70 protein-coding genes, 1 tRNA gene, 5 pseudogenes and 1 riboswitch (1 of these 77 only partly in view) are annotated in these 90,942 nt (G+C 69.4%); of the genes and pseudogenes, 37 read left to right on the top strand and 39 right to left on the bottom strand.

Going from position 1 to position 90,942, the window contains the following annotated elements; genetic code table 11:
- Nucleotides 1-36: 36 nt before the first annotated feature.
- The 5 genes from ACFVYE_RS08160 to ACFVYE_RS08140 all read right to left on the bottom strand — a co-directional run bounded on the left by ACFVYE_RS08160 (nucleotide 37) and on the right by ACFVYE_RS08140 (nucleotide 4,670).
- A complete protein-coding gene (locus ACFVYE_RS08160) occupies nucleotides 37-1,629 on the bottom strand; it encodes a cytochrome P450 (RefSeq protein WP_383969225.1) in 1,593 nt (530 codons plus the stop codon).
- Nucleotides 1,630-1,695: 66 nt separating this feature from the next.
- The gene (locus ACFVYE_RS08155) at nucleotides 1,696-2,310 is read right to left on the bottom strand and encodes an ATP/GTP-binding protein (RefSeq protein ID WP_383969228.1); all 615 of its coding nucleotides are present in this window, start codon (nucleotides 2,308-2,310) and stop codon (nucleotides 1,696-1,698) included.
- A complete protein-coding gene (locus ACFVYE_RS08150) occupies nucleotides 2,291-2,662 on the bottom strand; it encodes a DUF742 domain-containing protein (RefSeq protein WP_189279429.1) in 372 nt (123 codons plus the stop codon). Before ACFVYE_RS08150 ends, ACFVYE_RS08155 begins: the two co-directional genes overlap by 20 nt.
- Nucleotides 2,659-3,066: a roadblock/LC7 domain-containing protein gene (locus ACFVYE_RS08145; RefSeq protein WP_093896207.1), complete on the bottom strand. Its 408-nt coding sequence runs from the start codon at nucleotides 3,064-3,066 to the stop codon at nucleotides 2,659-2,661. The genes ACFVYE_RS08150 and ACFVYE_RS08145 overlap by 4 nt, the downstream gene beginning before the upstream one ends.
- Nucleotides 3,063-4,670, bottom strand: a complete 1,608-nt coding sequence (locus ACFVYE_RS08140; protein WP_383969230.1) for a sensor histidine kinase — start codon at nucleotides 4,668-4,670, stop codon at nucleotides 3,063-3,065. The genes ACFVYE_RS08145 and ACFVYE_RS08140 overlap by 4 nt, the downstream gene beginning before the upstream one ends.
- 439 nt (nucleotides 4,671-5,109) lie before the next feature.
- On the opposite strand from ACFVYE_RS08140, the gene ACFVYE_RS08135 reads away from it, so the two are divergent.
- Entirely contained in the window at nucleotides 5,110-5,517 is a 408-nt protein-coding gene (locus ACFVYE_RS08135) for an SDR family NAD(P)-dependent oxidoreductase (RefSeq protein ID WP_383969233.1), read from the top strand.
- The gene (locus tag ACFVYE_RS08130) at nucleotides 5,463-6,218 is read left to right on the top strand and encodes an IclR family transcriptional regulator (RefSeq protein WP_383969236.1); all 756 of its coding nucleotides are present in this window, start codon (nucleotides 5,463-5,465) and stop codon (nucleotides 6,216-6,218) included. The genes ACFVYE_RS08135 and ACFVYE_RS08130 overlap by 55 nt, the downstream gene beginning before the upstream one ends.
- Before the next feature lie 293 nt (nucleotides 6,219-6,511).
- Here the strand turns inward: ACFVYE_RS08130 and thrS are convergent, their stop codons facing one another.
- The 3 genes from thrS to ACFVYE_RS08115 form a co-directional block, all read right to left on the bottom strand.
- Complete coding sequence (thrS, locus tag ACFVYE_RS08125) at nucleotides 6,512-7,726, bottom strand: threonine--tRNA ligase (RefSeq protein WP_383969239.1); 1,215 nt, start codon at nucleotides 7,724-7,726, stop codon at nucleotides 6,512-6,514.
- Between the two features lie 270 nt (nucleotides 7,727-7,996).
- Entirely contained in the window at nucleotides 7,997-8,503 is a 507-nt protein-coding gene (locus tag ACFVYE_RS08120) for a MarR family winged helix-turn-helix transcriptional regulator (protein ID WP_383053569.1), read from the bottom strand.
- Nucleotides 8,500-10,221, bottom strand: coding sequence for an FUSC family protein (locus tag ACFVYE_RS08115; RefSeq protein ID WP_383969242.1), 1,722 nt, complete (start codon nucleotides 10,219-10,221; stop codon nucleotides 8,500-8,502). Before ACFVYE_RS08115 ends, ACFVYE_RS08120 begins: the two co-directional genes overlap by 4 nt.
- A gap of 148 nt (nucleotides 10,222-10,369) precedes the next feature.
- Here ACFVYE_RS08115 and ACFVYE_RS08110 point away from each other — a divergent pair, with 148 nt between their 5' ends.
- Complete coding sequence (locus tag ACFVYE_RS08110; RefSeq protein ID WP_383969245.1) at nucleotides 10,370-11,137, top strand: VOC family protein; 768 nt, start codon at nucleotides 10,370-10,372, stop codon at nucleotides 11,135-11,137.
- A 263-nt stretch (nucleotides 11,138-11,400) separates the two neighbouring features.
- Complete coding sequence (gene pcaB, locus ACFVYE_RS08105; RefSeq protein WP_389604645.1) at nucleotides 11,401-12,771, top strand: 3-carboxy-cis,cis-muconate cycloisomerase; 1,371 nt, start codon at nucleotides 11,401-11,403, stop codon at nucleotides 12,769-12,771.
- A gap of 49 nt (nucleotides 12,772-12,820) precedes the next feature.
- On the opposite strand, the gene ACFVYE_RS08100 is transcribed toward pcaB, so the two are convergent.
- Complete coding sequence (locus ACFVYE_RS08100) at nucleotides 12,821-13,429, bottom strand: GNAT family N-acetyltransferase (RefSeq protein WP_389604643.1); 609 nt, start codon at nucleotides 13,427-13,429, stop codon at nucleotides 12,821-12,823.
- Between the two features lie 94 nt (nucleotides 13,430-13,523).
- Nucleotides 13,524-14,456 (bottom strand): phospholipid scramblase-related protein, encoded by a 933-nt coding sequence (locus ACFVYE_RS08095; RefSeq protein ID WP_389604641.1) that lies wholly within the window; start codon nucleotides 14,454-14,456, stop codon nucleotides 13,524-13,526.
- A gap of 102 nt (nucleotides 14,457-14,558) precedes the next feature.
- Here ACFVYE_RS08095 and ACFVYE_RS08090 point away from each other — a divergent pair, with 102 nt between their 5' ends.
- From ACFVYE_RS08090 to ACFVYE_RS08075, 4 genes are all read left to right on the top strand, one after another.
- Entirely contained in the window at nucleotides 14,559-15,017 is a 459-nt protein-coding gene (locus tag ACFVYE_RS08090; protein WP_383969256.1) for a hypothetical protein, read from the top strand.
- 88 nt (nucleotides 15,018-15,105) lie between these two features.
- Nucleotides 15,106-15,756, top strand: coding sequence for a DUF3105 domain-containing protein (locus ACFVYE_RS08085; RefSeq protein WP_389604639.1), 651 nt, complete (start codon nucleotides 15,106-15,108; stop codon nucleotides 15,754-15,756).
- Nucleotides 15,753-16,397 (top strand): DUF305 domain-containing protein, encoded by a 645-nt coding sequence (locus ACFVYE_RS08080; RefSeq protein WP_383969262.1) that lies wholly within the window; start codon nucleotides 15,753-15,755, stop codon nucleotides 16,395-16,397. The genes ACFVYE_RS08085 and ACFVYE_RS08080 overlap by 4 nt, the downstream gene beginning before the upstream one ends.
- Nucleotides 16,398-16,597: 200 nt before the next feature.
- Nucleotides 16,598-17,839 (top strand): ROK family protein, encoded by a 1,242-nt coding sequence (locus tag ACFVYE_RS08075; protein WP_383969265.1) that lies wholly within the window; start codon nucleotides 16,598-16,600, stop codon nucleotides 17,837-17,839.
- Nucleotides 17,840-18,076: 237 nt separating this feature from the next.
- Here the strand turns inward: ACFVYE_RS08075 and xylA are convergent, their stop codons facing one another.
- Nucleotides 18,077-19,246, bottom strand: a complete 1,170-nt coding sequence (gene xylA, locus ACFVYE_RS08070) for a xylose isomerase (protein ID WP_383969268.1) — start codon at nucleotides 19,244-19,246, stop codon at nucleotides 18,077-18,079.
- A gap of 298 nt (nucleotides 19,247-19,544) precedes the next feature.
- Here xylA and xylB point away from each other — a divergent pair, with 298 nt between their 5' ends.
- Nucleotides 19,545-21,026, top strand: coding sequence for a xylulokinase (xylB, locus tag ACFVYE_RS08065; RefSeq protein ID WP_389604636.1), 1,482 nt, complete (start codon nucleotides 19,545-19,547; stop codon nucleotides 21,024-21,026).
- Nucleotides 21,027-21,296: 270 nt separating this feature from the next.
- Here the strand turns inward: xylB and ACFVYE_RS08060 are convergent, their stop codons facing one another.
- Nucleotides 21,297-22,289: a hypothetical protein gene (locus ACFVYE_RS08060; protein WP_389604634.1), complete on the bottom strand. Its 993-nt coding sequence runs from the start codon at nucleotides 22,287-22,289 to the stop codon at nucleotides 21,297-21,299.
- Nucleotides 22,290-22,472: 183 nt separating this feature from the next.
- On the opposite strand from ACFVYE_RS08060, the gene ACFVYE_RS08055 reads away from it, so the two are divergent.
- From ACFVYE_RS08055 to ACFVYE_RS08035, 5 genes are all read left to right on the top strand, one after another.
- Complete coding sequence (locus ACFVYE_RS08055; protein ID WP_389604632.1) at nucleotides 22,473-23,750, top strand: VWA domain-containing protein; 1,278 nt, start codon at nucleotides 22,473-22,475, stop codon at nucleotides 23,748-23,750.
- Entirely contained in the window at nucleotides 23,750-24,589 is an 840-nt protein-coding gene (locus ACFVYE_RS08050) for a hypothetical protein (RefSeq protein WP_383969279.1), read from the top strand. Before ACFVYE_RS08055 ends, ACFVYE_RS08050 begins: the two co-directional genes overlap by 1 nt.
- Nucleotides 24,590-24,843: 254 nt before the next feature.
- Nucleotides 24,844-26,211, top strand: a complete 1,368-nt coding sequence (locus tag ACFVYE_RS08045; protein WP_389604629.1) for a cytochrome P450 — start codon at nucleotides 24,844-24,846, stop codon at nucleotides 26,209-26,211.
- Between the two features lie 120 nt (nucleotides 26,212-26,331).
- On the top strand, nucleotides 26,332-26,913 hold the full coding sequence (locus ACFVYE_RS08040) for a hypothetical protein (RefSeq protein ID WP_389604627.1): 582 nt from the start codon (nucleotides 26,332-26,334) through the stop codon (nucleotides 26,911-26,913).
- Nucleotides 26,914-27,092: 179 nt separating this feature from the next.
- Nucleotides 27,093-27,629, top strand: a complete 537-nt coding sequence (locus tag ACFVYE_RS08035) for a DUF4232 domain-containing protein (protein WP_389604625.1) — start codon at nucleotides 27,093-27,095, stop codon at nucleotides 27,627-27,629.
- A 70-nt stretch (nucleotides 27,630-27,699) separates the two neighbouring features.
- Here the strand turns inward: ACFVYE_RS08035 and yicI are convergent, their stop codons facing one another.
- Nucleotides 27,700-29,979 (bottom strand): alpha-xylosidase, encoded by a 2,280-nt coding sequence (yicI, locus tag ACFVYE_RS08030; RefSeq protein ID WP_389604623.1) that lies wholly within the window; start codon nucleotides 29,977-29,979, stop codon nucleotides 27,700-27,702.
- A gap of 61 nt (nucleotides 29,980-30,040) precedes the next feature.
- Nucleotides 30,041-32,962, bottom strand: coding sequence for a glycoside hydrolase family 3 C-terminal domain-containing protein (locus ACFVYE_RS08025; RefSeq protein ID WP_389604621.1), 2,922 nt, complete (start codon nucleotides 32,960-32,962; stop codon nucleotides 30,041-30,043).
- 488 nt (nucleotides 32,963-33,450) lie between these two features.
- Between ACFVYE_RS08025 and ACFVYE_RS08020 the strand changes: the two genes are divergently transcribed.
- The 6 genes and pseudogenes from ACFVYE_RS08020 to ACFVYE_RS07995 form a co-directional block, all read left to right on the top strand.
- Nucleotides 33,451-35,121: an extracellular solute-binding protein gene (locus tag ACFVYE_RS08020; RefSeq protein WP_389604619.1), complete on the top strand. Its 1,671-nt coding sequence runs from the start codon at nucleotides 33,451-33,453 to the stop codon at nucleotides 35,119-35,121.
- Nucleotides 35,122-35,222: 101 nt separating this feature from the next.
- A complete protein-coding gene (locus ACFVYE_RS08015) occupies nucleotides 35,223-36,350 on the top strand; it encodes an ABC transporter permease (RefSeq protein ID WP_389604617.1) in 1,128 nt (375 codons plus the stop codon).
- Entirely contained in the window at nucleotides 36,347-37,327 is a 981-nt protein-coding gene (locus tag ACFVYE_RS08010) for a carbohydrate ABC transporter permease (RefSeq protein WP_383977559.1), read from the top strand. Before ACFVYE_RS08015 ends, ACFVYE_RS08010 begins: the two co-directional genes overlap by 4 nt.
- Before the next feature lie 68 nt (nucleotides 37,328-37,395).
- Nucleotides 37,396-39,660, top strand: a complete 2,265-nt coding sequence (locus tag ACFVYE_RS08005) for a 1,4-beta-glucanase (protein ID WP_389604615.1) — start codon at nucleotides 37,396-37,398, stop codon at nucleotides 39,658-39,660.
- A 14-nt stretch (nucleotides 39,661-39,674) separates the two neighbouring features.
- On the top strand, nucleotides 39,675-41,654 hold the full coding sequence (locus tag ACFVYE_RS08000; protein ID WP_389604613.1) for a beta-galactosidase: 1,980 nt from the start codon (nucleotides 39,675-39,677) through the stop codon (nucleotides 41,652-41,654).
- Between the two features lie 20 nt (nucleotides 41,655-41,674).
- Nucleotides 41,675-41,917 (top strand): annotated as a pseudogene (locus ACFVYE_RS07995) (hypothetical protein); the annotation flags it as partial.
- 78 nt (nucleotides 41,918-41,995) lie between these two features.
- On the opposite strand, the gene ACFVYE_RS07990 reads toward ACFVYE_RS07995, so the two are convergent.
- The 3 genes from ACFVYE_RS07990 to ACFVYE_RS07980 all read right to left on the bottom strand — a co-directional run bounded on the left by ACFVYE_RS07990 (nucleotide 41,996) and on the right by ACFVYE_RS07980 (nucleotide 45,990).
- The gene (locus tag ACFVYE_RS07990; RefSeq protein WP_383973337.1) at nucleotides 41,996-43,006 is read right to left on the bottom strand and encodes a LacI family DNA-binding transcriptional regulator; all 1,011 of its coding nucleotides are present in this window, start codon (nucleotides 43,004-43,006) and stop codon (nucleotides 41,996-41,998) included.
- A 258-nt stretch (nucleotides 43,007-43,264) separates the two neighbouring features.
- Nucleotides 43,265-43,672 (bottom strand): hypothetical protein, encoded by a 408-nt coding sequence (locus tag ACFVYE_RS07985; RefSeq protein ID WP_389604611.1) that lies wholly within the window; start codon nucleotides 43,670-43,672, stop codon nucleotides 43,265-43,267.
- A gap of 48 nt (nucleotides 43,673-43,720) precedes the next feature.
- A riboswitch (SAM riboswitch) is annotated at nucleotides 43,721-43,830 on the bottom strand.
- 102 nt (nucleotides 43,831-43,932) lie between these two features.
- Nucleotides 43,933-45,990: a phosphocholine-specific phospholipase C gene (locus tag ACFVYE_RS07980; RefSeq protein WP_389604609.1), complete on the bottom strand. Its 2,058-nt coding sequence runs from the start codon at nucleotides 45,988-45,990 to the stop codon at nucleotides 43,933-43,935.
- Nucleotides 45,991-46,330: 340 nt separating this feature from the next.
- Here ACFVYE_RS07980 and ACFVYE_RS07975 point away from each other — a divergent pair, with 340 nt between their 5' ends.
- On the top strand, nucleotides 46,331-49,003 hold the full coding sequence (locus ACFVYE_RS07975) for a TIM-barrel domain-containing protein (RefSeq protein ID WP_389604607.1): 2,673 nt from the start codon (nucleotides 46,331-46,333) through the stop codon (nucleotides 49,001-49,003).
- 149 nt (nucleotides 49,004-49,152) lie between these two features.
- On the opposite strand, the gene ACFVYE_RS07970 is transcribed toward ACFVYE_RS07975, so the two are convergent.
- The gene (locus ACFVYE_RS07970) at nucleotides 49,153-49,980 is read right to left on the bottom strand and encodes an SAM-dependent methyltransferase (protein WP_383973344.1); all 828 of its coding nucleotides are present in this window, start codon (nucleotides 49,978-49,980) and stop codon (nucleotides 49,153-49,155) included.
- Between the two features lie 179 nt (nucleotides 49,981-50,159).
- Nucleotides 50,160-51,893, bottom strand: a complete 1,734-nt coding sequence (locus tag ACFVYE_RS07965) for a hypothetical protein (protein WP_383973346.1) — start codon at nucleotides 51,891-51,893, stop codon at nucleotides 50,160-50,162.
- A gap of 312 nt (nucleotides 51,894-52,205) precedes the next feature.
- On the opposite strand from ACFVYE_RS07965, the gene ACFVYE_RS07960 reads away from it, so the two are divergent.
- Both ACFVYE_RS07960 and ACFVYE_RS07955 read left to right on the top strand, forming a co-directional pair.
- Entirely contained in the window at nucleotides 52,206-52,685 is a 480-nt protein-coding gene (locus ACFVYE_RS07960) for a hypothetical protein (protein ID WP_383973348.1), read from the top strand.
- Nucleotides 52,686-52,852: 167 nt separating this feature from the next.
- Nucleotides 52,853-54,670: a hypothetical protein gene (locus tag ACFVYE_RS07955; RefSeq protein WP_389604604.1), complete on the top strand. Its 1,818-nt coding sequence runs from the start codon at nucleotides 52,853-52,855 to the stop codon at nucleotides 54,668-54,670.
- 27 nt (nucleotides 54,671-54,697) lie between these two features.
- Here ACFVYE_RS07955 and ACFVYE_RS07950 read toward each other — a convergent pair whose 3' ends face one another.
- The 3 genes from ACFVYE_RS07950 to ACFVYE_RS07940 all read right to left on the bottom strand — a co-directional run bounded on the left by ACFVYE_RS07950 (nucleotide 54,698) and on the right by ACFVYE_RS07940 (nucleotide 59,467).
- A complete protein-coding gene (locus ACFVYE_RS07950) occupies nucleotides 54,698-56,830 on the bottom strand; it encodes a tetratricopeptide repeat protein (protein WP_389604602.1) in 2,133 nt (710 codons plus the stop codon).
- Nucleotides 56,831-56,987: 157 nt separating this feature from the next.
- Nucleotides 56,988-57,809, bottom strand: coding sequence for a maleylpyruvate isomerase family mycothiol-dependent enzyme (locus tag ACFVYE_RS07945; RefSeq protein WP_389604600.1), 822 nt, complete (start codon nucleotides 57,807-57,809; stop codon nucleotides 56,988-56,990).
- Nucleotides 57,810-58,015: 206 nt separating this feature from the next.
- Nucleotides 58,016-59,467, bottom strand: coding sequence for a hypothetical protein (locus ACFVYE_RS07940; RefSeq protein WP_389604598.1), 1,452 nt, complete (start codon nucleotides 59,465-59,467; stop codon nucleotides 58,016-58,018).
- 318 nt (nucleotides 59,468-59,785) lie between these two features.
- On the opposite strand from ACFVYE_RS07940, the gene ACFVYE_RS07935 reads away from it, so the two are divergent.
- The 8 genes and pseudogenes from ACFVYE_RS07935 to ACFVYE_RS07900 all read left to right on the top strand — a co-directional run.
- Nucleotides 59,786-60,514 (top strand): response regulator transcription factor, encoded by a 729-nt coding sequence (locus ACFVYE_RS07935; protein ID WP_383973357.1) that lies wholly within the window; start codon nucleotides 59,786-59,788, stop codon nucleotides 60,512-60,514.
- Nucleotides 60,492-62,585: an ATP-binding protein gene (locus ACFVYE_RS07930; protein ID WP_383973359.1), complete on the top strand. Its 2,094-nt coding sequence runs from the start codon at nucleotides 60,492-60,494 to the stop codon at nucleotides 62,583-62,585. Before ACFVYE_RS07935 ends, ACFVYE_RS07930 begins: the two co-directional genes overlap by 23 nt.
- A 124-nt stretch (nucleotides 62,586-62,709) precedes the next feature.
- Nucleotides 62,710-63,138, top strand: a complete 429-nt coding sequence (locus tag ACFVYE_RS07925; protein WP_383973361.1) for a hypothetical protein — start codon at nucleotides 62,710-62,712, stop codon at nucleotides 63,136-63,138.
- 154 nt (nucleotides 63,139-63,292) lie between these two features.
- Nucleotides 63,293-63,949, top strand: coding sequence for a class F sortase (locus ACFVYE_RS07920; protein WP_383962025.1), 657 nt, complete (start codon nucleotides 63,293-63,295; stop codon nucleotides 63,947-63,949).
- A gap of 172 nt (nucleotides 63,950-64,121) precedes the next feature.
- Nucleotides 64,122-66,329 (top strand): DUF4157 domain-containing protein, encoded by a 2,208-nt coding sequence (locus tag ACFVYE_RS07915; RefSeq protein ID WP_389604595.1) that lies wholly within the window; start codon nucleotides 64,122-64,124, stop codon nucleotides 66,327-66,329.
- Between the two features lie 408 nt (nucleotides 66,330-66,737).
- Entirely contained in the window at nucleotides 66,738-67,166 is a 429-nt protein-coding gene (locus tag ACFVYE_RS07910; protein ID WP_383962019.1) for a hypothetical protein, read from the top strand.
- Between the two features lie 380 nt (nucleotides 67,167-67,546).
- Entirely contained in the window at nucleotides 67,547-67,969 is a 423-nt protein-coding gene (locus ACFVYE_RS07905; RefSeq protein WP_389604593.1) for a hypothetical protein, read from the top strand.
- A 109-nt stretch (nucleotides 67,970-68,078) separates the two neighbouring features.
- Nucleotides 68,079-69,134 (top strand): annotated as a pseudogene (locus tag ACFVYE_RS07900) (type I restriction endonuclease subunit R); the annotation flags it as partial.
- Nucleotides 69,135-69,210: 76 nt separating this feature from the next.
- Here ACFVYE_RS07900 and ACFVYE_RS07895 read toward each other — a convergent pair.
- A complete protein-coding gene (locus ACFVYE_RS07895) occupies nucleotides 69,211-69,450 on the bottom strand; it encodes a DUF397 domain-containing protein (RefSeq protein ID WP_389604731.1) in 240 nt (79 codons plus the stop codon).
- Between the two features lie 14 nt (nucleotides 69,451-69,464).
- On the bottom strand, nucleotides 69,465-70,310 hold the full coding sequence (locus ACFVYE_RS07890) for a helix-turn-helix domain-containing protein (RefSeq protein WP_383962031.1): 846 nt from the start codon (nucleotides 70,308-70,310) through the stop codon (nucleotides 69,465-69,467).
- A 151-nt stretch (nucleotides 70,311-70,461) separates the two neighbouring features.
- Here ACFVYE_RS07890 and ACFVYE_RS07885 point away from each other — a divergent pair, with 151 nt between their 5' ends.
- Entirely contained in the window at nucleotides 70,462-70,959 is a 498-nt protein-coding gene (locus ACFVYE_RS07885; protein WP_383962013.1) for an ATP-binding protein, read from the top strand.
- Nucleotides 70,960-71,220: 261 nt separating this feature from the next.
- Here ACFVYE_RS07885 and ACFVYE_RS07880 read toward each other — a convergent pair whose 3' ends face one another.
- The 4 genes from ACFVYE_RS07880 to ACFVYE_RS07865 all read right to left on the bottom strand — a co-directional run bounded on the left by ACFVYE_RS07880 (nucleotide 71,221) and on the right by ACFVYE_RS07865 (nucleotide 76,017).
- Complete coding sequence (locus ACFVYE_RS07880; protein WP_389604591.1) at nucleotides 71,221-72,060, bottom strand: RimK family alpha-L-glutamate ligase; 840 nt, start codon at nucleotides 72,058-72,060, stop codon at nucleotides 71,221-71,223.
- Nucleotides 72,057-72,992, bottom strand: a complete 936-nt coding sequence (locus ACFVYE_RS07875; RefSeq protein WP_389604589.1) for a RimK family alpha-L-glutamate ligase — start codon at nucleotides 72,990-72,992, stop codon at nucleotides 72,057-72,059. The genes ACFVYE_RS07880 and ACFVYE_RS07875 overlap by 4 nt, the downstream gene beginning before the upstream one ends.
- A gap of 629 nt (nucleotides 72,993-73,621) precedes the next feature.
- On the bottom strand, nucleotides 73,622-75,073 hold the full coding sequence (locus ACFVYE_RS07870) for an MFS transporter (protein WP_383962004.1): 1,452 nt from the start codon (nucleotides 75,071-75,073) through the stop codon (nucleotides 73,622-73,624).
- Complete coding sequence (locus tag ACFVYE_RS07865) at nucleotides 75,070-76,017, bottom strand: nucleoside hydrolase (RefSeq protein WP_383962002.1); 948 nt, start codon at nucleotides 76,015-76,017, stop codon at nucleotides 75,070-75,072. Before ACFVYE_RS07865 ends, ACFVYE_RS07870 begins: the two co-directional genes overlap by 4 nt.
- A gap of 424 nt (nucleotides 76,018-76,441) precedes the next feature.
- Here ACFVYE_RS07865 and ACFVYE_RS07860 point away from each other — a divergent pair, with 424 nt between their 5' ends.
- A complete protein-coding gene (locus ACFVYE_RS07860) occupies nucleotides 76,442-77,461 on the top strand; it encodes a LacI family DNA-binding transcriptional regulator (protein WP_383961999.1) in 1,020 nt (339 codons plus the stop codon).
- 115 nt (nucleotides 77,462-77,576) lie between these two features.
- Here the strand turns inward: ACFVYE_RS07860 and ACFVYE_RS07855 are convergent, their stop codons facing one another.
- The 3 genes from ACFVYE_RS07855 to ACFVYE_RS07845 all read right to left on the bottom strand — a co-directional run bounded on the left by ACFVYE_RS07855 (nucleotide 77,577) and on the right by ACFVYE_RS07845 (nucleotide 79,932).
- Nucleotides 77,577-78,497, bottom strand: a complete 921-nt coding sequence (locus ACFVYE_RS07855; RefSeq protein WP_383961996.1) for a ribokinase — start codon at nucleotides 78,495-78,497, stop codon at nucleotides 77,577-77,579.
- Between the two features lie 99 nt (nucleotides 78,498-78,596).
- A complete protein-coding gene (locus ACFVYE_RS07850) occupies nucleotides 78,597-78,803 on the bottom strand; it encodes a hypothetical protein (RefSeq protein WP_383961992.1) in 207 nt (68 codons plus the stop codon).
- A 112-nt stretch (nucleotides 78,804-78,915) separates the two neighbouring features.
- Nucleotides 78,916-79,932, bottom strand: coding sequence for a LacI family DNA-binding transcriptional regulator (locus tag ACFVYE_RS07845; RefSeq protein WP_383961990.1), 1,017 nt, complete (start codon nucleotides 79,930-79,932; stop codon nucleotides 78,916-78,918).
- 465 nt (nucleotides 79,933-80,397) lie between these two features.
- On the opposite strand from ACFVYE_RS07845, the gene sph reads away from it, so the two are divergent.
- On the top strand, nucleotides 80,398-81,381 hold the full coding sequence (sph, locus tag ACFVYE_RS07840) for a sphingomyelin phosphodiesterase (protein WP_389604585.1): 984 nt from the start codon (nucleotides 80,398-80,400) through the stop codon (nucleotides 81,379-81,381).
- Nucleotides 81,382-81,758: 377 nt separating this feature from the next.
- Nucleotides 81,759-83,219 carry an amino acid permease gene (locus ACFVYE_RS07835; protein ID WP_389604583.1) on the top strand — a complete coding sequence of 487 codons (1,461 nt, stop codon included), beginning with the start codon at nucleotides 81,759-81,761 and terminating at the stop codon, nucleotides 83,217-83,219.
- Nucleotides 83,220-83,324: 105 nt separating this feature from the next.
- Here ACFVYE_RS07835 and ACFVYE_RS07830 read toward each other — a convergent pair.
- Nucleotides 83,325-83,412, bottom strand: a tRNA-Leu gene (locus tag ACFVYE_RS07830).
- Nucleotides 83,413-83,604: 192 nt separating this feature from the next.
- Nucleotides 83,605-83,964 (bottom strand): annotated as a pseudogene (locus tag ACFVYE_RS07825) (hypothetical protein); the annotation flags it as partial.
- On the opposite strand from ACFVYE_RS07825, the pseudogene ACFVYE_RS07820 reads away from it, so the two are divergent.
- Together ACFVYE_RS07820 and ACFVYE_RS07815 are read left to right on the top strand one after the other, a co-directional pair.
- A pseudogene (locus tag ACFVYE_RS07820) lies at nucleotides 83,958-84,248 on the top strand (CoA-binding protein); the annotation flags it as partial. The pseudogenes ACFVYE_RS07825 and ACFVYE_RS07820 overlap by 7 nt on opposite strands.
- A gap of 69 nt (nucleotides 84,249-84,317) precedes the next feature.
- Nucleotides 84,318-84,935: pseudogene (locus ACFVYE_RS07815) on the top strand (MFS transporter); the annotation flags it as partial.
- Between the two features lie 203 nt (nucleotides 84,936-85,138).
- Here the strand turns inward: ACFVYE_RS07815 and ACFVYE_RS07810 are convergent.
- The 6 genes in view from ACFVYE_RS07810 to ACFVYE_RS07785 are tightly spaced (at most 49 nt apart) and all read right to left on the bottom strand, a layout consistent with a single transcriptional unit that may run on beyond the window.
- Nucleotides 85,139-86,290, bottom strand: a complete 1,152-nt coding sequence (locus tag ACFVYE_RS07810; RefSeq protein WP_389604581.1) for a sugar phosphate isomerase/epimerase family protein — start codon at nucleotides 86,288-86,290, stop codon at nucleotides 85,139-85,141.
- Nucleotides 86,291-86,339: 49 nt separating this feature from the next.
- Nucleotides 86,340-87,758: an alkaline phosphatase family protein gene (locus ACFVYE_RS07805; RefSeq protein WP_383961979.1), complete on the bottom strand. Its 1,419-nt coding sequence runs from the start codon at nucleotides 87,756-87,758 to the stop codon at nucleotides 86,340-86,342.
- Nucleotides 87,755-88,930 (bottom strand): metabolite traffic protein EboE, encoded by a 1,176-nt coding sequence (eboE, locus tag ACFVYE_RS07800; RefSeq protein WP_383961976.1) that lies wholly within the window; start codon nucleotides 88,928-88,930, stop codon nucleotides 87,755-87,757. The genes ACFVYE_RS07805 and eboE overlap by 4 nt, the downstream gene beginning before the upstream one ends.
- A 4-nt stretch (nucleotides 88,931-88,934) precedes the next feature.
- Nucleotides 88,935-89,783 carry a TatD family hydrolase gene (locus ACFVYE_RS07795; protein WP_383961973.1) on the bottom strand — a complete coding sequence of 283 codons (849 nt, stop codon included), beginning with the start codon at nucleotides 89,781-89,783 and terminating at the stop codon, nucleotides 88,935-88,937.
- Nucleotides 89,783-90,448, bottom strand: coding sequence for an EboA domain-containing protein (locus ACFVYE_RS07790; RefSeq protein WP_389604578.1), 666 nt, complete (start codon nucleotides 90,446-90,448; stop codon nucleotides 89,783-89,785). The genes ACFVYE_RS07795 and ACFVYE_RS07790 overlap by 1 nt, the downstream gene beginning before the upstream one ends.
- Nucleotides 90,449-90,470: 22 nt before the next feature.
- Nucleotides 90,471-90,942: the 3' portion of a sugar phosphate isomerase/epimerase family protein gene (locus ACFVYE_RS07785; protein WP_383961966.1), read on the bottom strand. Its footprint extends 386 nt past the window's final position; only the last 472 of its 858 coding nucleotides appear in the window; its start codon lies off the right edge, out of view — the gene reads right to left on this strand; its stop codon occupies nucleotides 90,471-90,473.

The raw sequence follows: 90,942 nt of genomic DNA, 5'->3' as shown, positions 1-90,942 counted from the left end.
GCACCGGGCCGGTGGTTCGTCCCGACTCCCGCCGGTTCAGTTGCCGCTCCACCAGCGCGAAACGGCCCGCCACAGCCTCGCGGGTGCGGCTTGCCTGCGCTGCTGCGGGATCCGGCCTGCGGCGGACCGCCCGGCGGACGTGCCACCGGACTCGTCGGTCACCGTCGCAGCGGACGTCACACCAGGCACACCAGGCACACCAGGCGCACCCATCGAGGCAGGCGCCGGTGCCGCACCGGGAGTGCGTCCGGGTGTGGGGGCGGTGTGCCGGACCGTGGACTGCACCTCCCAGTCCTGGCGCGGCAGGTTCGGCCTCCCCATGGACGGCGGTTCCTTGTCGTCCTGCGGCTCACGCACGGCGAAGTCGGCCGGCAGCTCCACCAGGTGCCGGCCCATGATGTTCCCGATCCAGCTCAGCTCGCTCTCGTCGACGGCGAGTTCGAGGTCGGGGAGCCTCATGAGCAGGGCGTCGACACCGACGTCCGCGATGGCGCGTCCGATGTCCTGCCCCGGGCATTCATGGGGGCCGCCGCTGAATGCGAGGTGGGCGCGGTTGCCTTCCATGTCGGCGTTGAGGTCGGGCCGCACCACCGGATCGGTGTTGGCCGGTGCGATGCCGACGATCAGGGCGTCGCCCGCCCTGATCTGCTTACCGCCCAGTTCGGTGTCGCCGACCGCCCAGCGGCCGAAGACCGCGGTGAACGGCGGTTCGTCCCACAGAGTCTGCTCGACCGCCTCGGGAACCGTCATATGGCCGCCGCTGAGCCTGGCCCGGAAGCGGGGGTCGGTGAGCACCACGCGCAGGACGTTGGCGATCAGGTTGGCGGTCGCCTCGTAGGAGGCGATGAGGATCAGCCGCAGATGTTCGCTGACCTCCTGGTCGTTCATTCCTGCGGGATGCTCGACGAGCCAGGTGGCGAAGTCGTCCGCGGGTTCGCGCCGGCGGCGCTGCACGAGCCGGGTCAGCACCTCGAGGACGTAGGCGTTGCTCGCGACCGCGGTCGCCGTGCCGCGGGTCATGTCGCGGGCGGCCTGGACCATCCGGTCGTTGTACTCCTCGGGCATGCCGAGGATCGCGCACATCACCATCATCGGCAGCCGCTCGGCGAACTGGCTGACCAGGTCGACGCGGCCTTCCTGGCAGAAGTCGTTGACGAGCCGGTTGCTGTAGCGGTTGACGTGGCGGCGCACCCCGCGGGTGTCGATGCGGCCCATGCTGTCGGTGACCGCGCCGCGCTGGCGTTCATGGGTGGCGCCGTCGGCGAAGACACAGACCGGCTGCCAGGTGAAGATCGGGGCCAGTGGGTGGTCCGGGGCGACGGTGCCGTCCTGCAGGGCCCGCCATCGCCGGGAGTCGCGGGAGAACTGCGAGGGGGTACGGGTCATGTGCAGGTTCTCGCTGTGCCCGAGGACCAGCCAGGCGGGTACGTCTCCGTGCAGCAGTACGGGGGCCACGCTGCCGTGTTCGGCGCGCAGCTTGTCGTACAGCCCGTGGGGGTCCCGCTCGGCCTCCGGGCCGTAGAGCCGGCGCAGTCCGCCGGGACCGACACCGAGGCCGTGGGCCGGGCACTCGGGGGGCGGAACCGGCCCCTGGGCCGCTCCGGGCTCGTAGTGGAATGGGGTTGTCACGATCGCTCCAGGGATCAGGATTCCAAGGACCAGACGGATGGGGCGCGCGGGGGGTGTGTACTGCTGTCAGGCGAGCGGGAGGGCCAGACTGTGCAGATAGCGCATCAGCGTCATCAGTACGTCGCGGCTGGAGGCACGCAGCCGGGCGTCGCAGTCGATCACCGGGACCTCGTCGGGGAGGTCCAGAGCGGCACGCAGCGCCTCGACGGGGTGTTTCGGGGCGTCGGGGAAGGTGTTGACGGCGACGACGAACGGCACGCCGCGCTCCTCCAGCCGCCCGATGACGTCGAAGCTGACTTCGAGGCGGCGGGTGTCGATGAGGACCACCGCGCCGAGGGCGCCTTCGAACAGGCCGTTCCACAGGAACCAGAACCGTTCCTGGCCCGGGGTGCCGAACAGATAGAGGATCAGTTCCTCACTGATGGAGATCCGGCCGAAGTCCATGGCGACAGTGGTGGCGGTCTTGCTCTCCACCCCGAAGTTGTCGTCCACGCCGACTCCGGCCTGGGTCATGGTCTCTTCGGTGGTCAGCGGCCGGATCTCGCTGACGGATCCGACCATGGTCGTCTTGCCGACCCCGAACCCTCCGACGATCACGACCTTCACCGCGGCTGTCGCCGTGGTGGGAAGGACGTCCTCGCGCCGGGGGCCGGTGATCGTGTCAGAGCTTCTGAAGTCCATGCATCACCGCTTCGAGAAGGGACCTGTCCGGGAGAGTGGCGCGGACGATGGGCGCGCGCGATTCGATGAGTTCGGTAGCGAGGAGTTCCGTGAGGAGCGAGGTCACCACGCTGAAGGGCAGACCGAGGTATGCCGAGATCTCGGCGACGGATAACGGCGCCTGACAGAGCCGCAGGATCACGGCCTGCTCGGGCTGGACCGTCGGCGTCGGCTGGGCCTTGGCGACGACCATCGTGACCAGGTCGAGCGGCGCCCGCTCGCTGCCGTCGGGATCGCCGGTGATCACGTACAGCCGTTCCGGGTCGCTCAGTGCCGGATCAGCCTTCCGGCGTTCTCGTCGGGGAGAATTCATCCGGCCTGCCCGTCATGGCGTGGCGGGCTCGTCAGGTGGGCGCCGATCCTGACGACCATGTCGCGCATCCGCGACCCGACGAGCCCCGCGTCGACCGTCTCACCGGCAAGGACCGCGAGGTACGCCCCGGTTCCGGCGGCCATCAAGTAGAAGAACCCGCCGGTGACTTCGATGACGACAAGGCGCATGAGGCCGTCGCTGTACGGGATTTCGGAGGCGACGGCGGCGGCCAGGCTCTGCAGCCCCGCGCAGGCCGCCGCGAGGCGGTCGGCGACATCGGGGTCGCCGCCGTGCCGGGCGATTCGCAGACCGTCGGCGGAGAGCACCACGATCTGGTGGATGTCCGGCACGTCGTCTGCCAGTTCCTTGAGCATCCAGTCCATATTTCCCCGCTGCTGGATCACTTCAGGTCTCCCTTGTCCCAGGCGTCGTCAGAGTCTTCGTCGGTCTTCGGCTCCTGCGGCACACCGTTGACGGCGTTGGTGAAGGCCTCCAGCCAGAGTCCGGGGGGCTGCGCCTTGCCGCTGTCGTTCCCCTGGCCGTGGCCGTTGGTGTGGCTGTTGCGCTGTCCTGCGGTGGGGTCGACGGGCTGTGCGGGGAGGTTGTGCGAGCCCAGGGGGGCGCGTCCGCGACTGCGGCGTTGCGGGAGACCGCCCGCGGTCCACTCGGTCACCACGGGGACGTCGTCCTCCATGGAGGCCGCGGGGACGGCCGGCCGGGTGACCGGTGCGACCGGTCCGGTGGCGGGGCGCCGGGCCACGGGGCGGGGCTTGCGGCGTGCCGGCACGACGTGCTTCATGGCCTCCTGGTCGATGTCGCTGGTGGGCCTCGACGTGGCGCCGATGCCGTGGGCGATGCCGGGAGCCGGTCCGGTGGTGATCATGGCGCGGGGCACGATGAGCACCGCGCGGACACCGCCATAGGCGGACTGCCGCAGCGAGACCTGGAGGTCGTACATCCGCGAGAGCCGTCCGACGACGGCCATGCCGAGTCGCGGGGACTCACCGAGGTCGTTCATGTTGGAGCCGGCCTGGGCCCTGGCGAGCATGTTCTCGGCCCGCGCGCGGGCCTCCTCGCTGAGCGATACGCCGCCGTCCTCGATCTCGATGGCGATGCCGGTCTGCACCTCCACGGCGGTGACGTGCACCCGGGTCTGCGGCGGCGAGTAGCGGGTGGCGTTGTCGAGGAGTTCGGCGCAGGCGTGGATGAGCGGTTCGACGGCCGTGCCGATGATGGCGACCTTGGCGATCGAGTGCAGATCGACGCGCGGGTACTCCAGGATCCGCGACATGGCGCCGCGCAGCACGCTGAACAGCGGCACGGGTTTGGGCCATTGGCGACTGGGGCGGGCGCCGCCGAGTACCGCGATGGAGTCGGCGAGACGGCCGATCAGCGCGGTGCCGTGGTCGATGCGGAGCAGGTCGTCGAAGACGTCGGGGTTGCGCCCGTGGTGCTCCTCCATCTCCCGCAGTTCACTCGCCTGGCGGTGGACGATCGCCTGGACGCGCCGGGCGACGTTGACGAAGGCGCGTTGCGCAGAATCACGCATCGCCTCTTCGTTGTCGATGATGTTCAGCACCGTGTAGACGAGGGTGCGCTGGGCGTCGGGCAGGTCGCGGTACAGCTCGTCCGCGTCGACGACGTCCCGGAGCACCTCTTCGGGCGAATTGCCCACGCGCAGCCGGTGGATGGCGGCCGGCAGGAGCTCCTTGCTGATCCGCACGGTCTCGTCGTCGTGTGTGGCGATGCGCCGCTCTAGGTCGACGAAGCGCCGTTCGTACACCGCACGCTGGGAGCGCAGATCACGTGCCCGGCGGGCGAGTTGAACGGTGAGTGCGACGACCACGACGGTGGCGAGCACGCCGCACCAGACGACTGGTATCCGCGCGGCCGCGGAAACCAGTGCCACCGCGGCGGCGGTGGCGCCGCCCATCAGGAACACGGGCAGCAACATGGCGCGAACGACGGGGGTTTCTCGTTCGATCGGCGGTGATTCAACACGAACCATCTAAACCTCTGGCGGTTGATTCGGGAGGTATACGCGCTTGCAGGACACCCGGGAACAAGCGCTCGAATTCATATCAACTCGACTTCGCTGCGCGTGAGCTTAGTCAGATCGGAACAGTGCTTCGGCACATTCACCCAACCCCCTGCGCGAGCACTCCCGCGGTAATACACTCACGAGTTTTTACACGCACCGCCTCCACGCGTGCACAAGGAGTAACGAGCGACGGAAATCCGGGAGAGAGAACACTCCTCGCACCTCACAGAGGGACATTCACAAACATGCCCGGAGGCCGATTCGAGCACTCTCATGGAAGGACTCATGGAAGGAGTGGCGTCGATGACGAAGTAGCCGAACGACTCGATCCCAGGATCGATCCATCGCGTCCCGCACAGAGAGACGCGGGCACATGTGATCGAAGCGGATCGAAAGAAGCACATTCATGACTGAAGGACGGGTGTACGGCAAGGTCGCCATAGTGACGGGCGGTGCGGGCGGTATCGGTGCGGAGATCTGCCGCGTCCTCACCGCGCAGGGCGCGACGGTCGTCGCAGCGGACCTGGCCCGGCCGAGAAGTACGCCGGCAGCGCTGCCACGTACCGGGGGCTGGACATCACCGACGAGCAGACCGTCGAGCGCGCCTTCGAAGAGATCGCCCGGACGTGTACGAGCGGATCGACACCCTGGTCGACGACGCTCTGAGCCGCCGGCCCGGATCATGTCCGGGTACGTCCCGCAGGACGCACCGGAAACCGAAGAAACGACGTACCGGAAACGAAGAAGAACGGACACACCATGGGGCCGACGCGGGGCTACACCATCGAATCGCTGGACACCGGGCTCCGGCTGATGCAGCTGTTCCTCACCCATGACACGCTCACCGTCACCGAGGCTGCCGAGCTGCTCTCCGTCGGCCGGTCCACCGCCCACCGGGTCCTCAGCACCCTGGAGGGACGCGGCTTCGCGATCCGGGACTCCTCCGGCCGCGGCTATTCGGCCGGTCCCGAACTGGTACGGCTCGGCCGCCCGGCGGGCTTCGGCACGGCCGTCCGCGAACAGCTCAAAGCGGTACTGGACGACGCGGTACGACGCACCGGTGAGACCGTGCAGAGTGCGGCGCTGATCGGCGACCAGATCATCGTCACCGACGGCCGCGAGTCGTCGCACCCGGTGCGGGTGATGCTGGAAATGGGCCGTACGCATCCCGCCCACGCCACCTCGGGCGGCAAGATGCTGCTCTCCCGGATGACGACGGAACAGGTCTGCGCCCTCTACCCGCAGGAGGAGCTGCCTGAGCTCACCCCGAACACCCTCGCCTCGCGGTCCGCACTGCTCGCGGAGCTCGACGAGATCCGCTCCTGCGGATACGCCCTCAGCCGCGGGGAGTCGGTCCGGGGCATGAACGCCGTCGCCGTTGCGCTGGCCGGGGCGAGCTGGCGGGACCGGCTGGCCCTGATGGCATCGGCACCCGCCGACCGCGGCGACTACGCGGCGCTCATCCGCCGCGCCGAGGAGCTGCGCAGGTCCGCCGCGCTGTTGGGCGCACTCTGAAGCGGGCTCCGAACCACCACCCATGACCATCCGGCACGCCGCGGTGGCCGCCGAGGCTCCCGAGTCGCGCGGGACGGTGCTCGCGACGTTCTGCACGATCGTGTAGGCGGGTCTCGGGCTGCCGGCCGTCGCTGCCGGACTGCTGGTGACGTACCAGGGGATGGCGCGGGCGATGAACGAGTTCACGCCGGCCGCCTCCGTAGTGTGTGTGCTGATCCTGGCCGCGCATCCACGGGTGAGCAGGCGCCCGGAACAGGCCGCCCGAGGGCCTGCTCCGGGGCCGGCGCCCGCCCCTAGTCCCAGAGGTCGGTGCTGTGGGCGTCCACCAGGGCGACGATGCGGGCGAGGACGTCGTCGGCGGACTGTGGATCGTGCCGGCGTCCGTCGCGCAGGCGCAGGGCGACATGGTCGTCGGCGGCTTCCCTGGCACCGATGACGGCTTGGTAGGGCACCAGGCGGGCTTCCCGGATGCGGGCACCCAGGGTGCCGCGTTCCGGTCCTGCGATCTCGGCCCGCAGCCCGAGACCGGTGCACCGCCGGGCGAGCGCCTCGGCATTCGGCAGCTCGGCTTCAAAGACCGGGAGGATCGCCAGCTGGGTGGGGGCGAGCCAGGCGGGGAAGGCCCCGCCGTGTTCCTCGATGAGGTGGGCGACGGCTCGCTCCACGCTGCCGATGATGCTGCGGTGGATCATGACCGGCCGGTGTTTCGCGCCGTCCGGGCCGATGTAGTGCAGGTCGAACCGGGCCGGCTGGTGGAAGTCGACCTGGACGGTCGACAGGGTGGACTCCCTGCCCGCACTGTCGGTGACCTGGACATCGATCTTCGGGCCGTAGAACGCGGCCTCTCCCTCGGCCGCCTCGTAGGGCAGGCCGGAGCGGTCGAGGACCTCGGTCAGCAGGGCGGCGGACCGCTGCCACATCTCGGGGTCGGCGACGTACTTCCCGCCGGGTCCCGGAAGGGAGAGCCGGTAGCGGGCCGGGCTCACGCCCAGCGCCCGGTACGCCCGGCGGATCAGCTCCAGCGCGGCCTGCGCTTCCTCGGCCACCTGGTCCAGGGTGCAGAAGATGTGCGCGTCGTTCAGCTGGATGGCCCTCACGCGGGTCAGTCCGCCGAGCACTCCGGAGAGTTCGGAGCGGTACATGCCGCCCAGCTCGGCCATGCGCAGCGGCAGTTCGCGGTAGCTGTGGGAGCGGGAGCGGTAGATGACCGCGTGGTGCGGACACAGGCTGGGCCGCAGCACGACCTGCTCCCCGCCCAGGTCCATCGGCGGGAACATGTCGTCGCTGTAGTGCGACCAGTGCCCGGAGATCTCGTACAGCTCCCGCTTGCCGAGCACCGGCGAGTACACGTGCCGGTAGCCAGCCCGCCGTTCGGCGGTGCGGATGTACTCCTCCAGGGTGTGGCGCACGGCTGCGCCGTCGGGCAGCCAGTACGGCAGTCCCGCGCCGATCAGTGGGTCGGTGTCGAACAGGTCCAGCTCACGGCCGAGCTTGCGGTGGTCGTTCATGACGGTCTCCTCGCGGTCGTCGGACGAGTGACCGCAGAGCGAAGCCCCGGGGCACTCGCCCCGGGGCTTCGGACTGAACAGCTGTCAGCGCGCCGGGACACTCTCCGGCGTCGTCGTCATGGCAGCGCGCTTCATACGGCGGACGTTAGCAGCGACGTACCGATGTCCGCACGGGATTTGTCTCCGGCGCTGCTGGCCCTGCGGCGCTGCCCGGCGGTGCGGTGGTGCCGGTCCCGCCGCGGGCCAATCCGGCGGAGTCCCGGCCCCGGTTCAGCGCCGGGCGCCACCGATGCGTCCCTCCAGCTGCACCAGCAACTCGCTGAGCTGGGTGCTGAGCCGGGTACGGGACTGCTCGTCGAGACCGGACAGCACCATGCGTTCGTACGCCAGCTGCCGGGGCAGCAGCCGGTCGACCAGGTCGCGGCCCTCCTCGGTGAGGCGGACATGGGCGACGCGGCGGTCTCGGGCGTCGCTGCGGCGGTCGACAAGCCCACGCTCCTGAAGGACCCGCAGACGCTTCGTGACGGCGGCACCGGAGGAGAACGTCTCCCTGGCCAGCTCGCCGGGGGTGAGTTCGCGGTCGGTACGGCGTACGGCACCGAGCAGGTCGAACTCGGCGCGGGTCAGGCCGGCGGCGCGCAGCGGGGCGTCCTCCGCCTGCTGGAGCAGAGCCGCGCAACGGTTGATACGGCCGATGAGTTCCATCGGTCCGGTGTCCAGCTCCGGATTGACGGCCTGCCACTGCCGCACCACCGAGGCGACGATGTCGTCGGTCACACCGCTCCGTTCTCCTGGGCGGGGGCGATCAGCCCCTGCCGTGTTGCTGTCGCCGCGAGCGTACGGTGTCCGGCCTGCTCGGCCGCGAGGACCTGTTCCTGGGGCAGGGCGCGCTGCCACCATTCGCCCGCTGCGGTGTCGTCGGCCTCGCGCAGCTCGACGAGCGATCCGGTCAGCCTGCGGCGCGCGGCGTCGAGGGCGGCGGGCGTGGGCTGCGGGGCGGCGAGCGCGTGTACGGCGTGGGCGCGGGCCCGGTCGGTGGCGGCCAGGGCCTTTTCCAGGCGTCCGGCGGCCCGGCGGTTGGTCACCAGCATGGCGGCGAGGATGCCCACCCCGGCGCCGATGACAGTGTCCAGGACCCGGTCGCCGATGAGCTCACCGGCCGGGTGGGTGCCGCCGAACTCCAGGACCAGCAAGGCCATCGGCGTGACGGCTATGGAGCCGAGCCAGTAGTTGCGGGTGATCAGGGCCTCCGCCGCGAAGCCGAAGAACAGGCAGAAGCCGATGAGGGCCAGCGGTCCGGTGCGGCTGACCGGGAGGACGGCGGCGAAGACGAGGACGCCGAGCAGATTGCCGAGGGTCCGCTGGAGGGCCCGGTTCCAGGACAATGTCACATTGGCCTGGTACAGGGAGGCGGCCGTGACGATCGCCCAGTAGGGTCGGCCGACGCCGGCCGCCTGGGAGACATATCCGGCCAGGGCGCAGCCGATGAGCGCACGGGCGCCGATGGGGAGCAGCGGGGAGCCCGGGGCGAGGCTGCGCAGCAGTGCGCGGCGGGCGTCGCGGCGGCTTCGTGTGCGTCCGGCGGCCCGTTCGGCGTCGATGCCGAACAACTCGTCGGACGTGCCGGGAGCGGGTGGCGGAGTGGGGACGGGTCCGCGGGCACGGGTCTGCCGGGCCCAGACGCGGAGCCGTTCGGGGTCGGAGGCGGGAGCAGCGGCGGCGGGAGCGATCGGGGAAGCGCCGTGGGTGCCCCCGGCGAGGGCGGCCTCGGCGTGGACGACGAGACGTTCGAGAGCCCGGCGCACGGGCGTGGGGCGTCCGGCGGCGAGCAGCGCCTGCCAGGCCGCGTGCACGGCCGCGACCGCGGCGCGCCGGGTGCGGTGGCCGGGGGCGGTGACGTATGCCGCGGCCGCATCGAGTGCGCGGGCGGTCGCCCGGCGTTCCGGACCCTCCCTGCGGATCATCGCGGGGCCGACCGTGACCAGCCAGGAGATCACGCCCGCGGCCAGGGTCAGCGCGAGGTGGCCGGGTACCTGGCCGAGGTGCTGAGGGGCGAAGAGTGCGGCCGAGGTCACGAACGTGAAGATCACCGGCCCGGGCGGGCCGATGCGAGTGGCGTCGCACAGCATCTTCTGTACGGCGGCGAGCAGTGCGCCCACCGCGATCAGCACGGCGGTCGATCCGGTGAGCGAGGCCGCGACGAGGGATATCGCCATGCCGATGACCATGGAGACGACGACTCCGGCGACGGCTCGGGCACGGCGGGCGTACGGCAGGTTGTGGCCGTACAGCGCACAGAGCGAGCCGGCCATCGTGTACATCACCAGGTCGAGCCGGTCGATGGTGAAGAGCAGCAGATCCGGTACGGCGGTGGCGACGACCACGCTCAGCGCCGGTTTGAACCACATGTCCGAGGGCCGGGCGAGGCGCAGGGGGGCGGCCAGCGGGAGTCTGCGGACCGAGGGCTGCCGGAATCGGATGGTTGTATCGCTCACTCAAATACTTTAACAGGTATTACACCTGTAAAACAATTTCTTCGATGACGACGCCGCGGCACTGACGGCCGCCCCCTCCGCGAACCCTTAGCGTTCAACCGCACGAGGACAGACAGGCATATTTCGATGCATCCACGAAGGAATCAGAATGAAGCTCACCAAACCGGTGCCCAGCGGTCCCTGCTGGATCGAGCTGAGCACGCCCGACATCCCGGCTGCCAAGTCGTTCTACGCGGCACTCTTCGGCTGGCGCTCGGAGACCGATCCGCGTGAGGAGGCGGGCGGCTACACCATGGCGCACCTCGCAGATGCGCGAGTGGCCGCACTGAGTCCGGTCTACCAGCCGGGACAGCCGCCCGCCTGGACGGTCTCGTTCGCCAGCGAGGACACGGACGCCACGGTCGAGAAGGTGAAGTCGGCGGGCGGCTCGCTCCTGGTCGGCCCGATGGACGTGTTCGACCAGGGCAGGTTCGCGGTGGTCGCGGATCCGTCCGGTGCGGTGTTCTCGCTGTGGCAGGGCCGCGCCTTCGCCGGCGCCGAGCGGCTGAACGACCCGGGCGCCCTCGGCTGGGTCGAACTCATCACCCGGGAGGCCGACCGGTCGCTCGCTTTCTATCCCTCGGTCTTCGGATGGACGGTGAACACCGCTTCGGAGAGTTACACGCAGTGGGGCGTGGACGGCGAGGACTTCGGCGGCATGCTGATCATGGACGACAGGTTCCCGCCGGAGGCGCCACCCAACTGGCTGCCGTACTTCGCCGTGGCGGACGTCGACGCGGCGGCGGCCACCGCGCAGGGGGCGGGCGGCGAACTGCTGATGCCCCCGACGAGCGTTCCGGACGGACCTCGGATCGCGGTGGTCCGAGATCCGCAGGGAGCGGTGTTCGGCATCCACCGGGCGGGCGACGAGGGCTAGGTCCGGTCGTCGGAGCCGGACGCCGGGCGGGCCGGATGCCGACGGACGCCGACGGACGCCGACGGGCAATCGGGTGGTACGGGCCCTGCCCCCGGGCGGTGTCCCGTACCCCTTGGTCGCCGTTCCGGCAGGTGACACGCTTCTGGAGTCGCTGGACGCCGAGCGCCGGGCCACACTGATCGCGACACCCACGGACCCGCGTACCCACCGGTTCGGCATCCGCCCGCAGGGGGACGGCGAACGGTCTTCCTGGAGTTCAGCTGATGTACGAGAGCGATGTCGGACTGCTCGCCCCCGGGCGGGCCGGCTCACCCGCCGAGACGGCCACCGGCGACAACGCCTTTCTGCAGGCGATGCTCGACGCCGAGGCCGCGCTCACCCGCGCCCAGTCCGTCTGCGGGCTCGCCCCTGCCGAGGCCGGGCGGGCGGTGACCGCGGCGGCGGCCGACGCGAGCCGATTCGATGCGCGGGATGTGGCGCTGCGCGCACGTGCGAGCGGCAATCCGGTCACCCCACTGGTCTTCGACCTGGTCGCCGCAGTGGAGGAGGACGTCCGGCCGTACGTGCACCGGGGCGCCTCCAGCCAGGACATCCTCGACACGGCCGCCATGCTGGTCGCCGCCCGGGCACTGGCACAGGTGCTCGACGATCTGGCGCGGTCCGCGGAGGCGGTGGCACGGCTCGCACTCGCACATCGCAACACCCCGATGGCCGGCCGTACGCTCACCCAGCACGCCGTGCCGACCACCTTCGGGCTGAAGGCAGCAGGGTGGCGTGCACTGATCCTCGACGCACGGGACCGGCTCTCGGCCGTACGGGAATCGCTACCCGCACAACTCGGTGGCGCGGCAGGAACGTTGGCCGCCTTCAATACCTTCGCGCCCGTCGACGAAGCCGAAATCGCCGACGACGACGGCCGGGGGCTGACCGTGCTCCAGGCATTCGCGAACGAACTCGGTCTGGCCGAACCGCTGTTGCCGTGGCTCAGTCTGCGTACCCCGATCGCCGATCTGGCGGGCGCGCTCGCCTTCACGACGGGTGCGCTCGGCAAGCTGGCGGCCGATGTGCTCACCCTGTCCCGTACCGAGATCGGCGAGGTCACCGAGGGAAAGGGCGGCGTTTCGTCCACCATGCCGCACAAGGCCAACCCGGTGCGCGCCACGCTGATCGCCGCCGCCGCCCGCCGCGCCCCCGGCCTGGCGGCGACACTGTACGGCTCGCTCGTAGCGGAGGACGAGCGGCCGGCCGGGTCGTGGCACGCCGAATGGGAGCCGCTGCGCGAACTGCTGCGGCTCGTCGGCCAGGCCGCGTACGACGCCGCCGAACTCACCGACGGACTGCGCGTCGTCCCGTACGCCATGCGGGAGAATCTCCAGCTCACCGACGGGCTGATCGTCACGGAACGGCTGGCCGCCGTGTTCGCCGAGCGCATCGGCCGCAAGCGCGCCAAGGAGGTTCTGGTGAGCGCCGCCGCCCGGGCCCGTGCGGAGACCACGGATCTGGCCGATGTCCTCGGCGATGTGCTGGACGAGGAGCCCGAACTTGCCGGTCTCGATCTTTCCGACCTGACCGAACCCGCCCGGTACACCGGCTGCGCAGGCGCCCTCACCGACCGTGCGCTGGACCGCGGATGACCGCACTCGCCGTCCGATTCCCGGTGGCGCCGCTCATCCGCCACACCGGTCAACGAGGGACGTCGTCCCCGCGGATCCGGGCATGGACGTGCATGTCGTGCCAGCCGTCGGCATGCAGATGGCCCCGGCGCCTGGTGCCCTCCATGGCGAAGCCCGCTTTGGCCGCCACTCGGCAGGACGCCTCGTTCAGCACGGAGTGGGCGAGTTCGAGGCGCTCGAACCCGATCTCGTCGAAGGCCCAGCGCGCCAGCACCGAGACCGCTCGAGGGGCGACGCCGCGTCCGCGGGCGGCCGGCAGCGTCCAGTAGGCACATTCGGCGTGACCGATGGCCGGCGTCAGGGAGCGGAGTGCGACCCGGCCGAGCACTTCCTCGGCTCGGTCGGCCGCGCTTGCGGGGCGGACGACGGCCCAGTGGGCTCCGGTCTCGCAGTACCAGGCGCTCCGCCACTGGTCGATCCAGTCGCGCGCCTCGTCCTCGGAGTCGGCCCGGCGCAGGTGCCAGCGCTGGATGACCGGGTCGGCGAAGGCCGCGAGTACGGCCGGTGCGTCCGCGTACCGCCACGGCCGCAGGAGCAGGTCGTCGGCGACCGGCAGAGCGGGCTGTACGGAGTCCGCGAGGCGCCCCGGAGGGATATGGGGCGGCACCAAGTACGGCATGGGCGCATCATCGCACGGGGCCGAACCCGTTCCGGCGGTACACGAGAGCCCCCTTGTGCGGAAGATCGCGCAAGGGGGCTTTTGCGTATCCGCGTCAGCCGAGGCCGCGGGCGTCCTGCTTGAGAGCGGTGTCCACGGTCAGCGCCGTTGCGACGACGAGGCTCAGCAGCGGCTCGGGCAGCTGGTAGTGGATCTGCAGCACATAGTTGTCCGCCGTGGTGAACAGCGTCTTCGCGAGGCCTTCCCAGGTCTTGGTGATCCGGGCTATCTCCGCGTCGTTGTGGTCGACGATCGCGAAGTTCCAGGCGCGCCAGTTCTCCGCCTTGATCGCGCCGATCTGCCGGCCCTCCGCCATGATCGCGAAGTTGATCTTGCCGATGGCGTTCTGCTGGACGATCTCGCCGACCGGCTGCCCGTCGGGGCGCTGCACGATGACCTTGGACTTGATGAACTTCGCCGGGCGGGTCAGCAGGAGCTGCGGCTGACCGTACGCGTCACGGATCTCGAGGCGGTGGGTCAGGTACTGGTCGATGCTGGTCAGGAAGCGCAGGACCTTGCGCAGGGCGCTCTGGCCGACCTGGACGACCGAGCCGACGGTGTTGCCGTGCTGGTCGAAGACGCTGTACTCGTTCGTCACCTCGATCAGCTTGGCCTTCTGGTTCACGACCAGGACCTGCTGATTGAAGAGCGAGCCGGCGCCGGGAACGCCCCCCTGCTGGGGCTGGGCCGCCTGCTGCGGCGGAACCCCGGGCTGCTGGTGGGCGATCTGCTGGGACGGCACCCCTGCCTGCTGGTACACGGCCTGCTGCGCAGAAGCGGCCTGCTGATGCTGCGGGGCGCCCTGCTGCTGCGGCACCTGAGCCTGCGGCTGAGCGGTCGCCTGCGCCTGGGCCGCGGCCTGGGGCTGCTGCCCACCGGCCGGGTTGGTGTGCTCGGTCCACCGGGAACCGTCCCAATAGCGCAGCAGCTGGGGAGCGCCGTGCGGATCCGGATACCAGCCCGCAGATACGTTCGAGTGCGTTGTCACCGGGGCACACTATCCCGCCCCTCCGACAACAGAGGCCACATCCCGTGCATCCACAGCATGCACCCCTCGTTGAAACTTCACACACCACGTAGGATGGCAGGGATGAACAGGCTGAGCGAACGGACGCACCGACGACGGCAGAGCGCCCACGCGTCGGCCGTTCTCGGCTGGCTGTTCGTACTGCTCGCCATGGTCTCGTGCTGTTCGGTCGCGGCCGCGGACTCGTCCGCGCACCGGACGGCAGCCCCGGGCTCGGTTTCGCATCAGTCCGGTACCCGTACCGCAGCCGCCGCCCGGGCCATGACGCCCGCGCATCCCGTGGTCGTACGGACCGTAGTGGCCGATGCTCCTGAGGACCGGGGCATGGGCAGTTCCTGCCACGGAACCTCCGAGCATGCGACACCCGTCGTACTGCCCGGCCAGAGCGCACCCGTGGCCCTTCCCGGCGTGACCGCCACAGCCCCCGTCGCCCCGCTCACCGGCGCCGCCGCGATCCGCGGCCCGTCCAACGACGCCGTGCGGGAAGTCGACCATCTGCGTCTGCAGGTTCAACGGATCTAGAGGCAGGGCCCGTTCCTCGGGACACCGAGGACGTTCTCCCGCATGCCCTCAGCTCCGTCAGTCTTGTTGAACCGAAGGACGACTCTCCATGGCTTCCGCCAAGAAGCAGAACACCCCTGCCGCCGCGCGCCGCGCCAAGCTGGAGGAGGCCCGCCGCAAGGAGCGGGCCCGCGAGCGGCGCAGCCGCATCATCACCCTCACCGCCTCCGTCGCCGTGATCGCCGCACTCGTCGCGGGCGGCGGCTACCTGATGTCCGCCGCCAACGACAAGGAAGAGGCCGAGGTGGAGGCCAAGTCCTCGCCCGTACAGGGCGAGCGGACCTGGGACAAGCTCTCCCAGAACCATGTCGAGAAGAAGGTCGACTACCCGATGAACCCGCCGGTCGGCGGCGATCACAACCCGGTGTGGATGAACTGCGACGCCGATGTCTACACCAAGGCGATACCGAAGGAGAACGCCGTCCACTCCCTTGAGCACGGCGCGGTCTGGGTCACCTACACGAGCAAGGCGAAGCCGGCCGACATCAAGAAACTGGGCGAGCGGGTCGAGGCAACGACCTACTCCCTGATGAGCCCGGTCGAGGACCAGGCCGCCCCGCTCATGCTCAACGCCTGGGGCAAGCAGGTGACGGTGACGAGTGCCACCGACGCACGCGTGGCGCAGTTCTTCACCAAGTACGTGCAGGGTCCGCAGACCCCGGAGCCGGGCGCGGCCTGCACCGGCGGGATCGCCCGGTGACGTCCGCGATCCGCTCCTCGCGCCCGATGATGATGGCGGGCGGTGTGGTGCTGCTGCTGGCGCTGGGCCTGGTCGCGCTGATGCTCGTACGGCCGTCGTCCTCCGCGGGCTCCGCCGCACCGGCGGCAGCACCCTCGGACACCTCCGCCGATGTCGGGTTCGCGCGCGACATGTCGATCCACCATCAGCAGGCGGTCGAGATGTCGTTCATCGTGCGGGACCGTACGTCCGGCGTGGCAGTACGCCGGCTCGCGTACGACATCATCAACACCCAGGCCAATCAGCGCGGCATGATGCTCGGCTGGCTGGAGATGTGGGGCCGGGCGAAGTCGTCCGGCGCACCTCCCATGGAGTGGATGGGGCACACCGTCACGCCCAGGGGCGACGGTTCGCTGATGCCGGGCATGGCGACCGACACCGAACTCGACGCACTGCGGGCGGCAAAGGGCAAGGACGCCGAGGTGCTGTTCCTGAAGCTGATGACCGCGCACCACCGCGCCGGTGCGGAGATGGCACAGGCGGCGGCCGCCGCGGCCGGGACCGATGAGATCAGGAATCTGGCGGCGGGCATGGTCCGGGGCCAGCAGTCCGAGATCAAGCTCATGGCGGACATGCTCAAGGAGCGCGGTTCGACGGCCTGAGCTCCGTACGTTCCGACGGCCCGTGCGGGCGCGTGCACGAAGTCCGCCCTCACCGGCGGCCCGTTCGCGGCAGGTTCCTTCTCCTGCGAACGGGCCGCCCCGGCGATGACACGGCGAACGGCCTCAGGGCTTGCCGGTCGCAGAAGCTCACCAGCTCACAGGACTGATCGCACAAGGGATCGCATAGGCTCGGATCCAACATGAAGAGCAACCTCACACCGCTGGGGCCCAAGGCCGACAAGGACACCGTACGCCGGAGCAACCTCAGTCTGGTGCTGCGGGCCGTCCGTGACGAGGGCGAGGCGACCAGGGCCGGGGTCGCCGCGCGGGTGGGGCTGACCCGGGCCGCGGTGTCCTCGCTCGTCGAGCAACTCATCGACATCGGGTTCCTCACCGAGTCCGGCAAGACCTTCAGCGGGCAGGCGGGTCGCCCCGGGACCGCGCTCAAAGTGGCGCGCACGGGGCCTGCCGGGCTCGGTGTGGAGGTCAACATCGACTATGTGTCGGTATGTGTCGTCGATCTGGCGGGCACCGGCCGGGTACGGCTCACCGAGCACCTCGACAACCGCGGCGCGCCGCCCGCGGAGGTGCTGGCGCGGGCGGCCGGGATCGCGGCGCGCACCCTGGAGTCGGCGCGCGAGCAGGAACTGTTCCCGGTCGGCGTGGCGCTCGCCCTGCCCGGTCTGGTCTCCGGCGGTGCGGTTCGCCAGGCGCCCAACCTGGGCTGGAATCAGGTTCCGGCCGAGGAACTCTTCGCCGCTTCGCTCGCCGCCGAGCGACCCGGTCGCCAGGCGCTGCCGGTGAGTTCGGAGAACGAGGCCAATCTGGCGGCGCTCGCCGAGCTCTGGTTCGGCGGACTCGGCACGGTCCGTAGTTTCCTCTATCTGACGGGCGAGATCGGCGTCGGTGGTGCCCTGGTCATCGACGGTGAACTCCTGCGCGGGGCACACGGGTTCGCCGGGGAGATCGGGCATGTGGTGGTGGACGCACAGGGACCGCAGTGCCGGTGCGGATCGCGCGGCTGTCTGGAGCAGTACGCGGGACAGACGGCGCTGTTGCGGGCCGCCGGGATCCAGGAGTCCGGCAGCGGCTCCGGGGTGGCCGAGCTGGAACGGCGCGCCCGGGCCGGGGACGAGCAGGCGGTGGCCGCTGTCGCGGAGGCCGGCCGGATGCTGGGGCGGGTGCTGTCCGGGACGGTGAATCTGCTCGACCCGGACGCGGTGGTGCTCGGCGGGATATACCGGAACCTGATGCCGTGGCTGTCACCGCCCGCCGACGAGGAGCTGACCGGCCGGGTGGTGTCCGGGCTCTGGACCCCCGGGAGCCGCCGTCTGCGCGCCTCGTCCGTGGCGGGTGACGCGGCTCGGGGCGCTGCGGCGCTGGTGATGACGGGGGTACTGGCCGACCCGGTGGCCTACGCGGACGGCCGGGAAACCGGCTGATCCGCCCCTGTGCGTACGGGCCCGGGCAGGCGGCCGATCCGCCCGCACGGGCACGGACCGGACAACCGGCTGCTTTGCCCGCACGGGCGCGGGCCGGGCACGGACCGGACAATCGGCCGATCCGCCCTCACGGGGTACAGGCGGACCGTCGGACGCTCCACGCGAACGCGAACGGGTGTGGGCCGGACAACTGATGTCCGGCCCACACCCGTGGCGCCGCGCCGCTGCGGGCCGGGATCAGCGGACCCCGAGCAGGTGGTCCATCGCCAGCTGGTCCAGGGCCTCGAACGCCATGCCTCGTTCCGCCGCCGCGTTCACGTCGAACTCCTCGAACGCCGACCGGTCGGCCAGCAGCCCGGCCACGCCGTCCTCGGCGGTGGGGCGGGCGAGCTCGTCGAGCCGGGACGCACGCAGCGCCTCCTGCACGGCGGGGTCGGCGCGGAAGGCGGCGGCGCGCTCCTTGAGGATCAGGTAGTTGCGCATGCAGCCCGCGGCCGAGGCCCAGACACCGTCGTAGTCCTCGGTCCGCGGCGGCTTGAAGTCGAAGTGCCGCGGGCCCTGGTAGCCCGCCGTCTCCAGCAGGTCGACGAGCCAGAACGCCTGGCGCAGGTCACCCGCGCCGAAGCGTAGGTCCTGGTCGTACTTGATGCCGGACTGACCGTTCAGGTCGATGTGGAAGAGCTTGCCCGCCCAGAGTGCCTGCGCGATGCCGTGCGGGAAGTTCAGCCCGGCCATCTGCTCGTGCCCGGTCTCCGGGTTGACGCCGACGAGCTCCGGGCGCTCCAGACGCTCGATGAAGGCGAGGGCGTGACCGATGGTCGGCAGCAGGATGTCGCCGCGCGGCTCGTTCGGCTTGGGCTCGATGGCGAACTTCAGGTCGTACCCCTGCTCGGTGACGTAATCGCCGAGCAGGTCGAAGGCTTCCTTCATCCGGTCGAGGGCGACCCGGATGTCCTTGGCGGCGCCGGACTCGGAGCCCTCGCGGCCGCCCCAGGCCACATAGGTGGTGGCGCCGAGCTCGACGGCGAGGTCGATGTTGCGCAGCGTCTTGCGCAGGGCGTAACGGCGTACGTCCCGGTCGTTGGCGGTGAACGCGCCGTCCTTGAACACCGGATGGGTGAAGAGGTTCGTCGTCGCCATGGGGACGACGAGTCCGGCCGCGTCCAGCGCCTGCCGGAACCGCTTCACGATCCCTTCGCGCTCGGTGTCCGTCGAGCCGAACGGGATCAGGTCGTCGTCGTGGAATGTCACACCGTATGCACCGAGCTCCGCGAGCCGCTGCACGGAGTCGACCGGGTCGATCGCCGTGCGGGTCGCATCGCCGAAGGGGTCGCGCCCCTGCCAGCCCACCGTCCACAGTCCGAAGGTGAACTTGTCGTCGGGCGTGGGCGTGAAGCGTTCCGTCATCGTCTGGCCGCCTTCAGTGCTGTCGGGTTCCATGACCGGTCGAGGTGGCCGAACCCTATTTGTTTACTGTCATGACTAATCATGCACCGAGCACGTCCGGCACGTAACCCCCCATAGCCAGAAGTTCGGAGGGATCACTGTTCCGGGCGGGATCGATCGCGTAATTTGTTTTCCGTACGATCAAATTTCCGTGGTTCCACCCAGCAACCACACTCCGAAGCGATGCACGCCCCGCAGCCGTCTCGCTGCATCCGTCTCCCCGCAGTCATCTGCCCGCAGCACAGGAATGAGGTCACCCATGCCGCCGCGTACCGTCGTCATCGGTGTGGACAGCTCCACCCAGTCCACCAAAGCCGCCTTCGTCGATGCCGGAACCGGCCGGCTGCTCGCTGTCGGCCGGGCACCGCATGCCGTCACCGGCGAGGCGGGTGCCCGCGAGAGCGACCCGGAGGTGTGGTGGCAGGCGCTGTGCGACGCCGTCGCCGCCGGCCTGAAGGAGTCCGGCGTCGCCGCCTCCGCCGTGACCGGTATCGCGGTCGCGGGGCAGCAGCACGGGCTGGTCGTCCTCGACCGGACGGGGCGTCCACTGCGCCCCGCGATGCTGTGGAACGACACCCGCTCCGCCCCGCAGGCCGCCACCCTCACCGCGGCACTGGGCGGGGCCGAGGCCTGGACCGCGCGGACCGGATCCGTGCCGGTGGCCTCCATCACCGCAACGAAGTGGCAGTGGCTGCGGGAGAACGAACCGGAGAACGCCGCCGCGGCCGCGGCCGTACGCCTCCCCCACGACTTCCTGACCGAACGCCTCGCAGACACCGCCGCCACCGACCCCGGTGACGCCTCGGGCACCGGCTGGTACTCCACCGCGACCGGTGCGTACGACCCCGAACTCCTCGAACTCCTCGGTCTGGACGCCGCGTTGCTGCCCGAGGTGGCCGAGACCGGCGCGACCAGAATCGGTTCGCTGAGCGCCGAAGCGGCCGCCGCGCTCGGCCTGCCGGACGGAATCGCCGTGGCCGCGGGCACCGGGGACAACATGAGCGCCGCCGTCGGCCTCGGACTGGGCGGCGCCGGACTGCTGGACCATCCCGTCCTCAGCCTCGGCACCTCGGGGACGGTCTTCGCCGCCTCCCGGACACGGCCCGCGTCGACGGCACTCTCCGGCTTCGCCGCTGCGGACGGTACGTACCTCCCGCTGGCCTGCACCCTCAACTGCACGCTCGCCGTGGACAAGGTCGCCGCACTGCTCGGCCTGGAGCGCGACGACGCGGCCCCCGGCGGCGAGGCGGTGCTCCTCCCCTACCTCGACGGCGAACGCACCCCCGATCTGCCCACCGCCTCCGGCCTGCTCACCGGGCTGCGGCACGACACCACCCCGCAGCAACTCCTGGGCGCCGCCTACGAGGGCGCGGTCTTCACCGTGCTGCGCGCCCTCGACGAACTCCTGCGGGCCTGCGGCCTCGACCCGGCCGACCCCGAGGTGGCCGGCCGGCCGCTGCGCCTGATCGGCGGCGGCGCCCAGGGGCGCACCTGGGTGGAGACGGTACGGCGGCTCTCAGGCCGGCCGGTGATCGTGCCCGGGAGCGGCGAACTGGTGGCCCTGGGTGCGGCCGCGCTGGCCGCCGCCGCGGCAACCGGCAAGGACCCGGTCGCGATCGCCACCGGTTGGAACACCGGTGAGGACACCCAACTGCCCGCCGTCCAGCGGGACTCGGCAACCTGGGAGCGGGTCGGCTCGGCGCTGGAGCGGGCCGCGGGCCCACTGCTGGGCAGGGCCTGACACCCGTACACCCGACACGCCCTGGCCGCTGCACGGCCCTGCACGCCCGAGCTCGGGCTTCAACCCCGGCGCGTGCCGCTACGGGCAGAGAAGATGTCGTGTCCGTTCACCACGTCAACTTCGCGACCGGCTTGGTCGTGTCGGGTCGACTGTCACACCTGACCGTCAGGGGTTTCGGTACAACGGCGGGCGGCAGGTCCTTCGCGCGAGGGTTCCGAAATTCTGGTGGGCGTCGTGGCCCTGGGCGACTTCGACGGTGCATGCGCCATGTCACTGCATGTTCTGCACGTGCGGGTGGTCGTAGGAATCCGTGCACACGTACAGCTGCAGGCTGTAGCCACGGCCGATGTTGAGCTGCGTGGCATTGGCCGGGCCGAGGAAGTGCAGGCCGGTGTAGTCGCCGTCCTCGACCGGTCGCCAACTCCCGCTGCCGCCGTCCCACTCGCTGCCGTCAATGGTGAGCAGCGGCCGGACGTCCGAGCCGCACTCGGCGCAGACCATGGGGAACGGGTCGGAGAAGCTCCACGGAGCATGGCCGCCGACCTTGCAGCCCGGGGCAACGCCGAGGTCGTACTGGTAGTCGAAGTCGTGCTGGTCCTCCCAGGCCTCGATCCGCTCCGCCAGCTCCTCTCGCAGCTCATGCGGGGCCGGGAACTCGGTGACCTTCTCGGGGTGCAGGACGCACGGTTCAGGCAGGTAGTCGACGTTGCCGATCACCGACGGCTGCGGGGCGGCGCCGAGCGGGTCGGTGACGTCGGCGGTGGTCCGCCAGCGAAGTTCGGTCCGGGGCAGGTAGTCCTCGTCGTGGTCGAACGGGCACCACAGCAGCTGCAGCAGATCAGCGCCGTCCGGGCGCGGCAGATCGGGCACGTCCGAGGCGTAGAGCTGAGCCACCGGCACCATCGGGACCGGGCCGTCCTGGGAGATCCGCCGGCTTTTGCCGATGCGGTCGACTGTCGTGCGCTCTTCCGTGCTCAGCAGGTCGGCGCCTTCCTCCTTGGGCCGGCGCCATGCCTCGGCGAGAATCCGTCGCCGCAGCCGGACGTCCTCGGGCGCCATACCGTGTTGCCAGGGGCCGTCGTGCTCCGGACAGGTGGGCCACGCTTCACTCGCCGGCCACAGCAGCGGACCGCCGATCGAACTGTCCGACGTCGCCGGGGCGCCGACGCGGGGGTGCAGCCTTACAGCGGTGCGGGCCAGTGGTGCGAGCTGGGGGAAGTGCATGGTGACATCGACCGGGCGAGGCGGAGTGGTGCGGAGCATGCACAAGAGGCTATGCCCCAACGGTGACTCGCCGTACACGGGCCCGGGAGACGGTACAACCCGCGGGGCGCTGACCGGCTGTCACTTCCCCCTGTCACTTCCCCGCGAACAGCCCGGGCGACGGCCCCCGGCCGTCGCCGGACCGGTTTGGGGAAGCGAAGCGATCTTCACTAGTATCCGGCGATGATCATAAGAAGAAGGCTGACGGTCGGGGTGGGCATCCTGCTCGCCACCCTGACCGCCGGGCTCGGTTCGGCGCTCCCCGCCGCAGCTGATGAAACCCCCACCAAAGCCTCCCCCAAGGTCGAGCTGGTGCTCGACGTCAGTGGCTCCATGCGGACCCGTGACATCGACGGCCAGTCCCGGATGGCCGCGGCGAAGCAGGCGTTCAACGAGGTCCTGGACGCGGTGCCCGAGCAGGTGGAGCTCGGCATCCGGACGCTCGGCGCCGACTACCCGGGCAATGACCGGAAGGTCGGCTGCAAGGACACCAAGCAGCTCTACCCGGTCGGCCCACTGGACCGCACCGAGGCGAAGACCGCCGTCGCCACCCTGGCCCCCACCGGCTGGACCCCGATCGGCCCGGCCCTGCTGGGCGCCGCCGACGACCTCGAAGGCGGCGACTCCACCCGCCGGATCGTGCTGATCAGCGACGGCGAGGACACCTGCGGCCCGCTCGACCCGTGCGAGGTGGCACGTGACATTGCAGCCCGTGGCATCCACCTCGTCATCGACACACTGGGCCTGGTGCCGAACGCGAAGATCCGCGAGCAGCTGACCTGTATCGCCGAGGCCACCGGCGGCACCTACACCGCCGTCCAGCACACCGATGAACTCTCCGGCCGTGTCAAGCAGTTGGTCGACCGGGCCGCCGAGCCCGTCGTCACACCGGTGGCGACGGAGGGCGCGGACCGCTGCTCCACGGCGCCACAGCTCAAGGCGGGTCTGTACACCGACCGGGAGAAGTTCGGCGAGCACCGCTGGTACCGGGTGGATGTGCTGCCCGGTCAGGAGCTGCGCACCTCGGTGAGCGTCTTCGCGGACCGTGCCGTGAACAATGACTACGGCGTGCTGCTGCGGGCGGTGACCGTACACGGCCGGGAAATCGTCCGGGGTTCGGAGTCGGGCACCGGCCGCACCGATGCGATCTCCTCCGGCCTGCGCTACCCGAAGCCCGAGCAGGACGACACGGACAACGCCGACAAGCCCGCCGCCGAGACCGTGTGCCTCCAGGTCGGCAACTCCTACTCGGCCCCCGCCTCGGTGAAGACCGCGCCGGGCATGCCCCTCGAACTGACCGTGGACCTGGTGGACGCCCCGGACGACGCGGCCGATGCCGCCGCGTTCGGTCTCGGCCGCGGCTGGTGGCTGCTGGGCGTACTGGTTCTCACCGGACTGGTCGCGGGTCTGCTGACCGGCTGGATCTCGCGCTGGCGTATCGCCGTCTGGAGGACCAACTGATGCGTACGACACGTCTACTCGCGGGTGCGCTGCTGACCGGCCTCGCCCTGCTGACCTCTGCGGGCGCCGCCGCGGCCGACGGCCCGTCGGCGAGCCCGAGCGCCTCGGACGGCGGGTCCGGCCCCACCGAGGCAGGCACCACCTTCCGTACGGCCACTGCGGTCCAGCAGAACCAGCGCGCCACCGCCGGGGCGTCCACGGGTGACTACCTGTACTGGGTGTTCCCCGCCGACGCGGGCCAGCGGGCCACCGTCAAGGCGAAGATCACCCTGCCGGAGAGCGCCACCCGGCACGGCGCGTCGACCTGGCAGGTCGATGTGTACGACGGGCTGCGACGCCGCCAGGCCTGCATGTACGGCCGCCAGACCGGGAAGGCGGCGGCCGACACGTCGACCGTCGAGCTGACCTGCGTGCTGCGCACTGTCCGCGCCTGGTCCGAGCCGTGGGCCAACGACCCGCTGCCGGGCAGCTACTACGTACGCCTCACGGTCGTCGACCTGCCCTCGGCGGACCTCGGTCTGCCTGTGCAGACCGAGGTCGAGGTGACGGCGGCCGACAAGGGCGGCGCCGGGGATGTGGACGGCACGCTCGCCGAGCCGCTGGTCCCCGGTGTGTCCTCCGTCGAGCGGGCCTCGGACTCCTCGACCGCGAGTGGCGACGACGCGTCGGCCGAGGTCGCTCCCGGCAGCGAGCCGGAGGACGGCTGGGCCTCCGGCTGGTGGACCGACCGCTGGCTGTGGACGGTCGGCGGCGGAGTACTGGGTGCGCTCGCGGCCGTCTTCGGCTACTCCCTCACCCGCGGCAACGGCCGCCCGTCCCGGGTCCCGCCGGGCGTCTGACCCGCACAACGGGCTCCGGACCACGAGCCCACCGGACCGCACCGCCGGACGGGCCGATGGCCCGGGCCCGTCCGGCGACGGCGGACAGATCCCGTCGACCGCCCAGCTGCCCGTACGTTCTCGGCACGGCGGCCGCTACCCTCGACAACTCACGTACCGCACAAGGCCGATGACACCTTCCACGCCGTGCGGTACTGCTGAAGTCAGGTCGCTGCGCACCAAGTCGGATGCGCCACAAGGGAGCGGAGACTTTCATGTCCACGGAGACCGGCCCGGCCGTCGATGCCGAGCCGCGAGGCCACACGATCGTGCCGGGCCCGAAGGGGCTGCCGTTTCTCGGGAACCTGCCACAGTTCGGAAAGAATCCCCTTGCCTTCTTCGAGCTACTGCGTGGTCACGGCGACATGGTCGGCTGGCGATTCGGCCCCAACCCGTGTGTGTACATAGCCGATCCGGAGTGCATAGGCGAGCTGCTCACCGAGACGGAACGCACCTTCGACCAGCCCGCACTCGGTATCGCGTTCCGGACCGTGTTGGGCAACGGCGTTGTGGTCGCCCGCGGTAGGGACTGGCGGCGGAAGCGGTCGCTGGTGCAGCCTTCCGTACGCCCCAAGCAGGTGCGGTCGTACGCGGCGACGATGGCGGGCAGCACGGTGGAGCTGGCGGACACCTGGTCCGGCGGTGAACGCATCGACATCAAGCGCGAGATGGCGGCACTGACGCAGAAGATCGCGGTCCGTACGATCTTCGGCGTCGACACCCCGGCCGACGCCGAAGCGATGGGGCGGGCGATGGATGTGGCGCAGCAGGAGATCGGCAAGGAGTTCGCCGGTATCGGCGCGCTGTTGCCCGACTGGGTGCCGACACCTGGCCGGGCCAGGGTCAGGAGGGCCGCCGCGGTCATCGACGCCGAGGTGGGCCGGGTCGTCGCCCGTCACCGCGACGGCGGGGCCGATCGCCCCGATCTGCTGAGCCGGCTACTGACCGCGGTCGACGAGACGGGTGCGCACCTCACGGACCAGGAGATACGCGACGAGACGGTCACCCTGTACATCGGTGGGCACGAAACGACCAGCTCCACTCTGGTGTGGGCCTGGTTTCTGCTGTCCCGCAATCCGCGGACGCGCGCCGCGCTCACCGAGGAACTGGACCGGGTACTCGGCGACCGTGAGCCGGAGTTCGACGACTATGCCCGGCTGACGTACACCCAGTCGGTGGTCAAGGAGACCCTGCGCCTCTACCCGACGATCTGGCTCGTCACCGGCGTCGCCAAGAAGGGTGCACGGATCGGCGGTGTGCCGATGCCGGAGGGCACCAGGGTGTGGACCAGTCAGTGGGCGACGCACCGCGACGAGCGGTGGTTTCCCGAGCCGGAGGAATTCCGTCCCGAGCGCTGGGATCCACAGGAGGGCGACGACATCGCGGAGTACGCCTGGTTCCCGTTCGGCGGCGGCCCCCGGGTCTGTCTGGGCACACGGTTCGCGATGGTCGAGGCGGTGCTGATCCTGGCTGTGCTGGCACGCCGTTTCGAACTGGAGGTGGACCCGGGCATTGTCAATCCCGTACCGACGCTGACGCTGCAGCCGGACCGCGAAGTGATGGCGACGGTCCGGCCGCGGTAGCGGCGTACGGGGTGGGGTGGCCGCGGCGTTCTCCCGCACCCTCGCCCCGTAGGCTGCTGCGACCCGAACCGCCGTAGGCCACCGCCGTCGGCGCGTTCCCCGGCCGAGGAGGATGACACCGTGGGCGGTTCCAGGAAGCCCCGCAGGCGTAGGGCGGCGTCCGGCTCGCTGACGCACACCGCGCGCCCGTCGCGCAAGGCCGACGCCCCGTCCGGCCGGCGCCGGGACACCGTCTTCGGCTGCGGGTGCATGGTGGCGGTAGTCCTCGGCATCGTCGTCCCGGCCATCGGGTCCACGCTCGGCGGCCCCGGCCTGTGGAGGTGGGCACGCGACAGTTTCCCGGGCGGGGGTTACGGCTTCGCCGTGGCAGTCGGTGCGCTGATACCGGTGGCGTTCACCGTCGGGGCGATATCTCTCGGCAAGCTGAACCAGGCAGCCGAGAAGGCCCGTTCAGCGGTCGGGATCGGCATTGCGGTCCTCTGTTTCGCACTGCTGATGCTGCTCGGCACGGCATGTGTGGAGATGATGGGACCGAGCCGTGAGCACCATGCCCGAACGGGCGGTTGGGCCTATGAGCACTATGCGTGGGTCTGGGCCGTGGCCCTTCTGTCGGCGCTCGTCACGGGGGCACTGATCGTGACCGCTCTTGTCCTTCGCGTCCGCAGTCGTACGGCACAGGACGGCTCGGCCGAGACGGCGTAGCACTACCGCCCCGCAGTCACGAGGCCCCGGGCTCCATCTCGTCGCCAGATATATCGAACCGATATGTCTGATCTGTCGCGGAGGTCGGGGCATACCGGTCACACTGGCGATGTCGGCCTCACCGGCCGCCGGGCCGTCCGGCCGCATCCGCAGGCTGTCGATCCAACGGGAGAAACACCATGCCTCTCCGCTCCGCTCTCGCCTCCGCTCTCACCGTCGCAGCCGCACTGACGCCGACCGCCACCACAGCGTCGGCCGCGACCGGCACCGCATCCGCCGGAACCGTGAGCCGCCCCGGAACCTGTCCGGAGAAGGCCCTCGATGTGCATGCCGCACCCGGCGGGCAACGGAACGTCGCCCGTATCAGTGTCACCAACCACGGCGACCGGGCCTGCGTCGTGGACCGCATCCCGACGATCACCTTCAGGGGCCTGGACGGCTCCGCCGAGACCGTGCCGCCTGCCGAGAGCGGGCCCTACGTCCTCTCGCGGGGCGAGCGAGCGTACGCCGCCGTCCGCACGGCGGACCCGGCAGCAACCGAAGGACACATCGTCGGCAGCCTGTCCGTATCGGCCGACCCTTCCCACCTGGGCGTCACCTTCCGGGCGGCCACCGTGGGCATGCCCAGGGGGGTCCATGTGTGGGTGCCGGTCACCACGCTGTGGCAGGAGTCGCGCGCCGCGGCCGACAGCGCCTTGGCTGACGCACTGGGCTGATGGGCAGGGCGGGGGCGGGGGCGGGCGACCGTTCGCCCCGAAGCGGTCCGTGGGAAGCCCGGCCGTGCTCTCACCCCACCCGCACCGTCCCCACCCCCTCCCCTGCCGCCCCGGTGTCCTCAAGGATCACGCGGTACGGGCGGTCCATGCCCTCGGCTGTCACCTGCACGGCGGTCCCGTCCCGTACAACATGAAATGTCACTGCGGGCGCGCCCGTCGTGTCCGGCACCGTGACCAGTGTTTCAGTGGTCGTGGTCGTGGCCGCCGGGCCGAAGGCGCGCAGGGTGAGGCCGTCCAGCCAGTCGCCGTCCGGGCGCTGGTCGTCGGCGCCCCAGGGAAGGACCGCGCCGGGGCGGACCAGGATCGGGAGGCTGTCGAAGCCATGGGTCTCATGGCGCCAGGCAGGGCCGGTGATCGGCTCACCGGTCAGCAGGGACGTCCAGGTCCCCGCCGGGACATAGAACTCGACCTGGCCGTCCTCGGTGAAGACCGGGGCGACCAGCAGGTCGGGGCCGAGCATGTACTGGCGGTCCAGCATCCGGGTGGTCGGGTCGTCCGGGAATTCCAGCAGCATGGGGCGCATCACCGGGGTGCCGGTGCGGTGCGCCTCGGCCGCCGCCCCGTACAGGTAGGGCATCAGCCGGTGCTTGAGCAGTGTGAATCTGCGGGCGACGTCGACCGCTTCCTCACCGAATGCCCACGGCACGCGGTACGACACATTGCCGTGCAGCCGGCTGTGCGAGGACATCAGGCCGAAGGCGAGCCATCGCTTGAAGACGGCCGGGTCGGGGGTGCCTTCGAAGCCTCCGATGTCATGGCTCCAGAAGCCGAAGCCGGACAGGCTCAGCGACAGGCCACCGCGCAGTGACTCGGCCATCGCGGTGAACGATGCGAAGCAGTCGCCGCCCCAGTGGACGGGGAACTGCTGGCCGCCCGCGGTGGCCGAGCGGGCGAAGAGCACCGCCTCGCCGTGCCCGCGCTCCTTCTCCAGGAGTTCGAAGACCGTGCGGTTGTAGATCTGCGCGTAGTAGTTGTGCATGCGCTCCGGGTCCGAGCCGTCGTGCCACACCACGTCGGTGGGAACGCGCTCGCCGAAGTCCGTCTTGAACGAGTCCACACCCTGGTCGAGCAGGACGCGCAGTTTGCTGCTGTACCAGTCGCGGGCGGCGGGGTTGGTGAAGTCGACGAGTGCCATGCCGGGCTGCCAAAGATCCCACTGCCATATGTCACCGTTCACCCGCTTCACCAGATAGCCGTGTTCGGCTCCTTCCGCGAACAGCGGGGACTTCTGGGCGATGTACGGGTTGATCCACATGCTGATGCGCAGGCCGCGTTCCTTGAGCCGGGCCAGCATGCCTTCGGGATCGGGAAAGACGTCCGGATCCCACTCGAAGTCCGACCACTGGTACTCGCGCATCCAGAAGCAGTCGAAGTGGAACACACTGAGCGGGATGTGACGTTCGGCCATTCCGTCGACGAACGAGGTGACCGTTTCCTCGTCGTACGAGGTGCAGAAGGACGTGGTCAGCCAGAGGCCGAACGACCAGGCCGGCGGCAGCGCCGGGCGGCCGGTCAGCGCGGTGTAGCGGGCGAGAACGTCCTTCGGGGTGGGTCCGGCGACTATGCAGTACTCCAACGACTGGTCCTCGACGCTGAATTGCACCTGTCCGACCGACTCGGAGCCGATCTCGAAGGAGACCTTCCCCGGGTGGTTGACGAAGACGCCGTAACCGCGGGACGAGAGGTAGAACGGGATGTTCTTGTACGCCTGCTCGCTGCTCGTGCCGCCGTCGGCCTGCCAGATGTCGACGGTCTGGCCGTTCTTGACGTACGGGGTGAAGCGTTCGCCGAGGCCGTAGATGTTCTCCCCCACGTCCAGGGCCAGTTGGGCGATCATGTGGTGAGCGCCGTCCGGGGTGGCGGCGAAGGCGGTTCCCTTGGCGTCGACACCGGTGAGGCGGCGGCCCTCGCCGTCGAGGAACGTCATCCCCCACGGACCTTCGCCGTCGATGCGCAACGTCAGTGGGCCGCTGGTCAGTTCGGTGATCGCGCCGTCCCTGCGGGTGTGCGCACCGGCGGCTGCGGGGTCGAGTCCGGGGAGGGCGAAGTCCGGTCCGTGCTGGGCCTTTCCGGCGTGGTGTGTGGTGCGTACGCCGATGATTCCCTCGGCCGGGGAGAAGCATTCGACGGTGATCAGTGGGGTGTTGAGGGTGTCGCCCCGCCCGGCGACGTGCTTGACCGCCGCGTAGGCGGTGAACCGGTCGGAGCCGACGCGCAGATCACGGATCTCGGTGGCGTAACAGGCGCGGACGCCCTCACGCATGAGCCAGAAGCCGTCGGTGAACTTCATGAGGACTCCTTGCCGGGGGCAACTGGGCGGGGCGGGGCGGCGATTCGGCGGGCCTGTGCGGTCACTCGGCGTCTCCGGTGAAGGCGAGGCGCGCGAGGCGCACGGCCCCGTGCAGGGTGGCTCGTACGTCATGGACGCCAAAGGCGCTCAGCACGGCATCCCGGGGCCGGTAGTCGTACGGTCCGGCGGTGGCAGGGACCGGGACGGTGACCGTACGTCCGTCGACCGTGATGTCCACGGCTCCCTCACCGGCTGCAAGGACAGTGACGGCGCGCACGCCGCTCGCGAAGTCACATTTCCGGAAGAGGAGTTCGTTCTCCACGGCGACGGAATCGAAGGGAGCGGCGGGCGCGACCGCGTCGCCGTGCGTCCTGGTGCGGTCGACTAGCTCGGTGCCGAACTGCTCGTCGTAATCGGCCGCTTCCAGGCCCCGGTCCAGGACCGGGCGGGGGCCGGTCGCTTCACCGTCGACGGTGACGAGGGTGACGAGCCGGATGTCCGTACTGGAGGCTCCGGCCTGGATCTCGTACGTACCGGGTTCGACGGTCCAGCGGCCGTGTGCCACGTCCCAGTGGCCGAGCTCGGCGACCGGGACCGCGAACTCGACGCGCTCCCCGGCGCCCGGGGCGAGATGCAGTCGGCGGTGGGCGACAAGTTGGCGCAGGGGACGGACGACGGACGGCGCCACGGCCCGTACGTAGAGCTGGGCGACCTCGTCGGCTGCGACGGCACCGGTGTTGGTGACCGTCAGCCGGACCCGCAGCAGGTCGCCGTCGCGCTCGGCGGTGATACTTGTGTGGGTGAAGTCGGTGTACGACAGTCCATGGCCGAACGGGTAGAGCGGTGTCCCCTCGTAGTAGAGGTACGTCTGCCGGGAGCCGATGATGTCGTAGTCCAGCAGGCCGGGCAGCTCCGCGTCGGAGGTGTACCAGGTCTGCGGGAGCCGCCCGGCCGGGGAGATGTCGCCGGCCAGGATGCGGGCGAGCGCGGTTCCGGCCGCCTGGCCGCCGTGCGCGGTCCACAGGAGGGCCGGCAGTGCGGCCGCGGCGTCGGTGAGGGCGTACGGGTAGGCGGAGGTGACCGCCAGCACGGTGTGCGGGTTCGCCGCATGGGCGGCGCGCCAGAGGCGTTCCTGCTGGGCGGGCAGGTCGAGGGTGGCGCGGTCCTCGGTCTCGCGGCCGTTGATGTGCGCGTCATTGCCGACCACGACGATCACGGTGTCGGCAGCGGCGGCGGCGCGGGCCACGGCGTCCTCGCCGCGCTCGGTCACCTCGATCTCGAAGACGGTTGCCGCACCAGGGGCCCCGGCCGCATTCACGTCTGCGGAAATCTCTTCGTCCGCGGCGGCAACCTTTACGCCGTCGGCGGCGACAGAGAGATACCGGCCCGTTCCGATGTGCAGAAGGCGGTGACCGCCCCGGTGGCCTTCCACCGCTTCCCACCGGAAGGTCTCCTGGACGACCCAGCCGCCCGGCTCGTCCGCGGATGCCCGTACGTAACCGTCCTCGGCGACCGACAGATACAGGCCTTCGGGAGCACGGAGGGTGATGACACCATTGCCCCAGTCGACGAGCGCCAGCTCGGACGGGGTGTCGCCGCAGGTCAGCGGCGGCAGGTCGGTACGGCCCGCGAGCAGCGCCGGGTCGAGGGCGCCCTGCGCACCCCGCGCCGGGTCGCGGTTGTCGTCGGTGGCGGGGATCTGCAGCCAGCCGTCCGCGCACCGCAGGCGGATCCGGTCGGCGCCCTCCGCGAAGACGACGTTGTCCGCGCCGAACCGTTCCCGTACTCCGTCGAGCGGTGTGGACCGGTGGATGAGGGTGCCGCTGTACCAGTCGAGCTTGCAGGCATCGGCGAGCAGCCCGACGACCGCGACCGTCTTCCCCGTCCCGGGATCGAGCGGCAGCAGGCCCTCGTTCTTCAGCAGGACGACGGCCTGTTCGGCAGCCTCCTGGGCGAGCGCTCGGTGCTCGGCGGTGTCGAAGAGGGCCGCTCCGGCGTCCGCGCCTGCCGCGTAGGGGTCGAGCTCCGGGTCGAACTCGCCCAGCGAACAGCGCAGTTCCAGCAGACGGCGTACGGCCGTGTCGATGTCGTGCTCGTCGATCAGGCCGCGCTCCAGCGCGCCGCGGATACGGCCGGTCATGACCGAGGAGTCCTGGCCGTGGTCGGTGAAGCTGTCGACTCCGGCCTTGAGCGAAGCCGCCGTGGCTTCCTCATGGGTGTCGAAGTAGTGCTCGGAGTCGACGAGGTTGGACGGCGCTCCGGCGTCGGAGCAGACCACCAGCGACCGGTCGGTCCAGCTGCGCAGCTGCTGGGACAGCAGCTGCGAGACATGATTGGGCCGCCCGTTGACCAGGTTGTACGCGGGCATGACCCCGGCCACCGCACCTCCCCGCACGGCGTCGCGGAACGCCCGCAGGTCGTACTCGTGCAGGACCCGCGGGCGGACCGACGAGGAGGAGGTGTCGCGGTCGGTCTCGTTGTTGTGGGCGAGCCAGTGCTTGAGCACCGGGGCGGTGCGCCAGTAGAGGGGGTGGTCACCACGCAGCCCGCGGGTGTACGCGACGGCGATGGCGGAGGTGAGTCCGGCGTCCTCGGAGTACCCCTCCTCACCGCGCCCCCACAACGGATGGCGCAGCAGATTCACCGTCGGGGCCCAGACATTGAGGCCGACCCGGTCGTCCTGGGCACGCTTGGCGCGGACCTCGTTGCCGACGGCCTCGCCGATCCGGCGGACCAGCTCGTCGTTCCAGGTGGCGCCGAGGCCGACGGCCTGTGGGAAGACGGTCGCCGGTCCCATCCAGGCGACGCCGTGCAGAGCCTCCTGACCGGTGCGGAAGGCTCCGAGCCCGAGCCGGTCCACCGGCGGCGCGAACTGGTGCAGCATCGCGATCCTCTCGTCGAGGGTGAGCCGCTGCAGCAGGTCGTCGATGCGCTTGGCGAACGGCAGTTGCGGGTCGCGGAAGGGCTGCGGTTGTTCCGTCACGTGCGGATCCCCTTGGAGAGGTGGGAGGTCTTTCGGCGCATGAGCCTCGACAGCGCTCCGGACGAGCTCCGTGTGAGGCTCGGCCGAGACCTTGAAGATCTTTCGATGCGCTTCGATGCTCCGTGGACAACCCCGCAGGTGTCAAGGGTGGGGACCGCCGGTGGTCCACAACCGCCCCCAGCTGTGCCGGGAAACGGTTGGGAAACAGGTCGGAGGAATCTCGAAACGGACTCTTGTGCGGCAGGGACGCTTCACTTAACCTCGCTGCAACATCGAAGCGCTTCGACAGAGCTTCGAACGGGCGTCTCTCGCCCTTGAATTGCCGGGACGGTGACCAGGTCCGTGACAGGTTCTGCCACCTCCTCAGCGAACCGCTTCACCTGCGGCCGGTCGACCGGCTCAGCCAGCTACGCCCCACCTCAGACACAGGAGCCGATCGGCGGACGCCCGCCGGGTGTCGTCCTGGTGCGCCTCGAAGGGTTGACGCAATGACGCCGAATTCCTCCCCTGCTTACACCGCCCCGAGCCGGCGGGGCTTCCTGGCTTCGAGCGCTTTCGCAGCGGTCGCCGTGGCCGGTGGAGCACCGCTCCTCGCCGCGTGCGGCGGCGGCTCCGGTTCCGGGAGCAAGGACGGCACGACGACGGGCAAGGCGTTGAAGAAGGTCCTGCCGAACTACATCCCGTCCAACCTCGTCGAGCCGGATGTGGCGAGCGTCAACGGTTCGAGTCCCGGGTTCACGAAGCTGCCCGAACCGCTGGTCTCCTCGGTGAAGTCGGCACCGGGCAAGGGCTCCGAGTTCCGGATCATGACCCCGCTGTGGGGCACTGTCCCGAAGAAGAACAACCCGTACTACACGGCGGTGAACAAGGCGGTCGGCGCGACGCTGAACTTCGACCCGCAGGACGGCAACACCTACCAGGACAAGATCGGCGCGGTGCTGGCCGGCTCCGACCTCCCGGACGCCATGACCATCCCCGGCTGGAACATGCAGGGGCAGATCCGGAACGCGATCAGCGCCAAGTTCGCCGACCTCAGCCCGTATCTGGCGGGCGAAGCGATCAAGAAGTACCCGAACCTGGCGAACATCCCCACCGGCGCCTGGCAGTACTCCGTCTTCGGCGGCAAGCTGCGCGGTCTGCCCATGCCGTCGCCGATCCTGGGCAACGCGATCTTCTACCGCAAGGACCTGACCGGCTCCGGCGCCGTACCGGGCAGCGCGGACGATCTGCTGGCCTTCGGCAAGGAGTACACCGACGCGAAGAAGAAGGTCTGGGCGTTCGACGACCTCTGGACCTGCATCCAGAAGATCTTCGGCCTGCTGCCCGACGCACCGCACTACTGGCAGCTGGAGAACGGCAAACTGGTCCACAAGATCGAGACGAAGGAGTACCGCGAGGCGCTCGCCTTCGCCCGCAAGCTCCACGACGGCGGATACGTCCACCCGGACGCCGAGGCCAACAAGGACGCCGACTCCAAGATCCGCTTCACCAGCGGACACGTAATGATGTACAACGACGGCACCGGTGGCTGGAAGGGCATGGTGACCGAACAGGCCACCGCCAACCCCGAGTTCGACATGCAGGCACTCGACTTCTTCAACCACGACGGCGGCAGGCCGGTGCTGTGGCAGGACGATCCGGGGTCCATCTTCACCTTCCTCAGCAAGAAGCTCTCCAAGGCGCAGATCGAGGAACTCCTCGGCATCGCCGACTTCGCGGCCGCGCCGTACGGCACCAAGGAGTTCATGCTCACCAACTACGGCGTGGAAGGCACCCACTACACGATCAAGAACGGTGTGCCGACCTTCACCCCGCAGGGCATCCAGGAGGCCCAGCCCTCCACCTTCCTGTTCCTCGCCTCGCCGCCGCACACCGTCGCCTTCCCCGACGAGCCGCAGTTGGTGAAGGACTACGCGGGCTGGATGGCGCGGCAGGCCCCGTACGTCAAGAAGCCGCTCTTCTTCGGCATGCAGATCGTCGAACCGCAGCGCTATGCATCCCTGTACACGCCCTTCGACGACCTGCAGAAGGACATCCGCCGCGGCCGCAAGAAGGTCAGCGACATCGACGCCGCGGTGACCACCTGGAAGAACAGCGGCGGCGACAAGCTGCGCGCCTGGTACCAGGACATTCTCGACAAGAACGGCTCCGGCAACTGACGCGTACGGGCGCTGTGCACCGTAAGTACGACAGCGAGGAGGCCGCCGGGCGCAGGGAAGCCCGGCGGCCGGGGCGGAGAGCACGACATGGGGAGCACACGGTGAAGCCACGGGCCACGGTTTCGACCGCTACGGATCCTGATGCCGGCGGGGCGGCAGCCCCGTCCGGCGGCGACGAGAGCGCCGGGCGCGACGGCAAGGGTGAAAGCCCCGGGGGCGGCGGAGACGGCCGGGCGAGCAGGTCCCGGACGATCGGCGGCCGCCGGGCCCGTACTGCGAAGACCACACCGACGAGCACGGGGGCGCAGGCAGGCGGCATCACATGGCGCCTGCGACTGCGCCGGGACCGCACTCTGGTACTGATGACGCTGCCGGCCATCGCCCTGCTGCTGATCTTCAACTACATCCCGTTGCTCGGGAACATCGTGGCCTTCCAGGACTACGACGTATACGACCTGGGAATCACCGGCAGCCCGTTCGTCGGCTTCGACAACTTCACACGGATCTTCGAGGATTACCGGTTCTGGCAAGTCCTCATCAACACACTGGTCATCTTCCTGACTCAGCTGATCCTCTTCTTCCCGATTCCGATCGTGATCGCCCTGCTGCTGAACACGATCATGAGTGCTCGGGTGCGGGCCTGGGTCCAGGCAGTGGTCTATCTGCCGCACTTCTTCTCCTGGGTGCTCGTCGTCACCGTCTTCCAGCAGATGTTCGGCGGCGCCGGCCTGGTCGCGCAGTGGCTGCGTGAACACGGGCATGAGGGCTTCGACCTGATGACCAGTCCGGGCTTCTTCAAGTTCCTCGTCACCGCGCAGTCCGTCTGGAAGGACGCGGGCTGGGGCGTGATCGTCTTTCTCGCCGCGCTCGCCGCCGTCAACACCGATCTGTACGAGGCGGCGGCAGTGGACGGTGCGGGCCGCTGGCGTCGCATGTGGCATGTCACACTCCCCGCGCTGCGCCCCGTCATCGCACTGCTCCTGGTCCTCCGGGTCGGCAGCGCCCTCAATCTCGACTTCGAGCAGATCCTGCTCCAGCGCGACCAGGTCGGCTCCGGCGCATCCGAAATCCTCGACACCTACATCTGGTGGACGGGCATCAAGACCGGCGACTTCGGCTACGCGGCCGCCGCCGGAATCTTCAAGGGGCTGTTCAGCGTCGCCATGGTGCTGGGTGCCAACAAGGTCGCCCACATGCTGGGCGAGCAGGGGGTGTACTCCAAGAAATGACGACTCTCCTGGAACTGGACAAGGACCCGTCGGAACCCGCCCCCGCCGATCCCCGCAAGGAATCCCCGCTCCAGCGGGCCCTGCGCATGGAGCCCCGCCCGGTATGGGAGGAGGAGCCGACCAAGGCAGGTCTCGCATTCAAGGGGCTCGGTCTCTTCGCGATCTGCGCGGTCGTGATCATCCCGCTCTGGGTGGTGCTCGTCACCAGCCTCTCCGACACCAGGGCGATCAACGACGCGGGCGGCCTGGTCGTCTGGCCGAAGAGCATCACCTTCGTCGCGTACAAGGAACTCCTCAGCGGCGGCGCCGTCACCAGGGCAGCGATGGTGAGCATCGGACTGACCGTCGTCGGCACGGCGTTCAGCATGGCGGTCTCGGTGCTCTGCGCGTACGGGCTGAGCCGGCGGGACTCCTACGGGCACCGTCCGCTGCTGATGATCCTGATGGCGACGATGTTCTTCGGCGCCGGACTCATCCCCACCTATCTGCTGGTCACGGGCATCGGTCTGAGCGACAGCTACTGGTCGATGATCCTGCCCAGCGCCATCAGCGTGTTCAATGTGCTGGTCCTGCGCGGCTTCTTCATGGACACCGCACCGGAGCTCATCGACGCGGCCCGTATCGACGGCGCCGGCGAATGGCGCATTCTGCTGCAGATCATCATGCCGCTGTCCCGTGCGGTGATCGCCGTGATCTCGCTGTTCTACGCGGTCGGCTACTGGAGCCAGTGGTTCAACGCGATGCTCTACATCCAGAACAGCGAGAAGTACCCGCTTCAGATGATCCTGCGCCAACTGGTCCTCCAGCACCAGGTGCCGCCGGGCGCCATGGGGGCGGCGGTGAGCAGCGGGCAGATCAACAGTCTCGCCGTGCAGATGGCGGTCATGGTGCTGGCGCTGGTCCCGGTCGCGGTGCTGTCGCCGTTCGTCCAGAAGCACTTCCAGAAAGGGATGCTGACGGGCGCCGTGAAGGGCTGACCCGAGATGCCCACCCCTGCCTGATTCGTCCTCCCCGCTCCCCTCACTGCTTCCGGAAGGTGTTCGCCATGCGCGCTTCGTCCGCGCCCACGCCCAGTCGTCGCACCGTGCTCGCGGGAGCGGCCGTCGCCGCCGCGGCCGTGGCCGTGCCGGTCGCGGCGCCTGCCGCTGCCGCCTCCGAACGCCATCGGGCAAAGGACGTCGAGCCGCACCGCTGGCGCACGGCGGCCATCGGCGGGACGGGCTTCGTCACCGGTCTGCTGTTTCACCCGGCCGTGCAAGGGCTGGCGTATGCGCGCACCGATATCGGCGGCGCGTACCGGTGGGACGATGTGCAGTCCCGCTGGACCGCGCTCACCGACCAGCTCGGCTGGGACGACTGGAATCTGCTCGGCATCGAGGCCCTGGCCATCGACCCGGCACACCCCGACCGTCTCTATCTGGCCTGCGGAACATATGCGCAGTCCTGGGCGAGCCCCGGTGCGGTGCTGCGCTCCGAGGACCGGGGTGCGACCTGGGCGCGTACGGACCTGGCGGTACGGCTCGGGGCGAACGAGGACGGCCGCGGTGCCGGTGAACGGCTGCTCGTCGACCCGCGCGACAGCGAGACGCTCTGGCTCGGTACCCGTCACGACGGTCTGCTGCGCTCCACCGACCGGGGCGTGACCTGGGCCCCGGTCGACTTCCCGGCCACCGCGTCGGCGGCCGGTCAGGGTGTCACGTTCCTCGTCGCCGCGGGCCGGACGGTGTACGCGGGCTGGGGCGACGGCGGCACGGCTCTCTACCGTACGACCGCTTCCGGAGGCTGGGAGACCGTGCCCGGTCAGCCGTCCGGAGACGTCGCGGCGTCGGGGGTGCCGATCCGGGCCGCGTACGACGCGAACTCCTCGACTCTGTACGTCACCTACGCGGATGCGCCGGGGCCCAACGGGCAGTCCGACGGGTCGGTCCACCGACTCGACACGCTGACGAACACCTGGCGCAATGTCACACCTGTCAGCCCCGAATCAGCCTCGGGCGACACCTTCGGCTACGGCGGGGTCGCCGTCGACGCGCGTCGCGCCGGCACGCTGGTCGTCACCACCAACAACCGCTGGTCGCAGATCGACACGGTGTTCCGCTCCACCGACGGCGGTGCGACCTGGAGCTCGCTCAAGGACGCTGCGGTCCTCGATGTGTCGGAGACCCCGTATCTGCGCTGGGGTGGGGACGCGGCCAAGTTCGGCTGGTGGATCCAGGCCGTCGCCGTCGACCCGTACGACTCGCTTCACATCATGTACGGGACGGGCGCGACGATCTTCGGAACCCGGGACCTGGTCCACTGGGCGCCTCAGATCCGTGGCCTGGAGGAGTCCGCGGTGAAGTTCCTGCTCGCCCCGGACCAGGGTGGTGCCCAGCTCCTCAGTGGGCTGGGCGACATCGGTGTGATGTACCACGACACCCTCGCCGCTTCCCCGGCACGCGGTATGGCGTCGAACCCGACCTTCGGTACGGCCACCGGTCTGGCCCTGGCCGCGCTCAAGCCTTCATACGTCGTACGCACCGGGTGGCCGTCCGGCTCGGCTGCGGCCGGCGCGTACTCCGACGACGGCGGCAGAAGCTGGCAGCCGTTCGCCGCCCAGCCGGACATCGCCGCCTCGGCGCCCGGACCGGTCGCGGTCGGGGCGGACGGGGCAACGCTGCTCTGGTCGTTCATCCACTGGGACGGCACGAAGTATCCGGCACACCGCTCGACGGACGGCGGTGCGACCTGGACCGAGGTCGCCACATTCCCCAAGGGCGGCACACCGGTTGCCGATCCGCTCGACGCCAGGCGCTTCTATGCGTACGACACGGACACCGGCGTCCTCTTCCGTTCCACGGACTCCGGGGCGACCTTCTACCAGGGCGCGACGGGGCTCCCCGCCGGTGACGTGCAGTTCCGGATCGCCGCCGCTCCCGGCCGTAGCGGTGACCTGTGGCTGTCCGCCAAGGACCACGGACTGTTCCGGTCGACGGACGGCGGCGCGGCCTTCGCCCACGTGGCCGGCTGCCAGGCCTCGCACGCACTGGGCTTCGGCAGGGCGGCCCCGGCAAGGAGGAAAAGGCGTCCTGGGCAACGATCCGGCACGACCGGCTATCCGGCGATCTTCCAGACCGGGCGGGTCTCCGCAACCTTCGACGGTGTGGCGGTGCTGCGCTCCGACGACGAGGGCGCCACCTGGATCCGGATCAACGACGACAGGCACCAGTGGGGCTGGACCGGTGAGGTCATCACCGGTGACGCCCGAATCCACGGCCGTGTCTATCTGGGCACCAACGGCCGTGGCATCCAGTACGCGGATCCGGAATGAGGAGCGAGAAGTCGATGCCGTCCTTGCGCGACGCAGCCCGTGGCCGCATCCTCTTCGGCGGCGACTACAACCCCGAGCAGTGGCCGGAAGAGGTGTGGGAGGACGACGTACGGCTGATGAAGGAGGCCGGGGTCAACTCCGTCACCCTCGGGGTGTTCTCCTGGGCGAAGATCGAACCACGCCCAGGAGCAAGGGAGTTCGACTGGCTGGACCGGCTCATGGATCTGCTGCACGCCCATGACGTAGGCGTCGTGCTCGCCACTCCGACCGCGTCCCCACCGCCGTGGATGGGTGCGCAGCACCCGGAGACCCTGCCGCGCTCCGAAGACGGCTCGGTCGTCTGGTACGGATCGAGGCAGCAGTTCTGTGCCAGTTCACCCGTCTACCGGCGGTATGCCGCCGCACTCACCGAGGACCTGGCAGCGCGGTACGCGAACCATCCGGCGCTCACGGTGTGGCACATCAACAACGAGTACTGCACGCACTGTTGGTGCGACGAGACGGCTGCCCATTTCCGTCGGTGGCTGCAGAACCGGTACGGAACGGTCGAGGCGCTCAACGAGGCGTGGGGCACGGCGTTCTGGAGTCAGCGCTACGACACCTGGTCGGAGATTCTGCCGCCCCGCAAGGCGCAGTACATGAAGAACCCCACGCAGGTGCTGGACTTCAAGCGGTTCACGTCCGACGCACTGCTGGAGTGCTATGTGACAGAGCGCGACATCGTCGCCCGGCACAGCCCGGACATCCCGGTGACCACCAACTTCATGCCGTTGTGGTCGGGGCAGGACGCCTGGGCGTGGTCGGCACAGGAGGACATCGTCTCCGTGGACATCTACCCGGACCCGAAGGACCCGCTGGGCGGCCAGTACAACGCGATGCTCGCCGATATGACGCGTTCGCAGGCCGCAGGTCCATGGATGCTGATGGAGCAGGCCGCGGGACCGGTCAACTGGCGCGGCGTCAACCATCCCAAGCCGGCCGGTCTGAACCGGCTCTGGTCGCTTCAGTCGGTGGCGCGTGGCGCCGATGCGGTCTGCTACTTCCAGTGGCGGCAGTCCCGGCAGGGCTCGGAGAAGTTCCACTCCGGGATGCTCACACACGCGGGTGAGCAGGGCCGCACGTTCCGGGAGGTCAAGGGGCTCGGTGCGGAACTGGCCACGATCGGCGCGGCGGTCAGTGGTACGGATGTGCCCGCCGATGTGGCGATCCTGCACGACTGGGATGCGTGGTGGGCCGGTGCGCAGGAGGGACGCCCGTCCGCGCTCCTCGACTACACCGAGGTGGTCCGGAGCTGGCACCGGGCTCTCTGGGAAACCGGCATCAGCACGGAATTCGCCCGCCCGGAAGCCGACTTGGGCCGGTTCAAGGCGGTGGCCGTACCGCAGCTGTATCTGCTCACCGATGCCGCGATCGACAACCTCGTCGGTTATGTACGGGGCGGTGGGACGCTGGTCTGCGGCTTCTTCAGCGGGGTCGCTGACGCCGACGACCGGATCAGGCCGGGCGGCATGGATGTGCGGCTGCGTGAGCTGTTCGGCATTCGTACGCTCCACGAGTGGTGGCCGCTCGACACGGACACGACGGTGGAGTGCGACGGATTCCGCGCCGGACTCTGGTCGGAGGAGCTGGAGCCGGAGCGGGGCACACAGGTGGTGTCCGCATACCGCGACGGCGAGCTCGCCGGGCTGCCCGCGGTGCTGCGCAAGGGCCGGGCCTGGTACGTATCGACCCTGCCGGAGCCGGAGGCGCTGCGCACCCTGCTCGGCCGGGTGGCCGAGGAGGCGGGCGCGCGTCCGGTGCTGGCCGGACTGCCTGCAGATGTGGAGGCGGTCCGACGGGGCGAGTTGCTCTTCCTCCTGCATCACGGGCGGTCCACGGTCACCGTTTCCGTTCCCGGTGAGCAAGTGGATCTGCTGACCGGCAGGGTGGTGGCCGGCAGTGTGGCGCTGGGCCGCTACGGCGCGGCCGTGCTGCGAAGCCGCGCCGCGCGATGAGCACCGGCAAGCGCTCCCGTGGTTCGCACGCCTGGACGGTCTACAAGGGGGACAACGGGTCCAACCAGGTCTTCTCGTTCCTGCGCACCTCGGACTCCACATCGGGCACGGTGGACATCCTGCCGATCCTGAAGTGGATCAAGGACACCAAGGGCTGGTGGGGCAACGAGACCATCGGTGACGTCCAGTTCGGCTACGAGATCACGTCGTCGCCCGGCGGCCTGGACTTCACGACGAACGGATTCAGCGTCTCGTCCGGCTGACCCGCCCGGAGCCGGCAGGGGCCGGCCCCCGCGCAGGAGCCGGCCCCCCGCGCGGGGGCCGGCTCGTGCGCACCACAGTCAGCCGACGGGTGCCGGCCCGCTGCTCTCCCGAACCGTCAACTCCGGGGCCAGCAGCTCCACTTCATCCGTTCCCCGCCCGCCCAGCTTCGCGACGACCTGCTCAACGGCGCGCCGCCCCATCTCCTGTGCCGGAATGGCGACCGAGGTGAGGCGGACCGATGCCTGCGCTGCCACCTGCTCGGGGCAGATGGCGACCACCGACACATCCTCCGGCACGGCCCGTCCCTGCTGACGCAGCAGATTGAGCAGTGGTTCCACGGCGGACTCGTTCTGCACGATGAACCCCGTGGTGCCCGGCCGCTCGTCGAAGATCCGGGCCAGGGTCTGGGCCATCGCCGCGTACCCGCCCTCGCAGGGCCGGTGCAGCACCCGCACACCGGCCTCCTGCGCCCTGGCGCGCACACCGTCCACGGTCCGCTCGGCGAACCCGGTGTGGCGCTCGTAGACGGCGGCCGCCTCGCCGATCACCGCGATCTCACGATGCCCGAGTGCGGCAAGGTGCTCCACACACAGCGCCCCGGTCGCCTCGAAGTCGAGGTCCACACAGGTGAGCCCGTCCGTTTCGGCGGGCAGCCCGATGAGCACTGCGGCCCGGTCGGTCTCACGCAGCAACGGGAGCCGCTCGTCGTGCAGTTCCACGTCCATCAGGATCATGGCGTCGGCGAGCGAGCTGCCGGCGATCCGCCGCACTGCGGCCGGCCCTTCCTCTCCTGTGAGCAGCAGGACGTCGTAGCCGTGCGTGCGAGCGGTGGTGGCGACCGCGATGGCGATCTCCATCATCACGGGCACATACATGTCGGTGCGCAGCGGCACCATGAGCGCGATGATGTTCGACCGGCTGCTCGCGAGCGCCCGCGCACCGGCATTGGGGTGATATCCGAGCTGCTGGATGCTCTGCTCCACCCGCTCCCGGGTGGACACCGAGATGGACCGCTTCCCGCTGAGGACATAGCTCACCGTACTCGCGGAGACTCCGGCATGCTGGGCGACCTCGGCAAGGGTGACCATTCAGGGCTCTCCATCACGGGACGACTTCGGGTACCGGGACACACGCCGACACGTACCGACCGGTTGGGCGAAGCGCTTCGAATTCGACCGGTTCAGTCTGTGACATGCGCAGATGGTTCCGAGCCTAAACCCGCCCGCACGAGCTGTCCAGAGAACTGTCGAAGCGCTTCGACACCGTTTTGCCGGTCACGCTGTCCACCCTGCACCGCGGCAGGACCGGGCCGGGACCGGTACGTCCACGATAGGCGGACGGGTCGGCTACAGCCCGTACGTCGTGCCGCCAATGGTCCGCCGCGGGTCGGGCGCCCGGGTCGCGCACAGCGGGCCGCCCTCGAAGCCGGCATTGACCAGTGCCGTTGCCCGGCCCCCGGAGTCCACCAGTTTCAGGGCATGCCACCGCGGCAGCCAGAACACTCGGCCGCGGTGCGCGGCGAGCAGTTCCCGGAGGAGTCCCGGCGCGTGTGTCCACACCTTCGGCAGGTCTTCGGCGAGGTCGAAGGTGGGGCGCAGCCCGATCCACCCGTCGGCACCGACATCACCCGAGGTGAGCAGGAGTTCCACGGCCCGGCCGGGCTCCTGGTGGCACTTCTTGGCGTGAATCCAGTGGACGTGGTGGCCGGGTCCATGGCTGGGGCAGTCGTCGTTCTCGATGAGATGGGGGAGCATGGTCGTTCGCCTTCCTGGGATCATGGACCCCAGGTGCTCTGCCCCGATGGTCCGCTGTTCCCCATGCGCCGAGCACGGGGCGGGTCGTCACCCGGAGCACCCGCAGCGGAGCGGGGTGCCGTCCAGTTAGCCGGGGCTGTGCACTGGAACTCATGACCTGCGATAACTGTATCCCACGGGCGGCGGTGGGCCGACGGGTGGTCAGACGCCCGGGACCGGTCAAGAGGGCGGGGGCATGAACACCTGCCCCCGCCCCACGGTCAGCCTGCCATCAGGGCCGGATCGCTCGTACCCGCCTCGCCCGTCTCGACGTGTCCGGCAAAGCGGCGCAGGAACGTGGTGTCCGTGTCGGAGACCACCGAGATGTCGTACCAGCGGCTGCTCCCCCGCAGGTCCACCGAGTGGTTCACGGTCGTGCCCGCGCGCACCGTGAACGTCTGGGCAGTGCCGCCGTATGCATCTTTCACCGTCAAATGAACGTCACCGGACCCCGTATGAGTCATCGTCAGATCGAGCTGCCCATTGGTGGCGTTGTGGCGGGCGGTCACCTCGGGCCCTGCCGCCTTGCCCGGCCCCTTGAAGGTACGCAGGAAGCCGTTCGGACCGTGCACGCTGAGGCTGGTCACCCCGTTCGAGTAGACCGTGTTCCAGGTGTCGGAGAGCGACTTGCCGGCCTCGGTGGTGTACGTCCACGGTCCGTCGGTACGGTTCGCGGACGTGACCAGGAAGTGTGCTCCGGCCGCGGCGCCGCCGCTGAAGGTGAGGCCGTATTTTCCGGTCGCCGGATTCGCCGAACCGTCCACGAACGGCGCGTACGGCAGCGGCCGGGTGGGCCGGGAGCCCGGTTCCTGTTTGGGAACGCTGCCGACGGCGGGCGGCACGGGCACATAGTCGGGATGCCGGTTGCGGTCCGGCGGCAGGTACCCGGCAGTGGAGGGCAGGGCGACGGGAGCGGTGTCCGTACGGCGGAAGTCGAACGCGGAGGTGAGGTCGCCGCAGATGGCGCGCCGCCAGGGTGAGATGTTCGGTTCCTTCACCCCGAAGCGACGTTCCATGAACCGGATGATCGAGGTGTGGTCGAACACCTCGGAGCAGGAGAACCCTCCGGTGCTCCACGGCGAGACGACGAGCATCGGCACGCGTTGCCCCAGACCGTACGGACCAGCGGCGTAACCTCCGTTGCCCGCGAAATAGTCGGCGGAGGTCGCCACGGTGGACAGCCCCTGTGCGGCCCCGGACGGCGGGTACGGCGGCACGATGTGGTCGAAGAAGCCGTCGTTCTCGTCGTACGTGATGAACAGTGCGGTCCTGCCCCACACCTCCGGGTTGGACGTCAGCGCGTCCAGCACCTGTGCGATGTACCAGGCACCGTAATTCGCGGGCCAGTTGGGGTGTTCGGTGAAGGCTTCCGGGGCGGCGATCCAGGAGACCTTCGGCAGGGTGCCGGCCTTCACATCGGCCTTGAGCATGTCGAAGAGCCCGTCGCCGTTCTTGGCGTCAGTACCGGTGCGAGCCTTGTCGTAGAGCGGATCGCCGGGCTTGGCATTGCGGTAGTTGTTGAAGTAGAGCAGCGAGTTGTCGCCGTAGTTCCCGCGGTAGGCGTCGCTGATCCACCCCCAGGACCCTGCGGCGTCGAGCCCGTCGCCGATGTCCTGATAGATCTTCCAGGACACCCCGGCCTTCTCCAGTCGTTCGGGGTACGTCGTCCACCCGTACCCCGCCTCGTCGTTCCCGAGCACGGGGCCGCCGCCGGTGCCGTCGTTTCCGGTGTATCCCGTCCACATGTAGTAGCGGTTCGGATCCGTCGAGCCGATGAAGGAGCAGTGGTACGCGTCGCAGACGGTGAACGCGTCGGCGAGGGCGTAGTGGAACGGTATGTCCTCGCGGGTGAGGTAGGCCATCGTCGTCGCCGACTTGGCGGGCACCCACTGGTCGTACGCGCCCTTGTTGAACGCCCGGTGGCCGCCCGCCCAGTCGTGGTTGAGGTCCTGGATGAACTGGAGTCCGAGGTTGTCGGCCGTCGGCCGGAACGGCAGCACTTCCTTGGTGCCGGAGGCCTGGTGCCACACCGGTTTGCCGCTGGGCAATGTCACCGGACGTGGGTCACCGAAGCCGCGTACACCCTTGAGTGTGCCGAAGTAGTGGTCGAACGAGCGGTTCTCCTGCATCAGCACGACGATGTGCTCGACGTCCTCAAGGGTGCCGGTGGCGCCCTTCGCCGGGAGGGATGCAGCGCGGGCGATGCTGTTCGACAGCATGGTGAAGGCGGCTGTGCCTCCGGCGAGTTGCATGAAACGGCGACGGTCGAGTTCAGCCATGGGTAAGGACCTCTGTGGGGTGAGGAGGCGTGGGGGCGAAAGCGACTGGAGTGTTCCAGAGTCCCCGGGGGTGGCGAAAGACCGTCGCGGTGTGGACACGGTGGCGATCCGCCGAACAGCAGTCGGCGGGCCGGTTCGTGACCGGTCCGGCGGGCACGAGCCCGCAGGGGCGAGGCATCGGCGCGAAGCCCGGACATGACATACCGATGTGAAGCACTGACCCGGAACGTTGACATGCACCGGCCGTACGGTGAATTCTGATGCGCGAATCTCCAATGTTCCAAGCATGTCTGCGCAGACATCACCTACTTCGTTGTTCGGTACGAACGGAGAACACTCCTTGCGGATCCTTCAGAACCGTCCCAGCCAGGCGGCGGTCGGCTCGCTGTCGGTGATCGTCCTCGCGCTCACCGCCCTGACCGTCCCGGCCACGCAGGCACAGGCCGCGGCAACCCCGTCGGGCACCCTCGACAGCGCCACGAAGAATGTGACATGGCAGAGCCCGGTCTACGCCAAGGGCACCGTCGACTCACCTTCCAAGTGCGGTACGGCCGCCGACGACCCGGACAACGCCGTCTGCGCCCGCTTCGATCTGACCGTGAACCCACCCGCGGGCCAGTGGGACGACAATCCCGAGGGCGGCGTCCCCGTCTCCATCCAGTGGGAGACGCCCACCGACGACTTCGACATGTACATCTATGACTCGGCCAATAAGCAGGTGGCGTCCAGCGCGGGCACAGCCGACCCCGAGTCCACGGTCATCCCGAAGGCATCCGGCACGTACCACGTGGTCGTGGTCCCCTACGACGTGCACAACAATTCCTTCAGCGGAAAGGCATACCTCCCCGAGGCCACCGACGCCGGAGACCTCACCGGTTTCAGCGGCTCGCACGGTACGTACGAGATGGAGGCCGGTGCGCTCAAGGCCCGCGCCGAGTTCTTCACCGACGACACACTGCGGCTGCAGGCATCCCCGGACGGCGTCCTCGCCGACCCGAAGGACAGCCACATGATCCGGCAGCAGCCCACGGCCCAACGGCACACCAAATCCTTCGACGCGGGGACCTACTACGGCATCCGCTCCAAGGACGTGGTGATGCGCGTCTACAAGAAGCCGCTGCGCTTCGGCCTCTACAAGGCCGACAACCGCACGGTCATCTGGCAGGAGGCCGACCCGCTGCGCTGGACCGGCGGCGGCATGCGACAGAGCCTGAAGCGCGGCACCGATGAACAGTTCTTCGGCGGTGGTGAGCAGAACGGCAGCTTCTCGCACCGCGATCAGGTGATGAATGTCGGCAACAACACCAACTGGAACGAGGGCGGTTACAACAACTCCCAGCCGTTCTACATCTCCACCGCCGGCTACGGCGTCTTCCGCAACACGATGACCCCCGGCATCTACGACTTCAACTCACCGGTACGGACCGGCCAGCAGGAACGGCGGCTGGACGCCTACTATTTCACTGGTGACACCAAGTCGGTCATCGGCAAGTACACCTCCCTGGTGGGCAAGCCGTTCATGCCACCGGTGTACGGGCTCGAGCCCGGCTCCGCCGACTGCTACCTCCACAACGCCAACCGGGGCGAGCGCCACACCCTGGACGCGCTGAAGGTCTCCGACAGCTACGTACAGAACGGGATGCCGCTCGGCTGGATGCTCGTCAACGACGGCTACGGCTGCGGTTACGAGAACCTCTCCCAGACGGGTGTGGGCCTCGACAAGAACCATGCCCAGCTCGGCCTCTGGACGCAGAACGGTCTGCCCGACCAGGCCGAGGAGGCCAAGGCCGGCGTCCGCGTCCGCAAGCTGGATGTCGCCTGGGTCGGCGGCGGCTACGGCTTCGCCCTGGACGCCTGCGACCAGGCCAAGGCCGGCATCGAGGACAACAGCGACGCCCGCGGCTTCGTCTGGCTGCCCGTCTCCTGGGCCGGCGCACAGCGCTGCGGTGTGCTGTGGAGCGGTGACCAGAGCCTGTCCTGGGACTACATCCGCTGGCAGATACCGACATACGCCGGTGCGACCATGTCCGGCATCGCGTACAACACGGGTGACGTCGGCAGCATCTACCGGCACGACCCCGAGATGTACACCCGTGACCTGCAGTGGAAGGCATTCCTCCCGGCCATCATGACCATGGACGGCTGGGCGAGCGACATCACCACCAAGAAGCCGCACGACCAGCAGCCGTGGCTGGACGGCGAGCCGTACACCTCCATCAACCGCAAGTACCTGCAGCTGAAGGAGCGGCTGCTGCCGTACATGTACACCCTGTCGAAGGAAGCCACGAAGACCGGCGTCGGGCCGGTCCGGCCGCTCTCGCTGGAGTACCCCGACGACCCGGCGGCACTGGGACCGAACGCGAAGTACGAGTTCCTGGCCGGACCGGACTTTCTGGTCGCGCCGGTGTACAGCGACACGGACGTCCGTGACGGCATCTACCTGCCGAAGGGCACCTGGACCGACTACTGGACGGGCAAGACCTACCAGGGCCCGACCACGGTCAACGGTTACAAGGCACCGCTCGACACCCTGCCGCTGTTCGTCAAGAGCGGATCGATCGTGCCGATGTGGCCCAAGGGCACGCTCTCCTGGGAATCACGGGACAAGACCCAACTCGACTACGACATCTACCCGCAGGGCACCACGGAATACACGCTCTACGAGGACGACGGCGTGACGAGGAAGTTCACGGAAGGCGCCTCGGCCACCCAGCACGTACAGGTCCAGGCACCCACCCACGGCAAGGCCGGCCGGACCACCATCAGGATCGGTGCGAGCGTGGGCAGTTACGAGGGCAAGCCGTCAGCCCGCTCGTACCATGTCACCGTGCACGGCAATAACGCCCCGTCGCAGGTCGTCATGGACCACAGCCGCCTGCACCGGCTGAACTCGGCGACGGAGCTCGCCGCAGCCGAGTCCGGCTGGTTCACCGACCCCGCGACCGGGATCACGGAGATCAAGACGCCGTCCGTCTCCACGGGTCGCGGCTTCACGGTGGAGCTGCAGAAGTAGCGAGTCCTGCCGGCCGGCAGAACCGTGTCAGGGGCCGTTCACGGACGGCCCCTGACGCCTGTCCCCGTCCTGCAACTCGCGGGCGACCGCACCTTGGATCGGTCCGCGTCACGATGCATCACGTGCGGGACGGCGACAGCGACCGCACGTCACTCCTTGACGCCGATTCCACCGAAGGCATCGACATCGGCGGGCACGCTCGCACTGTCGGCGTCGGGCCGCCACTCACTGAGCCGGACGAAGCCGGGGTCGAGGATCCGCAGCCCGTCGAAGAGCGTAACGATCTCGCTCGGCTCGCGGACGTAATACGGCACTGCGCCACTCTCGATGTATGCCTTCTCCGCGGCGATCATGCCCTCGCTGGTACGCGTGCCGTCGTACACCACGAGGTGGCTGCCGGACGGCAGGCCCGCCATCAGCCGTCCCACCACCTCACGGGCCCTCGAGAAGTCGCCCGCGTGACCGAGTATGCCGAGCAGCATCAGGGCCACGGGCCGGTCGAAGTCGAGGGTCTTCGCGGCCTCGGCAAGGATGACGTCCGCCTCGTAGAAGTCGGCATCGATGTAGTTCGTGACCCCCTCGGGTGAGCTGGTGAGCAGCGCACGGGCGTGCGCCAGCACGAGCGGGTCGTTGTCCACGTACACGATGCGCGACTCGGGGGCGATGCCCTGGGCCACCTGGTGGGTGTTGTCGGCAGTGGGCAGGCCGGTCCCGATGTCCAGGAACTGCCGGACACCCCGGTCCTCCACCAGGTGACTCACCGAGCGGCGCAGGAACTGTCGCCCCGCTACCGCCACGTCGACAAGGCCCGGGAAGAACGTCTTGATCTGGTCGCCGATCTCGCGGTCGACCTCGTAGTTGTCCTTGCCGCCGACAAAGTAGTTCCAGAAGCGGGCGGAGTGCGGCCTGGTGGTGTCGATCCGGTCCGACACCGGCGTGGCGGGCCCCCAGGTGGACGGCTGCTGCTGCTCACTCATGAAGACCTCCGGACGCGAAAGTGATCAAGCTCCGGCCTCAATCTACCTGGGCGTCACCAGAGTTATGGCCGGTACACGCGAACGGCAGGTCTCGCACCACCGATCGGGCCGACTCCCCCATCTCGGCGAGCAGCGCACCTGCTGCCCGCGGGTCCGGCCGTCGGCCGACGTGCGTCCTTTCACCCGGAGTTGTAGCCCCAGCGGGCCCTGCCGTCCTTGCCCATGAAGCACTTCGCGGGCCGTCCGTCGACAGTCGTCGCGGTGGCACCCACGGGAGAGCAGTACTGCCCGAACCGGGCGCCGCCCTGGCTGCCGGTGCTGCCGCCCGAACTGCCGGAAGTGCCGCCGGTGGTGGCGCCACCACCGGTGGTGCCTCCGCCGCTGGACGAGCTCCCACCGGTACTCGCCCCGCCGGTGCCGCCGCCGGTGGTGCCACCGCCCGAAGCAGTGCCGTACGAGGGCTGGGGGCGCGGCTTCGGCTCAGGCTTGGGCTTCGGCTCAGGCTTGGGCTTGGGTTTCGGCGTCGGCGTCGGGCTGGGTGCGGTGCAGGGGTCGCCGGGACCGATCAGCCACAGTTTGGCCTGCCTCCAAGTCGAGACCTCGGTGCCGGGTTCCGGCTGTTGCCGACACACCTTCCAGTCGGCCAGGTCACGCGACGCTTCGTTCAGGTACTTGCCTGTGTGCGCGTGGAAGTACACCGCGCCGTCGAGACCGAGGTCGCCGAGGGTACCCGAGGCGTCGTCGAACCGTTCGCCGATGAGGTCCGGCATGACGATCCGGCGGGCGCCGAGCAGCCACGTCGGGCACTCCTCCCGCTCCGGGACCGCGTACAGCGTCAGCGTCCTGGCGGACGGGCGGACCGTCTCACCGCGGGTGGGCGTCTGGAAACAGACCCGCCAGCCCGGCTCGGTGCTCGTCACCGGTCGATGGGCGGAGGAGGCATCAGCTGCCGACACCCCCAGCCACGAATGGGTACCCGCCTCCGCCATGGCTACCGAGAGAGAGGACCCGTTGAAATCGGGGACGGCCAGGGTGCGGTCCGCACGAACCTGCCCCACGGCCTCCTCCCCGCTGGGGTCCGACCCCAGGCCGCTGAAGAACATGACGACCACGCCCACGGACATCAGGACGGGATGTCGGCGTACCCAGGTGAAGAACCGCATCCCGCGACCGGGGCGCAGGGGAGATTCGGGAGGCAGGAACTCCCCCGCCGATCCGAGGAGCTCCCCCTTCGGGTCGAGTTTCGAGCCGTGCAGCTTGTGCGGTTTCCCGGCGACAAGGATCTCGACGGAGCCGAACATGCCGTACGTACCGCGGAGGATCCTGAGCGGCTCGGGCACACGGGTCGCCTTGGGCGACAGGAAATTCCGGAGAAGGATGAGGCCTTTCCCGGTCAGCGCGGCATAACCCCAACCGTCGTGGTAGATGGCCCGGACGACTTCGTCGGGTTCCAGCTCCTCCAGGAGCACCTTCTTGCAGTTCTCGGAAAGGGAGATGGTCTCGCCGGCTACGGCCGCTGCAATGCGTGAGTCCCCGGCCGGCGGCTCGGGCACGAGTTTCCCGGTGCGCAGGAGCAGATCGCCGGACGCGTCGATCCGCGAGCCCCACAGACTTATTCGCCGCCCGTTTACAGACACGTCCACGCGCCGCGGGGAGCTGTACGCGGGGCGCAGTATCGCCAAAGGCCTCGAAACGCGCACCGGAGCATCCCCGCCCAGAAGGATGAGGGCGTCCTCAGTGAGCGCGGCGTGCCCTGCTCCCTGGTGATACAGGGCCAGCACCGACTCCTCGGCCCGGAGAGCACGGAGCAGAGCCTCCGCTCCACGGGTCGGGAGCCCAACGGCCTCATGGGCCACCACCTGCACGGTGCGTGAGTCGTTTCGCAGGAGGCGCTGCGCGGCAGTTTCGGACATGCTGGGATATTAACGACTGCAGTTCGGGTCTCGGACACCAGTACGGGGTCGCCGCACTCCTGTGACCTGGTCCGATGCCACAGGCTCCCGCAGAACCGCGTACTCGGTCGCCGGCTCCGCCGTGACGAGGGCGGCGGCATGGGACTCTCGGTGCCGTACGGGAGTCGCCAGGAAGCCAGTTGCCAGGGACCCCGCAGGGAATTCCCCTAGGGAAGTCGGGGACAAAACCGGTCGCTCGGACGACGCCGGCTCCGTAGGTTCTGCGGTGGAATCGAATCACCGCTCCACACACCAGCCCACGGAGGCTCTCCAGTGACCGCCCCATCGCGCAGGCAGACGCGCACCCTTCGCCCGCTCGTCGCGGCCTTTGTGCGGTTCGTCGTGTGTGGTGGCGGTGTCGGGCTGGCGTCGAGCGGGGCGCTCGTACTGCTCAGCGACCGGATACCGATGGCTGTCGCCAACGCGCTGGTCACCGTCGTTTCCACGGTGATCGCGACCGAGTTGCACGGGCGGGTCTCCTTCCGGAGCGATCGGAAGGGGTGGGGGGTCCATCTTCAGTCCGGGGTGACGGTCGCCGTGAGCTATGCGTTCACGACGGGGGCGCTGCTCTGTCTGTACGCCGTGCGGCCCGAGCCCTCGGCCCTGGTCGAGCAGACGGTCTATTTGTCGGCGTCCGCTCTGGCGGGGATCGGACGGTTCGCGCTGCTGCGGGTCGTCGTCTTCGGCGACCGGAGGCCGACCCTGTCGCGCGATGACTCGCTGAGCAAGGCCGCGGTGACGATGGCTGCGTGAGGGGTGGCGCCCGGGGCGTCCGTCGGATGCGCGTCGCTCCGTCGCCCGCTGTCAGCTCTGCTCCGCCCCCTTGGTCGGCGCGGTGGTCGCGCTGGTTGACTATCGTGGCCGGTCGCGTGGGCGGCGTGGGTCCCACGGGTGGGCCGGGGCGGATGAGGGACGTGCGGATGGCGAACGAGCGGGCCGGGTGGGTGCGGGTGCCGGTGGGGGACGATGCGGCGCGGTGGGCGACCCGGGGGAAGTGTCTGCGGGTCCTCGTCGTCGTGCACAACGTGACCGCCGCGACCCGGCTGCTCGATGTGCTGCCCCTGTTCGACGACGACTGGCGCATTCAGCTGCTGGTGACCTGTACGGGCTCGTCGGCGTTCGCGGCCGGTACTGCCGAGCTGCTGTCCGACACCGGGGTGCCGGTCCTGCCGTGGGAGCAGGCGGCCGAGACAGATGTGGACCTGGTCGTCTCCGCCAGTTTTGGTGGCCAACTGGACGTTTTTTCCGGGAGGTTGGCAATCCTGTCGCACGGTGTTGGATACACTAAGAGGCTGGCGACACCGGACACCGGACACCGGACACCGGACACCGGGTCGGGGGCGGGGGCGGGGGCGGCGGTGCCTGCGCCCGTTTTCGGACTTGCGCCGGAGTGGCTCCTGTCGCGGGGTGCTCCTGTCGCGGACGCACTCGTCCTCTCCCATCCCGAGCAGTACGAACGGTTGCGTATCGCCTGCCCCGAGGCGGCGCCGACAGCCGTGCTCGCCGGGGACCCCTGCTTCGACCGGATACTCGCCGCCCGTCCCTATCGCGAACGCTTCCGCCGTGCATTGGGTGTGCGACCTGGGCAGCAGCTGGTCCTGCTGAATTCGACCTGGAACTCCGAGTCGCTCTTCGGTGATGGCGGGGGCGGCGGTGACGTCGTGGCTGCGCTCCTGGACCGGGTCTCTGCCGAGTTCCCCGTGGACGAGTACCGGTTCGCCGCCGTACTGCACCCGAACATCTGGCACGGCCACGGACCCGGTCAGATCCGCGCCTGGCTCGATCGTGCGCGGCGCGGCGGGCTTGCGCTGATCGATCCGCTGAAGGGTTGGCGGCAGGCTCTGCTGGCCGCCGATGCCGTGATCGGGGACCACGGTTCCGTCACCTACTACGCTGCCGCCCTCGGCATTCCTGTGCTCCTGGGTGCCGCGCCGCTCGACGTCCTCGATCCCGATGCGCCGATCTCCGCGTTCATGCGGGAGGCGCCGCGGCTCGATCCCGACGTATCGCTGTCGGCGCAGATCGAGAGACTCATCGGCCGTCACCGGCCGTTGTCGGGGCCCGCCGGGTTCACCACCTCCGTTCCGGGTGAATCAGCGGTCCGGTTGCGAAGGCTCTTCTACTCGATGATGGGTGCGCCGGAGCCCGGTTGGCCGGCTTCGCTGAAGCCTCTCCCGCTGCCCGATTACGAGGCCAGAACGGCCACCGTCCCCTTTCACGTACTGTCGCAGGTCCTCGGGCCGGGAGAGGTTGCGGTCAGTCGCCGGGCGGGCTCGCGGCCGGTGGTGGGTCCGGATCACGACGGGGAACTGCATGTCGCCGTGCATGAGGACACCCGTGACGTGGACCAGTTGGATCTGGCGGATGTCATCTTCCGGGACGGGGCACCTGACGACCCGCGCTTCGGCTCCCCGTCGGTCTGGACCGCCGAAGTGCTCCGGCGCCATCAGGGCTGTTCCCTTGCGGCCTATGTGACCGGGCCGTCCGCGTGTGTGGTCCGGGTGCGTGGCGAAGAACCGCTCCGGGTGGTGGCGGCGCCCGATGCCGATGCGGAAGGCGTGTCCGGTCCGGACCCCGCCGCGTACGCCTCTGCCCTGTACGCCTGGCTGGCCACCGGAGGCCCCGACGCGGCCGCAGCCGACAAGCGCCTCCCTCAAGCGATGGCCGACGGGCTCATCGTGCGGACAGGTACTCGGCTTCACCGCGTGCGGGTCGTTCCTCTGACACCCCCGGAATGACGGGGATGTCAGAGGCGGGAAGAGGGGCTACGGGGTGACACAGCGTTCTCTCATCCGTCGCAGATGCGACAGGTGGTACTCCGCACGCTGGCCGTCGAGCGTCGAGATCGCCTCGTCGATCAGCGGCAGTGCCGCATCGGTGTCCTCTTCGTCCAGCCACGTCTCGGCCAGATCGGTGAGTGTCCGGGCCGTGTTGTACGTATCGCCGCTCGCCCGGAAGTGGCGCAGTGCGGTCTCCAGCCTCTCGCGGGCCTCCCCGCCTTGGCCGAGCCCGCGCAGGGCTCGGCCGCGATGGCGTTCCAACAGGGCCTGGGCACGCGGCAGGTCGGCGGTTCCCTCGTCGTGTGCGCCCATCGTGTTCAAGATGCCGCCCGCTTCGTCGAAGCACTCGTACGCCTCCTGGTAGCGCCACTGACGCAGCCTGAGCAGTCCCAGGAACTCCACAGCCGAGGCGTGGCCTCGCTTGTGGGCGGCCGACTCCTCGGCCCGCGCAGCCGCCAGTGTCTCCGTCTCCGCCTCCTCCCAACGCCCCAACTCGGTGAGCGAGTGCGCCAGTTGAGCGTGGAGCGCTCCGGCGTCGAGGCTTCCCGGGAGATGGGCGTCGGCCAGACGCGCTCCGATGCGCAGCGCCGGCAGCAGCATCTCGTGGTGGCCCGCCTTGAGCTGCAGCGGCCACAGGGAGCGGCTCAGGCGCACGGCGGTGTCCGGGTCGCCGGACTCCTCGGCGCAGCGCACGGCCTCGACCAGATTGCCCAGCTCCGCGAGCAGTGCGCCGAGGGCGGCGCCCCGGTCCGCGTACCTCTGCCCGATCCGGTCCTCGGCGGGTGCCGGGACGCGCCAGCTCTCCGGGAGTGCCTGGTGAGCCGCCGATGTCGCCAGGTCCGCATAAGCGAGCAGCGTGCGGGTGAGAGCTGCGGAGCAGGCCGCGATTCCGTCCTCGCGGATCGCTGTCGCCTCGGCGTGTGCGCGGACCCCGGGGCGGTAGTGGTAGCGGCCGTTGTCCGTTCCGCTCCGGCTGCGTTCCAGGAGCATCCTGTCGGCGAGGTCCGCCAGGAGTTGTGCCGTGACCGCCGGGTCCTGGCCGGTGGCCAGTCCGGCCGTCGTGGCGTCGAAGGCGGGCCAGCTGCGCAGTGCCATCAGCCGGTACAGCTTGGCGGATTCCGGCGTCAGAAGCCGATAGTTGTCCTCCGCCGCCCCTTGTACCGGGTCGCTGTCCGGTGCGGCCTGACGCGGTGGAAGCGTGGGGGCGGAGAGCCGGTCCGCTGCGGCGCGCAGGGCGTACGGCGATCCGCCGCACCGTGCGAGCAGCGCAGGCAGCGTTGCGCGGGCTGCGGCGACGGTGGATTTGTCGGTGACATCGGTGAGCAGACGCACGGCGTCCCTGTCCGTGAGCGGACCGACGGGAACCCGTACGGCGTCGAGGCCGGGGAACGGGGTCCGGGCGACGACGATCGTGAACACCCCGGGCGCCGATGTGAGGAACGGCCTGACCTGCGCTGCGGAGTGCGCGTGATCGAGCACGACCAGGAGTTTGCGGTCCGCCGCGCAATGGCGGAAGAACTCACCGAGCCGGTCGGTTGCGGTCGGCATCTCTTCGTCCCGCACGCCCAGTTGGCGAAGCAGTGTGCGCAGTACGGTTCCGACGTCGCGTGCGCTCCCGGCGCCCCCGCCGCCGAGGTCGGCATAGATCTGGCCGTCCGGGAAGAGCCGGGTCGGCTGGGATCCGAAGTGCACGGCGAGCGTGCTGGATCCCATGCCGTCCGGGCCGTGCACCAGGGCGAGCCGGGGCCTTCCGTCCGCGCGGCGGGTTGCCTCTCGCCGGAGTCGCTTCATCGCTTCCTTGCGGTCCGTGAAGAACCTTATGGAGGCGGGGAGGTGTGACTGCGCGGCTCGGGCCGGAATCGGTCCTCCGTGCACTCTTGACGCGAACGAGCTCCAGGAGGCCGCGAGTTGCGGGTTCGTACGGATGTGCTCGTGGACCATGCGGGCCACGTCGTCCCGTTCCTCCGGGGCGACGGGCGCGGGGACCTCCCGGCCGACGATTCTGCGTACGACGCCGCCGGTCGACTCCCAGGCCCACTTGCCGGCTTCGTTGGCCATCCCCGAACCAACTGCGCCCAGCACCGCCGAAATCGCCGCCACCGAAGTGGGATCGAGCATGTCGCGCACTCCTCGTTCCCGGTGTTCCGCGCAGTACACCCTCCCCGGCACCGCCGCTGCCACCGTGCGGATCAACGTTAGCGTCAGACCGGTCGATATCCCTTGGACATGGCAATGATGATCGTCCCTGGCCCGACGCCGGAAGTCCGCCCGCCCCTCAGGGCGCCTTGAACAGCTCCGGGAAGCGGGGAGCGAGCCAGGGTTTGCGGCCCCAGGCGAGGACACGGCCGCGGGCCATGGCTCCCCAGGGGTTGCACCGGCCGAGCGCCATCAGGAGGAAGGTGACCGGCTCGATGAGGATGATGCAGTCCGGGCGGGTGGGCGGCTGCGCGGTGACGGATACGACGCCGTCGGTGAAGGTGACACCGAAGCGGGCGCCGCCCCACAGTCGGATCGTGTAGCGGGCGGTCAGCCGGGCGATCGCGGCGGCATCGGTCACCCGGGGCATCGCCGTGATGAGGAAGGGCAGCGACAACTCGACGCGCATGCGGTCGAGCATGTGCGGGCGGCCCAGTGCACGGGCGAGGTCGTAACCATGGCCGAGCATGTGTGTCAGCAGGTACGAACCCAGCACCGCCTTGCTCATCGGGCCCAACGGGGTGACCACGTTCTCGTCCGTCGTGCACCGGTCCACCGCCGTGAGGTACGCGTCCGCGTGCGTCACGATCATCTCGGCCAGCGGATCGGCGTCCCGCTCCCCGAATCCGGCGAGCGCGCGCTCATTCGCCGCGGCCAGACTCTGCGGCGTTCCGTCGCCGTAGCTGCGTTCCTGTCCGGCCGCGATGTCGGCCATCAGCTCGTTGGCCTGCGCCAGATGCGCTGCCGCCTGACCGAGGGTCCACTCCGAGCCGGGCACCGCGACGCCCGTGTCGGCAACCCCGCGCAGCGCCGCGGCGATCTCCTCGGCGGTGGCGCGTATCGCCTCGCCGAGCCCTTCGGGCAGCGTGCCTCGTACATCGTGTCCGGTCACTGATTCCACGCTTCTTCCCACCTCGACCGCGTCTTTGTACGCCGGATGCGCGCAGCCCGGCCGCGAACCTCGTCACGGATCTCCCACGGTGCCCGCGGTACAGAAGACCAGGTGGCGGGGCCTGCGACAAGAGCCGGAGCACCAGAATCAAAACCGTCGGCCTCCCCCGCGCCGAAGCGCGCGATCTGCGCGGGCCTGCTCGGTGGCGCGCAGTCCTACGACTGCCCGGCCCGCTCGTCCGCGCCGGCGAAAAGGGCGGAGCAGAGCAGAATGACGGCGCAGGCACCGGCCACCCGGGAGGCGATGGAACCGTCGCTGCCGGAATGCTGGTCGTACGCCGAGCCGACACCTGCCACCGCGAGCAGCCAGCCGGCCACGAGCCTCTTGGTTCCGGCGGGCATCGGCATGCCTGCCCCCGTGCGGCGTGCCAGTCGCCGACGGCGCACAAAGGCCGTGAGGAGGTAACCGATCATCGAGACGTGGCCCGCTTGCACCGCGTACCAGATCCATGGCGGTGCTGCGGCCTTGCTGACGCCTCCGCCGCCGACCGACAGCGAACCTGCGAAGAGCAGGACGGGGAACAGCCAGAACCAGCCGGGAGGCGCGGCGGGCGTTCCTGCGGCCGGGGGCGTCGTCGGTTCGGGGAGGCCGGCACCTGTTGCAGTCCGTGCCGCCGCAGGTTCCGGGGCCGCCACGCGCCGGCCGCCCTCGCCCACCGCGTAGCTCGTTGATCGTCTCGGGGCGGGAACAAGTCCCCTCAGTCTCAGTCCAAATCCGCCTGCTTCGCCCTCCAGATCACTTATCCGCTCCTCCAGGGATCGCACGGACTCCGCCATCGCATCGAACTCGGCACGACGCCGGGCGGCGGACGAATCCGCCGCGAGGGCCGCCCGCCCGATCTGATCGAGGGAGTGGTCCAGGGCGGTTCGCGCGGACTCCCGTGCCGCCTCGTCGCTCTTGAGTGCGTCCCTGTGCTGAGCTCGGAGTTCGGTGCGCCGTCGCTCGATCGTCTCGGCGAGCCTGTGGCGTTCGTCGGGCGGCATCCGGGTGGGGGCGCCCGCCTCCGCCCGGCGCAGACAGAAGTCGCGCCAGGCGATGAGCTCCTTCGCACGGTGTTCGCCGATGCCGTTGACGTGAACCTTGCCGCCGCTCGTTGTGTGGATCCAGTGGACGCTGGTGCCTCGGCCGCCCGGGGCCGGCCCGAGGCTGATCCGTCTGAAGTCGGCAGCCGTGCGTATGCCACGTGCGGCGAGGTCGTTGATGAGCACGGTGGCGAGGCCGTTGAGTTCCTTGGCGTTCAGGTACGACCTGCGCATCGCGGCATCGATGTGATCCCGGCGCAGGGTGGCGAGCGCCTGTTTCTCGGCGCGTTCGCGGTCGCCGTCCAGTCCGGCGAGCTGCCGCTCGGCTCGAGCCTGCGTACGCCGCATACCGGCTGCGGACCGGGCCACCGCCCGGTCGTGGATGCGTTGAGCCCTGGCCCGGTCGGTCTCGTCCCTGTTCACGCGCTTGTGCTCGGCGAGTTCGAACGGTTTGCGCGCCTTCAGCAGCGTCAACTGCGCCCGCAGCGACTCGCGCAGTTGCCGGCACTCGGCACGCAGGGCAGCGCGGTCGCCGACGGATGCGGGGGTGCCGGCGGTCAGCGGGGGCTCGGTGGGGTGCGGCATGGTCGTATCGCCAATGTGCGGGTCCCGCGCAGGGGGACGGTGGTTCCGGTGGCATGTGGGTCAAGCGGTCGGGGTGATTTGTCGCCCTGCCGACATCAACGGGCGCCCGCATCGGCGCGGCCGCTCACATGGAGAAAGTGTAAAGGCCGCTGCGGGCGGGGATTCGGAGGCCGCCTCCCTCCAGGGGCTTCCCTGCGCCTTCGCCTCCCCGGCCCGGTATCCGCGGGGGCAGGCCATGGGCCGGCGAACCGCTCCATGGCGCAACCCCGCGGTCCGGCACCACGAGGGCCCTGGGTGAACTCATCTACGATCGTCCACGTGTGCGCAAACGTCATAGTCGCCGAAGACGACGAGAAGCAGGCCGAACTCGTACGCCGCTATCTGGAGCACGAGGGCCACGCGGTCACGGTCGTCGGGGACGGCCTGGCGGCCCTCGCCGAGGTCCGGCACCGGGAGCCCGATCTGCTGGTGCTCGATGTGATGATGCCGCGGGCCGACGGTCTGGACGTGGTACGTGTGCTGCGCGCCGAGCACCGGGAGCTGCCGGTGCTGATGCTGACGGCCCGCAGCACGGAGGACGATCTGCTGCTGGGTCTGGATCTCGGTGCGGACGACTATGTGACGAAGCCGTACAGCCCGCGTGAGTTGATGGCGCGCGTGCGGACGCTGCTTCGTCGCACCCGGCGGGTTGCGCCAGGTACCGATCCCGCCGCGGATGAGGTACTGACGGTGGGTGCGCTCGTGGTCGATCCGGTCCGGCACGAGGTGTCGGTCGAGGGCCGGTTCGTGGAGTGCACGCCCGGTGAGTTCCGGATTCTCGCCGCCATGGCGGCCGGGCCCGAGCGGGTCTTCACCCGGCAGCGGCTCCTGGAGGAGCTGCACGGTTTCGACCGGTACATCAGCTTTCGCACCGTCGACGTGCACATCATGAACCTGCGCAAGAAGATCGAGCCGGCGCCGCGTAGGCCGACCCGGCTGCTCACCGTCTTCGGTGTCGGCTACAAGCTGACGGACCCGGCGAAGAATGCTTCGCGTGCGTCTTCGTAGCCGGGTGCGTGGTGCGCCCCTTCGACGTGAGCAGCGGGCGCGGCTGCCGCTGCGCAAGAGTCTGTTCGGCCGTCTTCTGGCGGTATCGGCGCTGGTGGCGGCGTGTTCCGTAGCCGCCACGGCCTGGCTTGCCGTACAGACCACCTCCGGCGCCATCAAGCAGGAACAGGGTCAGAACCTCACCGCGGACGCCCGGATCTACAACACCCTGCTCGGATACGCGGCGACCCACCCGACCTGGGACGGCGTCGACAGCACCGTGCGCGACCTGGCGCGGCAGTCCGGTCGGCGGATCGCCCTCACCACCGAGCAGCGCCGGCCACTCGCCGATTCCGCCACCCGGCAGTCCCCGCCCGCGCTGCCGCCCGAGGCATCGGCGATCGTGGATCCGCTGTCCGTGGACACCGCGCTGTCCCAGACGGTGGGCCGGGACGGCGTCACGGCCGACCGTGTCGACCCGCGCGCAGTCGGTCCGTTCCGGCTGCCCGCGGCCGAGCGTACGGCGTTGCAGCGTGCTGCCGACCGGAGTGTGGCATGCCTGAATCGGTCCGGGGTTGCGGCGGATGTGGTCCGGGGCCCGAGTGGGCGTCCGCGCATCGAGGTCGTGGGCAACGATCCCGACCGTGCCCAGGGCACCAGGTGCGCATCCGACGACCTGGACGAACCGACAACGACCGAGCGAAAGGCGCTGGGGGCGCTCAATCAGCTCGCCGACGCCTGCCTGAAACGTCAGGGCCGCACGGGCGTACAGCTCAATCTGGACCTCTCCTGGGACGACGGTTCCGGGCCGATGCCCAGCCCCGGCGCCTCCGCCCAGCCGCCCGCCCCCGTGCCGAGCGTCCGCACCGGCGACGACGACCGGGCCACCGCCTCCTGCGTGGGCACGGCCCGCCGTGAGCAGCTCAGTTCCTATGTCGCCTCGCCCGCGCTGCTGTTCATCGGTGACGAGGGCGGCACGACCGTGCCCGGCTTCGACCTCTCCCCGGCGAACACCGCGAAGATCGCGGGTGCCGCGGCGCTCGTCCTGGCGCTCACCGTCGGAGCCACCATGCTGGCCGGGGCCCGGCTCGTACGACCGCTGCACGCCCTCACCGGTGCGGCACAGCGGATGCGGGACGGGGAGGACTCCGCGCCGGTGCTGGTCACCGACGACAACGAGATCGGGCGGCTCGCCGCGGCCTTCAACGACATGTCGGCCCATCGCGCCCGCCTGGAAGGTCAGCGCAAGGACATGGTCAGCGACGTCGCCCACGAACTGCGCACCCCGCTGAGCAACATCCGCGGCTGGCTGGAGGCAGCGCAGGACGGTCTGGCGGAGCCCGACCCGGCGTTCATCTCCTCGCTCCACACGGAGGCCGTTCAACTGCAGCACATCATCGACGATCTCCAGGATCTGGCCGCGGCCGACGCGGGTGCGCTGCGGTTGCACCCCGAGCCGATACGCATCGAGGACGTTCTGGGCCAAGTCGCCGCGGCCCACCAGGGGTGGGCGGAAACGGCTGGAGTCACGTTGGCCGTCCTCACGGCGACGGCCGGCACTCCCGGTCCCGACCTGACGGCCGATCCGGTCCGGCTGCGTCAGGCCATCGGCAACCTGGTCTCCAACGCGGTGCGTCACACCCCGGCGGGTGGAAATGTCACATTGCATGCGTACGGGTCCGAGTGCGCAGACCAGGTCCTGGTGGACGTCGCCGATACGGGCAGCGGCATCTCGGCCGAGGATCTGCCCCATGTCTTCGACCGCTTCTGGCGCGCGGAGAAGTCCCGCAGCCGCCGCACCGGCGGCAGCGGGCTGGGCCTGGCGATCGTACGGAAACTCGTCGAGGCGCACGGCGGCTCGGTGAGTGCGGTGAGCGTCGAGGGGCAGGGTTCGGTGTTCACGCTCCGGCTGCCGGCGGATCCTGCGCAGACGGGGTCGGGTGAGTGGGGAGAGGCCGGTGGGTCGGGCGAGTCCCCAGAGGCCTCGACGGGCGTGTCGGGGAGCGCGGCAGGCGGCTGCGAGCGCGGGAGCGGCGCGGGCGGAACCGAGAGTGCCGTGGGCGGCCGTGGAAACGGTGCGGGCCAGGCCTGATGCGATGACCACAGCGATCTGACAGCTTCTTCATAACTTCACGCCAGCCTGTCGGCATGCCTTGCGCCCGGTGCGAACCGGCTTCCGGGCACCACCGAGGCCGATCTGGAATGGAGCCATGCCCATGCCCCACCGTCTGTCCCTGCGTACCGCCGTCCTTGCCGCTGTCGCGGCCGGCGCGGTACTCGTCCCGTCGACCGCGGCCTTCGCCGACAGCACACCCACACCGAAGCCGTCCGTCGAGCGGTCCGCCGCAGCCGCCCAGGCCGGTTCCACCACCGCGCCCACGCGGGGCTCGGAGCCGACGGTTGTGCCCCGTGGCGGTGTTGCCGCAGGCGACAGTCCCGCACCGGCCGTGGTCGAGGGTTCGGCCGCGGGCAAGCGTTCCGCTGCCGCCGCTCCGCGCGGTGGCGTCGCCGCGGGCGAGCGGCCGGCCGAGACCTCGGGCGACAGCACCACCGCCCTTGCCGGGTCGGCCGCAGCCGCCCTTCTGGTCGCGGGAGCGGGAACGGTCGTGCTGCGCCGCCGCTCCGCCGCACAGCAGGGCCGCTGAACTGCCGACGCGTCTGCCATGTCACGGCAACTGCCATGCACGGCAATCTGACCGCGCACGACGGCTGACCGCGCACAGCGGTTGACCTTCCCTCGTGGCGCCGCCCCGTCCCGGGCGGCGCCACTGCCCATCTCCGTCCCGTTCTGGAGCCCCCATGTCCCGTACAACCAAGTCGCTTTGGCATGTGACACTTCCGGTGCTCGCCTGTCTCGCTCTCACCGGCTGCTCCTCCGGCGCCGTGGATGCCTCGTCCGCCGCATCAGATGCCGCCGGCGGTTCATCCGGCGTCCCGGGCTCTCTCGACTCTCCGAAGGACACGGGGCCCGAGGGGACGCAGAAGCCCGACAAGTCCGGGAATCCGAAGTCCGCGGCTAGCCCCACCCATGTCAGCATCCCTGCGATCGGGGTGAACAGCTCGCTGATGCGGCTCGGTCTGAACGAGGACGGCACCGTCCAGGTCCCGCCCGCCGAGAAGGGCATGACGGTCGGCTGGTACACCGGTGGCGCCGTCCCCGGCGAGCGGGGCGCCGCGGTCCTCATCGGGCACAACGACACCCGCTTCGGGAAGGCCGTCTTCCACGATCTGAAGAAGATCGGCAAGGGTGCGGACATCGCGATCCGCAACGACCGGGGAGCGGAGATGCACTTCAGGGTCACCGGCACGGAGACCGTCAGCAAGAAGGCCTTCCCGACCAAGAGGGTCTACGGCGCCACCGACAAGCGCGTCCTGCGTCTCATCACCTGCGACGGCGCCTTCGACGCACAGGGCCACCCCGTCGACAACCTCATCGTGTACGCCGCCCGGAGCTGACGGCGACCGCGACCGCCTCCCCGCGCGCGCAGCCGACGGCCCGCGCACCTGTCCGGGAGAGCCCAGGCGTTGCCCCGTCCGGTCACACCGGACTGCCCCTGGATACCTGGACCAGTGCACGCCCACCGCGTATCCAGTAAGGGTTGGACGCCCACGCCGGAATGAGGGTCCCTTGCACGATCACGAGATCCACCGAACCACCAGAGCCGACAACGGGCGCATCACCTCCTTCAAGCCTGCGGCCACGCCACATGCGGTCCCTCTCGGCCTCCTCGCTCTTCAGGCCGGCGTCGGGAACGCCACCGTCGTCCAGATGCTCCGTCAGGCCGGCCATATCGCGGCGCAATCCGACCAGCACCAACACAGCCCCGACTGCGGCCACCAGGAAGTCCGAGCGACGGAACGACCCGCAGCGCAGCGCTCCGCGGTACACGAGGTCCTGCGCACCAGAGGCCGGCCGTTGGACAAGGCGACCCGCACCGACATGGAAACCCGACTCGACGCGGACTTCTCCGACGTCCGCATTCACAACGACAGCACGGCGAAGGCGTCCGCGGCCGAGATCGGCGCCCGCGCCTACACCTCCGGGAACCACATCGTCCTCGGCGACGGCGGCGGCACCAAGCACACCCTGGCCCACGAACTGACCCATGTCATTCAGCAGCGCCAAGGCACCGTCACCGGGACCGACAACGGTGCGGGTCTGAAGGTCTCCGACCCCTCCGACCGGTTTGAACGCGAGGCCGAAGCAAACGCCACACGACTGATGAGCGCCCCCAGCCCACAGGGTGGACGCCTGGACGACGGACAGAACCAGGCAGACCGAGCGGCCGAGAGCAGGGAACCCACCGTCCAACGAGCGATCGGACTGGAGATCGAGGTCGACCGTCCCGTCGTCCGGCACAACGGTGAGAACGTCATGAGTGGCAACAGCACCGGATTCACCATGGCGGAGAATCAGCAGCGCGGCATCAAGGTTGTCTCGGACGCACGCTGGCTCCCGGACAAATCGGGGCTCTACACGAATGCGGAAATCGTATCGGGGCCCGCCTCAGTACTGCCTGGCGAGGAGTTCCCTCCCCTCAGTGACACTCTCGGTCATCTTGAGGATGCTCACAGGAGGCTCTACGGCCCGACCGCGAACTCCCCGAATTCCGAGAAGCAGATGAAGGCTCTCTTTGCGGACGAGGGCTACGTCGCCAAAGAGGGGTTCAAGACGGCCAGAGTGGCACCAGAGAACCCTCACATGGAGCGCGGCGGGCGAGACGGTGGCGGGCTGTTCGTCCACCAGACCGTGGGAGTCCCCCTGCATGGCATGGCAGGGTTCTTCACCAAAGCACTCAACGAACCCGACGGTAAAACCAACTCGGGGAACAAGATCCGCGCCACGAAGAACCATTCGGAGAGGCACCTCGCCAAGTCAGTCGAATTCGGTTCGGCTCTGGCCGAAACGTACGCGACCAGCATGTTCGCGGATGATCAGACGATGCACTTGGATCGCGAGGAGTTGCGCGGGTTCGGCGCCTTGTTCTACACCCAGGTGGCCGCCTTGGCCGACAAGGGACGCAAGGACAGCCCCGAACTCTCCGCCAACCAGATAAAGAACAAGACCGCCGCACTGTCCCGCGTCGGTCTCGAATCGGTACGGCACACTCTGTCCGGAAGCGCTCAAGAATACCTGCAGGCGAACTCCGGAGAAATCAATCAGGTTTTCTGGAGACACTATGGAGAAGTCAACCCGATGAAGAGAGGCGAGCACATAGACGCCAAGGACGCGAAGATCTTGGAAACTTACGCCACGTCCGCTCTTCAGGGTGAACAACCCATTGAATCCGGATCTCAGAACTACGCCTTCGGCGGCATGACGGAGCTGCCGGGTCCGGACAATGTCCAGGGCGTCCCGGTGGTTCCCCTGGAAATGCGCTCATTCGGCCCCTCGCTCACGAACTTTCAGGACTTGCGAGGGGATGTTGGGCTGCTGGAGAACTGGTCCCAGGAGGCATTTGCCGGCGCCCTGGCGGCACGCAATGGACCAGCTGCCCCGTCGGCACAACAGGAACCGGCCGGCCAGCCGACCGTCACGTGGGAAGTTTTCGCCGGACAGGCAGTCGACGAAGCCAATCGCCTCTACTACGCAGACGAAAGCCGTCAACGCCAAATGGTGGCCATGCTGGTCCAGATCGCCGCACGCAGTGCCACCTCTCCCGAATCGCAGCAAACGGCCGCAGAGTGCATCAGTCGCCTCATACGAATCCTCAAGAATGAGCTGGCTTTGCAGGAGGTCGGCGGAATCATGGATGCCCTGACCCCGATGGCCCCTGCGGATCCCATACTGGCAACAATCAGGCGACAGTTGACAACGCTCGGAGCACGATCGTGATCAGTGTTTCCTGAGATGTTTCCTGAGGTGTTTCCTGCGGCGCCCCCCAAAAAATGAGACATCCGCCCAGCCAACGGCCACCTCTGCGACGTCGCGGGCGGCTTCGGCCGGGTCGCTGGGAGTACGGCAAGCAGCAGCCCCCTTCCGCTTGGAGCGGTCGGGGGCTGTTCGCGTGGGGCGGCCGGGGTTGTTCGGCCGCGGTTCAGCGGGGTTCAGCGGCCGGGCCGAACAGCGGACCTGTCCAAAAGCCCCTGCCAGGGACCGACCCTCTACCAGGCCCTGGACCTCCTTGAACACCTCCTCGCCACACTGCCCCGTTTGCCGACAACCCACCCCGTGGCAGCCCTGCGACACCACCTGAAAATGCGCTACTAGGCTTTCCATGATTCGAACGGGAGGGGCGGGAGCATGTCGATCTGGGGACTGGTCATCGAGACGACCGTGGGTGTCGGGGAACGCAAGCACACGGAGGCGTACGTGCTGACGCACGTGGAGGGTACGCGCGAAGAGGCTCTGGTGGAGCTGGAGCGGCGTGCCCGGAGACATACGCCGGAGCACCCCAGAAGCCCGAAGCGCCGTCGGCTCTTCCGGGAAGGCGACGGCTTCCTTCTGGTGATCGACGGCGCCTGGCAGTCCTTCAGCACGCGGTTCACGGTGGCGGAGCTGCTGGACGACAGCGCCGCACCGGCCCCGCCGTCGGCGGAGACGGCCCCACCGGAGGCTGAACCGGATCCGGCGGACGCGGTGCCGCCCCCGCCCTCGACGCCGCCGGTGGAACGCTATGCGGACGGAGTGCCGATGCGGCCGGCCTGGTGGGGCCGTACCGGCCTTCCGTGACGGCTGCTCGCTGGGCGCCGGCCTCTGCTCCCGCCTCCGGACTGGGGGGGGTGAGCAGGGCGTTGGCGAGGGTCGGTGCGCGATCGGCGTGCATCAGGGGTTCTGTGTCGTCCGTCCGGTACCCGGGTAAAGGCCGTCTCGCGTGTCAGGCCGTGAGTCTGCTCGCTGAGGACAGTGCTTCGGCTTGCCGGCTTTGTCGTCCGGATACGGCGCTCGGGCTGCTGTAGCGGGTGCCTCGCCGCACACCTCGCACGGTGCTGCCTGTCCGGGACACCGGGGTGGCTGTCCGGGACGGGCGAGAACCGTTGTCTCGCCCCGGCGTTGTCGGAATGCTCATGGCCAGGACGATCAACCCATCGAGGCAACGGGGAAAGCAGATGATGAGCAAACGTTCCGTGATCACCGGACTGGGCACGGCAGCGGCGGCGGCAAGCCTCCTTGCACTGGGCACCGGTACGGCGTCGGCCGGGTCCGTCAGTGAAAGCGTGGTGTCGTACGACTCACCCAAGCACGGTTGGGCCTCCGCCCATGCCTTCGTGTCGGTCGACGCGGTCTTCCTGGACGTCTGCGACGGAGGAAAGCCGGACGGGCGCCGCGCGGTGGGGTACCTGTACTTCAACGGCGAACTGGTCATGTCCGCGCAGGCGGCCGGCGGGTCGGGCTCGTGCTCGCCCCCGAGGACGAGCCTCGGCTGGATGGACGGGGCGGGCTACTTCACCGTGGAGGCGTGCACGCGTGACGGGGCGAACGGATCCGATCAAGGCTGCAACAGCTGGCGGTTCTACTTCGACGGGGAGCTGTAGCGCCCCTTCCCGTGGTTCCGCCCGCTCCCGGCGCTGACCGTGTGCCCCGGGTCTTCGGGGTGAGCCTCGCGGCCCTCTGCCGTTGCGACGGCAGGGGGCCGTGTGCTGGGTGGTGGTCGCGGAGAAGTACCAGACCGGCTTCGACCAGCCGCTCCTGACGACCATGTACATCAACAAAAAGCTGACCGGCGTCTCCGCCGTGCAGACGCTCTCCCGTCTCAACCGCACCGCGGACCGCAGGTCCCAGGCCGACCTCGCGGTCCTGGACTTCGCCAACGACGCCCAGGACAGACAGGACGCCTTCCGCCCGTACTTCGAGGAGGCGATGACGCTCCCCTCCGACCCGAACCTGCTCTACACCACGCAGAGCCGTGTCATGTCGGCGCCGATCATCTCCGAGCCGGAGATGGACGAGTTCGCCGCCGCGTACTTCGCCGCGAAGGAGAAGGCGGCCGGTTCGCAGGCCAAGTGGGAGAAGCTGCAAGCCGAGTTGTACCGGCTGCTGTCCACCGCTGTCGCCCGATTCACGCCACTCCTTGAGAGCGAGGAGGACGACGACGTGGAGACCGCCGAGGACTTCCGCGCCGATCTGAACGACTACATGCGCAAGTACGGCTTCCTCGCGCAGATCGTGCCCTACCGCGACGCCGAGCTGGAACGGCAGCACCTCTACGGCCGTTACCTCCTCAACCGCCTTCCGCGCCGCGCCGACGGGGGCGTCGACATAGGCGAGATCGACCTCAGCCACCTGCGGGGGGAGAAGACCGGCGAGCACGACAAGTCGCGCACCTCCGAAGGCCCGGCGGAACTCAAGGGGTTCGGAGAGGCTACGGGTGGCGCCGCAGAGGCCGAGAAGTCGCTGCTGCCGGAGCTGATCGAGAAGTTCAACGCCAAGTTCGGCACCGACTTCACGGAGCAGAACGTCATCCAGCCCTTCAACGAGGCCAAGGCCGCCAAGAAGGTCTGACTGGCAGCCGTCGCCAACGACGACGTGGACTACTTCGGCAAAGTCTTCGCCGACAAGATGGCCGACCACATCGACACGATCGCCGGCATGGGACGGCAGTACTTCGGGCCCGACAAGGGGTTCAAGTCCAGCCTCGACCGCAGCGCGCGCCGGGCGGCGTGGCGGATGATCCGCCGTGAGGAGGGCGTGGACGAGTAGTCCCGCAGCACACACGGGAGGGTCCCGCCGTTGCGCCTGTGCGGCGCGCGGCAGGACCCTCTTGGCGTTGTGTGCCTCAGCTGGCGACGAGGCCGATGAATCCGGCCCATGCTCCTGGTCCAACGGACAGCATGGGGCCGCTGAGCTGCTTCGAATCGCGGATGTGTACGTGGGCGGCTGCGGCGGCGAACTCCACGCATTCACCGCCACTGCCGGTGCTGTGGCTGCTCTTGCGCCAGGCGACCTCTACGCATTCGCCGCCTTCGCCACTGCTGTAGCTGCTCTTGAACCAAGCCGTCTCCGGCACGCTCGGCATCTCCGTCCGACCCATCATCCCTCTCCCAGGAGTCCCTTGACGGCATCCAGCGATTCACTCGGTGTCAGAGCCTGAGCTCGGATGATGCCGTACTGCTCCTCCACATCCCGCACAACCGCTCGCTCGGTGTGCAGACGGCTGTCTCGCTGAACCTCAACGTACGCCATCCTCCGCCCGTCGCGTTTTTCGATCAAGGTGAACGGTCCCGCAAGCCCGCAGTGTTCCTGCCGATCGGTCGGCATAATCTGGATCTCCACGTTCCGCCGGTGGCCGTGGAGAATGATCTGTTCCAGTTGGCCGCGTTGCACGCCCCAGCCCCCGACCGGGCGCCGCAGCACCGACTCCTCGATCACGAAACTCAGAGTTGGCATCGGTTTCCGAGCAAAGATGGCCTGGCGCGCCAAGCGTGCCGATACGCGTTGCTCGATCGTCTCCTCATCGAGAAGCGGCCGCCGCACGGCAAACACGGCGTGCGCGTATTCCTCTGTCTGCAACAGGCCCGGCACAGCCATCGTTGCGTACACGTGAAGGGTGATCGCCTCCGCCTCCAGCCGCGCCATGTCCCGGAAGAACGGCGGGTACTGCGCCCGCGCAACCTCCTCCTTCAACGCCAGCAACAAGCCCCCGGCCTCCAGCACCGCGTCCGCCTTGTCGATGAACTCGGGCTGCGGAATCCGCCGCCCCTGCTCGAACGACGCGACGGACTGTGCCGCGTAGCCCACCCGTTTCCCGAACTCCGTCCGGTCCAGCCCTGCCCGCAGACGTAACAGCTTCAACTGCCGTCCGAACGCGGCCATCACCCCCGCCCCCGGCTCGTCCTCCGGCCGCTTCCCGGACTCCACACCGGAGCTCGCCCCCATGTCCGCGTCCGCGTCGCCCCGTATCACCGTCATCGCCACCGCCTGTTCCACGCACCCACGCACGTACACGCCGAACGCCTCCGCGTACAAGCAGTCCGCGACGGCGCGTCACCCCTGGTCACGCTACGCCACCGAGCGACACCGTAGAGCCATGACGAGCAATCCCCCCCTCCCCTTGCGCCCACTTCCCACCGCCCAACCCCGTTTCCCCTGGCACCACTTCTCGATGCGCTTCAGCTCCACGCCCCGCGGTGCCCGTCTCGCCCGGCGCCTGGCCGGCGAACGGCTCGACGCGTGGGGTGTCCCGTACGGCAGCGACACGCACGACACGGTGACGCTGATCGTCGCCGAGCTGAGCGCCAACGCCGTAAGCCACGGCCTCGTGCCCGGCCGCGACTTCCGCCTGCGCCTGTCCGCCGAGGGCACCACCCTGCGCGTCGAGGTCACCGACACCCGCGGCGAGAAGGTCCCTGCCCTCACCGAGCCATCGGACACCCCGGACGGGGACGGAGGCGGAGAGGGAGGCCGCGGCCTGCTCCTGGTGGCCGCGCTCGCGGACCGCTGGGGCTGGTACCCGTGCGCGGACGGACCGGGCAAGACGGTGTGGGCGGTGTGTTCCGTGTGCGTCCTGGCGGTGCCCTCGCCGTAGACCGGCCTTGACCCGTGACCCGTGACCCGTGGCCCGTGACCGGAAAGAGGCGCCCCGAGCGCCTCCGTACCGCCGCCGCTGGACTGAAGATCGCCCCACCAGGGACACTTGCCCTCCACCCGTGATCGGCTCAGCGCCGACAGGCTCCGCACCTACCTCGGCACGTGCGTGGAGGCCGTGGATCTGCTGGAGGCCGGTGTTCGGGCTGCATGTGTCGTGGTCGGGCGCCCCGAGCGAGTTCCTGGTGGAGGCCGGGGTGTGTCAGGCCTCGTAGGCGGGAGGGCCGGGCCGGGGACGTCGCAGTGCCAGGGCTGCCAGCGCCGCAGGGGCGCCCTTCGGTCCGCGGATGCCCGGGAAGGCGTTGATGTCGACGACGACGGGCGCCCCCTCGCGGTCCAGCAGGTCGACACCGTAGACGTCCAGGCCGAAGACCTCTCCCATGTCGAGGGCGAGTTGGGTCCAGGCCCGCGGCAGGTCACGGACCAGTGGCGCGGACTGCGCACCGTCCGGCGGGGCGCCGACCGGTGCGGGGCGCACCCCCGCGAACACCTCCCCCGCGATCACCCACAGCTTGTGGTCCCAGCCGCTGTTCGCGACGAACTCCTGGAGGACGACCGGCTCGTCGGACCACTTGGCGGCAAGGCCCCGCAGCTCGGCCGGACCGTCCACGCGGGCGACCAGGTCCGCGCGCCGGCTGTGGCGACTCTTGACCATGAGCGGATAGCCGCTCTCCGGCCGCTCCGCCCCATGGAGGGATTCGGACAGCGTGTCCAGGGTCCTGGTCCGGGGCATCGGTAGTCCCGCGCCATCGGCCACGGTGGCGATCCGGCTCCTGTCCTGGCACAACTCCGTCGCGGCGGCGGAGTTCACCACCCTGGCACCGTGCGCTTCGAGGAATCGGGCAAGCTCCAGCGCCCGGGGGGTATGAGCCTTGAGGAGGTAGACGTCGGCGAGATCATCCGGGATCACCAGTTCCGACGGGGATCCGGCCCCGGTGTCCGGGTTCAGGAACGTCACCCGGTGCTCCGTCTCGATCAGTACGGAAGAGGCTGCAGCAAGCAGCGGATGAGCCGGCTTGTCGGTCAGCAGACACACCCTCATATCTGGGCGGCTCCCGGTGCGGCCGCGAGCATGTCCGCTTCGGGGTGCGGGTGGGGCTGTCCGTGGGGGGTCTGCGGCTGGGCGGGAATGCGCGGAGCGAAGGCGGGCACGCCCGTCCTGGCTGTGCCGCCCGTCCTGGCCAGGTCGAGGACGGCCCCGGCCAACCGGGATACGGCATCGGGGACCTGACGGAAACTCGGGAAGTCATTGATGTCGACGATCACGGGACCGTCGGGGCCGAGCACCACGTCGATGCCGTACAGGTCGAGGCCGAAGACCGCTCCCACCTTCCCCGCCACTGCGGCCACCTCGGCGGACAGAGGGACGGCTCTCTCCTCGACCGGCCCGTCCGGATGGAGCGGAGAGCGGCGCAAGGTCGCGTGGAACTCGCCCGCGAGACAGTAGACCTTCAGATCGGAACCGGGGTTGGGCACGTAGGGCTGGGCGATCAGTTGGCCCTCCCCCGCCCGCTCCGCCTCCGCCAGATGCCCGGGATCCGGCACGAGCCGCACCCCCCGCCCCGAGCTGCCATCGGCGGGCTTGACCACCAGAGGGAAGAGCTCGTCGGGGACATCCGCGAACAGCGTGGCCCTGGGTGCCGAATAGGTCACCGGAACCGGTAGCCCGTGCTGCCGCGCGATGACCGATGTGAGGACCTTGTCGCGCACCGCGCGGATCGACCGCGCATCGTTCACCGTGGTCAGACCCACGGCCGCCGCGGCCTCCAGAAGGGTGAGCCCGGGCCCGCCGGACACAGTCTTGAGTACCCAGGCGTCATGGGTCCCCGCCCGCACCTCTTCCGAGATCCGCAGCAGTGAGCCGCCGGGGCGCACCACGTCCACCTGGTGTCCCCACGACGACAGTCGCCGGACCACGTCAAGCGGCATGCCGTCATGCCGGTACAGCTCTTCGACGAGGAAGCAGAGCTTCATCCCAATACCCCTCGGTGCCCCATGACTGATGAGGGCACAACGGTGCCTTGCGGTGCTCTTCCGAACACCGCCAAAAGGGCAACGCTACGTCACGCCCGCCCCAAAGCAACGGCCACCGGGTGTTACTGATGGTGCGTTCCCTCATCCAAACAGATCTTCGTCGGGCGCGGCCACGGAGTGGATGGCCTTGCACCGGCCGAGCCCGCCACCGGGTCACGGAGTACGGATCTGCCTTGAGGGGTCGACACCGTGGCGCGTACGGGCCGGCCCGAGGCACGAGAGGGATGGGTTGGGTGAGGGGGTGTCAGTGCTGTCGACGGTTCACCGGAATCCTCACCGTCTGTGTCAGTGCATACACGTGATGGGCCGATCCCGAAGAGGGATGCGGCCCATCAGCTGCGCGGACTGCGTGGTGATCGCGCCAGAGACCACGGGTGACCACCGCGCAGACCCGTCGTCCGCGATTCGCGTGCCTGGTCTCTGCCGGCCTTCATCAGAAGAAGACCCCGCACAGGAACAGGACGTTCGCTCAGCGTGCCGTGAACAGCCCCGGGAACTCAGCGGTCTGCCGGCCGAGCTGATCCTGCTGCCCCGGCGTCGACAGTGTCACGCCGGGGCAGCAGCAGCCGTCAGACTCCGTCTTCCGCCGCCACCGGCTTGGGGATCAGGAAGGACGCCACGGTGGCGAGGCCCAGCATGACCACGCCGGCGATCATGCTGGCGACGTAGCCGTCGGGTGATGCCGGGTCGGCGGGCTGGACCGCCGTCTGGACCGCGTAGAGCGCCGCGAAACTGAGCCCGGCACCGAGGTTGAACGCACCGGCGTTCAACCCGGGCAGGAATCCGGGGTTCTCGCGCGGGGACAGCACGATACCGAGGCCGTTGAGCATGATGTTGCCCACGCCCGCGTAGGTGATGCCGACCAGTAGCGAGGCCACGAGCAGCAGGGCACGCGACGGGTCGCCCAGGGTGAAAATCATCAGGACGACGGAGGCGGCCGCACCGATCAGGCCCAGACGCAGGATGCGGCGATAGCCGAAGGTGGCGGCGAGTCGGCCGGCGACGGGACCCATGGCAAGCCCGGCCAGCGCGTACGGCGTGAGCGTCCACCACGCGGACTGTTCGGCGGACATGCCGAGCCCGGCGTGTGTGTCCTGGGCGAACGCCGGGATCAGCCCGTTCATGACGGCGAACACGCCGGTCATGGTGAGCACGGTGGTCAGCAGCGTCGCCCAGGTCGCGCGCTGCCGCAGGTGCCGGGTTGCGACCAGCGGGTGCCCGCTCCTGCCCTCGGTCCGCCAGAACAGGGCGAAGGCGATCGCGGCCACGACGACAAGGACGGCGAAGAGCAGCCAGTTCGCGGCGCCGAGCTTTCCGGCCTCGTTCAGCGCGATCAGCAGTGCTCCGACCGAGACGACCAGGAGTGTGACGCCGGGCCAGTCCATCCGGGACGCGGCGGCCGCCTTGGACTCCGGCGTCATGGTGGCGACCAGAACCGTGGCGATCGCCGCCACTACGGCCATCACCCAGAACACCGAGGCGAAGCCGTGCTTGTCGGCGAGGAACCCGCCGGCGAGGGAGTCGATCCCGGCGATGCCACCGTTGACGGCGGTGATCACGCCCAGCAGGGTGCCGTACTTCTTCGGCTCGGTGACCTCGACGCGCAGCATGATCAGGCACAGCGGCACCGTAGGCCCGGACGCGCCCTGGATGATGCGGCCGACGAACAGCATCGGCACGTTCTGTGCCAGCGCGGCGACCACGCAGCCGACTGCCATGAGCACCATCATCGCGACCAGCACCCGGCGGCGGCCGACGATATCGCCCAGCCTCGGCAGGAACAGCGAGAACAGGGCCGCCGAGGTGAAGAACGCGGTCTGGGTGAGCCCGATCTCGGCTGTAGTGGCGCCCAGACTGTCCTCGATGCTCTTCAGGGCCGGGCTGAGCATGCTGGCGTTCAGCTGGAAGGCGAAGCACGCCACGAGGAGCGCGGCGACCAGCACGCCCACCCGGACCGGGCGCCGGTCGGTGACCGGCGGCGGCCCGCCCGGGACGGCTCGGGTATTGGTGAAGACGTTCATTCGGCGCCGTCACCAATCCGCGTCAGGGCGTCCACGACGAGGTTCCAGAAGCGCTCGTGGTCGAGCTGGACGGCGACCTGGGTGTGGCAGTCGGGCGGGGCGGGCGCCCGGAAGTCGGTCACGGTCATGCCGAGGGTCAGCCCGCCGGTGAGCTCGATGTCCACCGGGGCCTTGCGCACCGTCATGACGGTCGGGTCGATGACGTAGGCGACCGCGCACGGGTCGTGCACCGGAGGGTGCTCGAAGCCCTGCGACTCGAGGTAGGTGGCGCCGAAGAAGTCGAGGAGCTCGCCCACGAACGCGGCCGGCTTGGTGCCGACCGCGGCGATCTTCTTCCGCACCTCCGGGGTCGCGAGCGCCTGGTGGGTCAGGTCGAGACCCACCATGGTGACCGGCCAGCTCTCGTTGAAGACGATGTGCGCGGCCTCCGGGTCGATGATGATGTTGAACTCGGCGACCGCGCTCCAGTTGCCCTCGTGGTAGCCGCCGCCCATCAGCACGACCTCGCGGACGCGGGAGGCGATGCGCGGCTCCTTGCGTACGGCGAGCGCGATGTTGGTCAGGCCGGCCGTGGGGACGATGGTGATCTCGCCCGGCTCATGGGACATCACCGTGTCGATGATGAGGTCCACGGCGTGACGTCGGTCCAGCTCCAGGGTCGGTTCGGGCAGCGCCGGGCCGTCGAGTCCCGACTCGCCATGGATCTCCGGCGCCGTCTCGATGGTCCGCACCAGCGGCCGCGGACATCCCGCGGCGAAGGGAATCCCGGTGATACCGGCGATACGCGCCACGGACAACGCGTTGCGCGTCACCTTCTCCAGCGTCTGGTTGCCGACCACGGTGGTCACGGCGACCAGATCCACATCCGGGTTCCCGTACGCCAGGAGCATGGCGATCGCGTCGTCATGCCCGGGGTCGCAGTCGAGGATGATCTTTCTGGCCATCGGAAGAGCCCCTTCGCTCAGCTGAACAGTTTGAGATGGATCTCGGCCAGCGCCACAAAAGGGCTACTGCACAGAGTGCGCCGGCACGGTCCCCGACCGCCGTCGCGGTCCGCGCCGGCATGCGGCGCCGACCCGCGGGCGGGCAGCGAGACGAGCAGGTACCGCGCACTCTTCCTTGATCACGCGGTGGGAAAACGATCTGGGAAATCGTTCTCCGAAGACTTTGCGCACCGACGCCCACGATGTCAATGGGTGAAGTCTTATCTCACGTTGTGGCCCTTTTGGGGTGGCGGATCGCAGTCTGGGCACGGGGAAAGGCCGGTGATAACGTTTGCCGCCTCCCCGCGGGTATCCGCCCGCTTCACGCGGCCGGACCAGACGAACAGGCAGGCGATCCGAAGTGGCGGAAGTAACACTGCGAGACGTGGCTCGCCTGGCGGGCTGTTCCGTCGCCACGGTGTCCCGGGTGCTCGTCGGCAACCGCCCGGTCGGCGCGGAAACCGCCCAGCGGGTACGCGCGGCCGCCGACAGTCTCGGCTACCGGCCCAACCACGTGGCCCGTGCCCTGCGCAGCCGCTCGACAGGCACCATCGGCCTCGTCCTGCCGCAGATCACCAACCCGTTCTACCCCACTCTGGTGCGGGAGCTGACGCGCGCGCTGCACGTCCACGACCGTGCCGTGATTCTCGCCGACTGCGACGACGACCCGATGACCGAAGCGGCCCGGATCAACGCCTTGCTGGCCCGGCAGGTCGACGCCCTGCTGGTCGTCCCGGTCGACGAGAAGCGCAGCGTGGCCGCGGTGACCGACGCGGCGGCCCGGGTGCCGCTGGTACTGCTGGACCGAGGCTGCGGCCCCGGCGTCGCCGACTCCGTGGTCGTCGACAACGCCGCCGGCATAAAGCTCGTGCTGGACCACCTCGCGGCCGCGGGGCGTCGCCGTCCGTGCTTCGTCGGGGCGGCGGGCACCGCCTCGGCGGCAGTCGAACGCCGCGCCGCGTACGAGTCCGGCGCAGGCGCACTGGACCCGCGGGCGCCCGGACGTGTCGAACTCGGCGAATTCTCCGTCGAGTGGGGGCGGGCCGCGGTGGACCGGGTCCGCGCGCACCGTCCGGACGCCATCGTCTGCGCCAACGACCTCATCGCCATCGGTGCGTTGCAACGACTGCGACAGCTGGGAGTGGACGTCCCCGGCGAGATCGCCGTCACCGGCTTCGACGACATCCCCATGGCGAGCCTCACCGACCCTGGCGTGACCACCGTCCGCCAACCCGTCGCCGAACTGGCCGCGGAAGCCGCCCGGTTGCTGGACCGGCGGCTGGCCGGAGAGAAGGCCGGCCCGAGCCACACGGTACGACTCGGTCCGGAGCTCTTCGTCCGCGGCTCCAGCACGACGGACTGCACCGGTCCGGCCGACGCCGCGCCCGGCGCCGCCCCGGCGTGAGCCCGGGAGCCTGCCGGAAACCCGGCGTCATGACCGCGAGCTGATCAGTACCTTGTCACCATGCCCAACTCGGCCGGCGCCCCGGCAAGATGACGGTTGAGCATTCCTGCCTTCTTCACAGCGCGGAGACTTCCTCTGCGCTCGGGTAGGACTCCTGCGCGCCCTGCCGGGTGACGGCCGCCGCACCGACCCTGACGGCGAACGCGGCGGCCTCGGCGAGTTGCTCTCCCAGGCCGAGCCGCCAGGCCAGGGCGGCGGTGAACGCATCGCCCGCCCCCGTCGTGTCCACAGCCTCGACCTTGGGACTCGGTACGGGTACGACGTCACCCGTACGACCGTCGGCGACGAGCGCGCCCGCCGCACCCAGCGTGACCACGACCGACTGCGGGCCGAGCTTCAGCAGCGCTCGCGCCCACTCCTGAGGCGTGGCGCCGGCGGCTTCCCCCAGCATGTAGCGCGCCTCGTGCTCGTTGACGACCAAGGGGTCGCAGGCGGCCAGCACGTGATCGGGCAGGGGTGCGGGCGGGGACGGGTTCAGGACCAGCCGGGTACCGGGTGACATGACACCAGCCACCTCGGCAACCGTCTCCAGCGGAATCTCCAGCTGTACGGACACGACCCGCGCCGCCTCGAAGAGGGGTCCGGCCGCCCGGATGTCCTCCGGGGTCAGCCGGGCATTGGCCCCCGGCGACACCACGATGCTGTTGTCGCCGGAGGGGTCCACGGTGATCAGCGCGACTCCGGTCGGTGCCCCGCCCACGAGGACGCCCTCGGTGTCCACCCCGGCCGCCCGCTGCGATTCGAGCAGCATGCGGCCGTGGGCGTCATCGCCGACCCGTGCCAGCAGCGCGGTGACGGCTCCGAGGCGGGCGGCGGCCACCGCTTGGTTTCCTCCCTTGCCGCCCGGGTGGACGGCAAGATCGGAACCGAGCACGGTCTCACCGGGTGCCGGACGGCGTTCGACACCGACGACCAGGTCGGCGTTGGCCGAGCCCACAACCAGCAGGTCGTACTGGTGGTGGTCGTTGACGTGCATTGTTCCTGCTTTCCGAGGTCGGATGCTGCTCAGGCGCTGTTCGGGAGAAGTCGGCGACATTCTTCTCGGTGACTACCTTGAACCGGTACCTTCGCCATGCTATCGACCTTCTTGTCCTCTGCGGCCCGCACCGCTTTCTGCACGGTGATCTTGCCCAGTTCCTTCGGCTGCGACTTCGGCCGCCTTCGCCTCCGCCTGGGCGCCCGTCTTCATCTGTACGAAGAAGGGGTTGTTGAGCATGGACAGCGACATGCCCGCCTTCGTGTTGTCGCCGGGCGAGCCGGAGTAGGCATGGTCAGAACGCACGCGTCGAGGCTGAGCGCCCTGGCGATCTCCACCATCTGCAGCCGTGCGATGCCCAGTTCGCGCGCCTCGGTCTTGCGTACGCCTTCGATGCGCAGCAACTCGTCCTGAGTGCTCACAGGTTGCTCCTCGGGTTCGAAGCGTGCTCGCCGCAGGAACTGCGTACGACAAGGCGGGCGGGAAGGGTGACGGACTGCGGTGACCGTCCCTCGATGAGGTCGACCAGCGCCCGCACGGCGGCTCGGCCGAGTTCGCCGGTCGGCTGGGCGATGGCCGTGATCGGCGGGTCGGTGTGCAGGAACCACGGGATGTCGTCGAAGGCCGCGAGTCCGATGTCCTGCGGGACACGCAGCCCGCGTGCGCGGATCGCGTCCAGCGCGCCGAGGGCCATCAGATTGTCGGCGGCGAATACGACCTCGGGGGGTTCGGGAAGGGCCAGAAAGCGCTCGGTGGCGCGGCGCCCGCTGTCCGCCTGGAAGTCACCCTGGCCGATGTGGGCGTCGGGCAGCGCGAGTCCGTGCTCACGCAGCGCCTCGCGGAAGGCCTCGACTCTCTCGTTGCCCGTGGTGGTGGCCGCCGGGCCCGCGATGATCGCGAGCCTGCGGTGGCCGAGGCGGTGCAGGTGGGCGACCAGGTCCCGGATGGCGTCTCGGCCGTCGGCACGTACCACGGGGACATCCACACCCTGGATCCAACGGTCCACGAAGACCATCGGTGTGCCGCTGCCCGCAGCGCCCGGCGTGAGCGGGGAGCTTCCGTCGGCCGGGGAGACGAGGAGTCCGTCGATCCGGCGGTCGAGGAGTGTGCGGATGTGATGTTCCTGCAGGTCGGGCTGCTCGTCGGCGTTCCCGATGATGACGCTGTAGCCCAGTGCGCGGGCCTCCTCCTCGACGAAGCGGGCCAGTTCGGTGAAGTACGGGTTGAGTACGTCACTGATGACCAGGCCGAGGGTGCGCGTCTGATCGGTGCGCAGCGAACGGGCGACGGCGTTGGGCCGGTAGCCGAGGACGTCGACAGCGGCGAGGACGCGTCCGCGCGCGGCGGGGCTGACGGAGGGATGGCTGTTGAGAACGCGGGAGACCGTGGCGACGGACACTCCCGCCTCGGCCGCGACATCCTTGATGCTCGCCATTTCCGGACCACCTCCTTGTGGTTTCCGTGAGCCTCGAAACCAGCGGTCCAGAGCCGTGGAATCGATTACAGCGACGATTGGAATCGATTACATGGCCGAAAACAAGACCTCACCGGGTCTCCGAGACCGGATCGTGACGAAAGGGGGAGTCGGGGTGAGGTTCGGGGCGGGCACCGGGCGGCAGCAGTCACGATGGTGTGGCGCAATGTGGAACGCCGGCCGGGAGGGGCCGAGGAGTCCCGGACCGGCGGCAGCGGTCTCGGCCCGGCGGTCGTCCGCAGACCCGCCGGGGCTCATGGTGGCGTTCACACCGCGAGAACGGAGGGGAAGAGTCCGGCGGGTCCGCACCACCATTGGTACACCGATGGAGAGACTCCCGACATCCGGTATCTACCCATGAGTAACTCCCGCTGATTGGATGTGTGTCGCCTGTTCCACCCCCCATCAGCAGAAGCAGGAGACCCCGTGCCGCTCACCGCGCTCCGCCGCACCTCCGCTGTGACCCTGTCCGCCGCGCTCGCCGCCGTCACGCTGATCACCAACGCCCCTCAGGCGTCGGCGGCCGACGTCCCGCCCCTGCGGGTGCTCACGTACAACACGTTCCTCATGAGCAAGAACCTCTACCCGAACTGGGGGCAGGACCACCGAGCGGCGGAGATCCCGAAGGCGTCCTTCTTCCAGGGCCATGACGTGGTCGTGCTCCAGGAGGCGTTCGACAACTCCGCCTCCGACGCGCTGGCGCGGAACGCTTCCACGCAATACCCGTATCAGACACCGGTGATGGGCCGGAGCAAGAGCGGCTGGGATGCCACGGGTGGCGCCTACTCGGCAACCACTCCGGAGGACGGCGGGGTCACCGTACTGAGCAAGTGGCCGATCCTCCGCAAGGAGCAGTACATCTACAAGGACGCCTGCGGCAGCGACTGGTGGTCCAACAAGGGCTTCGTCTACGCCGAACTGAACGTCAACGGCACCAAGGTCCATGTGGTGGGGACCCACGCGCAGTCGACCGACTCCGGATGCAAGGCGGGCGAGGCGGCGCAGATGCGCAGCCGGCAGTTCAAGCAGATCGACGCCTTCCTCGACGCCAAGAACATCCCGGCTTCCGAACAGGTCATCGTGGCAGGCGACATGAACGTCGACTCCCGCTCCCCCGAGTACGCGTCGATGCTCACCGACGCCGGACTGACCGGAGCCGATGTCCGCACCGGGCACGCGTACTCCTTCGACACCCAGGACAACTCGATCGCCGCCGACCGCTACCCCGACGACCCCCGCGAGGACCTCGACTACGTCCTGCACCGCGCCGGGCACGCGAAGCCGGCCGGCTGGACGAACGAGGTGATCAAGGAGCAGAGCGCGCCCTGGACCGTCTCCAGCTGGGGCACGGACTACACGTACACCAACCTCTCCGACCACTACCCGCTGATCGCTTCCGCGGCACGGTAGCGGGACGCCTTCGGCGGACAGTCGGACAACGCGAGGCGAAGTGCCACGACCCCGGCACTCCGCCTCGCCCCGTCCCCGGAACCGACCCGCCGCGGGAACCCCTCGTGGACCACGCCCCGCCCGAACTCCTCCCACAGGCCCAGGAGGCGTTCACCGGGCTCGGGGACACGGGCAAGCGGGCCGGCCCGTCCCCCGTGTGCCCCTCTTGCATACCGGCTCGTAACCTCTGAAGTACCTCAGATTTGTTCCTGAGTGATGTGGGGCACTGCCAAAATCGCAGGATTCCCGGATGATGTGCCATGCCGTGCCACGGTGACGATTCCCTGGCCGCCATGCCGGGACCGCCCACCTTCCCCTCACAAAGGCGAATCTCCTCCATGAGTGACCGCACCACTGCGGCCGATACGCTCGCCGCCGCCCCACCGGCGACGGGCTCCCCCCACCGGGACGCCGGCGATGCCGGTTACAGCAAGGACCTCAAGTCCCGTCACATCAATATGATCGCCATCGGCGGCGCGATCGGCACCGGCCTGTTCCTGGGCGCGGGCGGTCGGCTGGCCGGTGCGGGTCCCTCCCTCGCCGTTGCCTACGCGGTCTGCGGTGTCTTCGCCTTCTTCGTCGTCCGCGCGCTCGGCGAGCTGGTCCTCTACCGGCCCTCCTCCGGCGCCTTCGTCTCGTACGCCCGCGAGTTCATGGGTGAGAAGGGCGCCTTCGCGGCCGGCTGGCTGTACTTCCTGAACTGGTCGACCACCGCCGTCGCCGACATCACCGCGGCCGCCACCTACGCCCATTTCTGGGCCATGTTCAGCGACATCCCGCAGTGGATCCTCGCGCTGATCGCCCTCGCCGTCGTCCTCACCGCCAACCTCATCTCGGTGAAGTACTTCGGCGAGATGGAGTTCTGGTTCGCGATCATCAAGGTCTCCGCCCTGGTGGCCTTCATGCTCATCGGCATCTTCCTGGTGGTCACCCAGCACCCGGTGGACGGTCACACGCCGGGTATCTCCACCATCTCCGACAGCGGCGGCATCTTCCCCACCGGCATGCTCCCGATGCTGATGGTGATCCAGGGCGTCGTGTTCGCGTACGCCTCCGTCGAACTGTGCGGCGTAGCCGCGGGTGAGACGGAGAACCCCGAGAAGATCATGCCCAAGGCGATCAACTCGATCATGTGGCGTGTCGGTCTCTTCTACGTCGGTTCGGTGGTGCTGCTGGCCCTCCTGCTGCCGTACACCTCGTACTCGGCGGACCAGAGCCCCTTCGTCACCGTCATGGACAAGCTCGGTATCCCGGGCGCGGCCGGTGTGATGAACCTGGTCGTGCTGACCGCGGCGCTCTCCAGCCTGAACTCCGGCCTGTACTCCACCGGCCGCATCCTGCGCTCCATGGCGCTGGCGGGCTCCGCGCCCAGGTTCACCGGCCGGATGAACAAGGGCCAGGTGCCCTACGGCGGCATCCTGCTGACCGCCGGTTTCGGTGTACTGGGCGTCGTGCTCAATTACGTCGTGCCGGGCCAGGCGTTCGAGATCGTCCTCAACTTCGCGTCGATCGGCATCCTCGGCACCTGGGGCATGATCATGCTCTGTTCGCTGCTGTTCTGGCACCGCTCGCAGGACGGCAGGGTCACCCGCCCCTCGTACCGGCTGCCCTGGGCCCCGTACACGCAGATCGTCACGCTGGCGTTCCTCGCCGGTGTCGTGTTCCTGATGTGGTGGAGCGGCGGGGTGGGCCGTACGACCGTGCTGTGCCTGCCACTGATCGCGGCGGCGCTGGTCGGCGGCTGGTTCGTCGTCCGTGGCCGGGTGAACGACCTGGTGCAGGAGCGCGACAACGCCTGACCTCGCCCGGTTGCGGCAACGCCCCCGCGGTGACATTTCCGCGGGGGCCGTTCCCCCACCACCATCCGGAAACGCGAAAGACCCCAGATGAACTGGGGTCTCAGCTGGTGTCCGAGGGGGGACTTGAACCCCCACGCCCGATAAAGGGCACTAGCACCTCAAGCTAGCGCGTCTGCCATTCCGCCACCCGGACCAGGTGGTCGGCCCCGGTTTCCCGCGGCGACATGGAAAACAATACCAGGGGTTCGGGGTGCCTCTCACCTGCGTTTCCGGTGGTCAGTGCGGTGCGCCGGACGCTGTCGGCACCATCCGGCGCACTCCACCCTGCCGCGCGTACGGTCTGTTGCCGTTCGCGTACGCATGGTGTTGCCCGATGGTCAGGGCATCAGGTGATAGTCGGGGAAATTCCCCGGCAGCCTCTCCCCCGCCGGGCCGCCCGGCGCGCGGCGCCGTCCATCGTGGCGGCCTGCTCGACCAGGGGGTGCGCACGTGCGTCGAGGATCGCGCGGCCGCGGGCCGCGTTGTTGCCGTCCAGGCGGACGACGAGCGGTTTGGTCAGGCGTACGGACTCCAGGGCCCGGACGATGCCGTCGGCCACCGCGTCGCAGGCCGTGATGCCTCCGAAGACATTGACGAAGACGGATTTCACGGCGGGGTCGGAGAGAATCACCGACAGGCCGTCGGCCATGACGTCGGCCGAGGCGCCACCACCGATGTCCAGGAAGTCGGCGGGGCGGGCTCCGCATGGAGGACCCGCGCATCCATGCGCTGGTCCTGGGCTACTGGCACACGATCGTCACCCCGCCGATGGTGTTCGCCGAGCTGACCGCCCGGGTGGTCCGGGAGTTCCGGGACCGCGGGATCGTCAAGCCCGTCGTGGCGTCGCTGGCCGGTGACACCGAGGTCGAGGAGGCCTGCGCGTATCTCTTCGAGCGCGGCGTCGTGGCCTACCCCTATACCACCGAGAAGCCGGTCGCGGCACTCGGTGCGAAGTACCGCTGGGCAAGGGCCGCGGGGCTGCTGATCTGACCCTTCCCAGGCACGAAGAGTTTGGACAGGGGGCGCTGGCCAGGTTCTTTCGAAGCCAAGGGGAGACTCATGAGCACGGACGAACGACCGGACGGCACGCCAGGTGTCGCGTTCCGGGAAGTGACTGACAACAAGGGCCGCGTCTATCGCGTCGGTGAGACGGACCGGGATCTCCTCGGTCACAGCCGCAAGCTCATGGTGTACCTGCCGTGGATCGCGATGATGGCCATCAGTGTGTCCGAGTACGCATACGGCTCCGCGGAGGACACCCTCTCCGAAGCCCATGGCTGGACGCAGAGCAATACCTTCTGGATCCTGAGCGTCTGGGTCTTCTTCCAGGCGGGGATCGCCTTTCCCGCGGGGTGGCTGCGCGAGAAGGGGATACTCACCGCGCGGCGGGCCATGTTCGTCGGAGCCGCACTCTGTCTCGTCGGCTTCGTCGCACTCTCGCATCTGGACAATGTGTTCGCCGCGATATGCGGCTTCGGCGTGATCGGCGGTCTGGGATCCGGGCTCATATACGCAACCTGCATCAACATGGTGGGCAAGTGGTTCCCGGAGCGGCGCGGTGCGAGGACCGGCTTCGTGAACGGCGGATTCGCCTATGGTGCGTTGCCCTTCATCTTCATCTTCAACTACGCGTTCGACACCGGTAACTACAACGAGGTTCTGGATCTCATCGGTGTGTCTCGGCGAGAACGGCCGGCGGATTGCCGACCGGCCCCGGGGTCGGTCGCGCCGTTCGGGGTGCCGGTCAGGCACCGTACGCTCCTGGTGACTGCCGTGGAGCGTACGGTGCCTGACGTCACCGGGCGGGCGTTTGCGCTGTTCCCCGGTCTTCAGGAATTCGGGGTGAGGCGCCGACCGCCCCTCCGGTGCCGTCGATGGTCCTACTTGCGCAGCGCCGCCAGGTTGTCGTAACCGATCCGCGCATGGTTCAGGGACTGCGCGAGGTCGGTCGAGCTCGGTGCGTTGTCCTGCTCGACCATCGGGTTGCGGTAGTTCGCCTCCCCGACGCGGCGGAAGAACGTCCGGTAGTCGATGACCCCGGTACCGAAGGGGACCATGTCGTAGCCCTGGCCGCTGGTGGTGTTGACGACGCCGTCCTTGGCGTGGAACAGCGGGTAACGCTTGTTGTGGCAGCGCACCAGTGCCGCGGGGTCGAAGATGTTCTCCCGCTGCGATCCGTCGTGCGCGGTGTAGGTGTGGAACTTGTACTGGGCGACGTGCGCCCAGAAGATGTCCATCTCCAGCCATACGGTCTTCGGGTCGGTGACCTTGAGGAAGTACTCGAGCTTGCGGATGCCGGAGCTGCGGGTGGGCCGGCCCTGTGCGTCCAGCGGGCCGCCGTCGAGCAGGAAGCCGTAGGCCGCGTCGTGGTTGTGGGTGTACAGCTTGATGCCCGCACGATGAGCGATCTGCCCCAGCGAGTTCCACTTGTCGGCGGCCACGTCCCAGTCGGCACGGTAGGCACTGCCGGTGGGGTCGCCACCGGTGCCCATGTGGTCCATGCCGAGGATGTTCGCTATTTCGAGGGTCCGCTTGAACTGGTCCAGGTCGCTCTGGTTCAGCGGCCAGGACGACGGGATGAAGCCGTGGTTGCCCTGGGCGCGCAGACCGTATTCGTCCAGCCACGAGCGCAGCAGCTTCGCGCCTTCCACCGTTTCGAGGTTGCTTCCGCCGGGTGCGTTGGCGTGCTGGCCGTACCCGGCGAACTCGACCTGCTTGTAGCCATAGCGGGCCAGTTCCTTGAAGACCTCGCGGAAGCCCGAGGGAAGGTCGCTGCTGAGCGGATCCCGGCCCGTGGCGTCGCGCACGGTGTACAGGATGATTCCTCTCTTCGCCGCCGGGACCAGAGCCTGGCCGTGGCCGTGCCCCTTGTGGGAAGCGGGCTGGGCGAAGGCCGGCGACGCGCCGAAGGCGGGCGCGGCGATCGCCGTTGCCGCAGCGGCGGTGCAGGTGCTGAGGAAGCGGCGGCGGCTGACGCCGAGGCTGCGGCGCAGGGCGCCATCCGTTCCGGATTCGTCGTTGTACGCGGTCACGGTCTCTCTCCTTCTCGAAGATGCTCGAAACGCCGTGTGCGGACCGGTCTCATGCGAGGCCGGCAAGCGTGAGGAGCAAGGACTTCACTTCGGTGGCCCGGACGGGGCCGGTGAACGCGTGGGGGGTGGAGCACAGGATGAGCGGACCTTCTTCGTCGCTCATGGGGAGGCGGCCGTGGCTGCCGCGAACAGGTGACGGGTCCAGCGGTACGACCGCCATGCGGTAGCGCATGCCGAGCTTCTTGCGGGCGACGGCCGCGGCGGCCTTGACCCGGACGTACGGGTCCTGGGGGTCCAGGAAGAGTTCGACGGGGTCGTAGCCGGGTTTGCGGTGGATCTCGACGAGCTGCGCGAAGTCGGGCGCGCGGGCGTCGTCGAGCCAGTAGTAGTACGTGAACCAGGCGTCCGGGTCCGCGACGGCGACCAGTTCGCCGGAGCGCGGATGGTCCAGGCCGTGTGCCTTCTTGCCCTCGTCGTCGAGGAGCTGCTCGATGCCCCGGAGGTCCTGGAGGGCTTCGCGGGTCGCTTCGAGGTCCTCGGGGCGGCGCACGTAGATGTGGGCGAGCTGATGGTCGGCGACGGCGAAGGCGCGGGAGGCCATCGGGTCGAGGTATTCCATGCCGTCCTGGGTGTGGACCTCCAGGAGGCCGGCGCGGCGCAGGGCCCGGTTGATGTCGATGGGCCGGTCGACGCGGGTGATGCCGTACTCGGAGAGGGCGACGACGGTGCGGCCTTCGCGGCGGGCGTCGTCCAGGAGGGGTGCCACGGCCCGGTCCAGATCGGCCGCGGCCCGGTACGAGCGGGGGTCGTCGGGGCCGTAGCGCTGCAGGTCGTAGTCGAGATGCGGGAGGTAGCACAGGGCCAGGTCGGGATGGCGGGTGTCGAGGATGTGCCGGGTCGCGTCGATGATCCACTGGGAGGAGACGAGGTCGGCGCCGGGGCCCCAGAAGTGGAAGAGGGGGAAGGTGCCGAGTTTTTCGGTGAGTTCGTCGTGCAGGGCGGGCGGCCGGGTGTAGCAGTCGGGTTCCTTGCGGCCGTCGGCGTAGTAGACGGGGCGCGGGGTGACGGTGATGTCGGTGTCGGCGCCCATGGCGTACCACCAGCAGATGTTGGCGACGGTGTAGCCGGGGTGGGCGCGGCGGGCGGCGTCCCAGAGCTTGTCCCCGGCGACCAGACCGTTGTGCTGGCGCCAGAGCAGGACGTCACCGAGCTCGCGGAAGTACCAGCCGTTGGCGACGATGCCGTGCTCGGCGGGCGTGGTGCCGGTGAGGAAGGTGGACTGGGCCGCGCAGGTGACTGCGGGGAGCACGGTGCCCAGAGGGGCGTGGGTGCCGGACTGCCCCAGGGCTTTGAGGTGCGGCATGTGGTCGAGGAGCTGTGGGGTGAGGCCGACGACGTCGAGAACGAGGAGCGGGGTCGGTGCGGTGGGCGTGGTGGCCTGCGTCGTGGCCTGCTCGGCTGCGGTCATGGGAGCTCCTTGAGGCCGAGGTCGACCAGGAGGTCGCGGGCGAGGGTCAGTTCGGCGGCGATGCCGTCGGCGAGCTGGGTGCGGGTGCGGGGGCGCAGTGCGGCCGGGAGCGCCTGCCAGGTGTACGTCTCGACCTCCAGGTGCCTGGTGAGGGGCCGTGCGCCGCCGACCAGCCGGGTCAGCGTGGACCGGAGCACGGGAAGGGTGGAGGTGAGCGGTGGGGCGGGAGGTGCGTGCAGGGGGACGTGGAAGTGGGCGCGCCACGGGGCGCCGTCGGGCAGGGCCCGGCCGGTGACCGCCTCGTCGAGGTCGTCGGTGCCGCGCAGCCCGGCGGCGGTGCTGGTGCGGGTCTGGTGGAGGAAGCGGGGCTCGGCGAAGGCGGCGAGTGCGGTGCGTACCTCGGGGAGGTGGGGGTGTTCGGCGTGCAGTGCGGCGGAGAGCTGGGCCTTGGCCACCGGGATGCCCGCTGTGTCGAGCGCGTCGACGGCGGTGTCGGGGTCCTCGAAGGAGGTGGCCAGGTGGCAGGTGTCGATGCAGATGCCGATGCGCCGGTGTCCGACGGCGGTGAGCGGTGCGATGGCGTCGGCGGTGGTCTCGACCGTGCAGCCCGGCTCGGGTTCGAGGCCGATGCGGATGGACTTGCCGGTGAGCTCGGCAAGTGCGTCGAGGCGGTTTGCGAGGGTGGTGAGCGCGGTGTGTGCGAGAGCGGCCGCCCCGGCGTCGGAGTCGAACGGGGTGCGCCAGGCGATCGGGAGGGTGGAGATGGTCCCTTCGGTGACGTCGTCGGGGAGCAGACCGGCCAGGAGCCGGGCGAGATCGGTGGTGTGGGCGAGCCGCTCCGGGTCCGTCCAGTCCGGCTTGTACACCCGGTACTTGACCTCGTCGGCGCCGAATCCCTCGTACGGGAAGCCGTTGAGGGTGACGACTTCCAGGCCGCGGCGGTCCAGCTCGGCGCGCAGGGAGCGCAGCTGGGACGGGTCGTTGATCAGGCTGCGGGCCGCGTCCCTGGCGAGCCAGAGGCCGATGCCGAGCCTGTCCCGGCCGAGGCGTTTGCGGACCGGTTCGCAGTGGTCGCGCAGTTGGGTGCGGACCCCGTCGAGTGTCTCCGCGGGATGGACGTTGGTGCAGTATGAGAGGTGGACGGTGGAGCCGTCGGGGTGGCGGAAGCGCATCGCCTCACTCCCCGCCGCGCAGGATGGAGTTGCCCTCGTGGAGTGGCTGCGGCGCGGCGATGTCGAGCTGGAGCCGGCCGCTCTGCCCGTAGAAGGCGACGGGGTTGCGCCAGAGCACCTGGTCGACGTCGTCCTCGCTGAACCCGGCGGCGAGCATCGCGTCGCCCACCTTGCGGGTCTTGAGCGGGTCGCTCCTTCCCCAGTCGGCGGCCGAGTTGACCAGGACCTTCTCGGTGCCGTGGGTCCTGAGGACCGCGATCATGCGGTCCTCGTCCATCTTGGTGTCGGGGTAGATGGAGAAGCCGGCCCAGCAGCCGCTGTCGATGGCGTCCTTCACGGTCGTCTCGTTGAGATGGTCGAGCAGGACTCGCTCCGGGGGGAGGTGGGATTCGCGGATGGCGTCGAGGGTGCGGTGCAGACCGGCGAGCTTGTCGCGGTGCGGGGTGTGCACGAGGGCGGGCAGACCGTGGTCGGCGGCGAGCTGGAGCTGTGCGGCGAGGGCGGTGTCCTCGGCCGGGGTCATGGAGTCGTAGCCGATCTCGCCCACGGCGACGACGGAGTCCTTGACGAGGTAGCGGGGCAGGGCGTCCAGGACGGGGGTGCAGCGGGGGTCGTTCGCCTCTTTGGGGTTGAGGGCGAGCGTGCAGTGGTGGGCGATGCCGTACTGGGCGGCGCGGAAGGGTTCCCAGCCGAGCAGGGCATCGAAGTAGTCGAGGAAGCTGGCGGGCGAGGTACGGGGCTGGCCGAGCCAGAAGGAGGGTTCCACGAGGGCGCGGACACCTGCGTCGTACATCGCCTGATAGTCGTCCGTGGTGCGGGAGGTCATATGGATGTGGGGGTCGAAGATACGCATCAGGACTCCTCCGTGGGGGCGGCAGGGCCGGGAGTGGTGAGGTCGAGCACCCGGGTGAGGTCGGCGGGGACGTCGCGGCCCGCGGCAATGCGTTCGGCCGCGAAGTCGCCGAGCATGCGGGCCAGTTCCGCGTCGCCGCGCGAGCGCCGTGCCAGTTGGTCGACGGCAGCTACGGGGACACCGGTGAAGAGGCATTTGAGAATGGCGTGGCGCCAGTTGTGCGCGTCGAGATGGGCGGCGGCGTACGGGCCGACGGCTGCGGCGACCAGCCGGGTGTCATTGGTGCGCAGGGCGTCCTCGACGAGCGGAAGGGCGGTGGGGCCGAGGTCCAGCCGGTGCAGGGTGATCAGGACGGCGCGGCGTTCGGCGGCAGTGCCCTGCTCGTAGAGCCTGGTCAGGGTGGGCAGTGCGGCGCGGGCTTCGATGAGCAGCAGGGCGCGTACGGAGTCGGCGTGTTCGAGTCCGCAGTACCGGCCGGCGGCGGCGTACCGCAGTTCCCACGACGGTACGGCGTACGGGCCGCCGGGCTGTTCGGAGTCCTCGTGACAGGCGACGTGTTCGGCCTCGGCGAGGGCCTCGTCGAGCCAGGCGCGCGCGGCTCCGCCGAGCTGTGCGTCGAGTTCGTTGCGGGTCAGCAGCGGGATGGTCGTCGGGGTCATCGGCATGGCGTTGCTCCCTTCGGCGGTTTCAGCGGCTCGACGGACTGTGCTTGCGCAGGAACTCGATGGAGGTGCGGGCGAGTTCGGGGCCGGCGTGGGAGTGACGGGGCAGTTCGACGACGGTGAGGCCGCGGTAGCCGGTGTCCGCAAGGGCGTCGAGCGCTTCGAGTACGGGCGGGAAGTCGATCTCGCCTTCACCGAACGGGAGGTGTTCATGGATGCCCCGGCGCATGTCCTCGATCTGGACGTGCCGCAGCCAGGGGGCGGCGTCGCGGATGCAGTCGACGGGCGGGGCGGGTTCCAGGCATTGGCAATGGCCGATGTCCAGGGTCAGTCCGAGCGGTGGTGGATCGCCGCTGAGAACGCGCAGGTGGTGGAAGCCGGCGAGGTCGGCGAGGAGGTGTCCGGGCTCGGGCTCGATCGCCAGGGGGATGCCGGAGCGGTCGGCGGCGTCCAGGACGGGGGCGAGGGAGTCGGTGAGCCGCTGCCAGGCGGTGTCG

Origin of the sequence: Streptomyces sp. NPDC058239 (assembly GCF_042882185.1) — a bacterium.
In the GTDB taxonomy this organism is placed as follows: domain Bacteria; phylum Actinomycetota; class Actinomycetes; order Streptomycetales; family Streptomycetaceae; genus Streptomyces.
This window is presented reverse-complemented; position numbering and strand designations above follow the sequence as displayed.

Bases quoted from the DNA above. Each gene is read 5' to 3' on its own strand.
- ACFVYE_RS07970 (WP_383973344.1), bottom strand. From the start codon at position 49,980: ATGAGTGAGCAGCAGCAGCCGTCCACCTGGGGGCCCGCCACGCCGGTG.
- ACFVYE_RS08155 (WP_383969228.1), bottom strand. From the start codon at position 2,310: ATGGACTTCAGAAGCTCTGACACGATCACCGGCCCCCGGCGCGAGGAC.
- ACFVYE_RS08010 (WP_383977559.1), top strand. From the start codon at position 36,347: ATGACGACTCTCCTGGAACTGGACAAGGACCCGTCGGAACCCGCCCCC.
- ACFVYE_RS07930 (WP_383973359.1), top strand. From the start codon at position 60,492: ATGCTTCGCGTGCGTCTTCGTAGCCGGGTGCGTGGTGCGCCCCTTCGA.
- ACFVYE_RS08150 (WP_189279429.1), bottom strand. From the start codon at position 2,662: ATGAATTCTCCCCGACGAGAACGCCGGAAGGCTGATCCGGCACTGAGC.
- ACFVYE_RS08130 (WP_383969236.1), top strand. From the start codon at position 5,463: ATGGGGCCGACGCGGGGCTACACCATCGAATCGCTGGACACCGGGCTC.
- ACFVYE_RS07920 (WP_383962025.1), top strand. From the start codon at position 63,293: ATGTCCCGTACAACCAAGTCGCTTTGGCATGTGACACTTCCGGTGCTC.
- ACFVYE_RS08075 (WP_383969265.1), top strand. From the start codon at position 16,598: ATGAAGAGCAACCTCACACCGCTGGGGCCCAAGGCCGACAAGGACACC.
- ACFVYE_RS07855 (WP_383961996.1), bottom strand. From the start codon at position 78,497: ATGCACGTCAACGACCACCACCAGTACGACCTGCTGGTTGTGGGCTCG.
- ACFVYE_RS07940 (WP_389604598.1), bottom strand. From the start codon at position 59,467: ATGCCGCACCCCACCGAGCCCCCGCTGACCGCCGGCACCCCCGCATCC.
- ACFVYE_RS08140 (WP_383969230.1), bottom strand. From the start codon at position 4,670: ATGGTTCGTGTTGAATCACCGCCGATCGAACGAGAAACCCCCGTCGTT.
- ACFVYE_RS07885 (WP_383962013.1), top strand. From the start codon at position 70,462: ATGACGAGCAATCCCCCCCTCCCCTTGCGCCCACTTCCCACCGCCCAA.
- ACFVYE_RS08055 (WP_389604632.1), top strand. From the start codon at position 22,473: ATGATCATAAGAAGAAGGCTGACGGTCGGGGTGGGCATCCTGCTCGCC.
- ACFVYE_RS08000 (WP_389604613.1), top strand. From the start codon at position 39,675: ATGCCGTCCTTGCGCGACGCAGCCCGTGGCCGCATCCTCTTCGGCGGC.
- ACFVYE_RS07790 (WP_389604578.1), bottom strand. From the start codon at position 90,448: ATGCCGATGACCCCGACGACCATCCCGCTGCTGACCCGCAACGAACTC.
- ACFVYE_RS08090 (WP_383969256.1), top strand. From the start codon at position 14,559: ATGAACAGGCTGAGCGAACGGACGCACCGACGACGGCAGAGCGCCCAC.
- ACFVYE_RS07950 (WP_389604602.1), bottom strand. From the start codon at position 56,830: ATGCTCGATCCCACTTCGGTGGCGGCGATTTCGGCGGTGCTGGGCGCA.
- ACFVYE_RS07990 (WP_383973337.1), bottom strand. From the start codon at position 43,006: ATGGTCACCCTTGCCGAGGTCGCCCAGCATGCCGGAGTCTCCGCGAGT.
- xylA (WP_383969268.1), bottom strand. From the start codon at position 19,246: ATGACGGAACGCTTCACGCCCACGCCCGACGACAAGTTCACCTTCGGA.
- eboE (WP_383961976.1), bottom strand. From the start codon at position 88,930: ATGCGCTTCCGCCACCCCGACGGCTCCACCGTCCACCTCTCATACTGC.
- ACFVYE_RS08045 (WP_389604629.1), top strand. From the start codon at position 24,844: ATGTCCACGGAGACCGGCCCGGCCGTCGATGCCGAGCCGCGAGGCCAC.
- ACFVYE_RS07955 (WP_389604604.1), top strand. From the start codon at position 52,853: ATGGCGAACGAGCGGGCCGGGTGGGTGCGGGTGCCGGTGGGGGACGAT.
- ACFVYE_RS07795 (WP_383961973.1), bottom strand. From the start codon at position 89,783: ATGCGTATCTTCGACCCCCACATCCATATGACCTCCCGCACCACGGAC.
- ACFVYE_RS07835 (WP_389604583.1), top strand. From the start codon at position 81,759: ATGAGTGACCGCACCACTGCGGCCGATACGCTCGCCGCCGCCCCACCG.
- ACFVYE_RS07845 (WP_383961990.1), bottom strand. From the start codon at position 79,932: ATGGCGAGCATCAAGGATGTCGCGGCCGAGGCGGGAGTGTCCGTCGCC.
- ACFVYE_RS07875 (WP_389604589.1), bottom strand. From the start codon at position 72,992: ATGAAGCTCTGCTTCCTCGTCGAAGAGCTGTACCGGCATGACGGCATG.
- ACFVYE_RS07890 (WP_383962031.1), bottom strand. From the start codon at position 70,310: ATGGGGGCGAGCTCCGGTGTGGAGTCCGGGAAGCGGCCGGAGGACGAG.
- ACFVYE_RS08020 (WP_389604619.1), top strand. From the start codon at position 33,451: ATGACGCCGAATTCCTCCCCTGCTTACACCGCCCCGAGCCGGCGGGGC.
- yicI (WP_389604623.1), bottom strand. From the start codon at position 29,979: ATGAAGTTCACCGACGGCTTCTGGCTCATGCGTGAGGGCGTCCGCGCC.
- ACFVYE_RS08035 (WP_389604625.1), top strand. From the start codon at position 27,093: ATGCCTCTCCGCTCCGCTCTCGCCTCCGCTCTCACCGTCGCAGCCGCA.
- ACFVYE_RS08085 (WP_389604639.1), top strand. From the start codon at position 15,106: ATGGCTTCCGCCAAGAAGCAGAACACCCCTGCCGCCGCGCGCCGCGCC.
- ACFVYE_RS07805 (WP_383961979.1), bottom strand. From the start codon at position 87,758: ATGACCGCAGCCGAGCAGGCCACGACGCAGGCCACCACGCCCACCGCA.
- ACFVYE_RS07870 (WP_383962004.1), bottom strand. From the start codon at position 75,073: ATGAACGTCTTCACCAATACCCGAGCCGTCCCGGGCGGGCCGCCGCCG.
- ACFVYE_RS07925 (WP_383973361.1), top strand. From the start codon at position 62,710: ATGCCCCACCGTCTGTCCCTGCGTACCGCCGTCCTTGCCGCTGTCGCG.
- ACFVYE_RS08110 (WP_383969245.1), top strand. From the start codon at position 10,370: ATGAAGCTCACCAAACCGGTGCCCAGCGGTCCCTGCTGGATCGAGCTG.
- ACFVYE_RS07895 (WP_389604731.1), bottom strand. From the start codon at position 69,450: ATGCCGAGCGTGCCGGAGACGGCTTGGTTCAAGAGCAGCTACAGCAGT.
- ACFVYE_RS08100 (WP_389604643.1), bottom strand. From the start codon at position 13,429: ATGCCGTACTTGGTGCCGCCCCATATCCCTCCGGGGCGCCTCGCGGAC.
- ACFVYE_RS08135 (WP_383969233.1), top strand. From the start codon at position 5,110: ATGACTGAAGGACGGGTGTACGGCAAGGTCGCCATAGTGACGGGCGGT.
- ACFVYE_RS07880 (WP_389604591.1), bottom strand. From the start codon at position 72,060: ATGAGGGTGTGTCTGCTGACCGACAAGCCGGCTCATCCGCTGCTTGCT.
- pcaB (WP_389604645.1), top strand. From the start codon at position 11,401: ATGTACGAGAGCGATGTCGGACTGCTCGCCCCCGGGCGGGCCGGCTCA.
- ACFVYE_RS07905 (WP_389604593.1), top strand. From the start codon at position 67,547: ATGAGCAAACGTTCCGTGATCACCGGACTGGGCACGGCAGCGGCGGCG.
- ACFVYE_RS08050 (WP_383969279.1), top strand. From the start codon at position 23,750: ATGCGTACGACACGTCTACTCGCGGGTGCGCTGCTGACCGGCCTCGCC.
- ACFVYE_RS07865 (WP_383962002.1), bottom strand. From the start codon at position 76,017: ATGGCCAGAAAGATCATCCTCGACTGCGACCCCGGGCATGACGACGCG.
- ACFVYE_RS07965 (WP_383973346.1), bottom strand. From the start codon at position 51,893: ATGTCCGAAACTGCCGCGCAGCGCCTCCTGCGAAACGACTCACGCACC.
- ACFVYE_RS07910 (WP_383962019.1), top strand. From the start codon at position 66,738: ATGTCGATCTGGGGACTGGTCATCGAGACGACCGTGGGTGTCGGGGAA.
- ACFVYE_RS08060 (WP_389604634.1), bottom strand. From the start codon at position 22,289: ATGCTCCGCACCACTCCGCCTCGCCCGGTCGATGTCACCATGCACTTC.
- ACFVYE_RS07980 (WP_389604609.1), bottom strand. From the start codon at position 45,990: ATGGCTGAACTCGACCGTCGCCGTTTCATGCAACTCGCCGGAGGCACA.
- ACFVYE_RS07985 (WP_389604611.1), bottom strand. From the start codon at position 43,672: ATGCTCCCCCATCTCATCGAGAACGACGACTGCCCCAGCCATGGACCC.
- xylB (WP_389604636.1), top strand. From the start codon at position 19,545: ATGCCGCCGCGTACCGTCGTCATCGGTGTGGACAGCTCCACCCAGTCC.
- thrS (WP_383969239.1), bottom strand. From the start codon at position 7,726: ATGAACGACCACCGCAAGCTCGGCCGTGAGCTGGACCTGTTCGACACC.
- ACFVYE_RS08005 (WP_389604615.1), top strand. From the start codon at position 37,396: ATGCGCGCTTCGTCCGCGCCCACGCCCAGTCGTCGCACCGTGCTCGCG.